Source organism: Mycobacterium sp. MMS18-G62 (assembly GCF_053877835.1).
Genome location: NZ_CM132662.1, coordinates 1362848 through 1476156 on the forward strand (window position 1 = coordinate 1362848; position 113309 = coordinate 1476156).

The 113309-nt window shown below is 66.1% G+C and carries 114 protein-coding genes, 2 tRNA genes and 1 pseudogene (2 of these 117 running past the window's edge); 55 read left to right on the plus strand and 62 right to left on the minus strand.

Annotated features, from left to right (window positions below; genetic code table 11):
- From clpC1 to lysS, 3 genes are all read right to left on the minus strand, one after another.
- A protein-coding gene (gene clpC1 / locus ACWW36_RS06770) for an ATP-dependent protease ATP-binding subunit ClpC (protein WP_456140813.1) crosses the window boundary here: on the minus strand, positions 1-384 show its 5' end (the start). Its footprint begins 2166 nt before the window's first position; only the first 384 of its 2550 coding nucleotides appear in the window; its start codon is at positions 382-384; its stop codon lies off the left edge, out of view.
- Between the two features lie 276 nt (positions 385-660).
- Complete coding sequence (gene lsr2 / locus ACWW36_RS06775) at positions 661-1002, minus strand: histone-like nucleoid-structuring protein Lsr2 (RefSeq protein WP_456140814.1); 342 nt, start codon at positions 1000-1002, stop codon at positions 661-663.
- A 116-nt stretch (positions 1003-1118) separates the two neighbouring features.
- Positions 1119-2633 (minus strand): lysine--tRNA ligase, encoded by a 1515-nt coding sequence (gene lysS, locus ACWW36_RS06780; protein WP_456140815.1) that lies wholly within the window; start codon positions 2631-2633, stop codon positions 1119-1121.
- A gap of 23 nt (positions 2634-2656) precedes the next feature.
- On the opposite strand from lysS, the gene ACWW36_RS06785 reads away from it, so the two are divergent.
- Positions 2657-3880, plus strand: a complete 1224-nt coding sequence (locus ACWW36_RS06785; protein WP_456140816.1) for an alanine racemase — start codon at positions 2657-2659, stop codon at positions 3878-3880.
- A gap of 4 nt (positions 3881-3884) precedes the next feature.
- On the opposite strand, the gene ACWW36_RS06790 is transcribed toward ACWW36_RS06785, so the two are convergent.
- The 12 genes from ACWW36_RS06790 to ftsH form a co-directional block, all read right to left on the minus strand.
- Complete coding sequence (locus ACWW36_RS06790) at positions 3885-4901, minus strand: methyltransferase (protein ID WP_456140817.1); 1017 nt, start codon at positions 4899-4901, stop codon at positions 3885-3887.
- 116 nt (positions 4902-5017) lie between these two features.
- Complete coding sequence (locus ACWW36_RS06795) at positions 5018-5833, minus strand: type III pantothenate kinase (RefSeq protein WP_456140818.1); 816 nt, start codon at positions 5831-5833, stop codon at positions 5018-5020.
- A 2-nt stretch (positions 5834-5835) separates the two neighbouring features.
- Positions 5836-6243, minus strand: a complete 408-nt coding sequence (gene panD / locus ACWW36_RS06800; RefSeq protein ID WP_456142391.1) for an aspartate 1-decarboxylase — start codon at positions 6241-6243, stop codon at positions 5836-5838.
- Entirely contained in the window at positions 6243-7187 is a 945-nt protein-coding gene (panC, locus tag ACWW36_RS06805) for a pantoate--beta-alanine ligase (RefSeq protein ID WP_456140819.1), read from the minus strand. The genes panD and panC overlap by 1 nt, the downstream gene beginning before the upstream one ends.
- Positions 7184-8128 (minus strand): Rossmann-like and DUF2520 domain-containing protein, encoded by a 945-nt coding sequence (locus ACWW36_RS06810; RefSeq protein ID WP_456140820.1) that lies wholly within the window; start codon positions 8126-8128, stop codon positions 7184-7186. The genes panC and ACWW36_RS06810 overlap by 4 nt, the downstream gene beginning before the upstream one ends.
- A gap of 81 nt (positions 8129-8209) precedes the next feature.
- A complete protein-coding gene (locus tag ACWW36_RS06815; RefSeq protein ID WP_456140821.1) occupies positions 8210-9586 on the minus strand; it encodes a DUF6779 domain-containing protein in 1377 nt (458 codons plus the stop codon).
- A gap of 77 nt (positions 9587-9663) precedes the next feature.
- The gene (locus tag ACWW36_RS06820) at positions 9664-10140 is read right to left on the minus strand and encodes a DUF3180 domain-containing protein (protein WP_456140822.1); all 477 of its coding nucleotides are present in this window, start codon (positions 10138-10140) and stop codon (positions 9664-9666) included.
- A complete protein-coding gene (gene folK, locus ACWW36_RS06825) occupies positions 10140-10652 on the minus strand; it encodes a 2-amino-4-hydroxy-6-hydroxymethyldihydropteridine diphosphokinase (RefSeq protein WP_456140823.1) in 513 nt (170 codons plus the stop codon). The genes ACWW36_RS06820 and folK overlap by 1 nt, the downstream gene beginning before the upstream one ends.
- Complete coding sequence (gene folB, locus ACWW36_RS06830; protein ID WP_456140824.1) at positions 10649-11017, minus strand: dihydroneopterin aldolase; 369 nt, start codon at positions 11015-11017, stop codon at positions 10649-10651. The genes folK and folB overlap by 4 nt, the downstream gene beginning before the upstream one ends.
- Positions 11010-11831, minus strand: coding sequence for a dihydropteroate synthase (gene folP / locus ACWW36_RS06835; protein ID WP_456140825.1), 822 nt, complete (start codon positions 11829-11831; stop codon positions 11010-11012). The genes folB and folP overlap by 8 nt, the downstream gene beginning before the upstream one ends.
- Positions 11828-12463, minus strand: coding sequence for a GTP cyclohydrolase I FolE (gene folE, locus ACWW36_RS06840; RefSeq protein WP_456140826.1), 636 nt, complete (start codon positions 12461-12463; stop codon positions 11828-11830). The genes folP and folE overlap by 4 nt, the downstream gene beginning before the upstream one ends.
- Before the next feature lie 18 nt (positions 12464-12481).
- On the minus strand, positions 12482-14809 hold the full coding sequence (gene ftsH / locus ACWW36_RS06845) for an ATP-dependent zinc metalloprotease FtsH (protein ID WP_456140827.1): 2328 nt from the start codon (positions 14807-14809) through the stop codon (positions 12482-12484).
- A 198-nt stretch (positions 14810-15007) separates the two neighbouring features.
- Here ftsH and ACWW36_RS06850 point away from each other — a divergent pair, with 198 nt between their 5' ends.
- Genes ACWW36_RS06850 through ACWW36_RS06865 form a run of 4 tightly spaced genes read left to right on the plus strand, consistent with a single transcriptional unit; the run spans position 15008 to position 18934 of the window.
- Positions 15008-15970, plus strand: coding sequence for an alpha/beta fold hydrolase (locus tag ACWW36_RS06850; protein ID WP_456142392.1), 963 nt, complete (start codon positions 15008-15010; stop codon positions 15968-15970).
- On the plus strand, positions 15971-17161 hold the full coding sequence (locus ACWW36_RS06855) for an LLM class flavin-dependent oxidoreductase (RefSeq protein WP_456140828.1): 1191 nt from the start codon (positions 15971-15973) through the stop codon (positions 17159-17161). It begins immediately after the preceding gene.
- The gene (locus tag ACWW36_RS06860) at positions 17161-18183 is read left to right on the plus strand and encodes a zinc-binding dehydrogenase (protein WP_456140829.1); all 1023 of its coding nucleotides are present in this window, start codon (positions 17161-17163) and stop codon (positions 18181-18183) included. The genes ACWW36_RS06855 and ACWW36_RS06860 overlap by 1 nt, the downstream gene beginning before the upstream one ends.
- 10 nt (positions 18184-18193) lie before the next feature.
- Complete coding sequence (locus tag ACWW36_RS06865; RefSeq protein ID WP_456140830.1) at positions 18194-18934, plus strand: SIMPL domain-containing protein; 741 nt, start codon at positions 18194-18196, stop codon at positions 18932-18934.
- Between the two features lie 15 nt (positions 18935-18949).
- On the opposite strand, the gene ACWW36_RS06870 is transcribed toward ACWW36_RS06865, so the two are convergent.
- The 5 genes from ACWW36_RS06870 to dacB all read right to left on the minus strand — a co-directional run bounded on the left by ACWW36_RS06870 (position 18950) and on the right by dacB (position 25341).
- Positions 18950-21181, minus strand: coding sequence for a molybdopterin-dependent oxidoreductase (locus ACWW36_RS06870; RefSeq protein WP_456140831.1), 2232 nt, complete (start codon positions 21179-21181; stop codon positions 18950-18952).
- Between the two features lie 163 nt (positions 21182-21344).
- The gene (hpt, locus tag ACWW36_RS06875) at positions 21345-21959 is read right to left on the minus strand and encodes a hypoxanthine phosphoribosyltransferase (protein WP_456140832.1); all 615 of its coding nucleotides are present in this window, start codon (positions 21957-21959) and stop codon (positions 21345-21347) included.
- 12 nt (positions 21960-21971) lie between these two features.
- Positions 21972-22934, minus strand: coding sequence for a tRNA lysidine(34) synthetase TilS (tilS, locus tag ACWW36_RS06880; RefSeq protein WP_456140833.1), 963 nt, complete (start codon positions 22932-22934; stop codon positions 21972-21974).
- A complete protein-coding gene (locus tag ACWW36_RS06885; protein ID WP_456140834.1) occupies positions 22913-23962 on the minus strand; it encodes a zinc-dependent metalloprotease in 1050 nt (349 codons plus the stop codon). The genes tilS and ACWW36_RS06885 overlap by 22 nt, the downstream gene beginning before the upstream one ends.
- Positions 23959-25341, minus strand: a complete 1383-nt coding sequence (gene dacB, locus ACWW36_RS06890) for a D-alanyl-D-alanine carboxypeptidase/D-alanyl-D-alanine endopeptidase (RefSeq protein ID WP_456140835.1) — start codon at positions 25339-25341, stop codon at positions 23959-23961. The genes ACWW36_RS06885 and dacB overlap by 4 nt, the downstream gene beginning before the upstream one ends.
- A 101-nt stretch (positions 25342-25442) precedes the next feature.
- Between dacB and ACWW36_RS06895 the strand changes: the two genes are divergently transcribed.
- The 4 genes from ACWW36_RS06895 (at position 25443) to ACWW36_RS06910 (ending at position 28784) form a co-directional block, all read left to right on the plus strand.
- The gene (locus ACWW36_RS06895) at positions 25443-25931 is read left to right on the plus strand and encodes an inorganic diphosphatase (RefSeq protein ID WP_456142393.1); all 489 of its coding nucleotides are present in this window, start codon (positions 25443-25445) and stop codon (positions 25929-25931) included.
- A 79-nt stretch (positions 25932-26010) separates the two neighbouring features.
- Positions 26011-26532, plus strand: coding sequence for a 2-oxo-4-hydroxy-4-carboxy-5-ureidoimidazoline decarboxylase (locus ACWW36_RS06900; RefSeq protein ID WP_456140836.1), 522 nt, complete (start codon positions 26011-26013; stop codon positions 26530-26532).
- A 20-nt stretch (positions 26533-26552) separates the two neighbouring features.
- Positions 26553-27578: an allantoicase gene (alc, locus tag ACWW36_RS06905; RefSeq protein WP_456140837.1), complete on the plus strand. Its 1026-nt coding sequence runs from the start codon at positions 26553-26555 to the stop codon at positions 27576-27578.
- A gap of 54 nt (positions 27579-27632) precedes the next feature.
- A complete protein-coding gene (locus ACWW36_RS06910) occupies positions 27633-28784 on the plus strand; it encodes a serine hydrolase domain-containing protein (RefSeq protein ID WP_456140838.1) in 1152 nt (383 codons plus the stop codon).
- Between the two features lie 13 nt (positions 28785-28797).
- On the opposite strand, the gene ACWW36_RS06915 is transcribed toward ACWW36_RS06910, so the two are convergent.
- Positions 28798-29793 carry a TerC family protein gene (locus ACWW36_RS06915; RefSeq protein ID WP_456140839.1) on the minus strand — a complete coding sequence of 332 codons (996 nt, stop codon included), beginning with the start codon at positions 29791-29793 and terminating at the stop codon, positions 28798-28800.
- A gap of 202 nt (positions 29794-29995) precedes the next feature.
- On the opposite strand from ACWW36_RS06915, the gene ACWW36_RS06920 reads away from it, so the two are divergent.
- From ACWW36_RS06920 to ACWW36_RS06945, 6 genes are read left to right on the plus strand one after another with little or no spacing between them, the layout of a single operon-like run.
- The gene (locus ACWW36_RS06920; protein ID WP_456140840.1) at positions 29996-30625 is read left to right on the plus strand and encodes a DedA family protein; all 630 of its coding nucleotides are present in this window, start codon (positions 29996-29998) and stop codon (positions 30623-30625) included.
- Positions 30626-30638: 13 nt separating this feature from the next.
- The gene (locus tag ACWW36_RS06925) at positions 30639-34544 is read left to right on the plus strand and encodes a Pls/PosA family non-ribosomal peptide synthetase (protein ID WP_456140841.1); all 3906 of its coding nucleotides are present in this window, start codon (positions 30639-30641) and stop codon (positions 34542-34544) included.
- Positions 34541-35887: a M1 family metallopeptidase gene (locus ACWW36_RS06930; RefSeq protein ID WP_456140842.1), complete on the plus strand. Its 1347-nt coding sequence runs from the start codon at positions 34541-34543 to the stop codon at positions 35885-35887. Before ACWW36_RS06925 ends, ACWW36_RS06930 begins: the two co-directional genes overlap by 4 nt.
- Positions 35884-37128: a hypothetical protein gene (locus ACWW36_RS06935; RefSeq protein WP_456140843.1), complete on the plus strand. Its 1245-nt coding sequence runs from the start codon at positions 35884-35886 to the stop codon at positions 37126-37128. The genes ACWW36_RS06930 and ACWW36_RS06935 overlap by 4 nt, the downstream gene beginning before the upstream one ends.
- 24 nt (positions 37129-37152) lie before the next feature.
- On the plus strand, positions 37153-37845 hold the full coding sequence (locus ACWW36_RS06940; protein WP_456142394.1) for a glycosyltransferase family 2 protein: 693 nt from the start codon (positions 37153-37155) through the stop codon (positions 37843-37845).
- Positions 37842-38183, plus strand: a complete 342-nt coding sequence (locus tag ACWW36_RS06945; RefSeq protein ID WP_325337697.1) for a DUF2304 domain-containing protein — start codon at positions 37842-37844, stop codon at positions 38181-38183. Before ACWW36_RS06940 ends, ACWW36_RS06945 begins: the two co-directional genes overlap by 4 nt.
- On the opposite strand, the gene ACWW36_RS06950 is transcribed toward ACWW36_RS06945, so the two are convergent.
- The 3 genes from ACWW36_RS06950 to ACWW36_RS06960 are packed head-to-tail and all read right to left on the minus strand — an operon-like array spanning position 38180 to position 41522.
- Complete coding sequence (locus tag ACWW36_RS06950) at positions 38180-38764, minus strand: TetR/AcrR family transcriptional regulator (RefSeq protein ID WP_456140844.1); 585 nt, start codon at positions 38762-38764, stop codon at positions 38180-38182. The genes ACWW36_RS06945 and ACWW36_RS06950 overlap by 4 nt on opposite strands.
- A gap of 1 nt (position 38765) precedes the next feature.
- The gene (locus tag ACWW36_RS06955; protein ID WP_456140845.1) at positions 38766-40547 is read right to left on the minus strand and encodes an N-acyl-D-amino-acid deacylase family protein; all 1782 of its coding nucleotides are present in this window, start codon (positions 40545-40547) and stop codon (positions 38766-38768) included.
- Between the two features lie 39 nt (positions 40548-40586).
- Positions 40587-41522, minus strand: coding sequence for an NAD-dependent epimerase/dehydratase family protein (locus ACWW36_RS06960; RefSeq protein ID WP_456140846.1), 936 nt, complete (start codon positions 41520-41522; stop codon positions 40587-40589).
- 44 nt (positions 41523-41566) lie between these two features.
- On the opposite strand from ACWW36_RS06960, the gene ACWW36_RS06965 reads away from it, so the two are divergent.
- The 3 genes from ACWW36_RS06965 to ACWW36_RS06975 all read left to right on the plus strand — a co-directional run bounded on the left by ACWW36_RS06965 (position 41567) and on the right by ACWW36_RS06975 (position 46523).
- Positions 41567-43330, plus strand: a complete 1764-nt coding sequence (locus tag ACWW36_RS06965; protein WP_456140847.1) for a hypothetical protein — start codon at positions 41567-41569, stop codon at positions 43328-43330.
- 56 nt (positions 43331-43386) lie between these two features.
- The gene (locus ACWW36_RS06970; protein WP_456140848.1) at positions 43387-45603 is read left to right on the plus strand and encodes a TPR repeat region-containing protein; all 2217 of its coding nucleotides are present in this window, start codon (positions 43387-43389) and stop codon (positions 45601-45603) included.
- Positions 45604-45716: 113 nt separating this feature from the next.
- A complete protein-coding gene (locus ACWW36_RS06975) occupies positions 45717-46523 on the plus strand; it encodes a hypothetical protein (RefSeq protein WP_456140849.1) in 807 nt (268 codons plus the stop codon).
- Positions 46524-46587: 64 nt separating this feature from the next.
- Here the strand turns inward: ACWW36_RS06975 and ACWW36_RS06980 are convergent.
- Positions 46588-46660 (minus strand) — tRNA-Thr (locus tag ACWW36_RS06980).
- 86 nt (positions 46661-46746) lie between these two features.
- The gene (locus ACWW36_RS06985) at positions 46747-47955 is read right to left on the minus strand and encodes a DNA polymerase III subunit delta' (RefSeq protein ID WP_456140850.1); all 1209 of its coding nucleotides are present in this window, start codon (positions 47953-47955) and stop codon (positions 46747-46749) included.
- 82 nt (positions 47956-48037) lie between these two features.
- Here ACWW36_RS06985 and ACWW36_RS06990 point away from each other — a divergent pair, with 82 nt between their 5' ends.
- Positions 48038-49645 (plus strand): adenylate/guanylate cyclase domain-containing protein, encoded by a 1608-nt coding sequence (locus ACWW36_RS06990; protein ID WP_456140851.1) that lies wholly within the window; start codon positions 48038-48040, stop codon positions 49643-49645.
- Here ACWW36_RS06990 and topA read toward each other — a convergent pair.
- The 3 genes from topA to ACWW36_RS07005 all read right to left on the minus strand — a co-directional run bounded on the left by topA (position 49642) and on the right by ACWW36_RS07005 (position 53470).
- A complete protein-coding gene (gene topA, locus ACWW36_RS06995) occupies positions 49642-52428 on the minus strand; it encodes a type I DNA topoisomerase (RefSeq protein WP_456140852.1) in 2787 nt (928 codons plus the stop codon). The two genes, ACWW36_RS06990 and topA, sit on opposite strands and share 4 nt — an antisense overlap.
- 136 nt (positions 52429-52564) lie before the next feature.
- A complete protein-coding gene (locus ACWW36_RS07000) occupies positions 52565-53143 on the minus strand; it encodes a hypothetical protein (RefSeq protein WP_456140853.1) in 579 nt (192 codons plus the stop codon).
- Positions 53144-53266: 123 nt separating this feature from the next.
- Entirely contained in the window at positions 53267-53470 is a 204-nt protein-coding gene (locus ACWW36_RS07005; protein ID WP_006243848.1) for a cold-shock protein, read from the minus strand.
- Positions 53471-53749: 279 nt separating this feature from the next.
- Between ACWW36_RS07005 and ACWW36_RS07010 the strand changes: the two genes are divergently transcribed.
- Positions 53750-56065 carry a DEAD/DEAH box helicase gene (locus tag ACWW36_RS07010; protein WP_456140854.1) on the plus strand — a complete coding sequence of 772 codons (2316 nt, stop codon included), beginning with the start codon at positions 53750-53752 and terminating at the stop codon, positions 56063-56065.
- Between the two features lie 294 nt (positions 56066-56359).
- Positions 56360-57430, plus strand: coding sequence for a PAS domain-containing protein (locus ACWW36_RS07015; RefSeq protein ID WP_456140855.1), 1071 nt, complete (start codon positions 56360-56362; stop codon positions 57428-57430).
- Here ACWW36_RS07015 and ACWW36_RS07020 read toward each other — a convergent pair.
- From ACWW36_RS07020 to ssd, 7 genes are read right to left on the minus strand one after another with little or no spacing between them, the layout of a single operon-like run.
- On the minus strand, positions 57427-57735 hold the full coding sequence (locus ACWW36_RS07020; RefSeq protein ID WP_456140856.1) for an Rv3654c family TadE-like protein: 309 nt from the start codon (positions 57733-57735) through the stop codon (positions 57427-57429). The genes ACWW36_RS07015 and ACWW36_RS07020 overlap by 4 nt on opposite strands.
- 34 nt (positions 57736-57769) lie before the next feature.
- Positions 57770-58051, minus strand: coding sequence for a TadE family type IV pilus minor pilin (locus tag ACWW36_RS07025; protein ID WP_456142395.1), 282 nt, complete (start codon positions 58049-58051; stop codon positions 57770-57772).
- 41 nt (positions 58052-58092) lie between these two features.
- On the minus strand, positions 58093-58299 hold the full coding sequence (locus ACWW36_RS07030; RefSeq protein ID WP_456140857.1) for a DUF4244 domain-containing protein: 207 nt from the start codon (positions 58297-58299) through the stop codon (positions 58093-58095).
- A gap of 26 nt (positions 58300-58325) precedes the next feature.
- A complete protein-coding gene (locus tag ACWW36_RS07035; RefSeq protein ID WP_456140858.1) occupies positions 58326-58901 on the minus strand; it encodes a type II secretion system F family protein in 576 nt (191 codons plus the stop codon).
- Positions 58898-59683, minus strand: coding sequence for a type II secretion system F family protein (locus ACWW36_RS07040; protein ID WP_456140859.1), 786 nt, complete (start codon positions 59681-59683; stop codon positions 58898-58900). The genes ACWW36_RS07035 and ACWW36_RS07040 overlap by 4 nt, the downstream gene beginning before the upstream one ends.
- Positions 59680-60846, minus strand: a complete 1167-nt coding sequence (locus ACWW36_RS07045) for a TadA family conjugal transfer-associated ATPase (RefSeq protein WP_456140860.1) — start codon at positions 60844-60846, stop codon at positions 59680-59682. Before ACWW36_RS07045 ends, ACWW36_RS07040 begins: the two co-directional genes overlap by 4 nt.
- Positions 60843-61907: a septum site-determining protein Ssd gene (ssd, locus tag ACWW36_RS07050; RefSeq protein ID WP_456140861.1), complete on the minus strand. Its 1065-nt coding sequence runs from the start codon at positions 61905-61907 to the stop codon at positions 60843-60845. The genes ACWW36_RS07045 and ssd overlap by 4 nt, the downstream gene beginning before the upstream one ends.
- Before the next feature lie 430 nt (positions 61908-62337).
- Here ssd and ACWW36_RS07055 point away from each other — a divergent pair, with 430 nt between their 5' ends.
- Positions 62338-63195: an HAD-IB family hydrolase gene (locus ACWW36_RS07055; RefSeq protein WP_456140862.1), complete on the plus strand. Its 858-nt coding sequence runs from the start codon at positions 62338-62340 to the stop codon at positions 63193-63195.
- 418 nt (positions 63196-63613) lie between these two features.
- Here the strand turns inward: ACWW36_RS07055 and ACWW36_RS07060 are convergent, their stop codons facing one another.
- Complete coding sequence (locus ACWW36_RS07060; RefSeq protein ID WP_456140863.1) at positions 63614-64363, minus strand: oxidoreductase; 750 nt, start codon at positions 64361-64363, stop codon at positions 63614-63616.
- Between the two features lie 11 nt (positions 64364-64374).
- Positions 64375-64857: a DUF6653 family protein gene (locus ACWW36_RS07065; RefSeq protein WP_456142396.1), complete on the minus strand. Its 483-nt coding sequence runs from the start codon at positions 64855-64857 to the stop codon at positions 64375-64377.
- 84 nt (positions 64858-64941) lie between these two features.
- On the opposite strand from ACWW36_RS07065, the gene acs reads away from it, so the two are divergent.
- Positions 64942-66906: an acetate--CoA ligase gene (gene acs / locus ACWW36_RS07070; protein WP_456140864.1), complete on the plus strand. Its 1965-nt coding sequence runs from the start codon at positions 64942-64944 to the stop codon at positions 66904-66906.
- Here acs and ACWW36_RS07075 read toward each other — a convergent pair.
- The gene (locus tag ACWW36_RS07075; RefSeq protein WP_456140865.1) at positions 66903-67607 is read right to left on the minus strand and encodes a S1 family peptidase; all 705 of its coding nucleotides are present in this window, start codon (positions 67605-67607) and stop codon (positions 66903-66905) included. The two genes, acs and ACWW36_RS07075, sit on opposite strands and share 4 nt — an antisense overlap.
- A 136-nt stretch (positions 67608-67743) precedes the next feature.
- Here ACWW36_RS07075 and ACWW36_RS07080 point away from each other — a divergent pair, with 136 nt between their 5' ends.
- Positions 67744-68262 (plus strand): phage holin family protein, encoded by a 519-nt coding sequence (locus ACWW36_RS07080; protein ID WP_456140866.1) that lies wholly within the window; start codon positions 67744-67746, stop codon positions 68260-68262.
- Positions 68263-69216 (plus strand): alpha/beta fold hydrolase, encoded by a 954-nt coding sequence (locus tag ACWW36_RS07085; protein WP_456140867.1) that lies wholly within the window; start codon positions 68263-68265, stop codon positions 69214-69216.
- Here ACWW36_RS07085 and marP read toward each other — a convergent pair.
- From marP to nth, 4 genes are read right to left on the minus strand one after another with little or no spacing between them, the layout of a single operon-like run.
- A complete protein-coding gene (gene marP, locus ACWW36_RS07090; RefSeq protein ID WP_456140868.1) occupies positions 69213-70403 on the minus strand; it encodes an acid resistance serine protease MarP in 1191 nt (396 codons plus the stop codon). The genes ACWW36_RS07085 and marP overlap by 4 nt on opposite strands.
- Positions 70400-71191, minus strand: a complete 792-nt coding sequence (locus ACWW36_RS07095) for an NUDIX hydrolase (RefSeq protein ID WP_456140869.1) — start codon at positions 71189-71191, stop codon at positions 70400-70402. The genes marP and ACWW36_RS07095 overlap by 4 nt, the downstream gene beginning before the upstream one ends.
- Positions 71188-71838: a TlpA family protein disulfide reductase gene (locus ACWW36_RS07100; RefSeq protein ID WP_456140870.1), complete on the minus strand. Its 651-nt coding sequence runs from the start codon at positions 71836-71838 to the stop codon at positions 71188-71190. The genes ACWW36_RS07095 and ACWW36_RS07100 overlap by 4 nt, the downstream gene beginning before the upstream one ends.
- Before the next feature lie 13 nt (positions 71839-71851).
- Entirely contained in the window at positions 71852-72532 is a 681-nt protein-coding gene (nth, locus tag ACWW36_RS07105; protein ID WP_456142397.1) for an endonuclease III, read from the minus strand.
- Between the two features lie 252 nt (positions 72533-72784).
- On the opposite strand from nth, the gene ACWW36_RS07110 reads away from it, so the two are divergent.
- Positions 72785-73078, plus strand: a complete 294-nt coding sequence (locus ACWW36_RS07110; protein ID WP_456142398.1) for a hypothetical protein — start codon at positions 72785-72787, stop codon at positions 73076-73078.
- Positions 73079-73180: 102 nt separating this feature from the next.
- Positions 73181-73855, plus strand: coding sequence for a cAMP-activated global transcriptional regulator CRP (gene crp / locus ACWW36_RS07115; RefSeq protein ID WP_041312815.1), 675 nt, complete (start codon positions 73181-73183; stop codon positions 73853-73855).
- Here the strand turns inward: crp and ACWW36_RS07120 are convergent.
- Genes ACWW36_RS07120 through ACWW36_RS07130 form a run of 3 tightly spaced genes read right to left on the minus strand, consistent with a single transcriptional unit; the run spans position 73852 to position 75290 of the window.
- On the minus strand, positions 73852-74628 hold the full coding sequence (locus ACWW36_RS07120; RefSeq protein ID WP_456140871.1) for an MBL fold metallo-hydrolase: 777 nt from the start codon (positions 74626-74628) through the stop codon (positions 73852-73854). The genes crp and ACWW36_RS07120 overlap by 4 nt on opposite strands.
- A gap of 48 nt (positions 74629-74676) precedes the next feature.
- On the minus strand, positions 74677-75132 hold the full coding sequence (locus ACWW36_RS07125) for a RidA family protein (RefSeq protein WP_456140872.1): 456 nt from the start codon (positions 75130-75132) through the stop codon (positions 74677-74679).
- Positions 75129-75290, minus strand: coding sequence for a DUF4177 domain-containing protein (locus ACWW36_RS07130; protein WP_014817956.1), 162 nt, complete (start codon positions 75288-75290; stop codon positions 75129-75131). The genes ACWW36_RS07125 and ACWW36_RS07130 overlap by 4 nt, the downstream gene beginning before the upstream one ends.
- A gap of 48 nt (positions 75291-75338) precedes the next feature.
- Here ACWW36_RS07130 and ACWW36_RS07135 point away from each other — a divergent pair, with 48 nt between their 5' ends.
- Together ACWW36_RS07135 and ACWW36_RS07140 are read left to right on the plus strand one after the other, a co-directional pair.
- A complete protein-coding gene (locus tag ACWW36_RS07135) occupies positions 75339-76355 on the plus strand; it encodes an ArsA-related P-loop ATPase (protein ID WP_456140873.1) in 1017 nt (338 codons plus the stop codon).
- A 20-nt stretch (positions 76356-76375) separates the two neighbouring features.
- The gene (locus ACWW36_RS07140) at positions 76376-77506 is read left to right on the plus strand and encodes an ArsA family ATPase (protein ID WP_456140874.1); all 1131 of its coding nucleotides are present in this window, start codon (positions 76376-76378) and stop codon (positions 77504-77506) included.
- A 49-nt stretch (positions 77507-77555) separates the two neighbouring features.
- Here the strand turns inward: ACWW36_RS07140 and ACWW36_RS07145 are convergent, their stop codons facing one another.
- Positions 77556-77912: a WhiB family transcriptional regulator gene (locus ACWW36_RS07145; RefSeq protein ID WP_456140875.1), complete on the minus strand. Its 357-nt coding sequence runs from the start codon at positions 77910-77912 to the stop codon at positions 77556-77558.
- 297 nt (positions 77913-78209) lie between these two features.
- Between ACWW36_RS07145 and ponA2 the strand changes: the two genes are divergently transcribed.
- The 7 genes from ponA2 to ACWW36_RS07180 all read left to right on the plus strand — a co-directional run bounded on the left by ponA2 (position 78210) and on the right by ACWW36_RS07180 (position 85416).
- Positions 78210-80663 (plus strand): transglycosylase/D,D-transpeptidase PonA2, encoded by a 2454-nt coding sequence (gene ponA2 / locus ACWW36_RS07150; RefSeq protein WP_456140876.1) that lies wholly within the window; start codon positions 78210-78212, stop codon positions 80661-80663.
- A gap of 74 nt (positions 80664-80737) precedes the next feature.
- The gene (locus ACWW36_RS07155) at positions 80738-81697 is read left to right on the plus strand and encodes a metallophosphoesterase (protein ID WP_456140877.1); all 960 of its coding nucleotides are present in this window, start codon (positions 80738-80740) and stop codon (positions 81695-81697) included.
- Complete coding sequence (cds1, locus tag ACWW36_RS07160) at positions 81694-82800, plus strand: L-cysteine desulfhydrase Cds1 (protein WP_456140878.1); 1107 nt, start codon at positions 81694-81696, stop codon at positions 82798-82800. The genes ACWW36_RS07155 and cds1 overlap by 4 nt, the downstream gene beginning before the upstream one ends.
- A gap of 236 nt (positions 82801-83036) precedes the next feature.
- Positions 83037-84224, plus strand: a complete 1188-nt coding sequence (locus ACWW36_RS07165) for a sensor histidine kinase (protein ID WP_456140879.1) — start codon at positions 83037-83039, stop codon at positions 84222-84224.
- Positions 84221-84892 carry a response regulator transcription factor gene (locus ACWW36_RS07170; RefSeq protein ID WP_456140880.1) on the plus strand — a complete coding sequence of 224 codons (672 nt, stop codon included), beginning with the start codon at positions 84221-84223 and terminating at the stop codon, positions 84890-84892. The genes ACWW36_RS07165 and ACWW36_RS07170 overlap by 4 nt, the downstream gene beginning before the upstream one ends.
- Before the next feature lie 75 nt (positions 84893-84967).
- Complete coding sequence (locus tag ACWW36_RS07175) at positions 84968-85231, plus strand: hypothetical protein (protein WP_456140881.1); 264 nt, start codon at positions 84968-84970, stop codon at positions 85229-85231.
- A gap of 111 nt (positions 85232-85342) precedes the next feature.
- Positions 85343-85416, plus strand: a tRNA-Pro gene (locus tag ACWW36_RS07180).
- 12 nt (positions 85417-85428) lie between these two features.
- Here the strand turns inward: ACWW36_RS07180 and ACWW36_RS07185 are convergent.
- Positions 85429-85788, minus strand: a complete 360-nt coding sequence (locus ACWW36_RS07185; protein ID WP_325330479.1) for an Rv2640c family ArsR-like transcriptional regulator — start codon at positions 85786-85788, stop codon at positions 85429-85431.
- Between the two features lie 93 nt (positions 85789-85881).
- Between ACWW36_RS07185 and ACWW36_RS07190 the strand changes: the two genes are divergently transcribed.
- The 3 genes and pseudogenes from ACWW36_RS07190 to ACWW36_RS07200 form a co-directional block, all read left to right on the plus strand.
- Positions 85882-86313: an ArsI/CadI family heavy metal resistance metalloenzyme gene (locus ACWW36_RS07190; protein ID WP_456140882.1), complete on the plus strand. Its 432-nt coding sequence runs from the start codon at positions 85882-85884 to the stop codon at positions 86311-86313.
- Positions 86292-87017 carry an MIP/aquaporin family protein gene (locus ACWW36_RS07195; protein WP_456140883.1) on the plus strand — a complete coding sequence of 242 codons (726 nt, stop codon included), beginning with the start codon at positions 86292-86294 and terminating at the stop codon, positions 87015-87017. The genes ACWW36_RS07190 and ACWW36_RS07195 overlap by 22 nt, the downstream gene beginning before the upstream one ends.
- A pseudogene (locus ACWW36_RS07200) lies at positions 87011-87424 on the plus strand (arsenate reductase ArsC); the annotation flags it as partial. The gene ACWW36_RS07195 and the pseudogene ACWW36_RS07200, both read left to right, overlap by 7 nt.
- Here the strand turns inward: ACWW36_RS07200 and ACWW36_RS07205 are convergent.
- Positions 87421-87660 (minus strand): hypothetical protein, encoded by a 240-nt coding sequence (locus ACWW36_RS07205; protein ID WP_456140884.1) that lies wholly within the window; start codon positions 87658-87660, stop codon positions 87421-87423. The pseudogene ACWW36_RS07200 and the gene ACWW36_RS07205 overlap by 4 nt on opposite strands.
- A gap of 89 nt (positions 87661-87749) precedes the next feature.
- On the opposite strand from ACWW36_RS07205, the gene ACWW36_RS07210 reads away from it, so the two are divergent.
- Positions 87750-88118: a hypothetical protein gene (locus ACWW36_RS07210; protein WP_456140885.1), complete on the plus strand. Its 369-nt coding sequence runs from the start codon at positions 87750-87752 to the stop codon at positions 88116-88118.
- A 35-nt stretch (positions 88119-88153) separates the two neighbouring features.
- Positions 88154-89173, plus strand: a complete 1020-nt coding sequence (locus tag ACWW36_RS07215; RefSeq protein WP_456140886.1) for an iron-containing redox enzyme family protein — start codon at positions 88154-88156, stop codon at positions 89171-89173.
- Here ACWW36_RS07215 and ACWW36_RS07220 read toward each other — a convergent pair.
- Together ACWW36_RS07220 and ACWW36_RS07225 are read right to left on the minus strand one after the other, a co-directional pair.
- Positions 89153-89371: a CDGSH iron-sulfur domain-containing protein gene (locus ACWW36_RS07220; protein WP_456140887.1), complete on the minus strand. Its 219-nt coding sequence runs from the start codon at positions 89369-89371 to the stop codon at positions 89153-89155. The two genes, ACWW36_RS07215 and ACWW36_RS07220, sit on opposite strands and share 21 nt — an antisense overlap.
- Positions 89368-90060 (minus strand): HemK2/MTQ2 family protein methyltransferase, encoded by a 693-nt coding sequence (locus ACWW36_RS07225; protein ID WP_456142399.1) that lies wholly within the window; start codon positions 90058-90060, stop codon positions 89368-89370. Before ACWW36_RS07225 ends, ACWW36_RS07220 begins: the two co-directional genes overlap by 4 nt.
- Positions 90061-90183: 123 nt before the next feature.
- Here ACWW36_RS07225 and ACWW36_RS07230 point away from each other — a divergent pair, with 123 nt between their 5' ends.
- On the plus strand, positions 90184-90858 hold the full coding sequence (locus tag ACWW36_RS07230) for a phosphodiesterase (protein WP_456140888.1): 675 nt from the start codon (positions 90184-90186) through the stop codon (positions 90856-90858).
- A 1-nt stretch (position 90859) separates the two neighbouring features.
- Here ACWW36_RS07230 and ACWW36_RS07235 read toward each other — a convergent pair whose 3' ends face one another.
- The 3 genes from ACWW36_RS07235 to ACWW36_RS07245 are packed head-to-tail and all read right to left on the minus strand — an operon-like array spanning position 90860 to position 92525.
- Positions 90860-91012 carry a hypothetical protein gene (locus ACWW36_RS07235; protein WP_456140889.1) on the minus strand — a complete coding sequence of 51 codons (153 nt, stop codon included), beginning with the start codon at positions 91010-91012 and terminating at the stop codon, positions 90860-90862.
- Positions 91013-91023: 11 nt separating this feature from the next.
- Positions 91024-92010 (minus strand): LLM class F420-dependent oxidoreductase, encoded by a 987-nt coding sequence (locus tag ACWW36_RS07240; protein WP_456140890.1) that lies wholly within the window; start codon positions 92008-92010, stop codon positions 91024-91026.
- A 50-nt stretch (positions 92011-92060) separates the two neighbouring features.
- Entirely contained in the window at positions 92061-92525 is a 465-nt protein-coding gene (locus tag ACWW36_RS07245) for a GatB/YqeY domain-containing protein (protein WP_456140891.1), read from the minus strand.
- A 72-nt stretch (positions 92526-92597) separates the two neighbouring features.
- Here ACWW36_RS07245 and ACWW36_RS07250 point away from each other — a divergent pair, with 72 nt between their 5' ends.
- From ACWW36_RS07250 to ACWW36_RS07270, 5 genes are read left to right on the plus strand one after another with little or no spacing between them, the layout of a single operon-like run.
- Complete coding sequence (locus ACWW36_RS07250; RefSeq protein WP_456140892.1) at positions 92598-93869, plus strand: hypothetical protein; 1272 nt, start codon at positions 92598-92600, stop codon at positions 93867-93869.
- Between the two features lies 1 nt (position 93870).
- Positions 93871-94521 (plus strand): DUF4129 domain-containing protein, encoded by a 651-nt coding sequence (locus ACWW36_RS07255; RefSeq protein WP_456140893.1) that lies wholly within the window; start codon positions 93871-93873, stop codon positions 94519-94521.
- Positions 94518-95669 carry a DUF4350 domain-containing protein gene (locus ACWW36_RS07260; RefSeq protein WP_456140894.1) on the plus strand — a complete coding sequence of 384 codons (1152 nt, stop codon included), beginning with the start codon at positions 94518-94520 and terminating at the stop codon, positions 95667-95669. Before ACWW36_RS07255 ends, ACWW36_RS07260 begins: the two co-directional genes overlap by 4 nt.
- On the plus strand, positions 95666-96640 hold the full coding sequence (locus ACWW36_RS07265) for an AAA family ATPase (RefSeq protein WP_456140895.1): 975 nt from the start codon (positions 95666-95668) through the stop codon (positions 96638-96640). The genes ACWW36_RS07260 and ACWW36_RS07265 overlap by 4 nt, the downstream gene beginning before the upstream one ends.
- The gene (locus ACWW36_RS07270; protein ID WP_456140896.1) at positions 96640-97962 is read left to right on the plus strand and encodes a DUF58 domain-containing protein; all 1323 of its coding nucleotides are present in this window, start codon (positions 96640-96642) and stop codon (positions 97960-97962) included. The genes ACWW36_RS07265 and ACWW36_RS07270 overlap by 1 nt, the downstream gene beginning before the upstream one ends.
- On the opposite strand, the gene ACWW36_RS07275 is transcribed toward ACWW36_RS07270, so the two are convergent.
- On the minus strand, positions 97959-98951 hold the full coding sequence (locus ACWW36_RS07275; RefSeq protein ID WP_456140897.1) for a stage II sporulation protein M: 993 nt from the start codon (positions 98949-98951) through the stop codon (positions 97959-97961). The two genes, ACWW36_RS07270 and ACWW36_RS07275, sit on opposite strands and share 4 nt — an antisense overlap.
- A 28-nt stretch (positions 98952-98979) precedes the next feature.
- Here ACWW36_RS07275 and ACWW36_RS07280 point away from each other — a divergent pair, with 28 nt between their 5' ends.
- The gene (locus ACWW36_RS07280; RefSeq protein ID WP_456140898.1) at positions 98980-99834 is read left to right on the plus strand and encodes an RDD family protein; all 855 of its coding nucleotides are present in this window, start codon (positions 98980-98982) and stop codon (positions 99832-99834) included.
- Here the strand turns inward: ACWW36_RS07280 and ACWW36_RS07285 are convergent.
- Both ACWW36_RS07285 and ACWW36_RS07290 read right to left on the minus strand, forming a co-directional pair.
- Entirely contained in the window at positions 99831-100325 is a 495-nt protein-coding gene (locus ACWW36_RS07285) for an anthrone oxygenase family protein (protein ID WP_456140899.1), read from the minus strand. The two genes, ACWW36_RS07280 and ACWW36_RS07285, sit on opposite strands and share 4 nt — an antisense overlap.
- 68 nt (positions 100326-100393) lie before the next feature.
- Complete coding sequence (locus ACWW36_RS07290; RefSeq protein WP_456140900.1) at positions 100394-101059, minus strand: DUF998 domain-containing protein; 666 nt, start codon at positions 101057-101059, stop codon at positions 100394-100396.
- A 78-nt stretch (positions 101060-101137) separates the two neighbouring features.
- Here ACWW36_RS07290 and ACWW36_RS07295 point away from each other — a divergent pair, with 78 nt between their 5' ends.
- Both ACWW36_RS07295 and ACWW36_RS07300 read left to right on the plus strand, forming a co-directional pair.
- Positions 101138-101773, plus strand: coding sequence for a TetR/AcrR family transcriptional regulator (locus ACWW36_RS07295; RefSeq protein ID WP_456140901.1), 636 nt, complete (start codon positions 101138-101140; stop codon positions 101771-101773).
- Positions 101774-101782: 9 nt separating this feature from the next.
- Positions 101783-102742 (plus strand): AraC family transcriptional regulator, encoded by a 960-nt coding sequence (locus ACWW36_RS07300; RefSeq protein ID WP_456140902.1) that lies wholly within the window; start codon positions 101783-101785, stop codon positions 102740-102742.
- A gap of 397 nt (positions 102743-103139) precedes the next feature.
- On the opposite strand, the gene ACWW36_RS07305 is transcribed toward ACWW36_RS07300, so the two are convergent.
- Genes ACWW36_RS07305 through ACWW36_RS07315 form a run of 3 tightly spaced genes read right to left on the minus strand, consistent with a single transcriptional unit; the run spans position 103140 to position 106046 of the window.
- A complete protein-coding gene (locus ACWW36_RS07305) occupies positions 103140-104297 on the minus strand; it encodes a cation:proton antiporter (RefSeq protein ID WP_456140903.1) in 1158 nt (385 codons plus the stop codon).
- Between the two features lie 12 nt (positions 104298-104309).
- Positions 104310-104681, minus strand: coding sequence for a hypothetical protein (locus ACWW36_RS07310; RefSeq protein WP_456140904.1), 372 nt, complete (start codon positions 104679-104681; stop codon positions 104310-104312).
- Positions 104682-104696: 15 nt separating this feature from the next.
- Positions 104697-106046: a carotenoid oxygenase family protein gene (locus ACWW36_RS07315; RefSeq protein ID WP_456140905.1), complete on the minus strand. Its 1350-nt coding sequence runs from the start codon at positions 106044-106046 to the stop codon at positions 104697-104699.
- Positions 106047-106122: 76 nt separating this feature from the next.
- Here ACWW36_RS07315 and ACWW36_RS07320 point away from each other — a divergent pair, with 76 nt between their 5' ends.
- From ACWW36_RS07320 to ACWW36_RS07330, 3 genes are all read left to right on the plus strand, one after another.
- Positions 106123-106650 (plus strand): PadR family transcriptional regulator, encoded by a 528-nt coding sequence (locus ACWW36_RS07320; protein ID WP_456140906.1) that lies wholly within the window; start codon positions 106123-106125, stop codon positions 106648-106650.
- Between the two features lie 86 nt (positions 106651-106736).
- The gene (locus ACWW36_RS07325) at positions 106737-107471 is read left to right on the plus strand and encodes a PadR family transcriptional regulator (protein ID WP_456140907.1); all 735 of its coding nucleotides are present in this window, start codon (positions 106737-106739) and stop codon (positions 107469-107471) included.
- Positions 107472-107510: 39 nt separating this feature from the next.
- A complete protein-coding gene (locus tag ACWW36_RS07330) occupies positions 107511-108383 on the plus strand; it encodes an oxidoreductase (RefSeq protein ID WP_456142400.1) in 873 nt (290 codons plus the stop codon).
- A gap of 51 nt (positions 108384-108434) precedes the next feature.
- Here ACWW36_RS07330 and glpK read toward each other — a convergent pair whose 3' ends face one another.
- Positions 108435-109988 (minus strand): glycerol kinase GlpK, encoded by a 1554-nt coding sequence (gene glpK, locus ACWW36_RS07335; RefSeq protein WP_456142401.1) that lies wholly within the window; start codon positions 109986-109988, stop codon positions 108435-108437.
- A gap of 1 nt (position 109989) precedes the next feature.
- Here glpK and ACWW36_RS07340 point away from each other — a divergent pair, with 1 nt between their 5' ends.
- Positions 109990-110772 (plus strand): class I SAM-dependent methyltransferase, encoded by a 783-nt coding sequence (locus ACWW36_RS07340; RefSeq protein WP_456140908.1) that lies wholly within the window; start codon positions 109990-109992, stop codon positions 110770-110772.
- On the opposite strand, the gene ACWW36_RS07345 is transcribed toward ACWW36_RS07340, so the two are convergent.
- Positions 110690-111862 (minus strand): acyltransferase family protein, encoded by a 1173-nt coding sequence (locus ACWW36_RS07345; protein ID WP_456140909.1) that lies wholly within the window; start codon positions 111860-111862, stop codon positions 110690-110692. The two genes, ACWW36_RS07340 and ACWW36_RS07345, sit on opposite strands and share 83 nt — an antisense overlap.
- A 69-nt stretch (positions 111863-111931) precedes the next feature.
- On the opposite strand from ACWW36_RS07345, the gene ACWW36_RS07350 reads away from it, so the two are divergent.
- On the plus strand, positions 111932-113309 hold the 5' portion of the coding sequence (locus ACWW36_RS07350; RefSeq protein WP_456140910.1) for a glutamate--cysteine ligase. 101 nt of this gene lie beyond the right edge of the window; the window shows 1378 of its 1479 coding nt (coding positions 1-1378); the start codon lies at positions 111932-111934; the stop codon falls past the right edge of the window.

Consider the following 113309-nt stretch of genomic DNA (forward strand, 5'->3'; position numbering starts at 1 on the left):
ACCCAGCTTGACCAGAACCTGGGCCGCCACGCCTTCGCCCTCGCGAATGAGGCCGAGCAGGATGTGCTCGGTGCCGATGTAGTTGTGGCCGAGTTGCAGCGCCTCGCGCAGGCTCAGCTCCAGCACCTTCTTGGCGCGGGGGGTAAAGGGGATGTGGCCGGACGGCGCCTGCTGCCCCTGGCCGATGATCTCCTCGACCTGGCTGCGCACGCCTTCGAGCGAGATGCCCAGCGACTCCAGCGACTTGGCCGCTACGCCCTCACCCTCGTGAATAAGTCCCAACAGGATGTGCTCGGTCCCGATGTAGTTGTGGTTGAGCATCCGGGCTTCTTCTTGCGCCAGGACGACGACCCTGCGGGCACGGTCGGTGAATCTCTCAAACATCGGTGGTTACCTGCTCTCCATCAAAAGGCACTGCGCATGCACGCCGTACCCGTCACCCAAGTCTAGTGGGCGACCGCCACCCCTGCGTCGCGTGCCGGAGTTGTCGGATGAGCGGTGCGGGATGACTGTGCGTGCCTAAGGCCCTGTACCCGGCGCGCTGACATAGCAACGCCCATGTTGAGGAAAACGTTTCCGGATCCGTTGACGCGACGGGTTCGCCGCTAGCGAAAGCGGTACACGTTGTCATCCGTACGGACGACAACTGGCAACGGCCGATTACGTTGCCGCGTGGAATGCGTCGATGACGTCGGCCGGGATGCGTCCGCGGGTGGACACGTTGTGCCCGTTGCGTCGAGCCCAGTCGCGGATTGCGGCACTTTGTTCGCGATCGATCGCCGCCCGCCCCCGGCCCGATCCAGCGGAACGCCCGCGCCGACGACCGCCGACTCGGCGGCCCGCATCAACCCATTGCTTCAGGTCGTTTCGAAGCTTTGCAGCATTCTTGGAAGAAAGGTCGATCTCATAGCTCACCCCGTCGAGCCCGAATTCGACCGTCTCATCGGCGGCACCTTCACCGTCGAAATCATCGACCAAGGTGACGGTCACTTTCTTCGCCATTAGCTCACACTGACCCTTCTACGGCTGCACCTAGATGCATAGATTAGATCTCGAACCCCCGGGACCAATGTGCCATATAACTGCACACCATTCAACAAGTTCTCAATCGAAGCAGATCAGTTCATGTGTCGACGAACAATCGGGAACAAAACAGTCTCTCTAATCGACAGTCCCGTCAAAGCCATCAACAACCGATCGATACCCATTCCGGTGCCCGTAGACGGCGGCATCGCATACTCCAATGCCGCCAGAAAATCTTCGTCGAGAGCCATTGCCTCGTCGTCTCCGGCCGCCGCCGCACGCGCTTGTGCTTCGAACCTTTCGCGTTGGATTACCGGGTCGATGAGTTCCGAGTACCCGGTCGCCAACTCGATGCGCCGGACGTACAGATCCCACTTCTCGGTGACGCCGTCAATGCTGCGGTGAGGCGCCGTGAGCGGCGTCGTCTCCACCGGAAAGTCACGCACGAATGTCGGTGCCCACAGCTTGTTACCGACCGTGTGCTCCCATAGTTCTTCGACCAATTTGCCGTGCCCGTAACCGCGGTCGCGCGGAATCTCAACGCCCAGACGGTCAGCAATCCGCCATAACTCATCCGCGGGTGTCTGCGGCGTGATCTGTTCTCCGAGAGCCTCGGACAGCGACGGATACATTTGTATCGAGTCCCATTCGCCGTCCAGATCGTAGATGGTGCCATCAGGCAGTGGCAGCTTTCTGGTACCGATCGCGTCGTCGGCAACCTCCTGAATAAGTTCGCGCGTCACGGTGGCGGAATCGTCGTAGGTGCCGTACGCCTGATATGTCTCCAACATCGCAAATTCTGGTGAATGTGTGGAATCCGCACCTTCGTTTCGGAACACGCGATTCAACTCGAAGACCTTGTCGAAACCGCCCACCAAGCAACGCTTTAGGAAAAGTTCCGGTGCGATGCGAAGGTACAGGTCCGCATCGAGTGCATTGGAGTGCGTTACGAACGGGCGCGCGGCGGCGCCACCGGCGAGCGTCTGAAGCATTGGCGTTTCGACTTCGAGAAAACCGCGTCTGTGAAGCGCATCTCGCACCGCGCGCACCACGGCCACGCGTTGACGAGCAATGGTGCGCGCCTCGGGACGCACGATCAGATCGACATAGCGCTGCCGCACCCGAGACTCTTCGGTCATCTCTTTATGAGCGACGGGAAGCGGCCGCAAGGCTTTTGAAATAATTTGCCAAGAATCCGCAAGCACAGACAGTTCGCCGCGTCGCGAGCTGATCACCTCACCGTGGACGTAAACGATGTCACCCAGGTCGACGTCGGATTTCCAAGCGTCAAGCGATTCCTGGCCGACGCCGTTAAGGCTGACCATCACTTGCAGCTGAGTGCCGTCGCCTTCCTGCAGAGTGGCGAAACACAGCTTTCCGGAATTGCGGGCGAACATCACCCGGCCTGCGACACCGACGATCTGCCCGGTTTCGGTGTTGGCCGCGAGTTCCGGATAGGCCTGCCGAATCTCGGCGAGGGTATGGGTGCGGGCAACCTCGATCGGGTATGGCTCGCGTCCCTCGGCAAGCAGCCTTTCCCGCTTGGCCTGACGGATCCGGAACTGTTCGGGAACGTCGGACTCGGAGTTGGGCTGATCAGGAGAGGTCACGACCCGCCAGCTTAAATCAATACATGGCCGCACCCATCAACGCGGCGGCGCTGGCCGCCCTGGCCGACGAACCGCTGGACTGGCGCTTCAAGGGAATGCCGGCGTCGTGGTGGGGCCGCACCCCGGCGCAGATCTGTGCTTCGGCGCCCAATCTGCTCGATGAGGGGGCAGTCGGGCCGGTCTGCGTGCTGCGCTCCGACGCGCTGACGCACAACCTCAGCGCGATGGCGAACTGGTGTCGTGACCGCGGAGTCGAGCTGGCGCCGCACGGCAAGACGCACATGGCGCCACAGTTGTTTGCACGTCAGCTCGCCGCCGGCGCGTGCGCGATCACGGCGGCGACCGTCAGCCAGGTCAGGGTGTGTCGGGCGTTCGGCGTGCGCGACGTGGTGTTGGCCAATGAATTGGTGGATGCGGCCGGACTGCATTGGCTGGCCGCTGAACTCGATGCTCATCCGGATTTTCGTCTGGTGTGTTGGGTCGATTCGGTTCGCGGTGTGGAGCTGATGACCGATGCGCTGTCGGCCGCGGGGGCGCAGAGGCAGGTCGACGTCTGCGTCGAGGTGGGGTTGGCCGGCGGGCGCACCGGATGCCGCGGACCAGCGACCGTCGACGAAGTCGCGCAGGCCGCTGCGGCTTCGCCCCGGCTGCGGCTGGTCGGCGTGGCCGGGTACGAGGCCGCCCTCGGACACGACGTGACACCGGACGCGCTGGCGGTCGTCACCGGCTATCTACGTGAGATGCGCGCTGCGGCGCTGCGACTGGGCCCGTTGTTCGAGACGGACCGCGTCATCGTGACGGCCGGTGGCAGCACGTACTTCGACGCGGTCGCAGATGTCCTGACGGGCGACTGGCGCACGATCGTGCGTAGCGGGGCGTATCTGACGCACGACCACGGCCTCTACGCGCGCACGTCGCCGCTCCGCGATGTGCTTCGACCCGCGCTGCAGGTGTGGGCGCAGGTGGTGTCGCGCCCCGACCCAGAGCTTGCGGTGCTGACGATGGGCCGGCGCGACGTGTCGTTCGATCAGGATCTGCCCGTACCGCTGAGTCTGCCCGGCAGCGTCGTCACCAAGGTGAACGATCAGCACGCCTACCTTCGCTTGGGTCCGGCTGACCGCGCCGGGGTCGGCGATTGGTTGGGCTTCGGCATCTCGCACCCGTGCACCGTGTTCGACAAGTGGCAGCTCATCCCGGAGCTGGACGCCGACGACCGAGTGGTCGGCTTGATTCGCACGTTCTTCTAACGGCCTATTTGATACCGACAACCATGGATTCACCGGCGGTCAATTGTTCAACATAGCTATCACTGAAGCCGGCCTCGGCCATCCAGCCGCGGCAATCCGCGCCTGTGTAGTCGAAACCCTCGGACGTTTCGATGAGCATGTTGAGGCTCATCATCAGGCCGAAGACGTTCCCTCGCCGATCATCGTCGATGACCGCGTCGTAGGCGATCAGTGCGCCGCCCTCGGGAAGCGCGTCATATGCCTTCTTGATCAACATCTTCTTCTCGGTCAGATCCCAATCGTGGAGGATGTGCCCCATGATGAGGACGTCGGCATTCGGGAACGGCTCGGCGAAGAAGTCATGACTTCGAAACCGTAGCCTGTCCGATAAACCATGTCCGGCAACGTATTCGGTGAAAACCGGCTCCAGCGGCGGCAGGTCGGTGCCTCCGCCGGTAAGGTGCGCGAACCTCTGCGCTATCTGCACGGGCACATTGCCCTGCGCGGTGCCGATGTCCATGAATGTCTGATACTTGTGCCAGGGAAACTTCGAGGCGATCGCGATCGCGGAACCCATGCTCACGGCGGTCATCGCCTGTGCGAAGTCGCGCAGCCGAGCCGGGTCCGAATAGAGCACGCCGAAAAAGTCGTCACCCCGTTTGGCCTCATTCTGAGGTTCCCCGGTACGCAGGCCATCCGTCAGATTTCCCCAGAACACGTACAGGCGCTTATTCGCCATCTCAAGGAGGCCACCTGCATAAGACGGCTTCGCCTTGTCCAGAAACGCATCGACGTCGGCGGCATTGGAATAGGTACCTCCGTCGCGCTCGAGCATGCGAAGGGCCACAAGCGCATCGAAGAAGTCCAGGGCACTCCGCTCGTGGATGCCGATCCGCTGCCGCAACTCGTCGGCATTCAGCGGCGCCTTCGCCAGCTCCGTGAAGACTCCCAGCTCGATCGCGCTCATCAGGGTCTTCGACTGCCAGAAAGCCAACCCCATGTCAAGAATCCGCCCCGGATCGAGCGGCACTGCACCAGTCACGGCAATCCCCTCCCACTAGCCTCCCTTGGGATCAGTGTGGGGGAATCATGCAGTGATCGTTTGGTTTTGGCAGACGGAACCCACTAGGGCGAAGTTGTGATCGAAAACAAACGCGCTTAGCGGGCCTGCTTGAGGCGACCGCGCTGGCTGTCGCGGTTGCGCTCGAACACCAGCCGCAGGCCGTCCAGCGTCAGGTGCTCGTCGTAATGCCCGACCGTACGCATATCGGGCAGCAGCAGCGGCGCGGTGTGTCCGGTCGCGACCACGGCGACGTCGTCGCCGGCGAACCCGTCGACGTCGTCGCGAATGCGCTGCACCAAACCGTCGACCAGCCCGGCGAATCCGAACACCGCGCCGGCCTGCATGCACTCGACGGTGTTCTTGCCGACGACCGATCGCGGCCTGGTCAGTTCGACCCTTCGCAGCGCCGCAGACCGGGTTGCGGCGGCATCCGAGGACACCTCGACGCCGGGAGCGATTGCACCACCGAGGAATTCGCCTTTGGCGGATACCACATCGACACATATGGACGAACCGAAGTCGACGACGATCGCCGCAGAGCCGTATTTGTGGTAGGCAGCCAGGCAGTTGACGATCCGGTCGGCACCAACCTCTTTCGGGTTGTCGACCAGTAGCGGAATGCCGGTGCGCACCCCAGGCTCGATCAGCACGTGCGGCACCGACGGCCAATACTGCTGGAGCATTTCGCGCAGCTCGTGCATGACCGACGGCACCGTCGACAAGCCCGCCGCGCCGGTCAACCGCTCGGAGTCATCGCCGATGAGCCCGTCGATCGTGAGGGCCAGTTCGTCGGCGGTCACCTCCGATTCGGTTCGAATCCTCCACTGCTGAACCACTTTTGCATGGTCGCCGGTACCCGACACCAGCCCCATGACGGTGTGGGTGTTGCGGACATCGATCGCAAGAAGCACGACTACCGCGGCGACATCAGCTCGGCCGCATCCGCCGGCACATGGGCGGGATCGGTCCCGAGGTCGATCTGCTTGTTGTCGGCGTCGACGAACACCACACGCGGCTGATACGTCCGTGCTTCGGCGTCCTCCATCGTGCCGTAGGCGATCAGGATCACCAGATCACCGGGATGCACCAGATGCGCGGCGGCACCGTTGATGCCGATCACGCCGCTGCCGCGCTCGCCGGTGATCGCATAGGTGACCAGCCGTGCGCCGTTGTCGATGTCGACGATGGTGACCTGCTCGCCCTCGAGCAGATCCGCGGCGTCCATCAGGTCTGCGTCGATGGTCACGGAGCCGACGTAGTGCAGGTCGGCCTGAGTAACGGTGGCACGGTGGATCTTCGATTTGAGCATCGTACGTAACATCAATTCCTCCAGGGTAATTCGTGACTTTCGTCCGATCCGACTCGTGGGTGTCCGTCGGTACCGGCGGTTGCTCCGATGTCAATGGCGATGTTGTCCAAAAGCCTTGTGGCGCCCAGCCGCGCGGCTACCAACATCCGGGCGATGCCTTCGGGCGGCGGCGGCCCCAGCATGGTGTCCCGCACCTGCAGGTAGTCGATTTCGATGGCGGGCACCTCGTCGAGCACCGCGCGAGCCGCGTCCAGTGCAGCCGACGTGCCGCCCGATGCGGCGTACATCCCCGCCAGCAGCGCAGCCGACAGTGCGCCTGCCTGGTCGCGCTCGTCCTCGTTGAGGTAGCGATTGCGTGAGGACATGGCCAGCCCGTCGGGCTCGCGCACGATCGGCACCCCGACGATTTGTACGTCGACGTTGAGGTCGGTGACCATCTGCCGGATGAGCACGAGCTGCTGGTAGTCCTTCTCGCCGAAGAAGGCCCGGTCCGGGTGCACGATCTGCAGCAGTTTGAGCACGACCGTCAGCACGCCTACGAAATGTGTTGGACGAGAAGCACCTTCGAGTTCCTCGCCAAGCGGACCGGGATGTACCGAGGTGCGGGTGCCGTCGGGATACATATCGGAAGCGGTCGGGGTGAACGCGATTTCGACTCCCTCCGCATGCAGCGCGGCCAAGTCGTCGTCGAGTGTGCGCGGGTACGCGTCGAGGTCCTCTCCCGCGCCGAACTGCAACGGGTTGACGAAGATCGACACCACCACGACCGCACCTTGTACGCGTTTGGCCGTCCTGATCAGGGTGAGATGGCCCTCGTGCAGAGCGCCCATCGTCGGCACCAGCATCACCCGCCGGCCGGTCGTGCGCAGCGCCCGTGTGACGTCGGAGACATCACTCGGGCTGGAGTAGACGTTCAGCTCGCCGGCGATGAACTTCGGCGCTCTGCGACCGATCATTTCTGTCCCGCTCCCCGGCTCGCGCGTGGGCCCACACCAAGTACGGCCAGCACGTCATCGGATGCATGCGCGCGTTGCGCGGTGCGTAGCGAGTTCGCCCGATATGCCTGTGCCAGTTCGGAATCCACCTCGGCAAGCGCCTGCAGGTGACCGGCCACCGCGGCCGCGTCGCCACGGGCGACAGGACCGGTCAAGGCCGCTTGGCCGCGCGCAAGCGCATTTTCCAGCGATGCGCGGGCAAGCGGACCGATCACCCGCTCCGCGATGCCGCCCGGCGCCTCGCCGACCAATTCCTGCCCGAGTAGTTCCTGCCCCCACAGCGCCGACCGCAGCGCCTCGACGGCATCGAGTAGCACGGTGACGAGGTGATTGCTCGCATGGGCCAGCGCCGCGTGGTACAGCGTGCGGGCGTCTTCGCGGACCCGGAACGGCTCTCCGCCGATTTCCAGCACCAACGACTGGGCGATCGCATACCCGACCTCGTCGGCGGCGGTGATGCCGAAGCAAGTGTCGGCGAGACGTTCGATGTCCTCGTCAGAGCCGGTGAACGTCATCGCGGGGTGGATGGCCAGCGGGATGCAGCCCTGCTCGGTCAGCGGGGCCAGCACGCCGATCCCGTTGGCTCCGGAGGTGTGGGCGACGATGGTGCCCGGCCGCACCGCGCGTGTCGCCGCCAGGCCCGATACCAGCGAGGTCAGTTCGGCGTCGGGAACCGCGAGCAGCAACAGTTCGGCGCGGCCAGCCACTTCGTCGACGGGCAACACGGCGGTGTCGGGTAGCCGCCGCTCGGCGCGCTGCCGTGACGCATGCGAGACGGCGCTGCACGCGACGACGACATGGTCGGCACGCTCGAGCGCCACACCTAGCGCAGTACCCACTCGACCAGCGGAAATGATGCCGATCGTGAGCCGCGCCGGGCGCAGTCCGTCGACATGCTCCATTGCAGACGACCTCACAGGTTCGTGGTTTCGTTTCGTTCCGGTCCTGCGTTGCGGGTACCGGACGTCCGCTACGAGACTAACTCACTCGTCGCGGCGCCGGCGACGGCCACCTCCGGTAGGCGTCGCCTGCAACCTGGCCAGCAGCTCAGCGACGGACTGTCCTCCGGTGTCCTCGGCGCTACGGTGCCGCGGCCGCGCGGGGGTCTGTTGCGGTGGCGGCGGTGGCGGCTGCGCGGGCTCGGTAGCCAACGTAGGGGGTACGTGCGGACGTTCGGGATCGGTCGTCTCCGCTGAAGCGGAATGGCGGCCGCGAGGGGGCTCGGTGTGCGGTGGTGACATCGTCGGCCGAGCCGACGAATCAGACTCGGTCGGCCGAGCCGACGAATCAGACACATCTGCTTCAGAGACGACTGGTTCAGGCGCCGTATCGGACGCGGCTGGTTCATGCGCTCTTCGCCTGCCGACATATTCACCGGATGAGCCGTTGTCACCCGTCGGCGCGGCCCAGTTGCTACCTGGTGTTCCGGCTGGTGCCCAAAGCCCCTCGGCGGGTGCTGGCCGCCACGACGTCGGCGGGGCTTGCGCGGAAACGGGTTCGGGCTCCGGACGCGGCGGCGGTTCGGGCGGCTTCTGCGGTTGCTCTTGTTGCGGTGGCAGCCAAGGGAATTCGGGCTCGGGCGCTTGTTCCGGTGCAGGCTCCGGAGTAGGTGGTGGCTCACGAGCCGGCGGCGGCGTCCACACGCGAGGCGGCTCGTCCGCCCGATGCCGCCTGCCTTCCTGCTCCATCTCCGATGGCCTGCGATGCGCCCCGCCGAAGGCCGCTGACGGTACCCACTCAGGCTCAGGCGGATGCGGCTCCGCGGGCACGTCGATGATCGGGCTTTCCTCGGTCCGCTCGTCGGTGTCGTAACGGTCCTCTGCGTCGATCCGGCTTGAGGTCACGCGCCCTGTGGTCTCGGAGTCGCGGGCCCAGTCGCTGTAAGCACGGACCGTCGTGCGTTCGTTTTCGATCGCAGGCCGGTGTGACAGGTCGGCGTCGAAGAGGATCTCCAAGTTCGCGCGCAGCGCCGCCAATTCGGCGCGCAGTCCTGCGACCTCGTCGGCCGCCTGGGCACGCAGCTCGGAGGCCAGCTCGCGGCGCAGCTCGGTTTCCACCGTCAGCTCGTATTCGCGTCGCGCAGAGATTTCCCGGTCGAGTTGCAGGTCGTACACCAGCTTCAGGTCCCGCACCTTGGCTTGGTCGATATCGCTTTGTCTGCGGTAGATGACGGATACGAATGCGGCCACCACGGCCGCCCACAACGCCAGGATTACGGCCAGCTTCAACAGCTCTACCCGGCTGGTGAACACCAGGGCAGAACTCGCCCCGATGGCGAGCACCAGCAACACCGTCATCAGCGCCCAGCCCGGCCTGCGGCCGCCGCGCCGGGAGCGGGCGCTGCGGGTCAGATCGGTCATGGGCCGACTGTACCCGCCACAGGTCGGCTCGCGTGTCGACCTCTTCGGCGATTCGGCAGGTAGAGCGTGCGCACCAGCTACTCGGTGGCACCGTCGGCGTTGTCGGGGGGTTCCTCCGGAGACTTGCAGCAATGCTGAAGCCACAGTGCGGCGATCACCAGCGCGAGCGCACTGGCCGCGGCGACGACCGCCCCGGCGGTGTCCTCACCGGCCACCCGCAGACTGCTTCGGCGCGGCAAAAGATAGACCAACACGGCGATCCACCATCCGAGTACCAGCGCGCCCACCCACGCCGACGCTTTGGCGATCATCACCGACCGCGCCACCGCCAGCGGATGCAGCCAGCCGGGCCCGTCACCGATCTGTCCGTCGTTGATTTTGGACCGCACGTAAAAGGCCCAGCCCGCCTCGGCGATCGCGACCGCGAGCAGGGAAACCCCGGTCCACACCGTGATCGGCGGGAACCATCGGTACAGCAGCACGACTAGCATGTAGCCGACGACGGCGGCGGCGACCGCCGCGGCCGTCAGGTCACGCTTGCGGGTCGGCCCCATCAGGACAACACCAGGCCGGTCAGGTGTACGCCGTCGCGCTCTGCGGGGTCGATTTCGGCGAGCAGCTTGTCGATGCGCCGCAGTCCGCCTGCGACGGTCAGCGTCGCGTCGGGCTCGACCGCGAGCCATGGAATCAACACGAACGCCCGCAGATGCGCCAGTGGGTGCGGCAGTGTCAGGCCCTCGTCGCGGGACGTGATCTCGTCGTCGCCGTCATGACATGTGACGAGATCGACGTCGAGGCTGCGTGGACCCCATCGCTGACCGCGCACGCGCCCTGCGACCTGCTCCAGATCTTGGGCGCGACGCAGCCAGCCGTGGCCGTCGAGTGCGGGGTCGTCGGCGATGAGCACCGCGTTGAGGAAGGCGCCCTGTTCGACGCCGCCCCACGGATCGGTCTCGTACACCGGCGAGATCCCGCGCACCGCGCCGTCGAGCCCGTCGACGACTGACTGCAGGCGCGCCAACCGATCGCCGATGTTCGACCCGATCGACAGCACAACCCTGCTCATGCGTCGCCCCTCGAACGGCGCGCCACCACAGCCACATCCGCGAATGTCAACGGGATCGGTGCCGACGGTTTGTGCACGACGACCTCGACGGCATGCACGCGTTGGTCGGTCATCACGTCGTCGGCGATGTCGCCCGCGACCGCCTCGATGAGTTTGCGCGGCGGGCCCGCCACGATGTCGGCGGCCCGCTGCGCCAACTCGCCGTAATCCATGGTGTCTGCGAGGTCGTCGCTGGCCGCCGCCTGCGCCAGGTCGATCCACACTGTGATGTCGACGACGAAGTCCTGGCCGTCGCGGCGTTCGTGCTCGAACACACCGTGATGACCACGAATAGTCAAGCCCCGCAGCTCGATTCGGTCAGCCATCGTCCCACGCCTCGAGCACCTTGAGCGCGTCGACCGATGCACGCACGTCGTGCACTCGCACTCCCCACGCCCCGTAAAGGCCTGCCAGCGCCGAGATCACCGCAGTGGCTGTCTCGCGTCCATCGGGCGAGCGCGGTTCGCCGTCGGGACCGGCAAGCAGCGTGCCGAGGAATCGCTTGCGCGATGCGCCCACCAATACCGGAATTCCGGTGGCGACGAACTCGGGCAACGCACGCAGCAGTGCCCAATTGTGTTGTGCTGTCTTGGCGAATCCGAGTCCTGGGTCGATGATCAGCTTGGCGGAATCGACCCCGGCGGACACCGCGGCATCGACGCTGGCGAGCAATTCGTCGCGCACCTCCACCACGACATCACCGTAGGGCGGCACCTCGTGTGGACGCTCAGCGCCGACCGACCGCCAATGCATCAGCACCCATGGAACTTTCGCGTCGGCGATCAGCGGCGCCATGTTCGGATCGGCGCGGCCGCCGGATACGTCGTTGACTATTTGAGCGCCGTTCTCAAGCGCCGCCTGCGCCACCTCGGCGTGCATGGTGTCTATGCTCACCGTAATTCCTTGCCCGGCAAGCTCTTTGATCACCGGCAGCACGCGTGCGGTCTCGACTCGAGGATCGATGCGGGTGGCGCCGGGGCGGGTCGACTCGCCGCCGACGTCGACGATCGCGGCGCCTTCTGCGGCCAGTGCGAGACCGTGCTGGACGGCGCGGTCACGGTCGAGGAACAATCCTCCGTCGGAAAACGAGTCGTCGGTGACGTTCACGACCCCCATGACCTGCACGCGCGTCGGGCTCACTTCCGCAGGATCAGATCCAGCGCCTCGGAGCGCGATGACGCATCGCACTTGAACTGACCGCGCACGGCCGATGTGGTGGTGACCGCCCCCGGCTTGCGCACGCCGCGCATCGACATACACAGATGCTCGGCCTCGACGACGACGATGACGCCGCGCGGATCCAGCTTGCGCATCAGCGCATCGGCGATCTGGGCGGTCAGCCGTTCCTGTACCTGGGGCCGCTTGGCGTAAAGGTCCACCAGCCTGGCGATCTTCGACAGCCCCGTCACCCGGCCGTCGACACCAGGGATGTATCCGACGTGCGCGACCCCGTGGAACGCCACCAGGTGGTGTTCGCAGGTGGAGTACAGCGGGATCTGTTTGACCAGCACCAGCTCGTCGTGCTGTTCGTCGAAGGTGGTGTCCAGCACGGTGTCCGGGTCGGTGTAGAGCCCGGCGAACATCTCTTTGTATGCCCGTGCCACACGCGCAGGGGTGTCCTCTAACCCGTGGCGGTCGGGGTTTTCCCCGACCGCGATCAGCAACTCTCGCACGGCAGCTTCGGCGCGTGGTTGGTCGAATGCCGGGGTGGTGAACGTGGTCGAGTTGTTGTGCGACACCTGCTGAACCGCTCCTCGCGTGCGCGGGGTCATCGCGACCCTCCGTATCTGTCAGCCCTGAGCCGGCGGATTGGACCGGTTGTCCTGGCCCGAGTCCTCATTATTCGGGTTTGGCGCGGGAGCCCCGCCCCCAGGTGCGGGTGGCCCGGGCTGCGGGTAGGGCTGATACGGCGGGTAAGGCGTCGGAGCCGCTCCCGCGGCGACGTTGGGGTTCTGCCAGTGCGGCGGCGGATACCAGTACCCCTGCTGCGGTTGCTGGGCCGGCGGCTGCTGCTGCGGAGGCCAGCCGGGCGCATGCCAGCCGGCGGGCGCGCCGTAGTCGGGTTGGGTGGGCACGTTGGCGGGAGTTGGGTTGGCGCCGTTGCCATTTGTACCGTTCTGGCGTGCAGCCTCGGCGGCCTGGGAGGCTTGCGCGATGGCGGCCTTGAACGCGGGCTCCGGTTGCGGCTTGGGCCATGGTTCGCCGCGCTCGATCGCCAGCTCGCCGGGCGTCTTGATCGGCGGCTTGTCGGAGGGGACACGGCCACCGAAGTCGTCGAACATCGTCAGCCGCGGACGCTTCTTGACGTCACCGAAGATCGCTTCGAGTTCGGCGCGGTGCAGCGTCTCCTTCTCCAGCAGTTCGCCGGCGAGGATGTCGAGCACGTCGCGGTACTCGGTGAGGATCTCCCACGCCTCGGTGTGCGCGGCCTCGATGAGCTTGCGCACCTCGTCGTCGATGATCTGCGCGACTTCGTGGCTGTAGTCCGCCTGGACTCCCATCGTGCGGCCGAGGAACGGGTCGCCGTGCTCGGTGCCGTAACGCACCGCGCCGAGCTTGGAGCTCATGCCGTATTCGGTGACCATGGCGCGGGCGATCTTCGTGGCCTGCTCGATGTCGGAGACCGCGCCGGTGGTCGGCTCCCGGAAGACGAGTTCTTCTGCGGCGCGTCCGCCCATCGCGAACACCAGCCGCGCGATCATCTCGGAGCGGGTCATCAAACCCTTGTCGTCCTCGGGCACGGCGACGGCGTGGCCGCCGGTGCGGCCGCGGGCCAGGATCGTCACCTTGTAGATCGGCTCGATGTCGGGCATCGCCCACGCCGCGAGCGTGTGCCCACCCTCGTGGTAGGCGGTGATCTTCTTCTCGTGCTCGCTGATGATGCGGCCCTTGCGGCGCGGCCCGCCGACGACGCGGTCCACTGCCTCCTCGAGCGCCGCCGAGGTGATGACCGTGCCGTTCTCGCGCGCGGTCAGCAGCGCTGCCTCGTTGATCACGTTGGCCAGGTCAGCGCCGGACATGCCGACGGTGCGCTTGGCGAGACCGTCCAGGTCGGCGTCGGGCGCGACGGGTTTGCCCTGCGAGTGGACGCGCAGCACAGCGCGACGGCCGGCGATGTCGGGGTTGGACACCGGGATCTGCCGGTCGAAGCGGCCGGGGCGCAGCAGGGCGGGGTCGAGGATGTCGGGGCGGTTGGTGGCCGCGATCAGGATGACGCCCTGGCGCTCGCCGAAGCCGTCCATCTCGACGAGCAGCTGGTTCAACGTCTGCTCGCGCTCGTCGTGGCCGCCGCCGAGGCCGGCGCCACGCTGGCGGCCGACGGCGTCGATCTCGTCGACGAAGATGATGCACGGGCTGTTCTGTTTGGCCTGCTCGAACAGGTCGCGGACGCGGGATGCGCCGACGCCGACGAACATCTCGACGAAGTCCGAACCCGAAATCGTGAAGAACGGAACTCCGGCCTCACCCGCGACGGCCCGCGCGAGCAGCGTCTTGCCGGTGCCGGGCGGGCCGTACAGCAGCACGCCCTTGGGGATCTTGGCGCCAAGCGCCTGGTAGCGCGACGGGTTCTGCAGGAAGTCCTTGATCTCGTAGAGCTCTTCGACGGCCTCGTCGACACCGGCCACGTCGGCGAACGTGGTCTTGGGCATGTCCTTGTTGAGCATCTTGGCGCGGGACTTGCCGAAGCCGAAGCCCATGCGGCCGCCGGTCTGCATGCGCGAGAACATCACGAACAGCCCGACTAAAAGCAGCAGCGGCAGCAGGTAGATCAGCAGCGAACCGAGCACGTTGCCCTGGTTCACCATGGTGTTGGTCTTGGCGTTCTTGGCCTGCAGCGCGTCGAACAGCGGCACCCCATAGCCGGTGGGGTATTTGGTGATGATCTTGTCGCTGTTGTCGGTGTCGGCGTTGCCGTTCTTCAGCTCCAGCCGCACCTGCTGTTCACGGTCGTCGATCTGCGCGCTCTTGACGTTGTCGCTGTTGATCTGGGCCATCGCCACCGAGGTGTCGACGGGCTTATATCCGCGGGTGTCGTCGCTGAAATAGAAGAACGACCAGCCCAGCAGCAGCACCACGGCGATCGCGGTGAGCGTGCGGATCACATTTTTCCGGTTCATCAAGCATCGGCCGTCGCGGCCAGGTCCTTCCAATATGCGCAGATGGAAACCTCAAGGCTACCGCTATATCAACGTTGCCAAGTTCCCGGCGGTTCTGCCGCCTCCTGTCCGGCGAACGTTGGTTACCCGCACGCTTCCTGCGCTCAAGGCGTGAGGTAAGCGCACACTCGGCGCTGAGAACTGTGCTTGGCTGTGACCGTGCTCACCTCGACCGAGCGGTTAGTTGAGACGAACGGGGTACGGCTTCGGGTGATCGAGGCGGGGGAGCGTGGCGCGCCGGTCGTCGTGCTTGCCCACGGTTTCCCCGAGCTGGCCTACTCGTGGCGCCACCAGATTCCCGCGTTGGCCGAGGCGGGCTACCACGTGCTGGCGCCCGATCAGCGCGGTTACGGCGGGTCGTCGAAGCCTGCGGCAGTCGACGCGTACAACGTGGTGGAGCTGTCCGCCGACATCGTCGGCTTGCTTGACGACGTTGGCGCGCAGCGGGCCGTGCTGGTCGGGCACGACTTCGGCGGCGTGGTCGCGTGGACGGCGCCGCTGCTGCATCCCGACCGGTTCGCCGGGATCGTCGGCCTGAGCGTTCCGCCGGTGCCGCGGCCACAGGTTCCGACGACGCAGGCCTTCCGCAAGGTCTTCGGCGACAATTTCTTCTACATCCTCTACTTCCAGGAGCCGGGGCCCGCCGATGCGGAACTGTCACGCGATCCCGCGACCACACTGCGACGGCTCATGGGCCCACTGGGGACCAACGACGAATCGGCGGCCCTGCGGATGCTCCAACCCGGCCCGCAGGGATTCATCGACCGCATCCCCGAGCCGGGCGGGCTGCCGGACTGGATCACCGAGGACGAATTCGACCACTACGTAAGCGAATTCACGCGTAACGGCTTCACACCGCCGCTGAACTGGTATCGCTGCTTCGACCTCAACTGGGAACTGACCGCGATGACGCCGGCCGCCACCATCTCAGTGCCGTCGCTGTTCATCGGCGGAGCCGCGGACCCCACGCTGGCTTACACGCCGAGGAACCGCGTGCGCGAAGTCGTCTCCGGCGACTATCGCGAGGTCATGATCGAGGGGGCGGGCCATTGGATCCAGCAGGAACGGCCCGATGACGTCAACGCGGCGTTGCTCGACTTCCTATCAAGATTGGAGCTGTAGATGACCCGCCCACTCAATTTCGGGGTATTCATCACGCCGTTTCATCCCGTCGGCCAATCCCCCACTCTCGCACTGGAATACGACATGGAACGAACGGTCGCTCTTGACCGGCTCGGCTATGACGAGGTGTGGTTCGGCGAGCATCACTCCGGCGGCTACGAGTTGATCTCCTGCCCCGAGGTGTTCATCGCGGCGGCCGCCGAGCGGACCAAGCACATCCGGCTCGGCACCGGCGTGGTGTCGTTGCCGTATCACCATCCGCTGATGGTCGCCGACCGGTGGGTGCTGCTCGACCACCTCACCCGCGGACGCGTGATGTTCGGCACCGGGCCGGGCGCGCTGCCGTCGGATGCCTTCATGATGGGCATCGATCCGGTCGAACAGCGGCGGATGATGCAGGAATCGCTGGAGGCCATCCTCGCGCTGTTCCGCGCCGCGCCAGACGAGCGGATCAACCGGCATTCGGACTGGTTCACGCTTCGCGACGCCCAGCTGCACATCCGGCCCTACACCTGGCCGTATCCCGAAATCTCCACGGCGGCAATGATTTCCCCGTCCGGTCCGCGCCTCGCGGGAGCGCTTGGCACGTCGCTGCTGTCGCTGTCGATGTCCGTGCCTGGCGGATACGCGGCGCTGGAGAACACGTGGCAGGTGGTCGTCGATCAGGCCGAGAAGTCCGGGCTCGACGAACCGGACCGCGCCAATTGGCGGGTGCTGTCCATCATCCATCTGGCCGATACGCGGGATCAGGCGATCGACGACTGCACGTACGGGCTGCAGGACTTCTCGAACTACTTCGGGGCGGCAGGTTTTGTGCCGCTGTCGAATTCGGTTGAGGGCACGCAGTCGCCACGCGAGTTCGTCGAGGAGTATGCGGGCAAAGGCAACTGCTGCATCGGCACCCCCGGCGACGCGGTCGCCTACATTCAGGATCTGCTGGACACGTCCGGCGGCTTCGGCACTCTGCTGTTGCTGGGCCACGACTGGGCGCCCCCGCGGGCCACGTACCACTCGTATGAGTTGTTCGCCAGGGAGGTCATGCCGCACTTCAAGGGTCAGCTGAGTGCGCCGCGGGCCTCGCACGACTGGGCTAGGGGCATGCGCGACAAGCTGCTTGGCCGCGCGGGCGAAGCGATCGTCAAGGCAATCTCCGAACACACCGACGAACTCAAGGAACAGGAGCAAACCTGATGCGCGCCTCGGTGCTTCGTAACGGCCGCATGGTCCTGCGCGACGACGTGCCCGAGCCAGTGCCCGGCCAAGGTCAGGTGCTCGTCGAGGTGAAGGCGTGCGGGATCTGCGGCTCAGATCTGCATTTCGCCAAACACGGCCAGAATGTGCTGAAGGTCAGCGAGGAGATGTCCGGTCTGTCGCTTGGCGACGTCAAGGTCGACCTGTCTGAAGACGTGTTCATGGGGCACGAGTTCAGTGCGGAGGTCCTCGAAGCCGGCCCCGATACCGAAGCACCTGCGCCGGGGACGGTGGTCACGTCGATACCAGTGCTGCTCTCGGCGACCGGTTTAGAGCCGATCATCTACTCCAACACCATGATCGGCGGTTACGCCGAGCGAATGCTCTTGTCGGCGCCGCTGCTGCTGCCGGTGCCCAACGGCCTGGATCCTGAACGGGCCGCGCTGACCGAGCCGATGGCGGTCGGCCTGCACGCGGTCAACAAGTCGGCGATCCAGCCCGGTGAAGTGGCCCTGGTGTTGGGTTGTGGGCCGATAGGGATCGCGATCATCGCCGCGCTGCGCCATCGCGGCGTGGAACACATTGTGGCCGCGGACTTCTCGCCCAAGCGACGTCAACTCGCGCAGACGATGGGCGCAGAAGAAGTTGTCGACCCTGCACAGGGCTCACCGTTCGACACGGCCAGACCCGCGGTGGTGTTCGAGGCGGTCGGTGTGCCGGGGATCATCAACGACGTCATGCGCAGGGCGCCGATGGGCAGCCGGCTTGTCGTCGCCGGCGTATGCATGGAGCCCGACACCGTGCTGCCGTTCTTCGGCACGGCCAAGGAGATCAGCGTCCAGTTCGTGTTCGCTTACGACCCCAATGAATTCGCCGATACGTTGCGGGCCATCGCCGAGGGCGAGATCGATGTCGCGCCGCTGATCACCGGCGCGGTTGGCCTCGACGCCGTCGGCGAAGCGTTCGACGAGCTCGCCCACCCCGACGCGCATTGCAAGATCATGGTGACGCCCTCACGCTAAGGTGCCAGGCATGCCGATCGCAGCGAGAGCGAAGATACCCAAACGACTTCTCCTCCTCGCCGCGGCGGGGCTTGCGGTCGCGGGTCTGTCGGCTTGCGACTCGTCATCGGGGCCTGCGGGCAGCGTCGACAAAGACACCCGGCAAGTCACCGTCGTCGGCGCCGGCCAGGTTCAGGGCACGCCGGACACGCTGACCGTCAGCGCCGCGATCGAGTTCGTCGCACCTGACGTCAGCGGCGCGATGAACCAGACCAGTGACCGTCAGCAAGCCGTCATCGACGCGTTGGTTGGCTCGGGCATCGACCGCAAGGACATCAAGACGACGCAGGTGAGCCTGCAGCCACAGTTCGCCGGCGGCGACAGCACCGCGATCGTCGGCTACCGGGCGAGCAATTCCATCGAGGTGAAGATTCGCAAGCTCGACTCCGCGTCTGCGGCGCTGACCTTGATCGTCAGCACGGGCGGTGACGCCACCCGCATCAACTCCGTCAACTATTCGATCGACGACGATTCGCAGCTCGTCAAGGACGCCCGCGCCCGCGCCTTCAACGATGCGAAGGACCGCGCGCAGCAGTACGCGCAGCTGTCCGGGCTGGACCTCGGCAAGGTCATCTCGATCACCGAATCGGGCGGCGCTGTACCCCCGACGCCGGTGCCGAGCTTCAAGGGTGCCGAGATGGCCGCGGTGCCGCTAGAGCCAGGCCAGCAGACCGTCGGCTTTTCCGTGACGGTGATCTGGGAGCTGGCGTAAATTCCGCGGAGCCCACTAGCCCGCGGGTGCGATATCGACCGGTATGCCATTCAGCACAGCCGTGCCCGACAGCGGGTCGAGCTGGTTGCCGTCGTTGAGCTGGTTGACGTTGACGCCCGGTTGACCCGAGGCAACGCCCTGCCCGGTCCCGCCGCGGTCGTGCCCCCACCCGTGTGGCAAGGACACCACGCCGCGCCGCATCCCGGGCGTGGCCTCCACCGGCGCGACGAGATCACCGCCCGGGCCCTTGATGACCGCGTTGTCGGTCAGGCCGAGCTCCGCGGCGTCGTCCGGATGGATCTGCAGCGTGCAGCGATTCGTGCCGCCCAGCAGAGCGGGCAGGTTGTGCATCCAGCTGTTGTTGGACCGCAGGTGCCGCCTGCCGATGAGGACGAAGCCGTCGGCGCCGCGTCCGATCGAGTCGCGCAAGCGCGCGGCGTCGGCGATCAGGGGCTCCGGCGCGAGTTCGACCTTGCCGGACGCGGTACGCAGTACCGCTGGTAGCCGAGGTTGCAGCGGTCCGAGGTCGATGCCGTGTGGAGCGGCCTTGAGCTTTTCCAGGGTCAGGCCGTCTGGTTTGGCGCCGAACGCATCGCCGTAGGCGCCGAGACGAAGCATCATGTCGAGGCGACGCTCGTAGCCCGGGCCGTCGGTGAGCATTGCGGTCAGCTCCTCGACGTCGCGCCCGGCGACCGGCGAGTTCGCGTCGGCGGTCTCCTTGGCCAGTGTCATCCCGATGACCTGAGCATCGACCAGGCCCGGATCGCCGTCGTGGCCGATGCCGTAGAGGATCAGAGCGACGCGCGACAGGATCTCGGGCTCGTCGGGACGCCCGTGAGGCGGCAGCGCCGGCGGCGAGTATCGGGCGTTGTTGCGCACCGCGAGGTTGTTGAGCGCGAGATCGAAGTGAGCGCTCTGCGACGGCGGCGGAGGCGGCAGGATGACGTCGGCGTGACGGGTCGTCTCGTTGAGGTACGGGTCGATGCTGAGAACGAAGCCCACGCCGTCGAGCGCGCGGTCGAGGCGGTCGCCGTCGGGCGCCGACAGCACGGGGTTGCCCGCAATCGTGATCATCGCCTTGATCTGACCGTCGCCGGGCGTCTCGATCTCCTCGGCGAGCGCGGTCGCGGGCAGTTCCGACAGGACTTCGGGATAGCCGGACACGCGGCTGTGCCAGCGCCCCGTCTTAAACCCTCGACCGGGGCCTGCAGGCCGCGGCGCAGGCGCGACGGGAGAAAGGGGGAACATCGCGCCGCCGGGGCGATCGAGGTTTCCGGTGAGGACGTTGATGACGTCGACGAGCCAGCTGCCGAGCGTCCCGAATTCGACTGTGCTGGTGCCGATTCGGCCGTAGACCGCGGCCGAGGGCGCTGCGGCGATTTCGCGGGCCAGTGTGCGGATCTCGTCGGCGGGCACACCGCAGTGGCGTGTGACGGCCTCAGGCGAGAACTCGTCGGCCAGGGCGCGGACGCTCTCAACACCGTTGACGTGTTCGGCCACTCCCCCGAGATCCGGTGCGACGAGACCTTCTTCGAACAACACGTGCACAATCGCGAACAGCAGCGCGGCATCGGTGCCGGGCCGCGGGGCGATGTGGCGATCGGCGAGTTCGGCGGTGCGCGTGCGGGCAGGATCGATGACGGTGAACCGGCCGCCGCGCTTGCGCAACGCCCGCAGCTTGCCGGGGAAGTCGGCGGCGGTGGCCAAACTGCCGTTGGACACAAGAGGATTCGCACCGATGATCACGAGATAGTCTGTGCGGTCCAGATCGGGCACTGTGAACGCGACGGGGCTGCCGAACATATAGCCCAGCGAGACATGCTTGGGCATCTGATCCAGCGTGCTGGCCGAATACACCTGACGTGTGCCGAGCGCTTTGATGATCAGCGGCGCGTACAGGCCGCCGGCGATCGTGTGCGCATTCGGGTTGCCGAGGTACACCCCGACGGACGAGCCCCCGTGCTCACGGATGACCTCGCCGAGCCGATCGGCGATAACGGCGAATGCCTCATCCCAGGTCGCCTCCGTCAACACCCCGTCGCGGCGCACGAGCGGTCGCGCCAGCCGGTCGGGATCGTTGTCGAGTTCGGCGAAGCTCGCACCCTTCGGGCAGATGAAGCCCTTGCTGAAGACGTCCTCGCGGTCGCCGCGGGCACCGCTCACCCGGCCGTCGGAGATAGTCAGCGTCAGGCCGCAGGTGGCCTCGCACAGCGGGCAGATCCGTAGGGCGGTCTCGGTCGTTGCCATCCCCGCATTCTGCGCCGCGTTGTAGCCTCCGCGCCATTACGCAGGGAGTAATTCTGCTCGAGGGAGTGCATCACCCCACATCTCGCGGAGTGCTAGCGCCGAAATTGCACTCAGGGTCGTGATTCTTGGTCAACAGCCCTGAGTGCAATCTCGTCGCTAGCACTCACAGCTGCTCGTACACCTTGGGGTCGAGCGTGCCGATGTAGGGCAGGTCGCGGTAGCGCTCGGCGTAGTCCAGGCCGTAGCCCACCACGAACTCGTTGGGAATGTCGAACCCCACGTATTCGATGCCGACGTCGGCGCGCACGGCATCGGGTTTACGCAGCAGCGCACACACCCGCAGCGACCGCGGCCCGCGCGATGCGAGGTTGCGCAGCAGCCAGGACAGCGTCAGCCCGGAGTCGACGATGTCCTCGACGATCAGCACGTCGCGGTCGCTGATGTCACGGTCGAGGTCCTTGAGGATGCGCACCACGCCCGACGACGACGTCGACGAGCCATAGGAGCTGACCGCCATGAACTCCAGCTGCGTTGGCAGCGGAATCGCACGCGCCAGATCGGTGACGAACATGACCGCACCCTTGAGCACGGTGACCAGCAAGAGGTCCTGCTCGACGATCGCCTTCCGATAGTCCTCGCCTACCTGTGCGCCAAGCTGCGCGATGCGGCCCTGAATCTCGTCCGACGAGAGCAACACCGACTTGATGTCGCCCGGGTACAGCTCGGCGGGTTGCTCAGGCACGTCAACAGCGTGCCATGTGATCACGCCGACGACCAACGCGACGTCCCCTCACACTGGTTCGGTATGCAGCGTGAGCATCCCGTCGCGCCGGCCGGCGATGAGCCGCTGGCTGCGCAGTGGCGAGCCCACGGCCACCCCGCCCTGGCCGCGCCACGCCGTGACCAGGCCGTCCACGCCGCGAATCTGCTTGTCGGTCAGATTGTTGGCACCCCCTGCCAGCAGCCACCCCCGAATTACCCTGCGCCGGACCGCCTCCGGAAGGGCGGCCAGCCGAGCGGTGTCCAACCCTTCACCGGTTCCGATGTCGGACAGCGCGCGCCGCGCTAGTTCGTCGAGTGTGTCGGTGTCCTCCCGCAACGCCGTCGCCGTCCGGGCCAGGGCTTCGGCGACCCCGCCGCCGAGCACGTCCTCCAGCAGCGGCAGCACCTCGGTACGCAGTCGCGTGCGGGTGAACCGGCTGTCGGAATTGTGCGGATCGTGCCACGGCGTCAAACCGAGCTCGGTGCATGCGGTGTGCGTGAGCACGCGACGGACACCCAGCAATGGGCGGCACCACGGAGGATCACACGGGCGCATTCCGGCGATCGAGCGCGCTCCCGATCCGCGGCCCAAACCCAGCAGCACGGTCTCGGCCTGGTCGTCGAGCGTGTGCGCCAACAGCACCGGCGCATCGCCGCGAGCCGCATCCAAAGCTTCATACCGAGCGGCGCGGGCCGCCGCCTCCGGGCCGCCGGTCGTGCCCACATCGACGCAAAGCACCTGGGCGGCAACACATCCCAACGCCAACGCTTGGTCACGCGCAGTCTCAGCCACTCGGCCGGAATCAGGCTGCAGCCCGTGGTCGACGATCAGCGCAGTGGTCGGCTTCAGAGAGGCTGCGACGGCGGTCAGCGCCAGGGAGTCCGGGCCGCCGGACAGTCCGACGCACCAGCGCTCGTCGGCGTCGGTGTACTCGCGCGCGAACTTGGCGACAGCTGCGGCCAATGTCGCTACAGGACGCGATCGATCCATCGCTGTGGCTCGTCGACTTCGGTTGGCAGCGGCAGTGTTTCGGGGCTGGACCACACCGCGTTGAACCGCGTCATTCCGACGCGGGACACCACGTGGTCGACGAATGCCTTGCCCCGGGTGTACTGGCTGAGCTTGGCGTCGAACCCCAGCAGCGCTCGCACCACCCGCTGCAGCGGCGGCTGTTTGCGCTGGCGTCTTTCGTCGAAGCGGCGACGGATCGTCGTCACCGACGGCACCACGGCGGGACCGACCGCGTCCATCACATGGTCGGCATGGCCTTCCAGCAGGGTGCCCAACACCAGCAGCTGATCCAGCGCCCGCCGTTGCGGTTCGGATTGCACCGCGCGCAGGAGCCCGATGATTCCGTTTGAATTCGGTTCGGGCGCAGCGCCGTTCCTGCTGCGAACGTACTCCGCAAGGCGGCCTACTACCTGGCCGACGTCGTCACCGGCATCCTCCGTCAGCACCGCCAACGACTTCGACATGTGCTCGGCCAGCCACGGGTTGGCCCTGAACTGGACCCGATGGGTGACCTCGTGCAGACAGACCCACAGCCGGAAATCGGCTGGCAATACTCGTAATTGGCGTTCGACGGCGATCACGTTCGGGTAGACGAGCAGCAGTTCGCCACCGTTGGGGCCGAACGGGTCGTATTGACCGAGGATGCCCGACGAGATGAACGCGAGCACCGCCCCGGTCTGTGCACCGGTGATACGTCCCGTGATGAAGTGCGGCTTGGCGGTGTCCTTGTCACCCCCGGTCATGATCCGCATGGATTTCGTTGCGGCGCGGATCCATTCGACGCGGTCGACGATGCGCGCTTCGGGAATCACGCCGCCCTCGTTCAGACCGGTGACCTCGCGCACGGGCAGCTCGGCGCTGCGCGATGCCTCAGTCAACTGGTCGATGACCTGGCGACGGGTGTAGTCGGTGGCCGCAGGCCCCGGCCGGGCCAGCTTCGAACCCACGTCCGCGGCGAATTGCCAATCGACGGCACGACCGACCGTCAGGCTCGATGACGCGCTCATGTGCTGCACCCGCACGAGCGAAGCGTGGCGGCCAGCGCGTCGATGGCCGTGCGGCCCGTCGGCCCGGCGTTGTTCGAGATGAAGGCGAATGTCAATACCCGCCCGCTGGCGTCGGTGACGATGCCGGCCAGCGCATTGGTTGCAGTCAGCGATCCGGTCTTGGCCCGCAGATAGCCGGCGGCCGCGCGCCCCGCGTCGGTGTCCAGATAGCGGTTCGACAGCGTGCCGCTGCCACCGGCGATCGGCAGCAGATCCAACAGCGGCCGCAGGCGTGGTTGGTCATCGCCTGCCGCGGCGTTCACCACGCCATCGAGCGTTTCGGCGGTCAGCCGGTCGTCGACCGACAAGCCGCTCGAATCGAGCAGCCGTGCGCCGCCGGTGTCGATCTTCCCTTTGTCGAGTTGCGCGAGGACCGCCTGCGCGGCGCCGTCGAAACTCTGCGGGCGATTGGTTGCCTCGGCGACCTCGCGCCCGGTCGACTCGGCCATCACGTTGTCGGAGGCGTTCATCATTTCCCGCAGCCGCTCGATCAACGGCGGCGACTGCACTGCCGCAATCTCCTTGCCGTCGCGAACACCCGTCGGCAGCACGGTGACCGTGGCGGGGTTGACCTTCAGCGCGATGGCCAGGGCGCGGCCCGCGTCCAGCGCGGGCGTTCTCGACCGTGCGGAGTCGACGCTCACCGGCTGGGTGCGCCCGCCGTCGAGCATCACCGCCTCCATCGGCGCGATGTCGCCGCCGTCGATGTCGATCGGATCCCAACCCGGCGCCATCGGCGGCCCGCTGTAGGCGCTGATGTCGACCTGGACGGTGGTCACGTTGACGCCGTTACTGCGGACCTGGTCAGCAAGGTCGCTGATCCGCGCGGCATCCCGATACCACGTCGCCTGTCCCCGCGGCGCCGCCGACAGCGTCGGGTCACCGCCGCCCTTGAGCACGACGACGCCAGGCTGGCCGGTCGTCAGCACCCGAGTGGTCAACCGCGCGTCGCGGTTCAGGGTCAACAACGCCGCGGCAGCGGTCAGCACCTTGTTCGTCGACGCCGGCTGCATCGGGATGGTGGCACCCTGCGCCCACAGCTGTGCGCCGGTGATCGCGTCGGTGATGCGGCCGGTCAGGTTGCCAAGGTTCGGGTCCGCGACGAACGGGGCGAGCGTCGCGGCCAGGCGGTCGGGTGTCGGCTTGGTCGCCGAGTCGGCCAGCGGCACGATGCCTGGCTGGGCGGTTGCCGCGGCAGGCGCCGGCTTGACCGCCTGCGCGCCGCTGGTGGACCTGCTCGTGGTCAGCAACGCCGCCACCGCGACGACAGCAGCGACTAGTAAAAGCACCGCCACCCCGACCACGACATGTGTGGATCGGCGCCACCGAGTGGGCCGCATAACTCTCCTGCTCAATCGACCGCCCCCTTACAGCAGCGTATCGCTCCACTATGGTGAGCCCCGTCCCCAAGACCTTCAGCACAGGGCAAGGAGCCGCGGCGGTGCAGTTCGACGTAGTCATCGAGATTCCGAAGGGTTCACGCAACAAGTACGAGGTGGACCACGACACCGGCCGGGTGAAGCTGGACCGCTACCTGTACACGTCGATGGCCTATCCCACCGACTACGGCTTCATCGAGGACACCCTCGGCGAAGACGGCGACCCGCTGGATGCGCTCGTGCTGCTCCCCGAACCGCTGTTCCCCGGCTGCTTGGTGGAGGCGCGTCCGGTCGCCATGTTCCAGATGACCGACGAGGCCGGCGGCGACGACAAGGTGCTGTGCGTGCCCGCAGGCGACAAGCGCTGGGACCACATCCAGGACATCGGCGACGTGCCCGAGCAGATTCTCGAAGAGGTCAAGCACTTCTTCGTGCACTACAAAGACCTCGAGCCCAACAAATTCGTCAAGGCCGCCGACTGGGTGGGCCGCGACAAGGCCGAAGCAGAAGTGCAGCGTTCGCTGGAGCGCTTCAAGACCACCGGTCACTGACCGCGGCCGCGCTACACGAATTAGCGCGCCCGTAACACGGCGTAACGCAGGCGTGGCTTGCGTTTCCGATGATTGCGGAGTGTTGCTGCACCAGGGAATCGGCCTCGAGGCGTTCAACGCGCTTCCGATGCGACGGGCCGTGCACGCGGTGTACGAGTGCTGCTACAGCGTGCCCCTGGCCGCCGATCTGGCCCGCGGCCGCCCCTACTTCAACCACAATGCGCTGTTCCGGCAGGCCGACACGCTGTTGTTCGGGCTCTCCGAGGATTCGATCGACTCGATCCTGCAGGCCTATCCCGACGTCGGCCGGCGGCCCGGCAGCGAGAAGTCGCAGGCCGAGCAGTGCGCGGTGTGGGATGAGCGCCCCGAGGTGATGGACCAGCTCGCGTTGGCGTCGAAGAAGTACCTGGAGCACTTCGGCTTCGGATTCGTGATGTACGTCAACGGCTATTGCGCCCAGGACGTGCTCGCGGCGATCACCGACCGGTTGCTCAACGACTATGAGACCGAACGCAAGGTGGTCCGCAACGAGCTGGCCCGGGTCAACCGCACCCGCCTCGAGCGCATGCTCGGACCCGAGGGCGGCTACGACAACTGGTGATCGGGCTTAGGCTCGGCTGAGTGAACAGCCCGACGGCGCACTCGCATTTCCTCTCTCTGCCCGATCTGGCGGCGCGCCCGGCGGGTGGCGCGGTGGTGTGGGCCAATGACGACGTGTTCGCCGAGAAGGAAAACCTGATCAAACCCGGTGCGCCCGAATACCGTCCGGCTACCTTCGGCCACAAGGGCCAGGTGTACGACGGTTGGGAGACGCGCCGCCGCCGCAATGCCGATGCCGATGCCGATGCATGCGACGCGGCGATCGTGCGGCTAGGAGTGCCGGGCATCGTGCGCGGTGTGGTGGTCGACACGGCGTGGTTCACCGGTAACTACCCGCCGCAGATCTCCGTCGAGGCGGCATTCGTGGAGGGCTATCCGTCGGTCGGGGAACTGGTCGACAAGACGCAGTGGACGACAATCGTCGAACGCAGCGCCGTCAACGGCGACACCCGAAACCCGTTCGCTGTAAACTCATCTCAGCGGTGGTCGCATGTGCGGTTGTCGATCTATCCCGACGGCGGTGTGGCGCGGTTACGCGTGCACGGCGAGGGAATGCTCGACCCGCGGTTCGCCGACCTTCCGTTGGATTTGGCCGCATTGGACAACGGTGGGCGAATCACCGCCTGCTCCAACATGTTCTACAGCTCCCCCAACAACCTGTTGCTCCCCGGAATCGCCCGGACAATGGGCGAAGGGTGGGAGACGTCGCGACGGCGGGACGCCGGAAACGACTGGGTGCAAGTGCATTTGGCGGGTGAGGGCCTTCTGTCCGCGGCCGAACTGGATACCTCGTTCTTCGTCGGCAATGCGCCAGCGTCCGCGCGGTTGAGCGGGCGCAACGGCGACGGCGAATGGTTCGAGCTGCTGCCGCGGACCGACCTGCAGCCCGATACGAGGCACCGCTTCCTGCTCGACGAACGCCGGCCGGTGACCGAGGCGCGCCTGGACATCTATCCCGATGGCGGCATGGCGCGGCTGCGGCTGTTCGGCAGGCTGACGCCAGAAGGGCTGCAACGGGTCAAGGACGCCTGGGAAGCCAGCGGCTAGCCTTCCTCCTCTGTTTCACCCATTGGCGTCCGCCTCGCAGCGCATGATGTCCCGATGAACGACGTCGTACACGGCCACTGGGACACCCGATTCGACAAGGTCGCCGAGGCCTTCGCGCAGGCGATCGCCGACGGCGAGGAGGTGGGCGCGGCCATCGCCATCGACATCGACGGCGAGTCCGTTGTCGACATGTGGGGCGGCCACGCCGACGCGGCGCGCACCACCGCGTGGGACGAAAACACCATCGTCAACGTCTGGTCCTCCACCAAGACGGTGACCGCACTGGCCGCGTTGATCCTGATCGACCGCGGCCTGCTCGATCCACACGCGCCGGTGGCCAACTACTGGCCCGAATTCGGCGCGAACGGCAAGCAGGAAATCGAGGTCCGCCATGTCTTGTCCCACACGTCCGGCGTATCAGGCTGGGACGCGCCCTTCACGTTCGACGACCTGTACGACTGGGACAAGGCGACGTCGCAACTCGCCAAGCAGGCCCCGTGGTGGCCGGCGGGCACCGCGTCGGGGTATCACATGCTCAACCTCGGCCACTTGGTCGGCGAAATGGTGCGGCGTGTCACCGGCACAACGCTGAAAGAGTTTGTGCGGCAAGAGATCGCCGAACCGCTCAACGCGGACATCCAGATCGGCGCGCACCCCGACGACGATGGCCGCATCGCCGAACTTCTTCCGCCACCGCCGCTGGAACTGCCGCTCGACCTCCTCACGCCGGACAGTCCGATGTTCAAGACGTTCAGTGCCCCAGTGACGGATGCAGACATGGCGGCGCTGGCCAACAGCACGCCATGGCGGCGTGCCGAAATCGGAGCGGCCAACGGGCATGGCAATGCGCGGTCGCTGGCCCGCGCGTTGTCGCCGATCTCGTTGGGCGGCAAGGCCAACGGCGTGCAGCTGCTCAGCCCTGCCACCATCGACCTGATCTTCGAAGAGCAGGCCAACGGCATCGACCTGGTGCTTGGCGCGCCACTGCGGTGGGGCATCGGGTTCGGGCTACCGCAGCGGGACACGTTCCCGTACTTGCCCGATGAGCGGATCTGCTTCTGGGGCGGCTTCGGCGGCTCGATGATCGTCGTGAATCCCGACCGGCACACCACGGTCGCCTACGTCATGAACAAGATGGGCGCCGGCCTGTTCGGCTCGGAGCGCACCAACCGTTACGCGAAGCTGATCTACGAAGCCCTCGACTAAGCGACGCACACGCTCAGTGCGAATCCAATGCTTCCTTCTGTTCGCGCCGCTCGTTCACCCGCGTCTTATACAGGCTCGCCGCCGTGGTGACGATCAGCGTCGCCACGATCACGCCGAGGGACAGCAGCGTCGGGATCTCCGGCACCGGCACGTGTTCACCGCCGTTGATGAACGGCAGCTCGTTCTCGTGCAAAGCGTGCAGGAACAGCTTCACGCCGATGAACGCCAAGATGATCGCGAGCCCCTGCGACAGGTACACCAGCCGCTTGAGCAGATCGCCGAGTAGGAAGTACAGCTGCCGCAAGCCCATCAACGCAAACACATTGGCGGTGAACACCAGATACGGCTGCTGGGTCAGACCGTAGATCGCCGGAATCGAGTCCAGCGCGAAGATCAGATCCGTGGTGCCGAGCGCCACGATGACAAGGAACAGGGGCGTCATCAGCCGCTTGCCGTTGTCCTTGATCCACAGCTTCATGCCGTCCCAGCGGTCCGTCAGCTTGAGGTGACTGCGGGCGAATCGAACGACGACGTTCTCGGCGTCGTCGTCGTGTTCGGTGTCGCGCGCGAGGCTGATCGCCGTGTAGACCAGGAATGCGCCGAAAATGTAGAACACCCAAGAGAATTGGTTGATCGCCACGGCGCCGAGCGCGATGAAGATGCCGCGGAAGACCAAGGCAAGGATGATGCCGATCAACAGCGCCTGCTGCTGATAGATCTTCGGCACTTTGAAGCTGGCCATGATGATCAAGAAGATGAACAGGTTGTCCACCGACAGGCTGTATTCGGTGAGCCAGCCTGCGAAGAACTCCAGCCCGTACTGCCCGCCGTGGAAGAACCACGTCCACAACCCGAACGCGATCGCCAGACCGATGTAAAAAGCCAGCGCCGTTCCAGTCTCACGCCGTGAGGGTTCGTGCGGCCGGCGCCCGATGACGACTACGTCGAACAGCAGCACGCCGATCGTCACGCTCAGCGTGATGATCCACTCGAGTTGGGTTACATGCATTAACAGGGCCTCCGGTCGTCATTCAACGCCGGAGGTCTCTTCCACCGCCCCGCAATGCGTGGCCGGTCCGCAGCACCGGTCGTCCGATGACGGACGGCGTGATGACGACACCGCGACGAAGGAATACTCCCCTCCGTCGCCCATTGTGCCAGGTGGCCGTGCCTGGCACGAATCGGGGCCGCCCGCCCTTACGGTTGTGCGCATGTCCGACACCCAGTTGCCCGGCGTCTTCGGAGACGTGCAACCGCTGCTCGAGCACTACGGCTACCTCGGGGTCGGGGGGATGCTGTTCCTCGAGGATTTCGGCGTGCCGGTGCCAGGAGAGATCCTGCTCATCGCGGCGGCGGTGTTCGCCGGCGCCGGCCAGATGAACATCGCGGTCGTGTTCTTGGTCGGGGTGGTCGCCGCCGTCATCGGCGACAACATCGGCTTTGCCGTCGGCCATTTCGGCGGGCGCCCGTTGGCCGAGCGGTTCGGGCGCTATGTGTTCTTGACCCCGGAGCGGCTGGACCGCGCTGAGGACTTCTTCAACCGGCAGGGCGGAAAGGTGGTCGCGATTGCCCGTTTCATCGACGGGCTGCGCCAGATCAACGGTCTGTTGGCCGGCATCGCCGGCATGCACTGGGCCAAATTCCTGGCGTACAACGCGCTGGGAGCGGTGCTGTGGGTGGGCACCTGGTGCGCGGTAGGGTTCCTGGCCGGGGAGCACATCGTCGAGATCTACGACCAGTTCGAGCGCTACAAGTGGTACGTCATCGGGGGCGTGGCGATCGTTGTTGCAATTGTGATCGCCCGCCGCGTGCGGCGCCGACGCGCCGCCCGAGCGGCTTAGTACGTTTGTACCCGTGTCAGGGGATTTTCTGTCGGCGGTGCCTGCCCAGTACCTGCTGTCGTCGAGTGCTCCCGAGGCGCGCACGCTCATCGACATCCTCTACGAGACCGGTGCCCGCCACCCTGATGCGCCCGCGCTGGACGACGGCGACGTGCAGCTCACCTATGCAGAGCTGATCTCCGACATCGAGGAGAGCGTCGAATGGCTGGCGGCACGCGGCATCGGCCGCGGCGACCGCATCGGCATCAGGATGCCGTCGGGCAGTTACGCGCTGTACGTGGCGATTCTCGCGACTCTGGCGACCGGCGCTGCGTACGTCCCTGTGGACGCCGACGACCCCGAGGAACGCGCCGAACTGGTGTTCACCGAAGCCGACGTGGTGGCGATCATCACCGAGCAGGGCCTCGTGCGCGCACCCGGCTCATCGCGCGGGTGGCGCGCCGCCGCACCGCTGGGCCGCGATGACGCGTGGATCATCTTCACCTCCGGCTCCACCGGAACCCCGAAGGGCGTCGCCGTCACCCATCGCAGCGCAGCGGCATTCGTCGACGCGGAAGCGCAGATGTTCTTGCAGGACAATCCGATTGGTCCAGGAGACCGAGTTCTGGCAGGCCTGTCCGTGGCATTCGACGCATCGTGCGAAGAGATGTGGCTGGCCTGGCGTCATGGGGCATGCCTGGTGCCCGCGCCGCGCTCGCTCGTGCGCAGCGGCATGGATCTCGGGCCGTGGCTGGTGTCGCGCGACATCACGGTGGTGTCGACGGTGCCGACGCTGGCGGCGCTGTGGCCTGCCGAGGCGCTGGAAGCGGTGCGGCTGTTGATCTTCGGCGGCGAGGCTTGCCCGCCGGAGCTCGCCGAACGGCTGGCAGTCGACGGCCGCGAGGTGTGGAACACCTACGGCCCCACCGAGGCGACGGTGGTCGCGTGCGCGGCCCGGCTCAGCGGCTCAGCGCCGGTGAGCATCGGACTCCCGCTGGCCGGCTGGGATCTCGCGGTGGTGGACGCCAAAGGCGTCCCCGTGGCTTCCGGCGAGGTCGGTGAACTGGTCATCGGCGGCGTCGGCTTGGCGCGCTACCTCGATCCGGACAAGGACGCCGAGAAGTACGCGCCGATGCCGACGCTGGGCTGGGCGCGTGCCTACCGCAGCGGCGATCTGGTGCGGCTCGAATCCGATGGGCTCTACTTCGTCGGCCGGGCCGACGACCAGGTCAAGGTCGGCGGCCGTCGCATCGAGCTCGGCGAAGTGGATTCAGCGCTGGTGCATCTGCCCGGCGTGAGCGGCGGCGCGGCGGCCGTGCGGCGAACCGCGAGCGGAACCCCGCTGCTGGTCGGGTATATCGCCAGCGCCGATCCGTCGTTCGACCTGGCCAAGGCCCGCGCGACACTCGCCGAGACCTTGCCAGCCGCGCTCGTGCCGCGGCTGGTGCTCGTCGACGAATTGCCGACCCGCACGTCCGGGAAGGTCGACCGCGACGCGTTGCCATGGCCGGCCGCGGGCGAAACAACCGACGAGGAACCTGAATTCGGCGGCACCATGGGATGGCTGGCCAAACTGTGGCGCGACGTGCTCGCCGCGCCGATCGACGGCCCAGAGGCTGACTTCCATGCGCTCGGCGGCGGATCGTTGTCCGCCGCACAGTTGGTTGCGGCCATCCGGCAGCGCTATCCCCAGGTGACCGTCGCCGACCTCTACGACCACCCCCGGCTCGGATCGCTGGCCGGTTACCTCGACGAACTCGACCCGCCACCCGCGGTGACACATCGCGTCGTCAAGCCAACGCCGCGGCTCACGCAGGCCGTCCAGCTGATGCTGTCGCTGCCGCTGGCGACACTGACCGGATTGCAGTGGGTGGTCTGGCTCGCGCTCGCCAACAACGTTGTCGCCCAACTGCATCCGATGCCCTGGCTGGTGGCGGTCAACTGGTGGTGGATCCTCGCCGGCTTCATTCTGTTCGTCACCCCGCTGGGTCGCATGTCCATCGCGGCGTTCGGCGCGCGAGTTCTCCTCGGCGGTCTTGAGCCAGGCACCTATCGCCGCGGCGGCCCAGTTCACCTGCGGGTGTGGATCGCCGAGCGCCTCGCCGACGCCAGCGGCGCCGAGAACCTGGCCGGCGCGCCGTGGCTGGTGTACTACGCACGCATGCTGGGTAACAAAGTCGGCAAGGGCGTCGACTTGCACTCGGCCCCACCCGTGACCGGCATGCTCACGCTCGGTCATCGCTGCTCCATCGAACCCGAGGTCGACCTGTCCGGACATTGGATCGACGGCGACCACTTCCACGTCGGCCGGATCACCGTCGGCAACGACGCCACCATCGGCGCGCGCACCACATTGCTGCCCGGTGCAGTCGTCGGCAAGAACGCCGACGTCGCGCCCGGTTCGGGTGTCGTCGGCAAGGTCAAGAACGGCCAGTACTGGAAGGGTTCACCGGCCGTGAAGTCCGGCAAGGCGCGTCATCCATGGCCTGATCATCGGCCGCCAAGCGCGCCGCTGTGGGTCGCGGTCTACGGCGCCACGTCGATACTGTTAGCCGGCTTGCCGCTCCTGGCACTGGGTGTTGGCCTGGCCGTAATCGGCTGGGGCGCACGCCATGCCGCCTCTCTCGCCGATGCGCTTGCGCCCGCCGCGGTGTGGACGCCCGTCGCGACACTGGCCGCGGTGATCACCTATGCGGTGTTGACAGTGATCGGTGTCCGGGTGCTGTCGTGGTGGTTACCGGAGGGCTATCACCCCGTTCGCAGCCGCGTCGGCTGGCAACTGTGGGCGACAGAGCGGCTGATGGATGCGGCCCGCAACTACTTGTTCCCGATTTACGCGAGCCTGCTGACACCGTGGTGGTTACGCGTGCTCGGCGCGAAAGTCGGTCGTGGCACCGAGATTTCGACGGCGCTGCTGATACCGAAGTTCACCGTCGTCGAGGACGGTGCGTTCCTGGCCGACGACACCATGGTCGCGTCCTATGAACTCGGTGGCGGCTGGATCCATGTCGCGAAGGCGACGATCGGCAAGCGCGCCTTCCTTGGCAATTCGGGTATCACGCAGCCAGGGCGGCGTGTTCCCGATGACGGGCTGGTCGCGGTTCTGTCCGCGACGCCTCACAAGGCCAAGGCCGGCTCATCCTGGTTGGGCAGCCCACCGGTTCGGCTGCGCCGCAAGCCGACCGCGGCCGACGCGCTGCGGACTTTCCATCCGTCTATGCGGCTGAAGTTCCTGCGTGCGTTGGTGGAAACCTGCCGGCTGGTCCCGATGATCGTCACGTTCGCGATCGGTGTGGCCGTGCTGTTCGCCTTGCAGTGGCTGGCGGTGCGATTCGGGTGGATATGGGCTGCGCTGGGCAGCGGCGTGGCGCTGCTGGGCGCCGGGGCGGTCGCGGGCACCATCGCGGTGATCGCGAAATGGCTTGTCGTGGGTCGTATTCGCGCGATCGAGCATCCGTTGTGGTCGCCGTTCGTCTGGCGTAACGAAGTATCCGATACGTTCGTCGAGACGGTTGCGGCGCCGTGGTTCGCACGTGCCGCCAGCGGCACGCCGGTGATGAACCTGTGGCTGAGGGCACTGGGTGCGTCGATCGGGCGCGGAGTTTGGTGCGAGACGTATTGGTTGCCCGAGGCGGACCTGGTCACGCTGGAGAAGGGCGCAACCGTCAACCGTGGCTGCGTTGTGCAGACCCATTTGTTCCATGACCGCATCATGCGGATGGATGCCGTTGTGCTGGAAGAGGGCTCGACGCTGGGCACGCATTGCGTCGCGCTGCCCGCCGCGAGGATCGGCGCTGGCGCCACCGTCGGCCCGGCCTCGCTCGTCATGCGCGGCGACGAGGTACCGCCGTCGACCCGGTGGCAGGGCAATCCGATCACGCCGTGGAACCTGTTCCGTAAGAAGCGAGCCGAATCCAAGCCAACGGAAACCGCCGCGTGACGAGGAGCAAGAAGGCCGCCAAGAAGTCCACCTCGCCGGTCATCGATCCGTACCTGCCGGCCAACGGCAACTTCGGCTACCGGGTGTCCCGCTACGAGCTCGACCTCGAATACAAGGTGGCGATCAACCGCCTGTCCGGCCAGGCCACGATCACGGCCGTGACCCTTGCGTCGCTACGGACCTTCACCCTGGACCTCTCGGATGCGCTGTCAGTGGCCAAGGTGGCGGTGAATGGCCGGCGTCCCGCGCAGTTCCGCTCCTCGCAGAACAAGCTGCACATCACGCTGCCGGAATCGTTGCCCGCCGGGGCGGCGATGACGATCGTGGTGCGCTATGGCGGCACGCCGCGGCCGAGCGACTCCTATTGGGGCGACGTCGGTTTCGAGGAGCTGTCCAACGGCGTGCTCGTCGCCGGACAGCCCAACGGCGCAGCATCGTGGTTTCCTTGCGACGACCATCCCAGCGCCAAGGCCAGCTTCCGCATTCAAATCAGCACGGAAAGCCCGTATTTCGCACTCGCGAACGGTGAGTTGTTGTCGCGTCGCGCCCGCGCGGGCATGACCACCTGGACGTACGAGCAGGCCGAGCCGACGTCGACGTATCTGGTGACGTTGCAGATCGGGATGTACGGCCGACAGCGAATGGCCAAGAACGGGGTGCAGATGCACGCCGTGCTGCCGGACCACCTGCGCGGCAACTTCGAGCGCGATTTCGGCCGTCAGCCGCAGATGATGAAGTTGTTCGTCAAGCTGTTCGGGCCGTACCCGCTGTCGAGTGGATACACGGTCGTCGTCACCGATGACGACCTGGAGATACCGCTTGAGGCGCAGGGTATTTCGATCTTCGGCGCCAACCACTGCGACGGCCAGCGCGGCGCAGAGCGGCTGATCGCCCACGAGCTGGCCCATCAGTGGTTCGGCAACTCGGTGACCGCCAAACGATGGCGCCATATCTGGCTGCACGAAGGTTTCGCCTGCTACGCCGAATGGTTGTGGTCCGAGCACTCCGGCGGGCGCAGCGCGGACGAATGGGCACGCCACTATCACCAGCGGCTGGTCGATTCGCCACAGGATCTGTTGCTGGCAGACCCCGGTCCGCGCGACATGTTCGACGACCGCGTGTACAAGCGCGGTGCACTGACGCTACACGTGTTGAGGCAACGCCTCGGCGACGAGAGTTTCTTTGCGCTGCTGCAGGATTGGACAGCGCGCTACCGGCATGGCACTGCTGTCACCGACGATTTCACCGGTTTGGCCGCGAACTATGCCCACGAGTCCCTGCGGCCCCTGTGGGATGCGTGGCTGTATTCGACCGACGTGCCAGAGCTGGAAACATCGTCGTGACCGATGCGCCGACGCCGACCGGCCCGATCACACGCGCCAGCGTGGCCCGGGTCGGCACGGCGACCGTGTTGTCCGCCTTGTGCGGATACGCGGTCCTCTACCTGGCCGCCCGCGACCTCGAGCCGGCGGGCTTTTCGGTGTTCGGCGTGTTCTGGGGCGCGTTCGGTCTGGTCACCGGAGCGGCATTCGGTCTGCTGCAGGAGGCCACCAGGGAGGTGCGCTCGACGCGCTACACCGAGGTCGTGGAGGGTCCGCGAACGCACCCGATGCGGGTGGCGGCGATGGTCGGTGTGGCCGCCGCGGCGGTGATCGCGGCGAGTTCGCCGTTGTGGTCCGGCCACGTGTTCGTTGAGCAGCAATGGTTGAGCGTGGCGCTGCTGTGCGTTGGCCTCGCCGGTTTCTGCCTGCACGCCACCCTGCTCGGCATGCTGGCCGGGGTGAACCAGTGGACCGGGTACGGGTCGTTGATGGTGACCGATGCCGTGATGCGGGTTGCCGTGGCGGCGGTGACGTTTGTCGTCAGCTGGGGGTTGGTCGGATACCTGTGGGCGACCGTCGCCGGGTCGATCGCGTGGCTGATCCTGCTGCTGGCATCCCCCGCGACGCGCGCCGCCGCTCGGCTGCTGACCCCTGGCGGCACGATGACGTTCCTGCGGGGAGCCGCGCACTCGATAGCCGCCGCCGGTGCCAGCGCCATCCTGGTGATGGGCTTTCCCGTGCTCCTCAAAGCGACCTCAGGTGATTTGGGCGCGGCGGGCGGCGTGGTGATCCTTGCGGTGACGCTCACGCGTGCGCCGCTGCTGGTGCCGCTGACCGCGATGCAGGGCAATTTGATCGCCCATTTCGTCGACCAGCGCACGGAACGGTTGAGGGCGCTGGTCGCGCCTGCGGCGGCGGTGGTGGCCTTGGGCCTGCTCGGCATCGCCCTGGCCTGGGCCGTGGGCCCGTGGCTGCTGCGGGAAGCGTTCGGCAGCGAGTATCTAGCGGACGGTGTCCTGCTGGCCTGGCTGACCGCGGGCGCGGTCGCGATCGCTCTGTTGACGCTGACAGGGGCTGCCGCGGTGGCGGCGGCGCTGCACCGCGCCTACTCGGTGGGGTGGGTCTCGGCGACTGTCGCGTCGGCGCTGTTGTTGCTGCTCCCGCTCGATTTGCAGACCCGTACGGTGGTCGCGCTGCTGTGCGGTCCGGTGGTGGGAATGGCGGTCCACCTGGGCGCGCTGGCGCGGATGCCTGCCTCCTGAGCGTGTAGTTTGTTCGGCATCGACATGCGCTACCACGATGTTTGGATCGTCATCCCCGCCTTCAACGAGGCGAGCGTAATCGGCGACGTCATCACCGACGTTCGCTCGGTTTTCGACCACGTCGTTTGTGTCGATGACGGCAGTCCCGACGACACCGGTGACCGAGCGCTGGAAGCGGGCGCTCATGTCGTGCGTCATCCGGTCAACCTCGGCCAGGGCGCGGCCATCCAGACCGGCGTCGAGTACGCCCGCAAGCAACCAGGCGCGGCCGTGTTCGCGACGTTCGACGCCGACGGTCAGCACCGGGTGAAAGACGTCGTCCGGATGATCGACCGGTTGTCGACCGAGGACGTCGACCTTGTGATCGGCACCCGATTCGCCGACCCCGGCGTCGTGAGCCACACGCCGTTCCTCAAGCGGGTGGTCTTGCGCACGGCTGCCGCGCTGAGCCGACGAAGCAGAAAGCTCGGGCTCACCGACGCACACAACGGCCTTCGTGTGTTCAACAAGAAAGTGGCCGACGCTTTGAACCTCACGATGAGCGGCATGAGCCACGCCGACGAGTTCATCTCGCTGGCGTACGAAAACCATTGGCGGGTAACCGAAGAGCCGGTCGAAATCCTCTACACGGACTACTCGATGTCGAAGGGACAGCCGCTCTTGAATGGCGTGAACATCCTCTTCGACGGCTGGTTGCGAGGAAGGATGTCCCGATGAACTGGATCCAGGCGCTCCTCATCGGTTCGGTGCTGGCGCTGCTGGTTTATCTGCTGCGCTCACGGCGCAGCGCCCGGTCCAAGGCCTGGGTGAAGGTGGGCTATGTGCTGTTCGTGATCGCGGGCATCTATGCGATCCTGCGGCCGAACGACACCACCGTCGTCGCGAATTGGGTTGGGGTGGACCGCGGTACCGACCTGATGCTGTATCTGCTGATCGTCGCGTTCGTGTTCACGACGCTGTCGGCGTACATGCGGTTCAAAGACCTCGAGCTCAAGTACGCGCGGCTGGCCCGCGCCGTCGCATTGCAGACCGCGCGGGTCCCCGAGGATCGTTAGCCTCCGCCGAGCAGCGCCGCGAGCACCTGGATTCTCTTGGCCTCGATCTCGGGCTGCGGCAGCACCGCGCGCACGAGGGCCGCGCCGTCGAAGGTGTTGGTGAGGATCGCGACCAGCGCGGCGAAGGTTTCCTCAGGGAATTGATCGGCCCCGGGTAGCGCCCTGGCGATGTCGTAGATGTGGGCCGCGTATTCGGTGAGGACGTGTTGCAAAGTGGTGCGCAGCTTTTCGTCGGTGCGTGCGGCGATCAACAGCTCGTACATCACGGTGTTGGTGGCGTTGCCGGTGACGTCGCGCAGGATGGTCAGCGCCGCCTCGAGGGCAGGCTTGTCGGCGGGAATCTCCGCGACTTGCTTGGTGAACAGGTCGAGCTGGCGACGCATGACCTCATGCGCGGTGGCGGCCATGAAGTCACCCATGGTCGGGAAGTGGCGGAACAGAGCGCCGTCGGACACCTGTGCGCGCTTGGCGATCACCGCTGCCGAGGCGCGCGCGTAGCCGACCTCGATGATCGTGTCGATGCTGGCGTCGAGCAGGCGCCCGATGGTCTCTTCCCGCCGTTGTTGTTGGGTTCGTGCCATGTCAGACAGCCGCTTTCGCCGGTTGACCGGTATGCGCGCGCAGGAAGTGACCTGCCTTGAGCGTCGTCCCGTATCCGTCGCAGAACTCACCGTGGCGATAGACGACGGTGCCGTTGACGCCGGTCGCGACAATGGCGGCGTCGTTGCGGTTCACCATCCGGCGCAGACCGCCGTAGAACGGCACCTCTTCCTCGTGGTAGGCGTTCACCGAATCGTCAAGGCCGGCAGGGTCGATGACGACGAAGTCGGCACGGTCGCCCTCGCGCAGAGTGCCCGCATCGAGTCCGAACCAGTCGGCGACCTCGGCGGTGAGCCGGTAGATCGCGCGTTCGGTCGTCAGGAACGGCTGCCCGGCGCGCTCGGCGTCACGTACACGCTTGAGCAGACGCACGGCGAAGTTGTAGAACGCCATGTTGCGCAGATGCGCGCCGGCATCGGAGAAGCCCATGTGAATGGACGACTCGGCGGCGAGCTTGTCGAGTTGCTTGGGCCGATGGTTGGCCACGATCGTCGTCCAGCGGACGTTGCGCTCACCGTTCTCGACGAGCACATCCAGGAACGCGTCCAGCGGATGCACCCCTCGCTCGTCGGCGATCTGCCCGAAGCTCTTGCCGATCAGTGTCTTGTCTGGGCAGTCGACGATGGTCGCGTCGTGAAAGTCGCGGTGCCACAACGTCGGTCCGAGTACGCGTTTGTCGAACTGGCGACGGAAGCGGGCCCGGTATTCCGGATCTTTGAGCAGCTCGTTGCGTTCGAGTTGATCGCGCAGATGCAGGGCGGCAGTGCCGGCGCCGAACTCCTCGAAGACGGGCAGATCGATGCCGTCGGAATACAGCTCGAATGGCACCGGGAGGTGCTGGAACCGTACGAAGGACCCGAGAAGCTTGTTGAGCAGTCGCGTTCCAGGGCCGAAGACCCGGGCCGCGCCGGGTGCCGACTTAGCGTCCGCCGAGACGAGCAGGCTCATCCGCACGCCGGGGCGCCGCCCGAACATGCGGCTGCTGGACAGGAAGAACAAGATCGCCGACAGGGCGTTCTTGACGTCGGGAGCGCTCTGCAGAATCCGGCGGCGCTTGCGCAGCGCGGCGATCAGCTTTCGGCGTTCGCGCCACGTCGCGAATGTGGATGGCAGTGCACGCGACCGGAACCGGTCGCCGTCTAGTTTGTCGATGGCCGCGTCCATTCCGGACATTCCGAGCAGCCCGGCGTCGAGGGCTTGCTCGAGCAGGTGTGCCATGCGGTCCAGCTCTGCATCGGTCGGCATGACGTCGTCTGTGGTGGCGCGCTCGAGGCCAAGCACGGCCGTTCGTAAGTCCGAATGTCCAAGCAGCGAACTGACATTCGGGCCAAGCGGCAGATCCTCCAGGGCGCCAACGTATTCGGCGGGCGTCGACCACGTTTTGTGGGCTTGAAGCGCGCCGAGCACATACTTACGCGGGACCGCCTCGACTCGGCTGAACAGATCGGCGGCGTCTTCGGAGCTGGCGTAGACCGTGGACAGTGAGCAGTTGCCCAGCAGCACGGTGGTGACGCCGTGGCGGACCGACTCGCGCAGCCCGGGGTCGAGCAGCACTTCGGCGTCGTAGTGGGTGTGTACGTCGATGAATCCGGGAACGATCCACTTTCCCGCCGCATCGATCACTTCCGAGCAGCCGGTCTCGTCCAATGGCTCGGCGGATACCGCGGCGACGCTGCCATTGCGTATGCCCAGCGTGCGGGTCTGTGGCGGCGCGCCGGTGCCGTCGAACCACAGGCCGTTGCGGACGATCACGTCGTAGGTCATGCCGCCCACCGTACTATAAAAAGTAAGTGCTTACAATCTTTATTGGGCGCGGAAGAAGTCAACCGTTCGGGCAACGCCGTCCTCGAGCTTCACGTGAGGGCGCCAGCCCAGGACCGATTCGGCCCGGCTGACATCGAGGCAAGACCGCCTGAGATCCCCTAGGCGGGGCGGGTGAAATTCTGGTTCGTCAGGGGCGCCGGCGGCCTTGGCGATCTCCGAGTGCAATTGGCGCGTCGAGGTTTCGGTTCCGGTGGCGATGTTGAAGCGTTGCCCATCGCCGGCGTCTCCGGAGGCCTTGACGAACGCGTCCACGACATCGTCGACGAAGACGTAGTCGCGGGTATCGGTGCCGTCGCCGAAGATCTTGGTGGGCTTGCCCGCCAGCAGCGCGCGGGAAAAGATCGCGACCACACCCGCCTCACCATGCGGATCCTGGCGCGGACCGTAGACGTTGCCGGGTGCGATGTGGGAGCACTGCAGGCCGTAGAGGTTGCGATACATGTTCAGGTACACCTCGCCCGCGACCTTGCTCGCCGCGTATGGCGACGACGGATCTATTGGGACGTCTTCACCGGTCGGGTAGGACGGCGGGGTGCCGTAGATCGAGCCGCCCGACGAGGTGTGGACGATCTTGCGGACGCCGGCACGGCGGGCCGCCTCGGCGAGGCGCACGGTGCCGACCACGTTGACAGTGGAATCGAACTGGGGGTCGTCGACGGAGAGCTTTACCGAGATCTGCGCGGCAAGGTGGAAGATCACCTCGGGTTTGGTGTCGGCGAGCAGTCCGATCAGATCGGCGCTGACGATGTCGGCCTTGGCGAATTCGAAGTCGGCGCTGCGCTCGGCCTCGACGATGTTCTCGCTGCGCCCCGAGCTGAGGTCATCGACGCCGACGACGCTGTGGCCGTCCGCAAGCAGGCGGTCTACCAGCGTTGATCCGATGAATCCCGCTGCTCCTGTCACCAGTGTGCGCATCGGCTCACCATACCGACGGTCTCTGTCCGTACTCTCGACGCGAGATGAACTGGGTCGCCCGCACCGCTGCCGCACTTGTCGCGGTCCAGCTGGTGGTCCGGGCGGTACTGGCGTTTCGCGGCTATTTCTATTGGGACGACCTGATCCTGACGGGTCGCGCGGGCACGCAGAGCCTGCTGTCGCCGGCGTATCTGTTCGACGACCACGACGGCCACGTGATGCCGGGCGCGTTCCTGGTGGCGGGCGGCATCACGCGGATAGCGCCGCTGAACTGGATCGGTCCGGCCGTCAGCCTCGTGGCGATGCAGCTGCTGGCGTCGTTGGCGTTGTTGCGTGCGCTGCACGTGATCCTCGGGTGGCGGCCGGTGTTGCTGGTGCCGTTGACGTTCGCCTTGTTCACGCCGCTCGGTGTGCCGGGGTTTGCGTGGTGGGCGGCGGCGCTGAATTCGTTGCCGATGCTGGCGGCCTTGGCCTGGGTGTGCGGCGACGCTGTGCTGTTGGTGCGCACGGGCAATCAGCGCTACGCGGTGACGGGACTGCTGGTGTACGTCGGCGGCTTGCTGTTCTTCGAAAAAGCCGCGGTCATACCGTTCGTGGCATTCACGATCGCGGCGCTGTATGCCCATGTCACCGGTTCGGGTTCAGTGCTGGGAGTGTGGCGGCGGGGTCTTCGGTTGTGGGTGGCGTCGCTGGCGGTGACGGCTGCGTGGGTCGGCGTGTATCTCGTCGTCGTCGACCAGAAGCGGTGGAGCTTCGATGTGGCGATGACGTGGGACTTGTTGAGCCGCTCGGTCACTCACGGCATCGTTCCGGGTCTGGTTGGGGGGCCGTGGGATTGGCAGCGATGGGCACCGGCCTCGCCGTGGGCCACGCCACCGGTGGTGGTGATGGCGCTGGGATGGGTCGCGTTGGCGGCGGTGGTCGCGGTGTCGGTTGTGCGCAAGGAGCGCATCGGCGCGGTGTGGCTGACAGCGGTCGGTTACGCGATCGCGTGCCAGATACCGATCTATCTGATGCGGTCGTCGCGATTTACCGCGCTGGAGTTGGCGCAAACGTTGCGGTATCTACCGGATCTGGTCGTGGTGTTGGCGCTACTGGCGGCGGTGGGGTTGTGCGCGCCGAACCGTGCAGGGGCCGCGTGGCTGGACGGGTCGCGGCGCCGGACGCTCGTAATAGCCTGCTGCATAGTCGTTTTCGTGGCAAGCAGCCTGTACTCGACGGCGACGTTCCTGAGGAGTTGGCGCGACAACCCGGCGCAACCGTATCTGCAGAATGCGCAGGCAGGTTTGGCCGCAGCGCGCGCCGCGTCCGATGCGCCGATGTTGGACCAGGAGGTCGACCCGCTGGTGCTGCAGCGGGTGGCGTCGCCGGAGAACCTGGCGAGCCATATGTTCGCGTTGCTGACTGACCGTCCGGAGTTCGCCTCGGCGACAACTCAATTGCGCATGCTGGACGTGAGCGGGCGGCTGGTGGATGCGAAGGTGACGTGGGTGCGGACGATTGTTCCTGGGCCGTCGCCGCAGTGTGGTTATCTCGTCCAGCCGGACTTCCCGGTGAGGATGCCGTTGGATGGCCCTCTGCTGCCGTCGGATTGGACGGTGGAGATCAATTACCTGGCCAACAGTGACGGCTCGATGACGATGTCGCTGTCGGAAGGCAAAGAGGTGAAGGTGCCGGTGAAGCCTGGGCTCAATCGGGTCTTTGTACGGCTGCCGGGCGCGGGTGACGCGATCAACGTGCGGGCGAACACGGCAGCGCTGTCGGTGTGCATCGCGTCGGGGCCGGTCGGATTTGTGGCGCCGAGGTAGTTGGAGCCGGGAGATAATGAGCAAATGATTCTGCGGCGGGCTGATGGGGTGCGCGGGTGAGCGTGGTCGATGGGTTCTTGACGACGTGGTCGAATGCGCGGCAGACGTTCGGTGAAGGCAGTCCGCAGACGGGCGACCAATACGACAAGAGCGCGACGTTCACCCAGCTGCAGTCGACGGTGCAGACGGCGGCGCCGGGGTCGAAATGGAGCGGTGGCGCAGCAAACGCCTACGACGCGGTCAACACGCAGCATGGTCAGGTCTTGGGCAAGCTTGCTGGGCTCGATCAGCGACTGGCGGCCGAAGTCGACAACTCCGCGCAAGTCGTCAGTGCGGGACGTCAGAACCTGGACTCACTAAAGCAATGGTTCGTCGACGCCGTAAACAGTGTGCCGCCGGGCAAGAATGCCGACCAGGTGAAGATGCAGATCGCCCAGAAGGGGCTGACGCAACTTCAAGAGATCATCAAACAGTCCAATGGCCAGTCCAACGAGATAGGCAACCGCGTCCGCAACATCGGCGACGAGTATCAAGCACTCAAGGAGAAACTCTTCAAACAGGGCGGCGGCAAAGGCGACAAGGACGGCCCACAATCCGCTACCGGAGACCAGCAGATGGGTCCCGTCCCGCCGGAGCAGCAGGCCAAAGAGGACGTTGAGAAGACCCTCAAGACGGGTGACAAAGAGGCTGCCGGGCGCGTTGACAAGGTGCTGAGCTCAATCCAGCCCTACCACGAGCTGAGCGCCGAGCAGGCGGCCTATCTCAACGAGATGCAGAAGCAGCAACACGGTATGAGCGTCGCGGACCTCAAGGCCGCCGAAGGTCGTCTGGACGCGAGCCAGAAGCACCTCATCGGCGATTCGTGGCAGCTGATGAGCAACGACGACGTCCCGAGGGAAGCCGGCCCATGGGACGACAAGAGGGAGACCAAGGGCGGCTTCGACCGATTGCCGCCGAGCGTTCAGGAGGCGGTCAAGGGGCACGGGGCCATTGGTCTTCCCGAGTTGAACGACGTCTCGGCGATCGTCAAGGACGGCAACCCTGCGCTTCAACAAGGCACCGAACTCGATCGCGAGTTGATCCGCCGGGCGGACCGGATTATGGATACCGACGTGTTCACCAAGGGCAGCGTGTTTGCGCCGGGCGAGAAGTTCGGCGAGGTCGACGACGCCGTGACCAACATCTTCGACTCCGCGGGTCGCGACCATCAGATCGTGCACGACCAGATCACTGGCAACCACGGTGACGACGGCCGGGACTTCATGCGCGACATCGCCACCCACGAGTGGAAGGACGACGGGAAGTCGGCCGGCGCCTTGTTCGACTGGACCGCCAATTCGACAGGCCCGGAAGGCCAGATCGCCGCTGAGACCGCCAACACTTACGCCAAGTTCCTCGGCGAGGAAAGCGATCAGTTGTTGGCGATCAACGGGCACACGCAGATCGGTGACATGAACCCCGAACTCGTCAAGGCGTACTCACACGGACTGCTGCCGTATCAGGAAGAGCTGTTCACCGACCAGCCGCGTCACGACACGCCTTTCAAGGGCTTCGACGATCCATACGGAGACATGACAAAAACGAAAGGCCTTTTCGCCGTCATCGATTCTCAGCACGATGCCGCCAAAGAATGGAACCAGTTGGCGTACCGGAACGCCATGGAATACCAGCAGTCCTTCGCCGAGTATGCGAAGGACCATCCCACCCTGACGGCGGGCGACGGTCGAGTAGACGACCTCGAGGTGTCGGCACGGGTGCTGGGTGTCATCGACGGAGGTATCAACCAAGAGACCCTTTCGAACATCAACAACGCCCACTTGGCCAATCAGGACGCGGCGAACGCCGCGAAAGACGCGTACGAGTTCAAGAAGGACATCATCCGTAGCGTGTTCTCGTACGGACCCGGTGGTGACCTGGTGACCAACACGTTGGCCGACCAACTCGCGGGCGATCCGCCGAAGGTCGAGGACATCGTCACAAAGGACGGCAAGGTCACCGACGTCGGCCTCAGTACCACGCAGCAGAGTGCCGGACACCAGATCATCCAGGCCCAGTACACCATCGCGTCTCAGTTCGTGGACCCCAGCAATTCGCATATCGATGCCCGATTCTTCGAGAACGGGAAGTTGCTCCCGCCGGCCAGGATCGACCCATCCGACCTGAGTATCTACAGCAATCAAGTGGGAGCCGCTTTGGTCGACAGGCCATACGTCGCTGACAGGTTGGGAGCTTTTCGCGACGCGCTTCAACGGATCGGCGGATACCACCAGTGACGTTCCGTCTTGCACTGGTCGTGTCCGCGGTTCTAGCGCTCCTGACGGGCTGCACATCGCATCACGAGCCCGAATTGCCGCCGGCTTCTGACACTGAAGCTATAGCCGGGCGCGTGAAAGGTTCCGACGGACAAGGTTTTCTGCGCGAGATCACCACCGCGAGTTGGAATGACGACGGGCGACGCGCGGCCGAACTGTTCGCGTGGATTCCGCGCGACGCGACGTCGACCGATCAGGCTTCCGCCGTACGGGCGGGACAAGCCGCGCATGCGATCGCATCGTTCCTCGCCGACGGTCGCGAGGCAATCAAAGATGCTCCGGCCAATCCGGCATTGTGGCAGTCGTTCTCTCACAGTCTGATTCCCTATCTCGGCGCGATGGTCGGCGACGGCAGCGGTACAGCCGGATTCGCACCGCTGGATGGCCTGAATAGCGCCATGCCCAAGACGGTTTCGCTGTTCGCCGCCGTCGCGAAAGACCCCCCTGCCAGTCAGGAATTCATCGCAGCCGCCGCGGCGCGCGCACATACCTACGAAGGCGAATTCGCGAAAACGGCGTTGGCTCAGCCATTTGCCGCCGATGTGGGCGAGGCACAGCAGGAACTACAACGAGCGGCACGTTTGCGCGCCGTAGTCGATGCCAGCACACGCGTGATCAATCCCAAAGCGGACATCCCATGGGCACGCAGAATGACTGAGGTGGCCTACCGGGTGGCTTCGCTGACGGCCCGTCCGGGTGATCCGCATATCAACGGTGAGTTCTTCATGGACGGACGACTGATGCCCCCGAACCAGATCGCACCGGCGGACTGGAGCATTTACGACGTTCAGCTGTCCGCGTATCTGACCGACGCCGGCCGCGTCAATGCAGCAATCAGGCAATTCGGACACACTTACGATGAGATCGTCAAGGGTCAGTGACGGGCTGCCGCGCCATCCGCCACTCGGCGCATACGCGATCTCCGGCCAACCTGAGCCAAACCTGAGCCACCTAGGAGAATCGAACTCCTGACCTGCTCATTACGAGTGAGCCGCTCTACCGACTGAGCTAAGGTGGCGTGCCCCGCGGCGCGTGATGCTCTTCGCGTGAGCGCTCATCGCCAGGGCGGGACGAGTCTACGGCAGCCCCCGCCGACCGCCCAAGTCAGTCGCGCAGCGCCTGCCCCACGGTGGCGACCATCGCATCCACCGCGAACTTGGGCTTCACGTTGACCGCCAGCGCCTCACGGCACTCCAGCACCGCCTCGATGCAGCGCAACAACTTCTCCGGCGACGCGTGCGCCGCCATCGCCGCCACACGATCAGCCATATCGGGATGATTCGCCTGGACTACGGAGGCACCCGACGACACCAACAACGCATCCCGGAAATACGTCGCCAAGTCGATCAGCGCCCGGTCCAACGCATCCCGCGACGCCCGCGTCTGACGCGACTTCTGCCGTCGCTCAAGGTCTTTGATGGCTCCCGTCGCTCCACGCAAGGTGCCCGCGATGCCCTTACCCGTACCGCCCGCGCCCAGCGCCGTGCGCAACTCCTCCGTCTCGGCTTCGTTGCGATCCTCCGTCAGCGCCCGCGCCTCTGCTTCCGCCGTCGCCACCAATTCCTCGGCGGCGGCGTACGCGCGCGACGGCGTGGCCGCATCTCGTGCCAACCCGAGCGCCCGCTGCCGTCGCTCCCGCGCCTCTCCGTCGACCGCCAGCCGCCGCGCCCGCCCGACGTGGCCACCGCTGACCGACGCCGCCCAGCGGGCCTCGTCCTCCGACAATCCATCGGTATCGATGAGCACCTGTGCGATCGCATCGACCGGGGGCGTCACCAGCGCCACGTGCCGACACCGCGAGCGCAGCGTGATCGCGATGTCCTCCGGGTCCACCGACGGCGCGCACAGCAGAAACACCGTCGACGGCGGCGGCTCCTCCACCACCTTGAGCAGCGCGTTTGCGGCGCCCTCTGTCAGCCGATCGGCGTCCTCGATCAGCACGATCTGCCATCGACCCGTTCCCGGCCGCCGCGATGCGATCTGCACGATGCCACGCATATCGTCGACACCGATCGACAGACCCTCGGGAATGATCCGCCGGACGTCGGCGTGGGTGCCCGCCATCGTCGTGGTGCACGCGCGGCATTCGCCGCACCCGGGCACTCCGTCGGACGTGCACTGCAACGCCGCGGCGAAACACAACGCCGCGATCGATCGCCCCGACCCGGGCGGACCCGTGATGAGCCAAGCATGTGTCATGGTCCCCGAAGCGACCGCGCTGTGAGCCGAATCACCCCGCGCAGCCTGCGCCGCAGCAACTAATTCTGCTTCCACAGCGTCTTGACCTACAAGTCGCGAAAAAACGCCCGCCATCGGAGATAACAGTAGTGCTGCGAACTGACACGTCCGTCCCACAGCGCCCTTTTCCGTCCCCTCGGACCGATACGGTTGATCTGTGACCACGGAAGCCCTCCCGATCCGGCGAATCAGCGCATTCGTCCGGTGGGTGGCTCGCACGCCGTGGCCAGTGTTCACGCTGGGCATGTTGCAGGCCGACATCATCGGTGCGCTGCTGGTGCTCGGGTTCCTGCGGTTCGGGTTGCCACCCGAGGACCGAATTCAGCTGCAGGACCTGCCGCCCTTCAACCTGGCGATCTTTCTCGGCTATCTGTTCGTCTCGTTCACCGTCGCCTCATATGTGAGCCTGCGCCTGCTCATCCCTGTGATGCGCTGGCAGCGCCGCGACACCTTGCTCGGCGACCGGGACCCTGCCGCCACCGAAATGGCCCGCGCCCGGGCGTTGAAGATGCCCTTCTACCGCTCGCTGATCAACGTGACGAACTGGCTGTTGGGCTCGGTCGTATTCATCGTCGCCAGTTGGCCGGTGGCCAGCAAGTCGGCGCCGGTGGTCGCCGTCGCGACCGGACTGGGCGCCACGGCCACGGCCATCATCGGCTACCTGCAGTCCGAACGCGTGCTGCGTCCGGTCGCCGTGGCAGCGCTGCGGGGCGGCGTGCCGGAGAACTTCCACGCGCCCGGCGTCATCCTGCGCCAGGTGCTGACGTGGGTGCTGTCCACCGGCGTTCCAGTGCTCGCCATCGTGCTCGCCTTGGTGGCCAGCAAGGTCGAAATTCTCACCGCGTCCGCCGACCGGCTCATCATGCCGATCCTGCTGCTGGCAATCGCCGCTCTGGTGATCGGGCTTGCCGGCACGGTGCTGGTGGCGATGTCGATCGCCGACCCGCTGCGCCAATTGCGCTGGGCCCTGGGCGAAGTGCAGCGCGGCAACTACAACGCGCATATGCAGATCTACGACGCCAGCGAATTGGGTTTGCTGCAGGCCGGATTCAATGACATGGTGCGCGATCTCGCCGAGCGGCAACGGCTACGTGATCTGTTCGGCCGCTACGTCGGTGAGGACGTCGCGCGCCGCGCGCTCGAGCGCGGAACCGAGCTTGGCGGCCAAGAGCGCGACGTCGCAGTGCTTTTCGTCGACCTCGTGGGCTCGACACATCTGGCGTCGACCCGACCGGCCTCCGAGGTCGTCAGCCTGCTCAACGAGTTCTTCCGCGTGGTCGTCGACACCGTCAACCGCCACGGCGGCTTCGTCAACAAGTTCCAGGGCGACGCGGCGTTGTGCATCTTCGGCGCGCCGATCGAGCATCCCGATGCCTGCGGCGCCGCACTGGCCGCCTCCCGCGAACTGCACGACGAGCTCATCCAGGTGCTCGGCGAAACCGAATTCGGCATCGGGGTGTCGGCGGGCCGCGCGATCGCCGGCCACATCGGCGCTCAGGCCCGCTTCGAGTACACCGTGATCGGCGACCCCGTCAACGAGGCCGCCCGGCTCACCGAGCTCGCGAAGCTGGAGGAAGGCCACGTGCTCGCGTCGGCGATCGCGGTCAGCGGGGCGCTCGACGCCGAGGCGCTGTGCTGGGACGTCGGCGAAATCGTCGAGCTGCGCGGTCGCACGGCACCCACCCAGCTGGCCCGGCCGCTGAATCTGGTGTCCCCAGAGGAGGCCGGCATTGCGCGCGACATCTCGAGCGACGTCCCCGGCTAGCTCTTTTTCGCGGCCTTCTTCGTCGCCTTCTTGGCGGCCTTCTTCGTGCGCTTGACCGGACCCCGCGCGCGACGGTCTGCCAGCAGCTCGGCGGCGCGCTCGTCGGTGATCGACAGCACATCGTCGCCCTTGCGCAGGCTCGCGTTGGTCTCGCCGTCGGTGACATACGGCCCGAACCGGCCGTCCTTGATCACCATCGGCTTGCCGGTCGCCGGGTCGTTGCCCAATTCGCGCAACGGCGGAGCCGACGCGCGTTGTCCGGCACGACGTTTGGGCTCCGAATAGATCTTCAGCGCCTCGTCGAGCGTGATGTCGAACATCTGCTCTTCAGTGGCCAACGAACGAGAGTCGGTGCCGCGCTTCAGGTATGGACCGTAACGGCCGTTCTGCGCGGTGATCTCCTCATTCGTGTTGGGATCGACGCCGACAACACGCGGCAGCGACAGCAGCCGCAGCGCGTCCTCGAGGGTGACGCTCTCCAGATCCATCGTCCGAAGCAGCGAACCGGTCCGCGGCTTCGGGCCGGTCGGCTTCTTGCCCTTCTTGGCCGCCGCGCCGTCCTCAGGTTCGTCGGTCTCCGGCAACACCTCGGTGACGTATGGCCCGTAACGGCCGTCCTTGGCGACGATCTCGTGACCCGTCTCGGGATCGACGCCCAGCGAGCGGCCCTCTTGCGGTGTGGAGAACAGCTTTTCGGCCAGCTCAAGTGTCAGCTCGTCGGGCGTCAGCGAATCGTTGAGGTTGGCCCGCTGCGGCTTGAGCTCCCCTGGCTCACTGTCGTCACCGGTGACCATGCGCTCCAAGTACGGGCCGTTCTTGCCCACCCGAACATAGATCGGTCGGCCCTGCTCGTCGTCAAAGAGCTTGATGGAGTTGACTTCTCGGGCGTCGATCCCCTCGAGGTTCACGCCGACGAGTTTCTTCAGCCCACCCGAACGCGCAATCGATTCGGGCACACCGTGTTCGCCGCCGAAGTAGAAGTTCGTCAGCCACGTAGTGCGCTGCTCATTGCCAGAGGCGATCGCGTCGAGCTCGTCTTCCATCGCCGCGGTGAAGCCGTAGTCCACCAGGCGACCAAAGTGCTGCTCCAGCAAGCCCGTAACGGCGAACGCCACCCATGAGGGCACCAGCGCGCTGCCCTTCTTGTGGACATAGCCGCGGTCCTGAATGGTCTTGATGATCGACGAATACGTCGACGGCCGGCCGATGCCCAGGTCTTCCAGCGCCTTGATCAACGACGCCTCGGTGTAGCGCGCCGGCGGCGAGGTGGTGTGCCCGTCGGCGGTCAGCTCCTTGGCGTCGACGCGCTGGCCCTGTTCGAGCTGCGGCAGCCGGCTCTCGGCGTCGTCGGCCTCACCGCCGGCCTGCTCGTCGATGCTCTCGACGTACGCCTTCAGGAAGCCGGCGAACGTGATGGTGCGGCCGCTCGCGCTGAACACGACCTCGCGACCGTCGGCAGCCGAGCCCGCGATTCGCAGCGACAGGGTCGTGCCACGGGCATCCGCCATCTGCGAGGCGACGGTGCGCTGCCAGATCAGCTCGTAAAGACGGAACTCGTCGTTGTCGAGCTGGCTGTGCAGCTGACCCGGCGTGGAGAACACGTCGCCCGCCGGCCGGATCGCCTCGTGCGCCTCCTGCGCGTTCTTGACCTTGCGGGTGTACTGCCGCGGCGTCGGGTGCAGGTACTCCTCGCCGTACAGCTGGCGCGCCTGGTTGCGCGCGGCATTGATGGCCGACTGCGACAAAGTCGTCGAGTCGGTACGCATATAAGTGATGTAGCCGTTCTCGTAGAGCCGCTGCGCGATGCTCATCGTGCGCTCCGACGAGAACCTCAGCTTGCGGCCCGCCTCCTGCTGCAGCGTCGAGGTCATGAACGGGGCGTACGGCCGCCGCGTGTAGGGCTTCTGTTCGACGGACGACACCGCCAACGACGCGCCGCGCAGCCCGTTGGCCAGTGCAGAGGCGGCGGCCTCGTCGAGCACCAGCACCTCGTCGGGCTTGCGGACCGCGCCGAGAGAGTCGAAGTCGCGCCCGGTGGCCACCCGGCGACCGTCGACCGAGTTCAGCTTGGCCGTGAAGGTGGGTGGGGAAGCCTCGGGGTTGGAGACGCTGGCGTCCAACTCTGCCGTGACGTCCCAGTAGCCGGCGCTGCGGAACGCCATCCGCTCGCGTTCACGCTGGACGATGATGCGGGTCGCCACCGACTGCACGCGCCCGGCCGACAGCTTCGGCGCGACCTTCTTCCACAGCACGGGGCTGACCTCGTAGCCGTAGAGCCGGTCCAGGATGCGGCGGGTCTCCTGCGCATCGACGAGGTCGTTGTCCAGGTCGCGCGGGTCTTCGGCGGCGGCCCGGATGGCCGGTTCGGTGATCTCGTGGAACACCATCCGCTTGACAGGGATGCGGGGTTTGAGCGTCTCCAGCAGATGCCACGCGATGGCCTCGCCCTCGCGGTCGCCGTCGGTGGCCAGATAGAGCTCGTCGACGTCCTTCAATAGATCCTTGAGCTCGGCGACGGTGCTCTTCTTATCGGGGCTGATGATGTAGAGCGGCTCGAAGTTGTGCTCGACGTTCACCCCGAGGCGTGCCCACGGCTCGGACTTGTACTTGGCGGGTACGTCGGCAGCGTTGCGGGGCAGGTCGCGGATGTGGCCACGCGACGATTCGACGATGTAGTTGGAGCCCAGGTAGCTAGCTATTTTGCGTGCCTTAGTAGGCGACTCGACAATGACGAGCCGCCGCACGCTTCCGTTGCGCCCGCTGCTGCGGTCCCCGTCAGCCACCTGTGCCTACGCTCCACTTCTCCTGTTGCCACCGACCGCCGGATGTATGCCTCGATAGCAATTCCGGGCCCGCTGGCAACTGACAATTTCGCACCCCGCGCGAGCCGACGCAAACTGACCCCCCCGTCGGGGCCCGCTAAAGCCGGGGCCACTGTTCAAACGCTTCAATGTTCCCTGGGGGTTCCCCCACGTTCTCTACCAGGCGCGATAGCCGTCGCCGGCCGCTGATCCGAAGGGCCGGGCGTGCCCCCCGAGTGCCGATCAAGGTCGGGGCGATGCCGACCCGCATCATCGCCGACGCCAACGGCGAATGGGTATCGGGCGCGTGGGGGTCCAGACCGAGTAGGTATCGGTCGGCCTCCGGTGTTCCGGCGGCCAGCGTCCAGGCCCGTAATTCCCTTGGACCAGGCAGCCATTGCGGCGGCACGGTCTTGACCGCGCCGCGGGTCCAGTCCCTGGCGATGGGGACGAGCCGCGGATCCACCGCCGTGCGCACCAATGGGGTGTTCTCGTCGGTGCGGGCGATCTCGGGCTGCAGGCCCGCCTCGGTGATCATCTCCGCGAGAGCCTCGGCCCGCCACGGCCGGTCCACCACGACGGACAACCGCGCGCCCTCGCCCACCAGCACCACCTGTCCCGAGGCGGCGAGGATCCCGGTCAGGTCGGCGACCGCAGGCGGCACCGACTCTGCCGAGAAGAAGGACAGCTGGCTCACGCAATCGACAGTAAGCCAGCGGCACCGGACAGATGTGTCGCCGGGCCGCACATGCCCGGAAACGAAGACACCCCGCGTCGCCCTAGTGGGAGTACGCGGGGTGTGTTCTCAAGGATTAGTTGGTCAGACGGCGCGAACGCCCGTCGCCTGCGGCCCCTTGGGGCTCTGGCCGACCTCAAACTCGACCTTCTGGTTCTCCTCCAGGGTGCGGAAACCGCTGCCCTGAATTTCCGTGTAGTGGACAAACACATCGGCGGAGCCGTCCTCGGGGGCGATAAAGCCGAAGCCCTTCTCCGCGTTGAACCACTTCACAGTTCCCTGTGGCATCTCTCGTACTTTCCTTACTGTTCTTACCGGGAGCGGTCCACCGACTTCCGGTGTACCGGGCCCGTTCCGACCGCCATACCAACGCGTGTGTCGCCGGAACTTGACCCGACCTACAACCCTCGCAGGAACCGCGACCGCAACGTCGTTCCTGCGAGTGCATATACACGAACACAGAAGCTGCGACCGCCGTTAGTCAACCATGTTCAGGGCTGGCGCGACAGTCTGAACGCAATCGAGTGGGGAACAATTCACTTACGACGGGGTTGCAGGAGGCAGGAAATGGCGGATTTCGGCCGCGAACTGCTCGCCTGTGCGGTCGAAGGGACCGATCCCGACGAACATCCGCTGCGCCATGTCGCGGACCTGCCCGCGCAACAGGGGCGAGCTCAGGCATGGCCACACTGGGCCGACCCAGATGTGGTGCGTGCGTTCATTGATCGGGGTATCGAGGCTCCGTGGTCGCATCAGGTGGCGGCGGCCGATCTCGCACACAACGGCCGACATGTGGTGCTCAGCACCGGGACGGCATCGGGCAAGTCGCTTGCCTACCAATTGCCGATATTGACGTCGCTGAAGGCGAATCCGCGTGCCCGGGCGTTGTATTTGTCGCCGACAAAGGCTCTCGGCCACGACCAGCTGCGCGCGGCAGTGGCGCTTACAGAGGCGGTGCCACTGCCTGATGTCGCGCCCAGTTCATATGACGGCGACAGCCCCGGCGAGGTGCGGCGGTTCGCACGCGAGCGCTCACGGTGGATCTTCTCCAATCCCGACATGATTCACCTGTCGCTGCTGCGCAACCACGCTCGCTGGGCCGTGTTCCTGCGCAACCTGCAGTTCATTGTTGTCGACGAATGTCATTACTACCGCGGCATTTTCGGCTCCAACGTGGCGATGGTTCTTCGCCGCCTGCTGCGGCTGTGCGCACGTTACACATCGGCGCCGACGGTGATCTTCGCCAGCGCGACCACGGCACAGCCCGGGGCGACCGCCTCGGAGCTGATCGGGCAGACGGTCGCCGAGGTGACCGAAGACGGCTCACCACACGGGGCGCGCACGGTGGCGCTGTGGGAACCAGCGCTTCGCGAAGACCTCGTCGGCGAAAACGGTGCGCCGGTGCGGCGTTCGGCCGGTGCGGAGGCCGCGCGGGTGATGGCCGATTTGATCGCCGAGGGCGCACGGACGCTGACGTTCGTCCGGTCCCGCCGTGGCGCCGAACTGACGGCGCTCGGCGCTCGGGCACGGCTTGAGGAGATCGCCCCGGATCTCGCGGAGCGGGTCGCGTCCTACCGCGCGGGCTATCTCGCGGAGGACCGCCGCGAACTGGAACGGGCATTGGCCGAAGGCGAATTACGCGGCATGGCGTCGACCAACGCACTGGAGCTTGGTGTCGACATCGCGGGGCTCGACGCGGTCGTGCTCGCCGGTTTTCCGGGCACGGTCACGTCGTTCTGGCAGCAGGCGGGCCGTTCTGGCCGACGCGGACAGAGCGCGCTGATCGTGCTGATCGCCCGCGACGATCCGCTGGACACGTATCTGGTGCATCATCCGTCGGCGTTGCTGGACAAGCCGATCGAACGCGTGGTCATCGATCCGACCAACCCGTATGTCCTTGGGCCGCAGCTGCTTTGCGCGGCGACCGAACTTCCGCTTACGGACGCCGAGGTCCGGATGTGGAATGCCGAGCCGGTGGCGGAGTCGCTTGTCGACGACGGGCTATTGCGCCGGCGGTCCAGCGGCTACTTCCCGACTCCAGGTGTCGATCCACACCCGGCAGTGGACATTCGCGGGTCGTCTGGCGGTCAGATCGCGATCCTGGAAGCCGATACGGGCCGCATGCTGGGCAGTGCGGGCGCGGGCCAGGCGCCCGCGTCGGTGCATCCGGGCGCGGTGTATTTGCATCAGGGTGAGTCGTTCGTCGTCGACTCGCTGGATTTCGAGGACGGCATCGCGTTCGTACACACAGAAGACCCGGGGTACACGACATTCGCGCGCGAGCTGACAGACATCGTGGTGACGGGACAGGGCGAGCGAAAAGCGTACGGACCGGTGACACTTGGGCTCGTGCCGGTGTCGGTGACCAACACGGTGATCGGCTATCTGCGGCGCAGACTCGACGGCGAGGTGATCGACTTCGTCGAACTCGACATGCCGACCCGCACCTTGGACACCACCGCCGTGATGTGCACGATCACACCAGAGGCGTTGCAGCGCAACGGAATCGATTTGCTGCGTGTCCCCGGCGCGTTACATGCCGCTGAACACGCCTCGATCGGCCTGCTGCCGTTGGTCGCCAGCTGCGACCGTGGCGACATCGGAGGCGTGTCGACGGCAATCGGTCCGGTAGATGGATTGCCGACGATATTCGTCTACGACGGCTATCCGGGTGGGGCAGGTTTCGCAGACCGTGGCTACCGCAAGATCGACACGTGGTGGGGGGCGACGGCGGCGGCGATCGAGGCCTGCGAATGCCCGTTCGGCTGCCCGTCGTGTGTCCAGTCGCCGAAATGCGGCAGCGGCAATGACCCGCTCGATAAGGACGGGGCGGTGAAGGTGTTGCGAATGGTGCTTGGCTTGCTGGCCGGTCTTGGATCGTGAGCAGCCGATGGTGGCGACCGACCCCTCGACGGTCGCCCCCACGGCTCCGCGGCCGGGGCGCCGAGATCGAGCACTCCGAGCACACAGACAGTTGCGGCGAACGGCCGGACAACGCGATCCGTTCCCAATCCCGGTAGTCGGGTGCAGTCGAAAAATACCTTGTGGCAGGGGTTATTGCAACTAAGGAATGCTTTACCGAACCCAGCTTGAAGCCCACTACCAGCGAATATCTACTGATTCCGAAGTTCGCTCTGGCTGTGAACCGACTATTAGCGCATGGGTAAAATCACGCCCATGACCCACGACTGGCTGCTCGTGGAGACACTGGGCAGCGAGCCCGCCGTGGTCGCACAAGGTCGCCAAACCAAGAATCTCGTTCCAATCAGCGCGTTCTTGAGGCGCAACCCCAACCTGATGGCGATCCAGACCGCCATCGGCGAGACCGTGCGCGCTGGAGTGGGCCTGAGCAGCATCACGCCGAAGAATGACCGCGTAATTCGCACCGAAGTTGTGCAGATGTCCGACGGGTTAACACACGGTGTACACGTGTGGATCGGTCCGCCGGACATGGAACCGCCCGAGCGCCCGGTCCCTGGCCCCTTGAAATGGGACCTCACCAACGGCGTCGCGACCGACACTCGTGAGTCGCTGATCAACAGCGGCCGGAACCCCGAAACGGAGTCCACAGACGGTCGGGCGTTCGCCGAGGACCTCCCCATGCGCGACCTCAACCCGAGTGAAGCGACCGTGCTGGCAATGCTGATGCGACCCGAGCCAGGCATGACGCTGTGCAGCTCGTGGGATGTCACCGACTACAAGGGCGAACACGTCAGTGTGGGTTGGGTCGCGCGCACGCGGATGGAGAGCGAAGATGACGGCAGCGAACGCCTGATATGCCGGGCGATGAACTGGCGCTGTGAGCAGGACGAATCGACCGTGCCTCACGACAATCTGGCAGAGCGAATTCTCAACGGCCTGAGGCAACCTGGCGTACATCGTGCCCTCGTCGACCTCCATCAATGGAACTTGTTGAAGTGGCTCGACGAGCCGGCACCGTTCTTCGACTGGCGAGCCCGCGAGGCCAGCGACTCCGTGGTGCACCCCGACGATGCACCGCAGATGGCCCGAATGACAATCGAATTCGGCAGCGGCGCGACCTCCGGGGTGCTGAGGTTGCGCGCCAACGACGGCGGATGGACACCGGTGCACATGACCATCAACCGTGTGGAACTCGATAAGAACACGTTCGCCGGTCTCCTCGCGTTGCGGATACCCACCGCCGAGGAGCTCGCCGAGGCCGGACTTCACGAGCCCGACCTCGCGAGGAAGCGAAAAACCAAGCCTCGCAAGGCGACCAAGTCCTAGCTGTCCGTGTTGACCGGTCCGGCCCGTGCTGCGGCGCGCGCCGAGCCGACGCCGATCCTGCCGAACGACACAGGCGCGTCGACGGTTACGACCACATCGAGGTCGTACACCGTGCATTGCGTGACCGCCGTGCGCATGGACCGCGCCAGCGTCGATGCCCGCGTGCATGCCTGCTCTGTGCCACCGGCAAGTTCGGCCGCCGCGGCGAGTGCGGCCAGGTCGGCCGAAGCTTGAGCACGGTGGCGGGCGATCACCGCCGACCCGACAAGAACCGCGCCCATCGTGATTGCGAGCAGTACAGCCATCATCGCGACGGCCACCACGCTGGCCGAGCCGCGATCATCCCGGTTCGACCGCGGCCACGGCTTCCGCGGCCACGCTGACGCCCGGTAGCAGCGCAGAGTGTGCCGTAACGGTGGCGACGACGAGGCCGCCGTCGTGCCGAAGCTGCACGGTCGCCCCGCGAGGCGCAATGTTGCGCGCCACCTCGGGCGCCGACGCGTCGTCGCCTCGGGCGGCAAGCCGAGCGGCTTCGCGGGCGGCGTCCACACAACGCACCTGCATCGACACCGCGGTGAGCCCCGCCACGCACAAAGTGAGCACGACGACGAGAGCGGCAATCGCGAACGCCGCTTCGACGGTGACGCCCCCCGACTCATCGGCTACACGTTGGTGTTGAGCGCCCGCGTGATGATGTTGGTCAACGCGCTGACGATCGAGTCGCCGGTGATGACCGTGTACAGGATTGCGCCGAAGGCGGCCGCTGCGATGGTCCCGATCGCATACTCCACCGTCGACATTCCGGCGTCGTCGACAGCCAGCAGAGTCAGCCGCGCCCACAATGCCCGAAAGGTTCTCCGCACCAACATGTTTCCTCCTCATCGTTCGTTTGCCGTCATATGACGCCGGAATGCAGGACATCGCCGGCCAGCCCGGCGACCACAGGGATGATGCCCAGGCACAGGAATGCCGGCAGGTAGCACAATCCCAGCGGCCCCGCGATCAACACGGACGCGCGCTCGGCAGCGGCGTGCGCGGCGTCGGCCGCCTCCTGCCGGGATTGCTCCGCCAACTCCGCGACGCCGTCAGCCAATGCCGCACCGGACGTGGCCGATCGCCGTGCAAGCCTCATCAGCGCCTCGGTGTGATTGTCCAGCGGCTGAATCGGATTCGACCAAGCTGTCGCGGGATCCGCGCCCATCGCCAACAAATCCGCGGCCCTATTCAGCAGTCGCGCCAATGGCGGAGGAGCCGACGATGCCGTCGCGGCCGCGGCCGTCGACACCGCCATGCCGGAGCGCAGACATGCGGCGAACACGTCGAAGGTGGACGCGGCGGCCAACGGGTCGTTCGATGCCGGCGGCGCCGGCTGCTGTCGGCCCGCACTGATCAAGCCGACCCTCATGTGCACGCGCGACGTATCGCCGCTGACCAGCACTGCACCTGCCAAAAGCAAAGCCGCCCAAGTCATCTCAGCGTCCGTCCGGTGATGCGATCCGCCCAGAGCAGCCCACAGCAGGCCAGCGTGACGCCGACGATCAACATCCAGCCGCCCACGCCACCCGACAGCAGGAAGTTCAACGGGTCGGCACCGATCAGCTGACCGAGACAAACACCCAAGACCGGCAAGCCGGTCAGCACGGCGGCAGTGGCGCGAGCGCCGGCCATGCCGGAATGGACACCGGCCGCGAAGCGCTCGCGTGCAACGATGTCTCGCTGCGCGCTGTGCATCAGCGCCGCAATCCCGAGCCCATGTGTTTGGGCGAGTTGCCAGCACACCGCGAGCCGCTCCCAGTACGCCGGCGTCGATGAGCGCAGCGCCACGCTGTGCAGCCCGCCGACCACGTCGGCGCCAAGTCGCGCTCGGGCCGCAACCGCGCGCAGCGATGTCGCCACCGCAGCGTCGGCGTCGTTGGCGGCGCTTTCGAAGGCCGCGACGGGATGCGCGCCCACACGTAGTTCGGAAACGAGGGCATCCAGCGCACCCTGCAGCGCCTCCGATTCGGTCGCGCGCTGTCGCTGTCGGACGTGCCGTCCGTGACGCACCGCCAATGTCGCACCGACGATGCCGGCCGCCACGACGACTGTCATCGGAAGCACGACGACCAATGCCATCGCGAAGAGCACCGCACAGGGCAGCAGCGGGACCCGTCGCGGTGCCGGAGCGACGAGACGCAGGGCAACGAGCCGGTGCCCTGACGCGGTCGGCGCGATCAGCGCCGCCAACGCGAGCGCTAGTGCCGCGCCGCTCACGAGCGGCCTCGCTCACGCAGTAGCTGGTGCAGGTACTCCGCACCGCATCCGTATCCATCGTCGGCGTGCCACGCCGTCATCGCGCGGACACGGCCGTCATCGCCACGCCGCAGGACCGCGATCTCCGTCAGCCGACGACGTCCACTGCGGTCTCGGATGATGTGCAACAGCACCTGCACCGCAGCGGCGAGCTGGCTGTGCAGGGCCGCTCGATCCAACCCTCCGAGCGCCGCAAGCGCCTCGAGCCGCGCAGACACCTCGGTGGGATTGTTGGCGTGCACGGTCCCTGCGCCGCCGTCGTGGCCGGTGTTCAGAGCGGCGAGCAGATCGACCACCTCCGGCCCGCGAACCTCGCCGACCACTATCCGGTCGGGCCGCATCCGCAGCGCCTGCCTGACGAGATCCCGGACGGTCACCTCGCCGACGCCTTCCACGTTGGCGCCGCGTGCGACGAGTTTCACGAAATGTGGATGACGTGGCGCCAACTCGGCGGCGTCCTCCACACAGACGATGCGTTCGTCGGCCGCAACGGCGCCCAGCATCGCGGCCAGCATCGTCGTCTTCCCGGCGCCCGTGCCGCCGGAGATCAGAAACGCGAGCCTCGCCGCGATGATCTCGGCGAGAAGCTCGGCGGCCGCGCGCGGGATCGTGCCAGTCTGTGTCAGCGCGGCGAGGTCTTGGGTTGCCGGTCTCAGCACGCGAAGCGACAGGGATGTTCCCTCGGCGGCGATCGGCGGCAGCACCGCGTGCAGGCGGACAGTGAACCGGCCCGTGCCAAGACCGGACAGCTGGCCGTCGACCCAGGGTTGGGCCTCATCCAGACGCCGGCCGCACGCCAGGGCCAGCCGTTGCGCGAGCCTTCGCACGGCCGCCTCGTCGGCGAACCGGATAGTGCTGCGACGCAGCCCGTTCCCGTCGTCGACCCACACTGCGTCTGGTGCGGTCACGAGGACGTCTGTGGTGCAGTCCGCCTGGAGCAGCGGCTCGAGGATGCCCGCTCCGGTCAGCTCGGTCTGCAGTACCCGCAGGCTGTTCAGCACCTCGGTGTCGCCAAGGACCCCGCCTGATTCTGCGCGGATCGCATCGGCGACGACGGTCGGCCGCAGCGGCGCGGCCTCGGCGGCCAGCCGCTCGCGGACCCGGTCGATCAGTGAAGCGCTCATGCTGCGGTCGCCGTCGGGTGCCGGCGGAGGACCGCAAGGACGCGCCGCGCCGCCGACGTGAGTGGCGAGCGCGGGCCGACCTTCAACCCGCCGCGCTCGAGTGCGTCGGCGATTCCAGACTGCACGCGCATCGCCGCGAGCAGCGGGAGTCCGACGCTTGCCGCGACATCGGACGATCGCAATCCGCCCGGCGATGGCCCGCGCACCACGACGCCGGCGTTCGGATTGATCGTCGACACCCAGCGGGCCATCGCCGCGGCGGCGACGCACGAGCGCACATCGGCCGGACACACCGCGGCCACAAGATCGGCGGCCTCCAGCGCCACCTCCGCGGCGGCGGTGGATCTTCGCGGTACATCGCAGATCACCGTCGCGCCTCCACGAGTGCCCGCGTCGATGACCGCGCCCAGCGGAGTGGCATCGATATCACCGCCGCTGCGGCTTCCCGACAACACGCTGACTCCGTCGCGTCGCGGCAGCGCATCCCGAAGGGCGGCGAGGTTCAGCCGGCCACCTTGCAGTGACAGGTCGGGCCAGCGCAGGCCCGCGTCGTTCTCGGTACCCAACAGCAGGTCGATGCCGCCGCTCCACGGGTCGGCATCGATCAGCAGGGCGTCGACAGCGGTCAGCGCCAACGCCGCTGCGAAGACGGAGGCACCCGCCCCACCGCGCCCGCCTATCACGGCAACAACCGCGCCGCGGAGGGCGTCGTCGCGCGATGAATCTGCCGCGTCGGAAAGCTCAGCCATCAGCACGCCGTCCTGCTCCGGCAGCGTCAGGACATGTTCGGCGCCGACGGCGATCGCGGCCTGCCAGTCGGCGGCAGCGGGTGTGGTGCGGCCGACGAGGACGACACGATTACGCCGGGGCAGCCCACGTTCAGCGCAACGTCGTGCGGCTTGTAGGTCGACCAACACGGCCGCCGCCGCTGTCCACACCTTGCGGCTCGACGGGTCTGCCGCATGGACCACCGGCAGTCCCGCGGCGGCCGCGACCCGGTCCACATCGTCACGCAAAAGCGGGTCCGCCACCAGCGCCAAGATCGCGTTGACTTCGGTCATGTCCTCAGCCTGAGCGCGGACGCCGACACCAACCATCACCATCAATGGCGTCTGTGGATGAATCCCGGACTGTGGATAGGCACAGACATACGGTCCGGTATGTCCGTCGTGAAAATGGGATTCCGCAACTACTGGCGGACGCAAAGGCTTATCCGCTATGCGAAAAGGGGGCTAGAAAAGGGACGACCCCCGCCAGGGGGGGAGGAGGCGGAGGTCGTCGTGTATCAGCCCCGGGGGGTCGGGCTGATGCACACCCGGCATAAGCCGAGTAATGCTCACTATACACACGGGACCGCGGACCAGCGCAAGTACTGTGTCGCAGAAAACCACCGCGTAGCAGGAAAGATTGCAGTCACCGGCACCTGTCGCGAACTGCCAATTTATACAGTCTGTCGTCTCTTGTCACGCGAAGGTCCCTATGCTGGGCGTCGTGACCGCATCCGATCCGGCGGCCCTCGGGCTGACGGCGCCGCAAATATCTCTGGCAAACAACTCCCGCATCCGCACGGCGGCCTTCTTCGATCTTGATAAGACGGTAATCGCCAAATCCAGCACCCTGGCCTTCAGCAAACCTTTCTTCGACCAAGGGCTAATCAATCGGCGGGCCGTTCTGAAGTCCACCTACGCACAATTTCTGTTCTTGATGTCCGGCGCCGACCACGACCAGATGGACCGGATGCGCTCTTACGTCACCAACATGTGCGCCGGGTGGGATGTCGAGCAGGTGAAGTCGATCGTGGGTGAAACGCTCCACGACATCGTCGACCCGCTGGTGTTCGCCGAAGCCGCCGAGCTGATCGCCGACCACAAATTGTGCGGCCGCGATGTGGTCGTCGTATCGGCCTCTGGTGAGGAGATCGTCGCGCCGATCGCGCGGGCGCTCGGCGCCACCCATGCGATGGCCACGCGGATGGTTGTCGAAGACGGCCGCTACACCGGCGAGATCGCGTTCTACTGCTACGGCGAGGGCAAGGTCGAGGCGATCCGCCAGCTCGCCGCTCGCGAGGGATACGCCCTCGAGCACTGCTATGCGTACTCCGATTCGATCACCGATCTGCCGATGCTCGACATCGTCGGCCATCCGACCGTGGTGAACCCCGACCGCACATTGCGCAAAGAGGCCGCAGCCCGTGGTTGGCCCCTGCTGACCTTCTCCAAACCGGTATCCCTCCGGGACCGGATTCCCGCACCCTCGGGGGCCGCTGTCGCAACCACGGCGGCGGTCGGCGTCAGCGCCTTGGCGGCAGGCGCGCTGACCTATTCGCTGTTGCGACGGTTCGCCCTTTAAACGAGCTACCGGGTGTAGTAGCTGGCCGCAGTCGTAACGATCAGGATTCGCACAGAATTTCGCCCTTGATGTGACCGTGGTCACGGAGTACAAAGGAACCACGGAAGCCTGACGAGGCCAAGGCCGAACCAGAAGAGAAGGTTCGATCTCCCGAAGGCAGGCTACCCAGCACGGATCCCGGCACCCACGCGGAGCACATGCCGCGGAATAGGCAAAAGTGTTGCGGGCCTGCGCAATTGCGAAGAGCGGACGACCATGACGACCCTTTGGGTGGGGATTGTTCGTCGGAGCGCATCGCAAGGACGCCGAGGCCAACCCACGCAACCCACAAAGCACGCTTGGTAACCGGAGTCCGTGCTAGCGGGCGGCGAGCCGAATCAGTTCGGAGCGTCGCCCGCTTCACGTTGCTGGGGCCAAGCTACGACGATGTCGCCGCGGCAATGGAAAGCGCTTCTCGCGCACCGGCATGCAGCGCCCGGCAGCTCATCAACAGCCACGCGGTCAGGCCGTCGGGAGTACCCGACGAAAAGCCGCGCGCCGCGGCGCGGTAGTCACCTGTTTGGCGCATCCAGTAGACCTCCGGCACGCCAAGGCCGTGCGGGTCCAGACCGCTGGCGATGGTGACCAATCGCGAAACCGCACGAGCGACTACGCCGTCAGCGGTCCCAAACGGTTCGAGTGTCAGCAGCTCGCCGTGCACGACCGCGGCCAGAACGGGTGCGGGTACTTGGGTGCCGCCGGTGACGATGTCGGCGAGCAGCTCGAGGCGGCGGCCGATGCCCGCCTCGGTGCGCGGACGACCCAGTCGGTCGTCGTCGGCGAGATCGGCCGCGGCCAAGGCGTGCAGCCGCGCGATGGCTTGAAGCGGTGCGCGCTGCCATATCCCGATCAACGACGTCGCGCCGCCTTCGAGCGCCTCGGCCACCCGCAGCGCGCCGGCCAGCACGGGGTCTGGGTCGCCGCTGTCCGAAAGCTGCAGTGAGCCGCCGTCAAGCACCGACGACGCCCTGGCCGCGCGCAGCGACGCCTCGGCCGCCGTCGCGGGCCAGCCGCGCAGATTCGTGCGGTGCCGATGAGCGCGACCCAGCGCCTCGCGGGCCTCCTCGCTGGCCGCCGCCACACCGGGCAGTTCGGCCAGCGGAGCCAACGGGTCCGCCGCGTTCGTCACGGCAGCACACGCTAGCGCGTGCTCTCGTAGAACACGACAAGCCTGTCGATCCGCCACAGCTGGGCCAACACGATCAGGCTGGCGCCGAATACGGTCGGCCACACCTGCAGCGTGGTCAGGCCATAGACCAGCAGACCGAACCCGGCGGCGGCGATTGGCATGTGAGCCCACGCGCAAGCTGGGGACATGCGGAGCATCCGACGAACCTCGGGTGGGACCCGATCACGCTCCTTCAGCCACAGCTTCTCCCCATAGATGCCCTTGGCCGCCCAGCTCGTCGGCGTCTTTACCGGCGCGAAGACGTGCGGGTTCAGCCACAGCCACACGATCACCGCAGCGGTCGGCAGCAAGCACCACCACCCCAACCACACGCGACTCCAGATCGCCACGATCGCCAACGGGATTGCCGCGAACCGTGTCCATACGCTCCACGGGTTCGCGTGGCGCTGCCACGCCTCGTCGGACATGCCGAAGGCACTCGCAACCTTCGACATCACCTTCACGTCCGACATTCTCGTCGCGCACGGGGCTGTGAGATGCCAACGTCGACGCAACGTTCGGTGACTAGTCTCACAGACATGACCGACACGCGCTCCGAAGTCCAGTCATCCTTTCCGCCCCCGCCGGAGTTCGCGCCGAACGCCAACGCGACCGAAGAGCTGTATCGCGAGGCCGAAAAGGACCGCCTGGCGTTCTGGGCGAAACAGGCCAACAGGCTGTCCTGGCAGACACCGTTCACCGAGGTGCTCGACTGGTCGGAGGCGCCGGTCGCGAAGTGGTTCATCGGCGGCAAGCTCAACGTCGCGTACAACTGTGTCGACCGCCACGTCGAAGCAGGCAATGGCGATCGGGTCGCAATCCACTGGGAAGGCGAGCCGGTCGGCGACGCTCGCACCCTGACGTACTCCGAATTGCTCGCGGAGGTGTGCAAGGCCGCCAACGCGCTCACCGATCTCGGCATCAAGACCGGCGATCGCGTCGCCATCTACATGCCGATGGTGCCGGAGGCAATCGTGGCGATGCTCGCGTGTGCACGCCTCGGAGCGCTGCACAGTGTCGTGTTCGCCGGGTTCTCCGCGACGGCGCTCAAGGCTCGCATCGAGGACGCCGAAGCCAAACTCGTGATCACCACCGACGGGCAATACCGCCGCGGAAAAGCCGTGTCGCTCAAGGAATCCGTCGACGAGGCGGTGAACGACCAGAAGTCCGTCGAACACGTGCTCGTGGTCCGGCGCACAGGTATCGACGTGCCCTGGACCGAGGGCCGCGAACTGTGGTGGCACGAGACCGTCGACCCCGCGTCACCGGAACACACACCCGAGGCGTTCGACTCCGAACATCCGCTGTTCCTGTTGTACACGTCGGGCACCACCGGCAAGCCGAAGGGCATCATGCATACCTCCGGCGGCTACCTCACCCAGTCGTCCTACACGCACTACAACGTCTTCGACATCAAGCCTGACACCGATGTGTATTGGTGCACAGCCGATATCGGCTGGGTCACCGGCCACACCTACATCGTGTACGGGCCGCTGTCGAACGGTGCGACGCAAGTGGTCTACGAGGGCACCCCTGCTTCTCCTGACGAGCACCGGCACTTCCAGGTCATCGAAAAGTACGGGGTGACAATCTATTACACCGCTCCGACGCTGATCCGCACGTTCATGAGGTGGGGCCGCCAGATTCCCGACGCGCACGACCTGTCGAGCCTGCGACTTCTCGGCACCGTCGGTGAGCCGATCAACCCCGAGGCGTGGCGTTGGTATCGGGATGCGTTCGGCGGCAATAAGACTCCGATCGTCGACACCTGGTGGCAGACCGAGACCGGCGCGGCAATGATCGCACCGTTGCCGGGCGTGACCGACTGCAAGCCGGGCTCGGCGATGAAACCGCTGCCGGGCATCTCGGCCAAGGTGGTTGACGACGACGGCAACGACCTGGTGCCAGGCGCCGACGAAACCGAGCACGTCACCGGATATCTGGTGCTCGATGAGCCTTGGCCGTCGATGCTGCGCGGCATCTGGGGAGATCCGCAGCGGTTCAAGGAGACCTACTGGGATCGGTATGCCAAGCAGGGGTGGTACTTCGCCGGCGACGGCGCCCGGTATGACAGCGACGGCGCGTTCTGGGTGCTTGGCCGTATCGACGACGTGATGAATGTGTCAGGACACCGGATTTCGACTGCCGAGGTCGAGTCGGCACTCGTCGGGCATTCACACGTTGCCGAGGCAGCCGTCGTCGGCGCCACCGACGATCACACCGGTCAGGCGATCATCGCGTTCGTCATCCTGGAGGCCAGCGCCGCGGACAAGCCACACGAGCACATGGTCGAGGAGTTGCGCGCCGAAGTGGCGAAGGAGATTTCGCCGATCGCCAAGCCGCGTGAGATCCACGTCGTACCGGAGCTGCCGAAGACCCGCAGCGGCAAGATCATGCGTCGGCTGCTACGCGACGTCGCCGAGGGCCGCGAACTCGGTGATACCTCAACGCTTGTCGATCCCGGTGTGTTCGAAGCGATTCGGGCCAGCAAGGCCGAAGACTAGGCAGCGCCCGCACCGACCGGGACGAAACCAGAACCGGGCCGGTCCTTCGCGGTGATGTCGGCGAGTTGGGTGTTGAACGACATCGTCACCGCCGGCGTGTGCAGCGGGATGAATTTGACCACGCACGTCGGCAGCTCCTGGCTGAATGCACCGTGGATCATCCCGACGAGGCGATTGTTGACGGTAACCGGCGCGCCCGAGTCGCCGGGCTGGCCGCACACCTGGTTGACGATCGTGCCGGGCTGCTCACCCGGACCCCACGTGACGCCGCACGAGTAGCCGGTGGTGCGGCCCAACTTGCAGGCGATGTCGCCGAACACCGGGTCGGGGCCGAGCCCGTCGATTTGGAAACCCTTGACATTGTTGACCGGTGCAACCTTGGCCGGATCGAACTGGATCACCGCGTAGTCGAGGCCGTCGTTGCCGGCCACCATCGTGCCGAGCACACCGGCACTGGTCGCGCCTTCGGCCTCGACCCGCGCACCGGGCCCGCCGCAGTGTGCGGACGTGAAGCCGATTAGGTTGCCGCGGTTGTCATTACCGATCGCGGTCAGTGTGCACAAGGTGTCGCCTTCGACCACGATGCCCGAGCCGCCCCCGAGCGGGATGAGGCCGTCGGCGTTGGCGATCGGGGCGACGGGCACGAACAGCGCGGCAAGGAGCACCGCGAGAATCGCCAGGCTGCGGCCGCTGGTCTTCAAATGCCTAACCCCTATCGACGTCCGACCGCCCAACCATTCAACCGGGTCAGTCTAACGTCGGCCGGGATCGTTTAGCCGGACGCCACGTGGCAACATGAACCGCGACTAGACAGCAGATGCGGGGAGGAAGTGTTCCGTGAGCGATCGCTCCAATGGTGTGCCGACCACCGTCACATCAATACCGCTGGTGGATCCGCATGCCCCCAAGGCCGACCCGTCCATCGGTGACCTGGTCAAAGATGCGACGGCGCAGGTGTCGACGCTGGTGCGGGCCGAAGTCGAGTTGGCCAAGGCCGAGATCACCCGCGACGTCAAGAAGGGCCTGACGGGCAGCGTCTTTTTCATCCTCGCGCTGGTGGTGCTGTTCTACTCGACATTCTTTTTCTTCTTCTTCCTCGCCGAGCTCCTGGACACCTGGATCTGGCGCTGGGCAGCGTTCCTGATCGTGTTCGGGCTGATGGTCGTCGTGACCGCTGTGCTGGCACTGTTCGGTTATCTCAAGGTCAGACGCATCAGGGGTCCGCAGCAGACGATCGAGTCGGTCAAAGAGACCCGCGATGCTCTTACGCCGGGCCACGACAAGGCCGACAAGGCGCTCACCTCACCGAACGGCCACGGCTCGCCGGCGTCGACGGCCGACCCATCGGGCTGGTAGATGCCCCCGCCGCCCGATCCGTCGGTGGTACGCATCGACGGTCCGTGGCGCCATCTGGAGGTGCACGCCAACGGAATTCGCTTCCACGTCGTGGAGGCCGAAGCTCCTGAGGCTGCCCAGACACCGATGACGGATCGGCCGCTGGTCATCCTGCTGCACGGTTTCGGCTCGTTCTGGTGGTCGTGGCGCCACCAGTTGCGTGGTCTAACCGGGGCGCGCGTGGTCGCGGTCGACCTGCGCGGCTACGGCGGCAGCGACAAACCGCCGCGAGGCTACGACGGCTGGACGCTGGCTGGTGACACCGCGGGCCTTGTGCGAGCACTCGGCCACAAGGCGGCCACGCTGGTCGGTCACGCCGACGGGGGCCTGGTCTGCTGGGCGACGTCGGTGCTGCATCCGCGCATGGTGCGGGCCATCGCGGTCGTCAGCTCGCCGCATCCTGTCGCGCTGCGCGCCTCGGCGCTGACTCGGCGCGACCAGGGTCTGGCGTTGCTGCCGTCGATGTTGAGTTACCAGGCTCCGATGTGGCCGGAACGAAAGCTGACTCGCCACAACGCCGACGAGTTGGAGCGGCTTGTCCGCAATCGTGCCAGCGAGAAATGGCTTGCCTCAGAAGACTTTTCCGAAACCATTCGGCGGATGCGGCAGGCGATCCAGATTCCGTCGGCGGCGCATTCGGCGCTGGAATATCAGCGCTGGGCGGTGCGCAGCCAGCTGCGCGGCGAGGGCCGCCGGTTCATGCGGTCGATGAAGCGGCCGCTGGGCGTTCCGGTGCTACACCTTCGCGGCGACGCGGACCCGTACGTTCTGGCCGACCCCGTCTATCGCACACAGCATTACGCCCCGCACGGTCGCTACGTATCCGTTGCCGGCGCAGGTCATTTCGCTCACGAAGAAACGCCAGAGATAGTCAACGAGCAGTTGTCACGATTCCTGACGCAGGTGTACGGCTAACCGACACACGAGCCGGTCGCGACGCGCTGCGTGTTGCCGATCTTGGCGAGCTGCCGCGATACTTCGTTGGCGGTCAGCACAAAACCCGTGTCGGCGTTGTCCACTGCGGCACCGAACACCACACCGAGCACCCTGCCATTGCGATCGATCATCGGACCACCCGAGTTACCTTGGCGCACAGTGCCTCTGATGGTGTACACCTCGCGAGTGACGGTGGTGCTGCGGTAGATGTCCGGCCCGTTGAGCTCGATTATCTCCATGACACGGGCGGGGGTCGCGACGAAGTCCCCACCGCCGGGGTAGCCCATCACGATGCCGTCGGTGCCCGTTGGGGCGGGCTTGTCGGTGAACTGCAGCGGCGCCGACGGCAGGCCGGGCACATCGAGGATCGAGATGTCGGCCTCGGAGTCGTAGGACACCACGCCCGCGTCGTACGTCTGCCCGTCGACCTCCACGGTCACGCTGTCCGAGCCGGCGACCACGTGCGCATTGGACATCACGCGGTTGGGTGCGACGACGAAACCGCTACCCTCCAACACCTTTTGGCAGCTGGAGGCGACACCGCGGATCTTCACCACGCTCGGCCGGGTGGCCGCGACGACGGCGTCGCCGGCCAGCGACGCATCCGGCGGGGCGACCGGGACGATCGGCGTGCGACTGAACGGCTGCAGCACGTCAGGTAGACCCGAAGAATCGATCAGTCCCGCCTTCAACCGCGCAGGCACCGATTTCAGCCAGCTCGGTGCGACGTCGTCGACCTGAGCCAGAACCTTGGAGCCCCGGACGGCCGCGGCGAGGTTCGGCTGGTCCGAGTTCTGCAGCGGGGAAGCCAGCATCCAGGCGGCCAACACCACGGCGATCAGCTGCAGGCCGACGCCGATCACCGAATCGAACGTGCGCAGCGCGCGGTTGCGGATGGCGCCACGCACTGCCCGGCCGAGCACGACGCCGGCGATTTCACCGATCACCACTAGGGCGAGGATCAGAAACAGCGCCACGAACAGCTTGGTGCGCGCGCCGCTGATGTGGTTGACCACGTGGGGCGCCAACAGCACGCCGGCCACTACGCCGAGCACCACACCGACGAATGACAGCAGAGAGCCGAGCGCGCCGGAGCGCCAGCCGGAGATGGCAGCCACGAACGCAATCGCGAGCACGGCGAGGTCAAGCCACTGTGACGATGTCATTGTTGGGCTTCACCGTAGCTGTCATCGTGCCCGACGAGCGCCATTGCCTCGTCGAGTTCTCGAACGTCGTCGGTGTTCCACGGCTTCGCCCAGCCCGCGACGTCGAGCATCGCGGAAATCACCTGACCGGTGAACCCCCACACCAGCATCTCGTTCAGCAGGAACGCGGGCCCGGCGAACCGTCGGGTGTTTTCCTTGCGGTACACCATGATTCGGTTCTCCGGATTGATGAATGCGCGAACCGGGACACGCGCGACGATCGCGGTTTCAGACTCGTCGACGACGGCCACCGGTCCCGGATCGGACGAATATGCGAGCACAGGAACGACGTGGAAGCCCGACGGCGGAATGAACATCCGCTCCATTGTGGCCAGCGGATGCAGGCGGCTCGGGTCGATGCCCGTCTCCTCATTGGCTTCGCGCATCGCGGTGTGCACCGGCCCGGTGTCGCCGGGGTCGACAGCACCGCCGGGGAATGCGGCCTGGCCGGCGTGGTGGCGCAGCGTCGAGGCACGCACGGTCACCAGCAAGTCGGCGTCGTCGGGCAGTCTGTCCGTAGACGCTTCCGGCGGGCCCGAAAACAGCACGAGCACCGCGGCATCGCGCTTGGATCCTGTCAGCGCGGATTTCGCATTGGCCGCCGTCACCATCGCGAGCACCTCGGGCGGCACCCGGCGCCGATACGCGCGTTTGACGTCGTGCGAGTTGTCGACCAGCGGCTTGAGCCATGGCGGGGCGGCTTCGGGGTTGAGGGGGGTCAGCTCCCCCGATTCGCTGACCCAGCTCACCCCGGCGCTCCAATCTTCGGGTTCACCGCCGCGGCGATCTCGTCGGCGCTGGCGAACGACCGCGGCAGGACTGCGGCCACGCTACCGTCCGGCCGCAGGACCACGGTGGCGGGCATGACGTTGGGTACTCGCAGCGCCGCGGCGATCAGCCGGCGACCGTCCTGCAGCGTCGGCAGCCGCACGCCGAGCTCTGCCAGCCGCAGCAACGCCGCGGTCTCGTTCTCGTCCTGATGAACGGTCAACACGGTGACCTCAGGGCCGACGCGCCGCTGGTATTCGGCCATCGCCGGCAGCTCCTCGGCGCACGGCGCGCACCAGTACGCCCACAGGTTGAGAACGACGGTCCGGCCCGCGACGGCCTTCGCGACGTCCACGGTCGACCCGTCGCCAACGCATTCGAGGCTGATGCCGCGTAACTGCTGCGGGCCCGACCCGGCGCCGGCGGACGGACATGGTTTGAGGTCGGCGCGAGCCCGCGGGCCGACCAGCGCCTCGGCGGTGTCGGCGTCGCGGCGATCACGTGTGGCGGACTGCCCAGTGGGACCGCTCGGTGCACTGTCGTCCTTGCCCAACTGCGTCCACAGCGCCACTCCGAGTGCCACCACGACAACCATCACTGCGACGGTCCAGCGGGTCGACGTGCTCATCTGGGAAAGGGTCTTACAGCCCGGCCAGCGCCAGCAGATGCTCGGTCTCCGGGCCCTTGACCAGTGGCGCGGCGACCAGCGGATCGGTTGGGCCGGTGCCGAACGACGGGCAGTCCTTGGCCAGCACGCACACGCCGCAGGCGGGTTTTCGCGCGTGGCACACGCGGCGGCCGTGGAAGATCACCCGGTGGCTCAGCAGCGTCCATTCGCTGCGCTCGATGAGCCCACCGACGGCGTGCTCGACCTTGACCGGATCCTCTTCGGCGGTCCAGCGCCAGCGTCGAACCAGCCGGCCGAAATGGGTGTCGACGGTGATGCCCGGAATGTCGAAGGCGTTGCCGAGGATCACGTTGGCGGTCTTGCGGCCGACGCCCGGCAACGTCACCAGATCATCCATGGTGTTGGGCACCTCGCCGTCGAACCGCTCAACGAGTTCCTGGCCAAGCCGTATCAGCGAGTTGGTCTTGTTGCGATAGAAGCCAGTGGGCCGGATGAGCTCTTCCAGTTCGGTGCGATCGGCCTGCGCGTAGTCCAGCGCGGTGCGATAGCGCTTGAACAATGCGGGCGTCGTCAGGTTGACGCGCTTGTCGGTGCTTTGCGCCGACAAGATGGTCGCGATGGTCAATTCCAGCGGGTTGGTGAAGTCCAGCTCGCAGTAGACATGCGGAAAGGCTTGTGCGAGCGCGCGATTCATCCGCCTTGCCCGCCGCACTAAGCCGAGGCGGGTTTCGCCGTCCCACTTGCGGGAATTGGCAGGCCGCACCGGCTTGGCGGCGGCCGGTTTTTCGGCTGAACTCTCACCCACAGTCACGCACGCCAGCGTACTTACGGGGTCCGACTTACCCGCGCGTGGACCGGTGACAATTCGTGATCCCGCTGAGACCTTGGCCGTGTTTACTTCACCCTTGTGTCGTGGTTGCTCGTCGCGCTTATTCCGGGGTTGCTGATGCTGGCAACTTTCGGGCTGCAGCGGCTCGAATCGGGGCTGCACGATGACACCGTCTCGGCCACCGATGTGGTCAAGTTTCTCGAGCAAGCCGAACCCGATGATGTCAACACGCTGGCGCGAGACGGTATGAGCCGTGCGCTCGACAGCCTGCAGCAACGGCTGCACGAACGGGAATGGCCGTTGGAGACCCTGACCGATTCACGTGATTTGGCAAGTTTGCCAACACGTCTCTACGTGCATCACGGATCTAATCCTGAATTTCAGCCGACTCGACATGCCAATCGTGTGTAGCGTGGCTAGTCGCGAATTGGCGTACCTCTAGACTGATCTCGCTAACCAGTAAGAGGTCAGCTTTGCGCATGTCATATCACCCAACAGCTTAAGAGGGGCAACGTGGACGAGATCCTGGCGAGGGCCGGAATCTTCCAGGGGGTTGAACCCAGCGCCGTATCCGCGCTGACCAAACAGTTGCAGCCCGTCGACTTTCCGCGTGGGCATACGGTCTTCGCCGAGGGAGAGCCCGGCGATCGCCTGTTCATCATCATCTCAGGGAAGGTCAAGATCGGGCGGCGGTCGCCGGACGGCCGCGAGAATCTGCTCACGATCATGGGCCCGTCCGACATGTTCGGCGAACTGTCGATCTTCGACCCCGGCCCGCGGACGTCGAGCGCCACGACGATCACCGAGGTGCGCGCGGTGTCGATGGACCGCGATGCGCTGCGCGCCTGGATCGCCGATCGCCCAGAAATCGCCGAGCAGCTGCTGCGCGTGCTCGCCCGCCGGCTGCGTCGAACCAACAACAACCTTGCCGATCTGATCTTCACCGATGTGCCCGGCCGCGTGGCCAAGCAGCTGCTGCAGCTGGCGCAGCGGTTCGGCACACAGGAGGGCGGCGCGCTGCGCGTGACGCACGACCTGACACAAGAGGAAATCGCACAGCTGGTTGGCGCCTCGCGTGAAACCGTGAACAAGGCCCTCGCCGATTTCGCCCATCGCGGCTGGATTCGCTTGGAGGGCAAGAGCGTTCTGATCTCCGACTCCGAACGCTTGGCACGCCGAGCCCGCTAGGAACGCAAGTAGTCGAGTTGGGCCTGGACGCTCCACTCCGCTGCGTCCCAAAGCTTTTCGTCGACATCGGTATAGACATGCTCGACGATCTGTCGCGCGCTGGCGTCTTCCCCGAGGGTGCGCACCGCGCTGCGCACCTGTTCGAGTCTTTCCTCGCGGTGTGCCAAGTACATGGCGCTGACGGCTTCGAGATCGTCGAGATCTGGGCCGTGGCCGGGTAGCACGGTGCGGTGTCCAAGGCCGTGCAGGCGGCGCAGCGACTCCATGTAGTCGCCGAGATTGCCGTCTTCCTTGTCGATGACGGTGGTGCCGCGGCCAAGCACGGTGTCGGCCGTCAGCACCGCATCGTCGACCAGGAACGACAGCGAGTCGGCGGTGTGGCCCGGCGTGGCCATCACCGTGATGCGCAGCCCCGCGGCGTCGATGACTTCACCGTCGGTCAGCGGACCGCCCAAGCCACGCAGGAACCCGCTGCCGACGGAGCGCACCACCGCGCCGGTACGTTCGACGATCTTGTCGATGGCGCCTGTGTGGTCCTCGTGTTTGTGGCTGATCAGTACCAGCGGGATGGGGCCGAGCTCTGCGATCTTCGCGATGTGCTCGTCGTCGTCGGGTCCGGGGTCGACGATCACCATCTCGTCGCTGCCGGGCCCCCGCAGCACCCAGGTGTTGGTGCCGTCGAGCGTCAGCAGGCCAGGGTTGTTGCACAGCAGCACCGACGCGGTCTTGGTGACCGGGCGCAAGAGGCCGTACGCCGGGTGCTCGAGGGTCACTTCACCTCTACCCGATCGTCGCTCACGCGACCTCTGCCCGATCGTCGCTCACGCGACCTCGACGATGATCTCGACTTCCACAGGTGCGTCCAGCGGCAACTCCGAGACGCCGACGGCCGAGCGAGCATGCGCGCCCGCGTCGCCGAACACCTGTCCCAGCAGCTCCGACGCACCGTTGATGACACCGGGCTGACCGTGAAATCCGGGAGCAGAGGCGACGAAGCCGACGACCTTGACGACGCGGGTGACGGCGTCGACACCGACCAGCGAGTGCACCGCGGCCAACGCGTTCAAGGCGCACACCCGCGCCAGCGCCTTGCCGTCTTCGGGGCTCACCTCGGCGCCCACCTTGCCCGTGCCGATCAGCTTGCCCGCGGACATCGGCAGCTGACCTGCGGTGTAGACGAGGTTTCCGGTGCGCACTGCGGGCACATACGCCGCGAGCGGTGGAACGACGTCGGGCAGTTCGATGCCGAGCTCGGCCAGTTTTTGCGTGGCCGTCACTTGGGCCGCTTCAGATAGGCGACATGCTGCTCACCGGTCGGGCCGGGCAGCACTGACACCAGCTCCCAGCCGTCCTCGCCCCACTGGTCGAGGATCTGTTTGGTCGCGTGGGTCAACAGCGGGACCGTGGCGTATTCCCAACGGGTCGGTTCGCTCATGGGGCTGAGCCTATCGGGCGGCGGATCAGGCCCAGTTAGCATGCAGTGATGGGTACTACCAACGGGGGTAATCCGGTCGGCTGGCCGTCGCGCCTTACCAAGGCTCGTCTGCACTTCGTGACCGGGAAGGGCGGTACCGGCAAGTCCACGATCGCGGCCTCGCTTTCCCTGGCGCTCGCTGCCGGCGGCCGCAAGGTGCTGCTGGTGGAAGTCGAAGGGCGCCAAGGCATTGCGCAGCTATTCGACGTGCCGCCGCTGCCGTACGCAGAGGTCAAGATCGCTACGGCCGACGGCGGCGGTCAGGTCAACGCACTGGCCATCGACACCGAGGCCGCATTCCTCGAGTACCTCGACTTGTTCTACAACCTGGGTCTGGCGGGCCGGGCCATGCGACGCATCGGGGCGGTCGAGTTCGCGACGACGATCGCACCGGGCCTGCGTGACGTGCTGCTGACCGGCAAGATCCGCGAGATCGTGACGCGAGCCGAGAAAGGCAAGCAGCCGGTCTACGACGCGATCGTGGTGGACTCCCCGCCGACCGGCCGCATCGCCCGTTTCCTCGACGTCACCAAGGCGGTATCCGACCTCGCGAAGGGCGGCCCCGTGCATACGCAGGCCGAAAGCGTGGTCAAGGTCTTGCATTCCGACCTCACCGCGATTCATCTGGTCACACTGCTGGAAGCGCTGCCCATTCAGGAGACGCTCGAAGCCATCGAGGAACTGCAGGCACTGGATCTGCCGATCGGCAGCGTGATCGTCAACCGCAACATCCCCGCGTATTTGGAGCCCGATGATCTCGCCAAGGCCGCCGAGGGCGACATCGACGCCGACGCCGTGCGCGCAGGGCTGTCGAAGGCCGGAATTACTTTGTCCGACAACGACTTCGCTGGCCTATTGACAGAGACGATCCAGCACGCCACGCGAATTGCCGCGCGGTCCGAAAGCGCCGAGCAACTCGACGCGCTCGACGTGGCGCGCCTCGAGCTGCCCCAGATCGCGGACGGAGTCGACCTCGGCAGCCTTTACGAACTCGCAGAAGAGCTCGAGCGTCAGGGCGTCCGCTGAGCGGACAAGAGAGGAAGCCGATGAGTACCACGCCGCCTGCCCTGGACATGGGCTCGATCCTGACCGACACCGCCAACCGCGTCGTGGTCTGCTGCGGCGCCGGTGGGGTCGGCAAGACCACCACCGCCGCGGCAATGGCGTTGCGGGCGGCCGAATATGGCCGCACCGTTGTCGTGCTGACCATCGACCCGGCCAAGCGGCTCGCCCAGGCGCTCGGCATCAAGGATCTCGGCAACACCCCGCAACGGGTTCCGCTGGCACCCGAGGTGACCGGCGAGTTGCACGCGATGATGCTCGACATGCGCCGGACGTTCGACGAAATGGTGATCCAATACTCCGGACCCGAACGGGGCGAAGCGATTCTGGACAACCAGTTCTATCAGACCGTCGCCACGTCACTGGCGGGCACGCAGGAGTACATGGCCATGGAGAAGCTGGGACAGCTTCTCGCCCAAGACAAATGGGACCTGATCGTCGTCGACACGCCACCGTCGCGCAACGCGCTGGACTTCCTTGACGCGCCTCAACGGCTGGGCAGCTTCATGGACAGCCGGCTGTGGCGGCTGCTGCTGGCGCCCGGTCGGGGCATCGGACGATTGGTGACGGGTGCTGTCGGCTTGGCGATGAAGGCGCTGTCCACCGTGCTGGGTTCGCAAATGCTTGCCGACGCAGCCGCTTTCGTCCAAATGCTGGATACGACTTTCGGCGGCTTCCGGGAAAAGGCGGACCGCACCTATGAGCTTCTCAAGCGGCGCGGCACACAGTTCGTCGTGGTGTCGGCCGCGGAGCCCGACGCGCTGAGGGAGGCGTCGTTCTTCGTCGACCGGCTATCCCAGGAGCACATGCCGCTGGCGGGGTTGATCCTCAACCGCACCCATCCGACGCTGTGCGATCTACACGCAGAGAAGGCAGAAGAGGCCGCCGAGGATTTGGAGAAGACCGATCCGGACGCGTTGGCGGTCCCGGTGCTGAAGATCCATGCCGACCGAGCAATGACGGCCAAACGTGAGGTGCGGTTGCTGTCGCGGTTCACCGGCGCCAATCCGCACGTGGCGATCGTGGGTGTGCCGTCGCTGCCGTTCGACGTGTCGGACTTGGAGGCGCTGCGGGCGATCGCCGATCAGATCACCGGCGAGGCAGCAGCCGCCTAGCCGCGAATTCCGAAGGCGGCCTAGTTCAACTAGATAGCTGGCGCGCGGATCAGACCGCGCTGCGGTGTTTGCGCTGCGCGGAGAAGAACTCTGCCCAGGAAACCACTTCGGGGTGCTGCTTGAGCAGGGCGCGACGCTGGCGTTCGGTCATTCCGCCCCACACGCCGAACTCGACACGGTTGTCCAGCGCGTCGGCGCCGCACTCGAGAATCACCGGGCAGTGCCGACAGATCACTGCAGCTTTGCGCTGGGCGGCGCCCCGCACGAACAACTCGTCAGGATCAGCTTGGCGGCAGCGGGCTTGGGACACCCAAGCGATCCGGGCTTCGGCCTCAGCCCCCTGAACAATGCTGTGAGCCGTTGCGCTCGTAGATGTCCTGCGCGGCGCGATCTTCGTACCTGACACCAGCGATCCCTTCGTTCCAAGCCGCCCCGCCTAGTAACACAGCGACGGCGAAGTCCTCCGGTGTAGAACGCTGATGCGATCTACGCCACAGTATGCGGGTCGAGTGTGACCTGCATCGCACTGTGTGCCCAACTTAGGTGGTCAGGGCCGTTCTTGGCAACAGGGAAAACCCTATTATTTTGGGACGACCGTGCCGTCAAGCCAGAAAATTGACGCTCGCGCAGGTTGTTGCAACTGGGAAGCCCGGCAATCGGGCGACAGAATCTGTCATTTTGCGACGTCGTTAGTCTGTACACCATGCCGGAGCAGCCGCCGAACAGACCGCCGACGACGGTCACGGTTATCAAGCTCGCGTGGTGCTGCCTTCTCGCGAGTGTGGTCGCCGCCGCCCTGATGTTTCCCGTGGTCGGGGGCTTCGGGCTGATGTCGAACCGGGCCTCGGACGTCGTCGCGAACGGATCGGCCCAACTCGTCGAGGGTGAAGTGCCGCAGGTGTCGACCATGGTCGATGCCAAGGGCAACGTCATCGCGTGGCTTTACTCGCAGCGCCGGTTCGAGGTTCCCAGCGACCAGATTGCCAACACGATGAAGCTGGCGATCGTGTCGATCGAGGACAAACGGTTTGCCGAGCACAACGGTGTCGACTGGCAGGGCACGCTGACGGGATTGTCGGGTTATCTGTCGGGCAACCTGGACACCCGCGGCGGATCCACCATCGAGCAGCAGTATGTGAAGAACTACCAGCTGCTCGTGGTCGCGCAGACCGACGCCGAGAAGCGGGCGGCCATCGAAACAACTCCGGCGCGCAAGCTGCGTGAGATCCGGATGGCGCTGACCCTGGACAGGACGTTCACCAAGCCGGAGATCCTGACGCGCTACCTCAACCTGGTGTCGTTCGGCAACGGGGCATACGGCATCCAGGACGCCGCGCAGACGTACTTCGGCGTCAACGCCTCCGAGCTGAACTGGCAGCAAGCCGCGCTGCTTGCCGGCCTCGTGCAATCGACAAGCACGCTCAACCCGTACACGAACCCGGACGGGGCGCTGGCCCGTCGGAACCTGGTGCTGGACACCATGATCGACAATCTGCCCGAACACGCCGACGAGCTGCGCGCGGCCAAACAGGAGCCGCTCGGCATCTTGCCGCAGCCCAACGAGCTGCCCAGGGGTTGCATTTCCGCGGGCGACCGCGCCTTCTTCTGCGACTACGCCCTCGACTACCTGGCCCGCGCCGGAATCAGCAAGGAGCAGGTCGCCAAGGGCGGCTACATGATCAAGACCACGCTGGATCCCGATGTGCAGATCCCGGTCAAGTCGGCGATCGACGGCATCGCGAGCCCCGATCTCAACGGCGTCGCCAGCGTGATGAGCGTGGTCAAGCCCGGCAAGGACAGCCATCCCGTGCTCGCGATGGCGAGCAACCGCACGTACGGCCTGAACACCGAGGCCGGCGAGACCATGCAACCGCAACCGTTCTCACTGGTCGGCGACGGCGCCGGATCGATCTTCAAGATCTTCACGACGGCCGCCGCGATGGACATGGGCATGGGCATCAACGCGCAGCTGGACGCGCCTGCCCGGTTCGAGGCCAAGGGGCTGGGCAGCGGCGGCGCCAAGGGCTGCCCCGCTGCCACCTGGTGCGTGCAGAACGCAGGCAACTACCGCGGACAGATGAGCGTCACCGATGCACTGGCGACCTCGCCGAATACCGCGTTCGCCAAGTTGATCTCGCAGGTCGGTGTGCAGCGCACCGTCGACATGGCCGTCAAGCTCGGCCTCCGGTCATACGCCCTACCGGGCACGGCCCGCGACTACGACCCGCAGAGCAACGAAAGCCTGGCCGACTTCGTCAAGCGGCAGAACCTCGGCTCCTTCACGCTGGGCCCCATCGAGGTCAACCCGCTCGAGCTGTCCAACGTCGCGGCGACGCTTGCGTCGGGCGGCGTGTGGTGTCCGCCCAACCCGATCGACAAGGTCATCGATCGCAACGGCAAGGACGTCTCGGTCACCACGGAGACCTGTGAACAGGTGGTGCCCGAGGGGCTGGCCAACACCCTGGCCAATGCGATGAGCAAAGACGATCAGGGCTCCGGGACCGCTGCGGGCTCCGCCGGATCAGCCGGATGGGATCTGCCGATGTCGGGCAAGACCGGCACCACAGAGGCGCATCGCTCGTCGGGCTTCGTCGGCTTCACCAGTCACTACGCGGCGGCTAACTATATCTACGACGACTCGACGACGCCGTCAGATCTGTGCTCCTTCCCGCTGCGTCAGTGCGGCTCCGGAAACCTGTACGGCGGCAACGAACCCGCCCGCACCTGGTTCACGGCGTTGAAGCCGATCGCCACCAGCTTCGGCGACGTCAAGCTGCCGCCGACCGATCCGCGGTACGTCGACGGCGCGCCTGGTTCGAAGGTGCCCAGCATCGCTGGCCTGAACCAGGACACCGCGCGGCAGCGGCTGCGCGAGGCCGGTTTCCAGGTCGCCGATCAGGCGACGCCGGTCAACAGCACCGCTCCGTACGGCGCGGTGGTCGGGACATCGCCGACAGGGCAAACGGTGCCGGGCTCGATCATCACGATCCAGATCTCCAACGGCATCCCGCCGCCACCGCCTCCGCCGCCGGCGGGCATGCCGCCGATACCGGGGATGCCGCCGGAGATCGGCCAGACGGTCGTCGAGATCCCGGGCCTGCCGCCGATCACCGTGCCGGTGCTCGGTCCGCCGCCGCCTGCACCGCCACCACCGTGATCGAGGCTGTGGAGTCGGCCACGCGGGCCGGGTGAGAGTCGGTGCGTCCGGCCCACTGGCAGTAGGCTCTCTGCATGCCTGCCCCTTCTACGGTCCTGAGGAACTCCGCGGCCGTGACCGTCGGCTCTGTGGTCGCCGGGATCGGATACGCGTCGCTGATCGAGCGCAATGCGTTCGTCGTACGCGAGGTGACCATGCCGGTGCTCGCGCCGGGGTCGTCGCCGCTGAAGGTGCTCCACATCAGCGATATCCACATGCGCCCGAAGCAGCGCCGCAAGCAGGCGTGGCTGCGGGAGCTGGCGCGTCTGGAGCCGGACCTGGTGGTCAACACCGGCGACAACCTGGCCCACCCGAAGGCGGTGCCCGCCGTGGTGCAGAGCCTCGGTGACCTGCTGTCGGTGCCTGGGGTGTTCGTGTTCGGCAGCAACGACTACTTCGGGCCACGGATGAAGAACCCGGCGAACTATCTGACCAATCCCGGGCATCGCATTCACGGCGAGCCGCTGCCTTGGCAGGACCTGCGGGCGGCGTTCAGCGAGCGTGGCTGGTTGGACATGACGCACACCAAACGGGAAATCGAGGTGGGCGGGCTGCGACTCGGCGTTGCCGGTGTCGACGACCCGCATCTGTCCCGCGACCGCTACGACACCATCGCGGGCCCGGCCAGCCCGGCCGCGAACCTGACGCTGGGCCTGACGCACTCGCCGGAGCCGCGGGTGCTGGACCGGTTCGCGGCGGACGGCTACCAGCTGGTGATGGCCGGCCATACCCACGGCGGCCAGCTGTGCCTGCCGTTCTACGGCGCGATCGTCACCAACTGCGAACTGGACCGCTCACGCGCCAAGGGTGCGTCGCGGTGGGGTGCACGCACCCAACTGCATGTCTCGGCGGGTATCGGCACCTCGCCGTTCGCGCCGCTGCGGTTCTGCTGCCGGCCCGAGGCCACGCTGCTGACCCTGGTGGCGGCGCCGATCGGCGGCCATGACGCCGGCACGCGGGCGGGCCAGTCCCACCCGAGCGTATCCGTGCGGTGACGGACAAGGCCTCCACTGCCAGTCGCGCCCAACCACGTTCGTGGGTGGATAACGCCGTCCGGTTGATCGAGGCCGACACTCGCCGCAGCGCCGACACACATCTGCTGCGGTATCCGTTGCCCGCGGCCTGGTGCGACGGCTGCGACGTGCAGCTTTATCTCAAAGACGAGTCAACCCACATCACGGGCAGCCTCAAGCACCGGCTCGCGCGGTCGTTGTTTCTCTACGCGCTGTGCAACGGCTGGATCGGCGAGAACACCACTGTCATCGAAGCGTCCTCGGGGTCGACGGCGGTGTCCGAGGCGTACTTCGCGGCGCTGCTCGGCCTTCCGTTCATCGCAGTGATGCCGCAATCGACCAGCGCAACCAAGATCGCGTTGATCGAATCCCAAGGTGGCCGTTGCCATTTCGTGGCCGAGTCGTCGCAGGTGTACGCCGAGGCGGAGCGGCTGGCAGCCGAGACGGGCGGGCACTACCTCGATCAGTTCACGAACGCCGAACGAGCCACCGACTGGCGCGGCAACAACAACATCGCCGAGTCGATCTTCGACCAGATGCGCGAAGAAACGCATCCGATTCCGGAATGGATCGTGGTCGGGGCCGGCACCGGCGGCACCAGCGCCACGCTCGGCCGCTACATCCGCTACCGCCGCTACGCCACCCGGTTGTGTGTGGTCGACCCCGAGAACTCGGCATTCTTTCCCTCGTACGCTCAGGGCCGCCGCGACGTCGTCACCGGGTGCTCGTCGAGAATCGAGGGCATCGGCAGACCGCGGGTGGAACCGTCGTTTCTGCCTGACGTCGTGGACCGGATGATCGTGGTGCCCGACGCGGCGTCGATTGCCGCCGCACGGCACGTCGGCACCGTTCTGGGCCGACGGGTCGGCCCGTCGACGGGAACGAATTTATGGGGAGCGTTCGAACTGCTGGCGGAGATGATCGCCGAGGGGCACAGCGGGTCGGTGGTGACCCTGCTCGCCGACAGCGGCGACCGCTACGCGGACACCTACTTCAACGACGAGTGGCTGACCAGCCAAGGGTTGGACCCCTCGGCGTTCTCCGAGGTGCTCGTCGAATTCGAGCGGTCAGGACGCTGGTCCTGATCGTCGGATCCACCGGTGAGCGGCCCGTCGGAGGTCAAGAACAGCCACAACGCGGCAAGGGCGAAGAATCCCAGATAGATGGAAGCTCCCAGGCCGGTCATCTCGTGCCTCAATTCATCGGTTAATACCGTCAGTGTGCATAACGCCACCGACAACTCACATCCATCCCGCGGCGTGTCGTGACATACGCCTCTGCGCGGACGCGTCAGTGATGCATGCCCTACTACCGTGCGGATATGGAGCGGATTGCCGACGAGTTCCGCCGCCCGGCGGTCTGGCTGGTGCCCCTGATAGTCGCCGCGATCCAGGTCGCGGGGACTGCCGGGCATCGTCACCGTCGCTTCGTCGACCCGCACTGGATGCCGCTGAACTGGTATGGCTACCTGTTGCTGATCGCCGGTCCGCTGGCGCTTCTGCTGCGCACGCTGTACCCGTACACGGTGCTGCTCGTCGTCTTGGCGATCACCGTGATCTACAAGTCGGCGGGTTTCGGCTACGGCCCGATCTTCGTTTCGTTGATCGTGGCGTTCCTGACCGCCGCCGCGGTCGGGTCGCGGTGGCGCACGTATCCGCTGCCGCTCCTGGGCTGGGCGGCCATTGTGTGGCTGGTTCCACTTCTTCGTGGCGAGCCGCCGCCGCCCACGGTGGTCAGTGCGGGCATCGCGGCGTGGCTGTTGGTGCTGCTGGCAGGCGCCGAAGGTATTCGGCAGCGCCGCGCGGTTCTCGACGCGCGCCGTCAGCGGAGGGCGGCAATGGCGCGAGAGGCCCGTGCGGAGCAGGAGCGACGAGCCACCCAGGCGCGGCTGTCGATCGCACGTGAGCTGCACGATGTGCTCGCCCACAGCCTGTCGATGATCAACGTGCAGTCCTCGGTGGCGCTGGAACTGCTCGGCGAGCAGCCTGAGCGGGCGGGTCCGGCGCTCGCGGCGATCAAAGAGGCTAGCAGACAAGCGATTTCGGATGTGCACTCGTTGGTGACGGCGTTGCGCGCGGACAACGACTTCGATGCCGGCCAGCCGACCGCGCCGACACTGGGCATCACGGACCTGGACGGTCTGGTGGGGACCGCGCGTGCGACCGGGCTGACTGTCACGACGGCGGTCCGTGGTGAGCCGCGACCGCTGCCGGCGGTGATCGACACCGCGGCGGCCCGCATCGTGCAGGAATCGCTGACCAACGTCGTGCGCCATTCGACCGCCGAAAATGCCGAAGTGACAGTCACTTACGGCGCTGACAATTTGGACGTCGCGGTCGACAACGACGGGAGGCCACTGAACTCGAGCCCGTCGTCGGGTGGCAGCGGCATCACCGGGATGACGGAGCGCGCCCGCGCCTTGGGTGGCGACTTGTCGGTGCGACGGCATCCCGGAGGCGGATACAGTGTGCGCGCCACATTACCCATCGAAAGCGTCAGTGGTCCATGACAATTCGTGTTCTCGTCGCTGACGATCAGGCGCTCGTTCGGGCGGGCTTCGTCGCGCTGCTCGACGCCCAGGACGGCATCGAGGTGGTCGCACAGGCCGAGACCGGGTCGGCCGCATTGGCCGCGGCCCGTCAGCTGCGGCCCGATGTGGTGCTGATGGATATCCGGATGCCGGAGATGGATGGCCTGGCCGCGACGCGGGAAATCGCCGCCGATCCGGCGCTGGCCGATGTTCGCGTGGTGGTGCTGACGACGTTCGAACTCGATGAGTACGTCTTCGAAGCGATGCGGGCTGGGGCGAGCGGGTTTCTGGTCAAGCACACGGAGCCGACGGAGCTGGTGCGGGCGGTGCGGGTCGTCGCGGAAGGTGACGCGCTGCTGTCGCCGTCGGTGACGCGCCGGCTGGTCTCTGAGTTCGCGGCCCGCGCCAAGCAATCGGGTGGCCCGACGAGCGCGCTGGCGGAGTTGACCGTTCGTGAACGTGAAGTGATGGCGCTAGTGGCCGAGGGCTTGACGAACGCCGAGATCGGCGAGCGCCTGTTCATGAGCCCGGCGACGGCCCGCACACATGTGAGTCGGATCTTGACCAAACTGGGCGCACGGGACCGCACGCAGTTGGTCGTGATGGCCTACGAGAGCGGTCTGGTACGCCCGGGATGGCGGGGCTGATACGCGTGCGGGCGTAGCGAGATTGACGAATGCAGGCGGATGTCGTGACGCCGCGCGAGGCGCAGACTCGATGACATGAGCATCTACGAAATCGCCCCAACCGCAACCACGTTCCTGGCCGACGACAATCAGCGGTGGGGCCACTACGGCTGGCACCCCTGGTTCTTCGTCGCGCGCCTGGTGTTCCTGGTGCTGATAATCGCCGGCATCTGGCTCATCGTGCGAGCCCGGCGCGGCGTGCACGGCATCCGCACACTTCGCGACGCCTATGCCAAGGGCGAGGTCAACGAGGCCGAATACCGCGAGCGTCTGGCTGTGCTGAAGGAGACCCGCCGCTAGTCTGTGCCTCCCCGCGTGGGCCACGCTCGGGCCGTTCGCTCTTCACGCAAGCGCTCATCGCCGCGTTTGGCTTCACCGGCCGCCGGTGCGATACGCTGTCGTGGCTTCACGCGGGGTGTGGCGCAGCTTGGTAGCGCGCTTCGTTCGGGACGAAGAGGTCGTGGGTTCGAATCCCGCCACCCCGACTCAGCAGACTGTCAGCGACAGCAGTTCGGGTCGAGCACCGTGCACAGCGCCACCAGCGACTCCCGTCGCGGACGGTGGTAGACGTTCATGCCGCGCCGTTCCGATTCGACGAGTCCGGCCCGCCGCAGCTGAGTCAGGTGATGGCTGACGGTCGATTCCGTCAGCCCCACCGTCGCGGCGAGATCCGAGCTGCACTCTTCGCCGGCCTCACTGCTGAACAGCAACGACACCAGCTTGACCCGTACCGGATCGGCCAGCGCCTTCAGCCGCAGCGCGATCTCCAACGCCGCATCGTCCTCAAGCGGACCGGCGGCGACGGGTGAGCAGCACACCGGAGCGGAGATGTCGACCATCGGCAGCGTCTTGGGCATGTAAACAGCATGCCATAGGCTCTTGACATATATCGAAGAGGTAGGCATGATCGGCACTAGTTCGATATAAGTCACACAGGTGCGGAGGTCATCATGTCTCGTGTGCAGCTCGCCCTCAACGTCGACAACCTCGATGAGGCCGTCGCGTTCTACTCGAAGTTGTTCAACACCCAGCCGGCCAAACGCAAGGACGGCTACGCCAACTTCGCCGTCGCCGAGCCGCCGCTGAAGCTCGTGCTCTTCGAGAATCCCGGCCACGGCGGCACTCTCAACCACCTCGGGGTCGAGGTCGAGTCCAGTGACACGGTGCACACCGAAATAGCCCGCCTCGCCGGCGAAGGGCTGTTCACCGAGGAGGAGATGGACACCACGTGTTGCTTCGCCACCCAGGACAAGGTCTGGGTCACCGGGCCTGCCGGTGAGAAGTGGGAGGTCTACACGGTGCTCGCCGACTCCGAGACCTTCGGCGCCGAACCAGAGACAGCCGACGCACGACAGACCGCGTGTTGCGCCGGCGACTGCTAGCCGAATTCGCCGGCTCGGCCCTGCTCGTCACGGTCGTCGTCGGATCCGGGATCGCTGCGGCACGGTTGTCGCCCAACGACATTGGGTTGCAGCTACTCGAAAATTCGACGGCGACCGCCCTCGGGCTCGCGGTGCTGATTTTGTTGTTCGGGCCGGTGTCGGGCGCACATTTCAACCCCGTCGTCTCGCTCACCGACTGGTGGCTGGGACGCCGCTCAGGTTCGGGGATAAGCAGCGCAGATCTGTTGGCGTACAGCATTGTTCAAGTCACCGGCGGCATCGCGGGTGCAGTGTTGGCCAACGTGATGTTCGACCGCCGCGTCTTCGAACTGGCGACAAAGGACCGCCTCAGCAGCGGGCATCTCGTTGGCGAAGTAGTCGCAACGGCGGGCCTGATCGCGCTCGTCTTCGCGTTGGCACGAACGGAACGGGCTGGCTTGTCTGCGGCCGCCGTCGGTGCCTACATCGGCGCCGCCTACTGGTTCACCAGTTCGACGTCGTTCGCCAATCCCGCTGTGACCATTGGCCGCATCTTCTCCGACACCTTCGCGGGCATCGCACCGAGTTCCGTTCTCCCGTTCATCGCCGCGCAGCTCGTCGGCGGAATCGTCGGCGCCGCTTTGGTTCTCGCCCTGTATCCCGACGTCGGCCAAACCGCCGACGACGTCGTCGTGCCCCACTCGAAAACCATGGAGAAACCGTGAAACCGACGGTCCTGTTCCTCTGCACCCACAACGCGGGCCGGTCCCAGATGGCGATGGGATTCTTCGAACATTTCGCCGCGGACCGAGCCGCCGTCTACTCGGGCGGCTCCGAACCCGCCGGACACGTCAACCCGGCCGCGGTCGCCGCGATGGCCGAGCGCGGCATCGACATCGCACACAAGCAGCCCAAGCGGTGGACCAACGAGATGGTCGAAGCGGCCGACGTCGTTGTCACCATGGGCTGCGGTGACACCTGCCCGTTGATTCCCGGACGGCGTTACGAGGAGTGGGTTCTGCCCGATCCCGCCGGACAGTCGGTCGAGGCGGTGCGACCGATACGGGATGAAATCGAACGACGGGTTCGCGAGCTGGTGGACGAGCTGGGCGTCAGCTCAACAACGGGTTAAGCGAAGATGCCGACGCCAGGACTGGGTTTGGGCTGCAGCTTCATGTAGACCACCACGGAGCTGAGCTCGACCATGCCGACCACCAAGACGGGCCACAGGCCGCCGGCGATCAGGCTGACGATTAGCGGTCGCGGTGCGGGTGAACGCTTGTCGGCCAGCCGCTTGCTCGCGGCATATGCGCCGAAAGTGACCGGCAACCAGCCACTCAGGTAGATCAACACCAATGTGTCGACCACGCGTATACCCCCTCGACCCGACCGCGCTGGGAGCCGATTCCCCACAATTCTAGATCTAAACAAACACGCACGACACTACGCTCGCAACCATGCAGACGGATTTGCGTTACGAGCGGTGGTTCCTGCCGTTCTCCGTACCGTTCGGTTGCGGACCTAAACATAGCCGCATAGCGGTGGAAAATGGGAGCCTCCATGTGAGATTCGGTTGGGGATTCCGCACCGAGATACCCATGACGTCGATCAAGGCCGCCCAACCGAACACAGATCGGGTGTACTCATGGGGCGCTCACGGCTGGCGAGGCCGGTGGCTCGTCAACGGTTCATCCAAGGGCATCGTGGAGCTGACGATTGATCCTCCGGCGCGCGCATACGTGATTGGCGTTCCGATCAATCTGCGCACGCTCTACGTCAGCGTCACCAACCCGGATGCGCTTATCGAGGCGTGCGCTCCAAAGTAGTTTGACCCACCCCGAGGTGGGGAATTACATGGCCCGTGACTTTGCCATCCACGTCTGTCGAACCCAAACTCCCCAAGGCAATCGGGCCTCTCTCATCCGCCGTCATCGACGTCCTTCGCAGGGGACGGCCTGCCTTACACGCCCGGCCGATCGACGTTCCGGTCTGTGAGGCAGATCCATACGGCCTCGATCTGCAACTAGCGCTCTATGTCTGCTACGAGTTGCACTATCGCGGATTCGCAGGGGTCAACCCGAAGTGGGAGTGGAATCCGGGCCTGCTGCATGCGCGCGGCCGGCTCGAAGAGGCATTTCTGAGCGCGGTGCGTCAGGACGTCGGCGAGATCGACGACGACGAAACCGCCGCCGCCGAGATGGATCGGCTGTCGGTCGAACCGATCGACGGCGAGGGCCCGTCGTACTACCTGCGCGACGAGGGCTCCTGGGACCAGATGCGGGAGTACTTTGTGCACCGCTCGCTGTATCACCTCAAGGAAGCCGATCCCCATGCGTTCGCGATCCCGCGCTTGATCGGACAGGCCAAGGCTTCATTCGTGGCGGTGGAATTCGACGAGTACGGCGCTGGCCGCGGAGCGCAGGTCCACCAGCAGCTCTATGCCGACCTGTTGGACGCCGCCGGTTTGGACTCAACGTATCTCGCCTACATCGACGACGTGCCCGCCGATGCGCTGGCGTCGGTCAACCTGATGTCGCTGTTCGGACTGCATCGCGAGCTCCGAGGCGCGGCGATCGGGCATTTCGCGTCGACGGAGATCACCTCCTCGCCCGGATCACGGCGACTGGCCGAAGCGCTCGAGAGGATGGGCGCACCGCAGCCATGCGTCGGCTTCTACCGCGAACATGTGGAGGCTGACGCGGTTCACGAACAAGTCGTCCGCCACGACGTCGTCGGCGATCTGATCGCGCGGGAACCGCACCTGGAGCGCGACGTTGTCTTCGGGATCAGGGCACGTGACGTCGTCGAGGACCGCCTCGCGGCACATGTCATGGATTGCTGGACGGCGGGCCGCCCGTCGTTACGCCGACCGCTTGGCTGACTGCTCGTTTCGCCCGCGGCAGCGGTGGCTGGTGTCGCACAGTGGATAGCTCTTGCTGCGGCGGCACGTACAGATCGCAACCATGAACCGGTCGGATTCCACGACGCTGCCGTCGGGCATCTCGATGCGCACCGGCCCTTCGATCATCACCGGTCCGGATGGGACGACCCGCACCGTGCGGGGTTCGGTATCGCTCATGGCTTGTCCGCTCGGATAATCAACAGTTCTTCCTCCCGGCGGCCCGGCTCGAGACGACCGGTGTCTTCGAGCCACTGCGCACGAGATGACAGCACTGGACCGAACGGAATCCATTGCCATGCAATGACTTCCGCGTCCAGACCGGCACTCGCCAGCGCTGCAAGCGTTTGGCGCGGCCCGGCGAACTCCGACTGCACCAGCAGCAGGCTGCCACCGTCGGCGAGCAGGTCAGGTGCGGCCGCACAGAGTGGATCCAGGACGAGCCGCCCGTCGTATCCGGCATCCCACGCTCGCGCCGGTCCGATGTGCGATGGAAGTTGACCGTCTTCGAGGCTGGGTTCATGCGGTACGTACGGCGGGTTGCAGACGACAAGGTCGTAGGGACCGAATTCGACGGCACGCGCCCATGATCCGAGGTGCACCGCGACGTCGAACCCGGCGGCGACGGCGTTTCGCCTCGCGCAATGCACGGCCCGTGGGCAGATGTCGAAGGCGGTGACCTCTGAGGCGCCCTGCTCGTATGCAGCGACAGCCACCACACCGCTGCCGGTACACAGGTCGGCGACCCGGTTCCGGCGGGCCAGTCCCGTCTTCTCCATCACGTCGATGAGCAACTGCGAGTCTTCTTGCGGGGTATAAACGCCTTCTGCTACTGCTGGGATATCCAGGTCGGTGTATGCGGTCGTCAACATCGGCCTTTCGACAAGTCCTTCGCTGCGTGTCACAGCACTGCCGTGATTAATGCCCGGTATCGCGGTTGTTAAACCGTTGCTACAGGTTTTGAGTGGTTGCCCGACGGGCACACCGGATCCGTGCATGCTTCCGACATCGCCGCGTTGCCAGTACGGCTCGGCGCAGCCATCCGTCAGAGGCGGCTATTCCATCCCGACGGTGTGCTCGCCGAGGGCGCGCTGGAGCGGGTGGCGCCGCCCGACGAGGGGCTGCCGATGCTGTCGTGCGATGTCATCGGCCGGGTCTCGAAGGGCGTCGGCGTGCCCGGCGCCCGACCCGACGTCGCGGGGCTGGCGTGGCGGATGCCGCCGCCTCAGGACCTGCGGTCGTGCTCGCCGTGGGATGTGCTGCTCGCCTCGACAGTCGCCAACAGCAGAGTCGTTCTCGGGCCGGCCACCTCATGGTCGGGTGCGACGTTTTCCAGCCTGATGCCGTTGCGCTTCAAGGGAAAGTTGTGGTGGGTCCGGGCCCGGCTCACGTCCGATATCAACGCGACGGGGCTGTCGCTCGAGCCGATCCGGGACTTAATCACTTCCGACGGAATCGATTTCGCCGTCGAGCAGGCCCAGGGTTTCCGCGGGGGATTTTCGCCGCTGGCGCGATTGACGCTTCGCAACCTGGATCCCAGCTGCGACGACATCGGCTTCGATCCGATACTGCACACCGACGCCGACGTGAGTCTGGCGCCGCGCTGGCTCAGCAGTTTCCGTCGCGCCGCGTATCGGCGCAGCCGCGAAGGCCGCAACACCGACTGACTTACGCGGTCGGCTCCCCCTCGGGCTCGGAGACGTCGGGTGCATTCTCTCGGGTCGCCATGCCGCCCTCACGGCCTTGATCCGTCGGCCCCGGTCGTCCACCCTTCGGCTCGTCGCGGTCTTCGTCGTCGTATATGCCTTTTCCGCGCGGCATGGCACTCCCTTTCAGTGAGATGCGGTACGCAATTTCTCCAGCAGTGAACCCGCCGCCTCTTTGAGGAACAGCTCTTGGGAGTCGCCGCCGATCTGAACCAGTGCGATGTCAGTGAAGCCGGCTTCCCAGTACTCGCGGACCGCGTCGACGATCGCGTCGAGATCGGGGCCGCATGGTATGGATTCGGCGACATCCTCGGGCCGCACGAACTGTGTGGCGCCCTCGAACCCCGCGGTCGTCGGCAAGTCCGCGTTGACCGCCCATCCGCCACCGAACCAACGGAACTGATCGTGTGCGCGGCGCACGGCGGTATCGCGGTCAGGATCCCAGCAGATCGGTATCTGCCCGATCACCCGGACGTCGTGGGGCAGCCCGGTCGCGCGTCGCGCGCTGTGCCACGCATCGACGACGTCCTTGTTCGGCTCGACGGCGATCAGATGATCGGACAGCGGCGCGAACATCTCGACGGACCGTTCGCCCGATACCGCGGTGGCGATGCCGACCGGTACGTCGGGGATGTCCCACAGGCGCGCCGAATCGACTTCGTAGTATTCGCCTTTCCAGTCGACGAGCTCTCCGGTGAACAGCTCGCGGATGATCTGTATGGCCTCCTTGAGCATCTGCTGGCGCCGTGACACCGTCGGCCAGCGCCCGCCAACCACGTGCTCGTTGAGGTTTTCGCCGCTGCCGAGACCGAGGGTGAACCGGCCGTCGGCGAGGATCTGCAAGGTGGCTGCCTTCTGCGCAACGACTGCGGGGTGATACCGCATCGTCGGGCAGGTGACGTAGGTGAACAGCTCGACCTGCTCGGTGGCATGCGCCACCGCGCCGAGCACGGACCACGCGTAGGGCGCGTGACCTTGCGACGACAGCCATGGGAAGTAGTGGTCGGACGACACTTCGAAGTCGAACCCCACGTGCTCCGCCGAAACGGCATAACGGACAAGCTCTTTAGGTCCGCTCTGTTCTGTCATCAGGGTGTAGCCAAAACGCGTCATGCGGTTCGGGTACCCGGGCGCTCAGCGGAGAAAACGACGGCCGAAAAGGGCTACAACCGGTCCTTGACCGCCGCTGACAGCCGCGCACCGTCCGCCTTACCCGCGGCGATCGCGGTCGCGGCCTTCATCACCTGACCCATCTGCCGCATGCTGGGCCGCTCACCTATCTCTTCGGCGACTTGCGCAATCGCGGTGTCGGCGACGTCGGCCAATTCCGCCTCGGTGAGCGGCGTCGGCAGGTACTCGTCGATGACGCGGGCCTCGGCGTGTTCGTTGGCGGCAAGCTCCCCGCGTCCGTTCTGGGTGTAGATCTCGGCCGACTCGGCGCGCTTCTTCGCCTCCTTGGCCAACACCTTGAGCACTTCGGCGTCGGTCAGCTCACGCGACTCCTTCCCCGCGACCTCTTCGGTCTGGATCGCGGCCAGCAGCATCCGCAGCGTCGCGGTCCGCAACTTGTCCTGCGACTTCATCGCGCTCGTCAGATCTGTGCGCAAGCGATCTTTGAGTTCCGCCATGAGGCAAACGCTACGCCACGCCGCACACGCACCACGTTGTCAATTCGCACGGTGATCGACAGGATGGTGACCATGAGCAACGACGCCGACGGGTCATCTACGGCCGGCCCGCCGCCGCCGGGCTATCCACCGCCGGGCTACCAGGGCGATCCGGCGTACGCGAGCTATCCGCCACCGGGTGCCTATCCGCCGCCGGGATACCCACCACCGGGTTACGGGCCGCCACCCGGTTACGGCCCGCCGCCGGGTTACGGCCCACCGCCGGGTTATGGACCGCAGGCGGGCTATCCGCCACCTGGATACCCGCCGCCGGGTTATCCACCACCCGGGTATCCGCCACACGGCTATGGCGCCGGAGCGATGCCGCTGGCGCTCAAGCCCGGCGTGATTCCGCTGCGGCCGTTGAGCCTGTCCGACATCTTCAACGGCGCCGTCACCTACATCCGCGCAAATCCCAAGGCGACGCTCGGGCTGACCACCATCGTGGTGCTCATCGCTCAACTCGTAGCACTGCTGTTGTCCGTCGGCCCATTCGCGGTCACCGGCCAGCTGGAGCCCACCCTGGCAGGCGGGGAGGTGTCGACGAGCTTTCTGCTCGGCTCGTCAGTGTCGAACCTCGGCGCTGCGCTCGCGACCGGCCTGTCGTCGATTCTGTTGAGCGGCATGCTCACTGTGGTCGTCGGCCGGGCGGTCTTCGGGGCGAGCATCACCATCAGTGAAGCGTGGCAACGACTTCGGCCGCGGCTATGGGCTTTGATCGGCTTCATAGCACTCGAAGTGATCGGCGCGGTCGTGCTGTGCGGCGTCGTGGTGCTCATCATCGTCGGAGTCGCAACGGCGGCCAATGGTGCGGCGGCGGCGATCGTCGGTGTGCCGCTGGCGTTGGGATTGCTTGCGGCGCTGGTCTATCTCGGCACGATGCTGTCGTTCACGCCGTCGCTGATCGTGCTCGAACGGCTTGCGATCTTCCCGGCGATTTCGCGGTCCTTCACGTTGGTGAAGGGAGACTTCTGGCGGGTGTTCGGCATCCGGCTACTCGGCGCGATCGTCGCCGAGGTAGTAGCCACCGCCGTCGCGGTGCCGTTCAGCTTCGGCGGCCAAATCCTGTTGATAACATCGTCTTCGGGAGTGACGGCCCTCATTGCTCTCGCGTTGATCGCCATCGGCGGGGCGATCGCCCAGATCATCACCGAGCCGTTTTCCGCAGGCGTCGTCGTCCTGCTCTACACCGACCGTCGCATTCGCGCGGAGGCCTTCGACCTCGTGCTGCAGACCGGCGCCGCTTTCGGTCCCGGCGCTCCGCCCGATTCGACCGACCACTTGTGGCTGACTCGCCAAGGCTGACGTGCCGACCATAGACATCGATCGTGATGCCGCGCATGAGGCCGCGCAACATGAGCTTGGAAAGCCCATCTACCCCAAGGCATCACTGATCGACCGCATCTACGATTGGCTCGGCGAACTGTTCTACAAGCTCCTGTCCAAGGCTTCCTCTGTGCCCGGTGGCTGGTTCACGCTCACTGTTCTGCTGATCCTGGCCGCGATCGCCGTCGTCGTCGCCGTGCGGATCGCGCGGCGCACCATGCGCACCAATCGTGGAGGCGGCTACGGGTTATTCGGCGAACACGAACTCAGCGCCGCAGAACATCGTGCGACCGCCGAACAGTGTGCAGCGGAAGGTAATTGGGCGGCGGCGATCCGCCATCGGCTCAGGGCGTTGGCGCGGCAGTTGGAGGAGACGGCCGTGCTCGACCCCGTACCCGGCCGAACAGCAACCGAACTCGCCCGCGACGCCGGGCGCGCGCTACCGAATTTAGCCGCCGAATTGCTCCGCGCGGCAGATGCTTTCAACGACGTCACCTACGGCGAGCGGCCAGGGACGGAATCGGCCTATCGGATGATCGCCGACCTCGACGACCATCTGCGATTCCACACGCAGGCCGCCAGCAGTCCCGTGGCTACGGCACCGTCCGACAGCTGGGCGGAGGTGCGATGACCGACGTCGATACGGCCGTCGGCCCGACAGTTGTACAGCGGTGGCGCAATGCGCGGTGGGTGGTGCTGGCTTTGGTGGTCATCGTCGGCGTGGCAGCGCTGAGCACCTATCTGACCGCGCCACGACCGGGAGGCCGGATGGATCCGGCGTCGACGTCACCCGAAGGGGCACACGCACTGGTGACGTTGTTGCGTGACCACGGAGTAGATGTGGTCGAGGCCGATGACATGGCGGCGGTGGAGCGCGCCGCGCGCCCCGGCACGCTTCTGGTGGTGGTGCAGACCTTCCACTTGATCGACGCCGACCTGCTGCAGCGTTTGGCCGACCTGCCGGGCGACAGGCTCATCGTGGAACCGGTGTCGCGCACCCGCGAAGCGCTCGCGCCGCAGATCCGCCTCGCCGGCGCGACGACGTTCGGCGGAAACAAACCGGACTGCGACCTGCGCGAGGCCAAGCGCGCCGGTGAGGTCCAGTTCGGGCCCAGCGACGCCTACGAGGCGTCCGGCGAGGTGCCCGTGACGAGATGCTACGACGGCGCGCTCGTCCGTTACTCGCACGACGGACGCGACGTCACAGTCGTCGGCACCGCCGACTTCATGACCAACCAGGGGCTGCTGAAGGAAGGCAATGCCGCACTCGCCATGAACCTCGCCGGGACACGTTCCAGGATGATCTGGTACGCGCCTCAGCACAGCGAAGGTGGAGGCGAACCCGACGGCGGCGCAACGCTGCTCGATCTCATTCCCGACCAAGTCCCCTGGATCGTCTGGCAACTGTGCCTGGTCGTGGCCCTGGTCGCGTGGTGGAAGGGCCGCCGCATCGGTCCACTGGTCGCCGAGCAATTGCCGGTGGTCGTGCGTGCATCCGAGACCGCCGAGGGACGTGGACGGCTGTATCGGTCGCGTCGGGCCCGTGACCGGGCCGCCGAGGCGTTGCGAACGGCGACCCTGCAGCGGCTGTTGCCGCGGCTCGGTCTCGGACATGGCGCGCAGCCACCGGCCGTCGTGCAGGCGGTCGCCGAGCGGAGCGGACTCAACCCGCAGGCCGTGGCGGACACGCTGTTCGGTCCGCCGCCGGCCAGCGACCCCTTCTTGGTCAATCTCGCGCACGAACTCGACACCATTGAAAGGCAGGTGGCACAGTCGTGACTCAGCCAACGGCACCGACAACCGACCAGGAGCCCGCGCGAAATGCGCTGCTGGCGTTGCGTGGTGAGATCGCCAAGGCAGTCGTCGGTCAGGATGCGGTGGTGAGCGGCTTGGTGATCGCGCTGCTGTGCCGCGGTCACGTTCTGCTCGAAGGTGTTCCGGGCGTCGCGAAGACTCTGCTCGTGCGCACGCTCGCGGCTGCGCTGCAACTGGAGTTCAAGCGTGTCCAGTTCACCCCTGACCTCATGCCCGGCGACGTCACCGGTTCACTGGTATACGACGCGCGCACAGCAGAATTCGAGTTCCGCGCCGGGCCGGTGTTCACAAACCTGCTGCTTGCCGACGAGATCAACCGTACGCCGCCAAAGACTCAGGCCGCCTTGCTGGAAGCGATGGAGGAACGTCAGGTCAGCGTCGAAGGCCAGCCACGGCCGCTACCGGACCCGTTCATCGTCGCCGCAACGCAGAACCCGATCGAATACGAGGGCACCTATCAGCTGCCAGAGGCGCAGCTCGACCGGTTCCTGTTGAAGCTCAATGTGCCGCTGCCGCCGCGGGATCAGGAAATCGCGATACTCGACCGGCACGCCCGCGGATTTGATCCTCGTGACCTTTCCGCAGTGCAACCCGTCGCAGGGGCCGCCGACCTTAACGCAGGACGTGCGGCCGTCCGCCAGGTGCTGGTGGCTGACGAGGTGCTCGGCTATATCGTGGACATCGTTGGCGCAACACGACATTCGCCGTCTCTTCAACTCGGTGTGTCACCGCGCGGAGCCACCGCCCTGCTGGCCACGGCGCGATCATGGGCGTGGCTGTCCGGCCGCAACTACGTGACGCCCGACGACATCAAGGCGATGGCCCGGCCCACGCTGCGACACCGCATCCAGCTGCGTCCGGAGGCCGAACTCGAGGGCGCCAATCCTGACGGCGTGCTCGAGGGCATACTCGCGGCCGTGCCGGTTCCACGCTAGTGATCCTCACCGGCCGCACCGGCCTGGTGGCGCTGATCTGCGTTCTGCCGATTGCGTTCTCCCCGTGGCCTGCAACGGTTTTCGTCGTCCTGCTGGTAGCGCTGGCAGCGGCGGTGATATTGGATATTGCCTTTGCGGCCAGCACCCGCCGGCTGGCGTGCAGCCGGTCTGGCGAAACCGCGGCGCGGCTGGGGCAGCCTGTCGATGCCGTCCTGGTGGTCGAAAACTCCGGCCGCCGTCGGCTCCGTGGCCTGATTCGTGACGCTTGGCCGCCGAGCGCGCGCGCCGAACCCCGCACGCACCCTGTCGATCTCGCTCCAGGACAACGTGTTCGACTGGTAACCCGGCTGCAGCCCGTCCGCCGCGGCGATCAGCGTTCGGCGCTGGTCACCGCCCGCTCGCTCGGTCCCCTGGGATTGGCCGGACGGCAGAGCTCGCACCAAGTGCCGTGGCAGATCCGGATTCTGCCGCCGTTCCTTTCGCGCAAACATCTGCCGTCGCGGCTGGCCAAGTTACGCGAGCTCGAAGGGATGACACCGGTGTTGATTCGCGGCCAGGGCACCGAATTCGATTCGCTGCGTGAGTATGTCATCGGTGACGACGTCCGGTCCATCGACTGGCGGGCTACCGCACGGCGCGCCGATGTGGTGGTGCGCACGTGGCGCCCCGAACGCGACCGTCGCGTGGTCATCGTGCTCGACACCGGCCGCACATCGGCAGGCCGCGTTGGCGTCGACCCCACTGCCGGCGATCCCGGCGGGTGGCCGCGGCTGGACTGGTCGATGGATGCCGCGCTGCTGCTGGCCGCACTCGCCGCACGTGCGGGAGACCACGTCGACTTCATCGCCCACGACCGGGTGGCCCGCGCGGGCGTGTTCAACGCATCCCGCACCGAGCTGCTGGCCCAGCTCGTTGAGGCGATGGCACCACTGCAGCCGGCGTTGGTCGAATCCGATTCGCGCGCGATGGTGGCTGCGGTGCAAAGGCGCATCCGGCGACGCGCGCTGGTGGTGCTGTTGACCGATCTGAACGCGTCGGCGCTCGACGAGGGCTTGATGGGGGTGCTGCCGCAACTGTCCGCCAAACATCAGGTGCTGTTGGCTGCGGTCTCCGATCCGCGCGTGGACCTGCTCGCCGCAGGCCGTGCCGACGCGGCCGAGGTTTATGACGCGGCCGCCGCAGAACGGGCCCGCAACGACCGGCGGGCGATCGCGTCACGGCTGCGGCGCTCCGGTGTCGACGTGGTGGACGCCCCGCCGGAAGAATTGGCGCCGGCACTGGCCGATCACTACCTCGCGATGAAGGCCAGCGGCCGGCTCTAGCGGGTCGGCACGACGTCGGGCGCATCTTCGACGTCGCCTGATTCGCCCGCGCTGGCGGCTTTGCGGCCGAAGTGGAATATGTAAGAAAGGAAGGCGATTTCGGCCGCCGCGCCGATGCCTATGCGAACGAAGGTCGGCAGCGGCGACGGCGTCACCATGGCCTCGATCAACCCCGAGACCAGCAGCACACCGACCAGCCCGACCGCGACCGCGACGACCGCCCTGCCCTGTTCGGCCAGCACCTGCCCGCGCGGCCGGTTACCGGGCGACACCACCGACCAGCCAAGGCGCATCGCGGCGGCGGCGGCGAGGAACACCGCGGTCAGCTCGAGCAACCCGTGGGGGGTGAGCAGGCCCAGAAACACATCGGCCTTGCCGGCGTTGAACATAAATGCCGCGGCGACACCGAGATTCGCGGCGTTCTGAAACAGCACATACGGGATTGGTATGCCGAGCAGGACCGCGAACCCGATGCACTGTGCGGCAACCCACGAGTTGTTCACCCACACCTGCAAAGCGAACGATCCGGCGGGATTGTTGCTGTAGTACGACGCGAAATCGTGGTTGACCAATTCGTCTATCTCGGTTGGGGTTGCGATGGTCGACTGCACCTCGTGATTGCCCGACACCCAAACAGCGATCAGCACGGTGACGAAGAAGAACGCCACCGCCGTCGCCAACCACCACCGCCAAGCCCGGTAGGCGACGACGGGGAAGGACACTGTCCAGAATCTGGTGAACTCGCTCCACAGCGGCGCGTGCGCGCCAGTCACCGCCGAGCGTGCCCGCGCCACGAGACCGGACAGCCGGCCGATCAGCACCGCGTCGGCCGATGCGGACCGCACCATCGACAGGTGGGTCGACACCCGTTGATAGAGGTCGACCAGTTCGTCGACCTCGGCGCCCGTCAACCGGCGACGCCGCTTGACCAGCGCCTCGAGCCGGTCCCACGTCGGGCGATGCGCGAGCACGAACGCGTCGACATCCACATGGCGAATCCTAGTAGCGTGGGCGGTTATGGTCCGCCAGCAAGAACCCGTGGTGACCGGGGACGCGGTGGTGCTGGACGTTGCGATTGCGCAGTTACCGGTGCGGGCACTGTCCGCGATGATCGACATCACCGTGGTTCTCATCCTTTACATCGTCGGCGTGCTGTTGTGGGCGGCCACCCTGCTGGATCTCGACGATGCGTTGTCCGGCGCGGTGCTGATCATCTTCACGGTCTTGGCGTTCGTCGGGTATCCGATCGCATTCGAGACTGCAACGCGCGGGCGATCACTCGGCAAGATGGCGCTGGGGCTGCGCGTGGTGTCCGACGACGGTGGCCCGGAACGCTTCCGGCAGGCGTTGTTTCGCGCGCTCGCCGGACTGATCGAAATCTGGACGTTCACCGGCGGCCCCGCGGTGATCTGCAGCCTGTTGTCGCCCAACGGAAAGCGTATCGGCGACATATTCGCCGGCACGGTGGTGATCAGCGAACGCGCGGCGCGGCTAAAGCCGCCTCCGCCGATGCCGCCGCAGCTGGCGTGGTGGGCGTCCTCACTGCAACTGTCCGGCCTGCGCCCCGACCAGGCCGAGCTGGCTCGCCAATTCCTCTCGCGTGCACCGCAACTGACTCCCGCCGTACGCGACCAGATGGCCTACCGGATCGCGGGTGATGTCGTCGCGCAGATCTCGCCTCCACCACCGCCGGGTGCGCCGCCGCAGTTCGTCCTCGCGGCGGTGCTAGCCGAGCGGCATCGACGAGAACTGGCGCGGTTGCAGGTTCCACAGGTGGCCGGCGTTCCCCCGCAACCAGTCCCATATCAACCTGCCATGCCCCCGGCGCCGCCGCAGCACACGGACACCGGGGGCTTTGCACCACCGACCTAGCGGTAGCGGAGGCCGACCAGCATCAGTGCGGCCGCGATCACGCCGGTGGCGGTGCGAACGTGATTCCAGGCCGTCCAAGTCGAGAAGTAGGCCTGCCATTCACGTGCCGCATCGGCGGGCGAGAGGCCGACCGGGTTGACCGTGTCGAGGTGGTTGTTGAGCGGGACGTTTACCGCCATCGTGATGATCGCACCGACAATCGCGAGGATCGCGCCAACGAGAAGCCAGACGCTGCCGGGCTGCCGCAGCTGGATCACGGCGATGACGCCGACCACCAACGCCAGAATCGTCGCGCCGAAGTATGCGAGAAGAAACGCGGCGTTGGAGTTCGCTTCGGCGTTGATGCCGCGCATCGCGGTGATCGCATCGACGGGACCGGTGCGGTCAAGACCGCGCATGACGAATGTGGAGAACGCGTACATCATTCCGCCCGCGACGGCGGACAGGATCGCGGCGATCGAGGTCACGATGACAAAGGGGCTCGTATTCATGAGCAGAAGTCAACCGGGCGGGATCAGGACGATCCATCGTTTACCGTCCGGACCGCATACGCGTGCGTCTACGCGTGCTCCACGGTGCGATACAGCTTGACCGACACGGCCGTAAGCCACGTCCAGACCAGGACGACGGCCGCAGTGAACACGAGAATCGTTGCGGCGCCGCCGGATCCGGACGACAGTGCAACGAAGCTACCGCCGAACAGGACGCCGGTGATGCGCGAGAACCACGCCCATGAGGGTTGCCCGGCGCGGGCGAACCATGCGGCCAGCACGAAACACGCGGCGACCAGACACACGAATCCAACGGCCGCCGCCGCGAAATGGACCATCCCGTGCCAGCTGATTTCGCCGATGCCTGGCGGAGTGCCCGGAGGGGAACCGTCCGACGGGTCGGCCCGGAAGATGCCGGCGACGACGAGCGCCGAGCCGTAAGCACCGAGCAGCGCGGACGCCCATGCCGACAACCGGCCAGGCCCGAGCGCGCGCCGGACGCCAACCGCCGCGGCGATCGTCATCGCACCGGTGATCAGGAAGTTGGCGATCTGGATCCAGCCGAGGCTGCCGTTGGCGAGCTGACTGGCCGCGTGCCGGGTGGGGTCGAACCCGTCGCGCGTCGCGGCCTGGACCGCCACCACAACGACATAGATCGGACCGGCGATGATGCCGTAGCCGAGGAGCGACTTGGTGATCCGCACTGGTAATGGCGGGCAATCGGTGGTGGTCATGGCGTGCCTCCGTGTCAGAATAGAACTAGACGGTACAGTACTGAGAACTAGACTGTCTAGTACTGAATGGGAGGCGGCATGACCGGACCGGTGCTCGGACGTTCGGCGCGCAAGCGCCAGACCATCTTGTCTGCGGGACACGACCTGTTCTTGAGCAATGGCTATCAGGGCACCAGCGTGGATCAGATCGCCGCGTCGGCCGAGGTGTCAAAACAGACCGTGTACAAGCACTTTGGCGACAAGCACGAACTCCTGCTCGCGATCGTGAACGGGGCATTGGAGAGGACGGTCGCGCCGTTTCTCGACAGAATCGCCGCGTTGTCCGACACCACCGACCTCGAGGCAGACCTGACCACCCTGGCAGCCGACTATCTACGCGCGGTCCTGCAGGAGCCCGTCGTGCAACTGCGCCGATTGGTCGTCGGCGAGGCCAACCGGGTGCCCGAGCTTGCTCAGCTCTACTACGACCGTGCGCCCGCCCGTACGTTGGCCGCCTTCGCGAACTGTTTCTCCCGGCTGCATGACCGCGGCCTGCTGCACGCTCCCGAATCCGCTCTTGCCGCAGAGCATTTCGCGTTTCTGATCGTTGGGAGAGCCATTGATCAGGCATTGTTCTCCGGCGGGCCGCAGGTGCTCGCGGGCATCGACGTCGAAAACCACGTCCACGCGGGGGTCCGCGTCTTTCTGGCCGCCTATCAGGCACGCAAGGGATAAGCTCCCGGCGTGGACGCGCTGGTCGGGTTGCTCGACGGTGTGCGAGCGCGAGGCGCATTTGTGTTGCGGATGATGATGGACCCGCCGTGGTCGATGAGCATTCGCGACGAGGCGCCGCTGACATTGATCTGCCAGACGCACGGTAAAGCCGTGATCGTCGGCGAGACCAGTGGAACGGTCTGGCTAGGACCGGGTGATGTCGCCCTGACCCGCGGCACAGAGCACTACGTTTTCGCAGACGACCCGACGACCGCGCCGATGGTCGTCATCCATCCCGGGCAGCGCTGCACGACGCTGTCGGGTGAGGATCTGCGGTTCGAGATGTCGATCGGAGTGCGCACGTGGGGCAATAGCGCGGCGGGCGCCACGCGATCGGTGGTCTGCGCCTACGAGGGCCGCAGCGAGGTCAGTGCCAGACTGCTCGACGCGCTGCCGCCGGTGTTGGTGCTTCGCGCCGACGAATGGGACACCCCGCTGGTCGACCTGTTGGCGACCGAGGCCGGCTGCGACGGTGCGGGTCAGGAGGCGTACCTCGACCGGTTACTCGATCTGCTGCTGATCGCCGTGCTGCGGACGTGGTTCGACCGCGACGCCAATGCGCCCACCTGGTGGCACGCCGAGCACGACGCCATCGTCGGCCCGGCGCTGAAACTGATCTACAACAACCCCGCTCACCCGTGGACAGTCGCCAATCTCGCTGCGGCCGTTGGCTGTTCACGTGCGGTGTTCGCCCGCCGCTTCACCGAGCAAGTCGGAGAGCCGCCGATCGCCTTCCTGACGAGCTGGCGGCTGGCGTTGGCGGCCGATCTGCTACAGGACAGTCAAGCCACCATTGCGGCAGTAGCCCGACAGGTCGGCTACAGCACACCGTTCGCATTGAGTAGCGCATTCAAACGTGCGTATGGTGTCAGCCCCAACACCCACCGCGCGGCCGCGGGCTATCCCGCCGAGACGGCAGAAGCGCTCTGAGACCGTGGAGTCTTCCATTTCGGTCTGGTGCGGCGACCGCCCGTTTTGCTACCGTCGAATGGTTGGAATCGCAGCCAGGTCGGGCTGCAGCTAGCCGCTCTAAGCCGCTGGCTCGCAGAAGCATCAGCTTGTGCCGACCACTCTGGTGACATTGATACATCGCGACGCCGTCACCGGCCGCTCGTCTGCAAATCAGTTTTCAAACCGCCGGCGGCGCACGCGCGCGAGGGGTTCTGTCCTCCTCTTCCCCATCGAGGGCCACGAGGAGACGGCGGTACGCGTGCGGACATATGGCTTGCAATGGGTGGAAACCGTGGCTGGGTCGGAAGCCTGCTGCAAAAGCGATGAGGATCCCGGCTCTGGCGTTCAGCAGCGAAGCGCCTGCCTCATTGCCGCCCTAGCCGGCAGCGGAGTTCGGCTCTGCGGCGCTCTGACGCCGGGCCGCGAGCACTCCCGCACCAGAAGTGGTCGCAATGGTGACCAGTGCGCCCAGCATCAATGCCGACGGCTCGCCAGGGGCGAGCAGGTGCTGCTCGGTGCCCAGCGTCGCGGCGGCGACCGGAACACCGAGTTGCGCGGCGGCCAGCACCGCCAATGTCAGCGGTTGGCCGAACAGCCGGCCCACACAATGCGCGAGCACAGCGCCAAGGCCCAGGCCCACGCCCAGCAGAATCAGCCAGGGGTGCTCGCCCAGCTCACGCACCTGAAGCGAGGCGCCCAGCCACACGAAGAACAGTGGACCGAAGAAGCCCTCGGTGATGCCGAACAGCTGGCGGGCCAGCCTGCGTGGTTCGCCAACCGCTGAGACGACGAGGCCAAGAGCGAAACCCGCCAGCATGATCGATACGTGTGTGCTAATTGCCAACGCGCACAATGTGAACAGCACGATCAGGCTGAGCCGCAGTTCGAGCGCGAAGCGGCGCTTTTCGGAGTATTGGTGCAATCGCCTGCGCCATCCGCGTCTCTGGGCGGTCCGCAGCCCGAGGTACACCAGCGCCGCGCAGCCGGCAATAGCCGCAGCGCCGAGAGCTGCTCGCGACGCTTGCGCGGGATTGATCACCAACGGCAGCAACACAATTGACGTGGCATCAGCGATGGCAATCTGCGTCGTCACCGAAAGGACAGGTGCGCCACCGAGGCCCAGCGAGTCGATCACAGGGAGCGCAAGGGCAGCCGAGGACGATGCCATCAGCACTGCATAGAGCGCCGCGTGTCCAGTACCGAATGCCTGTGCCAACACCACCCCCAGCGCGGCCGCAGCAGCTCCGACGGCGATGGCACGGACCAACGCCTTCGGGATCGCCGTTCGCAATGTCGTGTCGCGCACCGGGACATGTGTGCCGACGACGAACATCACCAGCGCGAAGCCGACGTTCGCAAGCAGGCTGAAGGTGGGGTTGGTGTTGTCGACGATGCCGAACCCGGTCCGGCCGACGACCAGCCCTGCGATCAATTCGCCGATGATGACGGGAATCGCAAACCGCGGCACCGATGCCAGCAGTGGGCCCGCCATCCCGATGACGGCCAGCAGCGCCAGCGTGTCCAAACCGAACATGTCAGCGCACTATTACCAGGAAACCAAATGGCAAGGAATGTCGGTGTTTTCGTCGGTCAGATAGCTGGCACAGACCCGGTGATAGCCGTCGGCGATCTGTAGCGCATACCCGCCGATCGCGCTGCCTCGCACAAGCAGGATCGGCGAGAGTTTCTTGCCGTCGCTGATCTTGGATAAATCGGCCTTGACGTGTGCATTGGTCTCGGGTAGCAGGGCCAGGTGTGCTGCTCGCAGAATGTCTTTGGCCTTGCGGTACACCGGCTTTGATTTGCGCAACTCCCCGACAGTCTTCTCAACGGCGGCAGGCTCCCCGAGCATGCTCAGGTAGTCCGCCGCCGCCTCGTAGTCGTGAGCCTCAGGTTCGTCGAGCCACTTGACCGCCATGAGCGGTCACGTTACTCAACTGGCGATCCAGTTTCCGTGGAATCCGAACGGGACACGCTGCGGCAGTTTGATTCTGGCAACTGGCGGTCCGGTGAAATCGGCCGCGTCAAGGATCACCAGATCGCTGCCGTCGCGCGCGGGGTCGTAGACATACCCCACATACCAGCCGCTACTCTCGTCGGCTGCACCCGAACCCGGCGCGAAGACCGCCTCACCCGGGACACCGGGTGCCTCTGCCGTGCCGAACCTGTGCTCGGCCGCGGTTCCAGTGCTCAAGTCGTAGCGCACCAGCTTGTTGGTCCCGACAGAGACGGCGTAACGGGCGGGCAGGGTGGCGCGCCGGTCGTCGATGCGGGGAAATTCCACCGGTCGGTCATCGATCTGACGTTCGGTGACGCCGCCCGTCTCAAGGTCGATCGTCCAGCTCCACAGCGTGCCATTGGTGTCGAATCCACCACTGTCACGCCATAGTTCGGGATACCGCACAGCGTCCAAGGTGATGCGGGTACCGCTGACTCCGGTTGTTTCGTATGCGTTGGCGACGTGGAACACGTAGCACGGGTCGATCTCGAACCAGCGGACCGGCCCGAATGGATCGTCGCGACGCATCACACCCAAGCGCGCGCCGTAGTTGTCGTCCCAGCGATAGGGCATGTCGCCGTCGCCCTTCAACGCGACGTCGAGGTTGAACACGACCGGCAGGTCCATGAAAACGACGTGCTCGGCGGTCAGCGCGAAGTCGTGCATCATCGTGAGCGCTTTGACGTCGAGGGGGCGGTTGATCGTCAACTCGCCGTTGGCGTCGGCCCGGTGGTAGGTGACATGCGGCTCGAAGATGTTGCCGTAACCGAAGAAGTGCATCTCGCCGGTGGTCGGGCAGATCTTGGGGTGCGCGGTCATCGAGTCGACCAGCTTGCCGCCGAAGTCATAGGCGCCGATGGTCTCCAGGTCGTTGGTGATCTCGTAAGGCAGCGACGATTCGACCAGCGCCAGGGTCTTGCCTGCGTGATTGACGAGGTGGGTATTAGCGGTGCCGGCCCGCAGGTTGCGGGTGCCGTCGGCGTTGTAAAGCGGGAAGTCCTCTTTGAAGCTGTCGGTGCGCACCCAGCGGTTGCGGTACCAGGCGGCGCGTCCGCCTTGCAGCCGGACTCCGTGGATCATGCCGTCGCCGGTGAACCAGTGCGCGGTGGCCTGGCGGGGGTTGGGACCGTTCCGCAGGTACCAGCCGTCGAGTTCAGACGGAATAGCGCCCTCCACGGGAAGGTCGAACTCGGTCAGTTCGTCGGTGACGGGTGCGTAGTTGCCCCGCTGGAAGAACTGGCCGGTGCCGAAGAGGGCTGAGGTGTCGGACGTGGTTTTGGTCATCGGGATCTCCATTCGGGTTGATCCAACAATGACATTCCACTAGTGACATGTCAAGAGTGGAATGTAGGATGTTGCTGTGAGTTTGCGAATCGCGGCATTGGGACTGCTGGCCCAAGAACCCGGCAGCGGATATGACCTGCTCAAACACTTCGAGAAGTCGATGGCCAACGTCTGGCCGGCGACCCAGAGCCAGCTTTACGGCGAGCTCAACAAGCTCGCCGCCGCCGGCCTGATCGAGGTGTCCGACCTCGGTCCCCGGGGCCGCAAGGAATACCGCATCACCGAAGCGGGCCGTACCGAGCTCCGCCGCTGGGTGGCCAACCCCCAGGACGATCCGCCGTTCCGAAGCGTCCCGCTATTGCGGGTATTCATGCTCGGCGAGATCCCCCCAGAGGACGCGCGCAAGCACATGGTGGCGACGGCCGAGCACGCAGATGCCGAGGTCAGACGGCTCGAAGACCTCCGCGACTCCATCGACTGGGATGCCGACGACGGCCTGTTCTACGGTCGCGCCGCGCTGGAGTACGGGCTGCGGCTGAATGCAATGGAAGCGGAGTGGGCGCGCTGGGTGGTCGCGACGGTCGACGAGAACGCCAAGAAATAATCGTTGCATCGCGATAGGTTCCGATATATCGTTGACGTATCGGAAGCGCATTCGGCCTTTCCGTCACAAACGTAAGGAACCAACACATGACTAACCCATTCACACCACCACCCGGCGGATTCGGCTTCGGCTTCGGACCCGGCGACCGCCGCGCCTTCCATCAGCAGCGGCGGCAGGCCCGCCGCGAGTTCCGCGATCATCTCCGCGACCACCTGCGCGAGCAGGACGCCGGACACGACGGGCCCTTCGGCCCCGGATTCGGTCCCGGTCGCGGTTTCGGCCCTGGCCGAGGCGGCTTCGAGTTCGGTTTCGACCCCCGCGGCGGCTTCGGCTTTGGCCCCGGTCACCGCGGCCGAGGTCGCGGCGGACGTGGACGCGGCAAGCGCGGAGACGTGCGTGCCGCGATCCTCAAGCTGCTGGCCGAGCGGCCTATGCACGGCTACGAGATGATTCAGGAAATCGGCGAGCGCAGCCAGAACCTCTGGCGGCCCAGCCCCGGCTCGGTCTACCCGACGCTTCAGCTGCTCGTCGACGAGGGCCTGCTGGTCGCGCGCGAAAGCGAAGGCAGCAAGAAGCTCTTCGAGCTGACCGACGAAGGTCGTGCCGCCGCCGACAAGATCGAAACCCCTCCGTGGGAGGAGATCACCGAGGGCTTCAAAGATGAGCCCGGACACGTCAACCTTCGCAGCGCCGTAGGGCAGCTGATGGGCGCCGTCGCTCAATCCGCGTATGCCACCGATGAGGAGCAGCAGCAGCGGATCGTCGACATCATCAACACCGCCCGGCGAGAGATCTACGGCATCCTCGGGGAATCCGACTAACACGGAATAAGCCCAGCGGGACAGGTGTACGGAATGTATATGCAAACCTTCCCGCTGGGCCCATTCCACGTCGGCCGCGTCGGCTTCGGCGCCATGCAGCTCCCCGGACCGGGGGTGTTCGGGCCGCCGCGCGATCACGACCAGGCGATCGCCGTGCTGGGGCGTGCAATTGAGTTGGGTATCAACCACATCGACACCGCGCAGTTCTACGGGCCGAACGTCTCCAACGAACTGATCCGAGAAGCCCTGCACCCCTACCCGAAAGACCTCGCTCTGGTCAGCAAGGTGGGAGCACGCCGCGACGACGCCGGGGCGTGGCAGCCAGCGCAGGAGCCCGACGCGTTGCGCGCCGACATCGAAGAGAACCTGCGCACGCTGGACGTCGACCGCCTCGCCGCGGTCAATCTGCGCATCCACGCCGGTGATCCGAGTTCGGTCGGCCCGGTGGACCGCGAACTGTTCGACCGCCAGCTCACCGCGATGATCAAGGCCCGCGACGAAGGTCTCATCGCTGGCATCGGGTTGAGCAGCATCAGCATCGAACATCTACAGATCGCGCTGGACCGCACCGAGATCGTCACCGTCCAGAACGCGTACAACCTCGTCGACCGCACGTCGCAGCCCGTACTCGACGCTTGCAATGAACGCGGCATCTCATTCGTCCCGTTCTTCCCGCTCGGGTCTGGCTTCACCGCCGACAACCCCGTGCTCGGCCATCCTGCTGTGCAGCGCGAAGCTTCCAAACTCGGTCGCACGCCGGCGCAGATCGCGCTCGCGTGGACGTTGTCGATTGCACCGAACGTCTTGCTGATTCCGGGCACCTCGTCGGTGCAGCACCTCGAGGAGAACACGGCCGTCGCGGACATCGAACTCGACGACGAGACCAAGAAGCAGCTCGACGCCGCGGCCTAGTCGCGATTTGTGCACCGTTTGTTGCGCTCAGCGATACAAAACGTGCACAAGTCACTCGACGTCGACCCAGTCCAGCGTCCGCTGCACCGCCTTCTGCCAACCCGCATAACCTTCGGCGCGCTGCTCATCAGACCACTGAGGCGTCCAGCGCTGGCCCTCTTGCCAGTTGGCGCGAAGGTCGTCGGGGTTTTCCCAAAACCCGACGGCAAGGCCCGCGGCGTAGGCCGCACCCAGTGCAGTCGTCTCTGCGACAACGGGTTTCACGACGTCGACACCGAGCACGTCGGCCTGGATCTGCATGCACAGATCGTTGGCGGTGATGCCGCCGTCGACCTTGAGCACGTCCATGTGCACACCGGAATCGGCCTCCATCGCGTCGACAACGTCGCGGCTCTGGTAGCAGATCGACTCCAGCGTCGCGCGCGCGATATGAGCGTTGGTGTTGTAGCGGGACAGCCCGACGATGGCGCCGCGGGCATCCGATCGCCAGTACGGCGCGAACAACCCCGAGAACGCAGGCACGAAGTAGACCCCGCCGTTGTCGTCGACCTCGCGCGCCAGCGCCTCGCTGTGGGCGGCGTCGCGGATGATGCCCAGCTGGTCGCGCAGCCACTGCACGGCCGAACCCGTGACGGCGATCGAACCCTCCAGTGCGTAAACGGGTTTGGCGTCGCCGAATTGGTAGCACACCGTGGTCAGCAGCCCGTTCTCGGACCGCACCATCTTCTCGCCTGTGTTCAGCAGCAGGAAATTCCCTGTGCCGTAAGTATTTTTGGCCTCACCGGCGTCCAGGCACACCTGCCCGACCATCGCGGCCTGCTGGTCGCCGAGGATTCCCGTCAACGGCACCTGCCCGCTGACCGGACCGTCGTCACGCGTGATGCCAAACGACTCCGGGTACGACGACGGCTTGATCTGCGGCAGCATCTGACGCGGAATGTCGAAGAACGACAACAACTCGTCGTCCCAGTCCAGCGTCTCCAGATTCATCAGCATCGTGCGGCTGGCGTTGGTGACGTCGATGGCGTGCACACCACCGCGGGGTCCACCGGTCAGATTCCACAGCACCCAGCTGTCCGGTGTACCGAAGATCGCGTCGCCCTTTTCGGCGTCACTGCGCACACCGTCGACGTTCTCCAGAATCCACTGCACCTTGCCCGCCGAAAAATATGTGGCAGGCGGCAGACCGGCTTTGCGGCGGATGACGTCACCGCGGCCGTCGCGGTCCAGCGCCGAGGCGATGCGATCCGTGCGGGTGTCCTGCCAGACGATCGCGTTGTAGTACGGCCTGCAGGTCTTGCGGTTCCACACCAGCGCGGTCTCCCGCTGGTTGGTGATGCCCATCGCGGCCAGGTCGGTCGCCGACAGTTTGGTCTTGTTGAGCGCGGACATGACGACCGACGCCGTGCGCTCCCAGATCTCGACCGGGTTGTGCTCCACCCAACCCGCTTTGGGCAGGATCTGCTCGTGTTCGAGCTGATGACGGCCGACTTCGGCGCCGTCGTGGTCGAAGATCATGCACCGAGTGCTGGTGGTGCCCTGGTCGATCGCTGCGACGAACTCGGCCAACTTCGCGCTCCCTCCTGGCGGCTCCCAATCGACCATCATGGTCTACATGACTTCCTCAACAGTCGACATTGACCGCATGCCCCGCGGCGGCCCCGACGCGTCGTGCATCGATCGGCTGCTGGAGACCGACCGGCCCGAGTACCTCGACCGCGACGACGTCGACGAGGGTGTCAAGCGCAGCGTGATCCGCGCACTGGAGTGGACGGGCCAAGTGTTCGGCAACACCGAGAGATTCGCGCGCATCGCCCTCGACGAGGTGGCTGACGTGCCCGATCCCAAGATCCTCGAGCTCGGCGCGGGTCACGGCGGACTGTCGCGCAAATTGCTCGAATGGCATCCCACAGCCGAACTCACGGTCACCGACGTCGAAGCCGCGTCCGTGGCGGCCATGCGAGCGAGCGATCTCGGGGAGCACCCGCGGGCGACAGTGCGCCAAATGGATGCGACGGCGATCGATGCCGCCGACGGCTACTTCGATCTGGCCGTGTTCGCGTTTTCGTTTCACCACCTGCCGCCGCCGCTGGCGTCGAAGGTGTTCGCCGAAGGCACGCGCGCCGCGGCCAAGCTGCTGATCATCGACCTACCACGCCCGCCGTCGCCGCTGCACATCCTGCGGCTGGCGACCATGTTGCCGCTCGCTCCGGTGGTGCCGTTCGTGCACGACGGCGTGATCAGCTCGCTACGGACGTACAGCCCGTCGGCGCTGCGAGCGCTGGCCGCGCACGCCGATCCGGCGATCAATGTGGAGCTGCGCGGCGGGCTGATGAGCCCGCAAGTCGTGGTCTCGTCAGCCGGTGCAAAACCCAGGCCACAGGAATAGTCAGCGCCAGCGTCAGCGCGAAAAGACCCAACACCGAGCCGGTGTACACCGGCCAGCGCAGCACCGAGGCCATCACGATCTCCATCACGATGACGTGCACGAGAAAGATCTCGTAGGAGATCTCGCCGAGCCACACCATCGGCGTGCTGGAGAGCAGGCGGACATACCAGCCGCGGTCCCCCAGCGCGGGCGGGGCGACTACCAGCGTCGCGATCGCCGCATAGAACATCACCCTCGCCACGTCCTGCCCCAGATCCGGCGACGGTGACGTCGTATCGCCGGCGATCGGCGTGGCCGCAACGAGATAAGCCGCCACGGCAATCGGTATGACCGCCGCTGCGTAGCAACGGAATTCGATCGCCTGCAGCACTGCCAGCATCATCCCGCCGACAAACCACACCAGATAATGTGGCAGCCAGAAACCCGAACCTTTGGGCAGCCAATCGGTCGTGTGTATGGCGACCAGCCAGAGCGGGCTTACGGCGCCCAGCGCCGCCAAGCCGGCCAGCAGCAGTCCCGGTCGCCAGCGTCGCCGGCACAGAACAGTCAGCAACAGATAGGCCATCGGCGGCAGCGCCGCGTAAAACGCGATCTCGACCGCGAGGCTCCACATCTGCGTCAAGCCCTGATGCAGATACGTACTCAAGTAATCGCCGCTGTAGATCTGGGTCAGCGTCAAGTGCCGCAACAGCCCCGACCAGGTGTGACCGGGATTCGGCCCCGGGTCGCGGAATTCGTAGATGGCGTAGGCCGCCAGCACCGTGACGATGTAGGCGGGCATCAGCCGCCGGATTCGATTGCGCGCGTAGCGCCGCACCGACGGGGTTGGACCGCCTGTGGCGGCGGCTCGCACCCACGGGCCGAACAGCAGGAACCCCGACAACACGAAGAACACCGCGACGCCGATGTCCATGCGTTCGTACAGCAGCCCGACATAGCCGTGTGTGATCTTGCCGGTGCCGTACGCCGCGTGAGTGCCCATCACGAGCAGCGCCGCGACGGTGCGCACACCCGTGAGCGACGCGACGCGGTCGACAGTCGATACCTGTTCGAGTCCACCCTGGTCAACATCGCTCGATGTCGGCCTCATGCCGCCAGTATGGTCGGCATTGCGGCGATTTCCTTGCGCGACGGACACCAACGCTGAACCATCGGCGTTGTGGGCGAAGAAGTGAAGCGGACCGAGTTCTCCCGCGAACACCGCCGCGAATACCGGCGCAAAGTGCAGCTCTGCCTCGACGTCTTCGAAACCATGCTCGCCCAATCCAGTTTCGAGTTCGAGCGGCCGCTGACCGGCATGGAGATCGAATGCAATCTCGTCGACGCCGAGTACCAGCCCGCGATGAGCAATCAGGAGGTGCTCGCCTCGATCGCCGACCCCGCCTATCAAACGGAGTTGGGCGCCTACAACATCGAATTCAACGTTCCCCCAAGGCCATTACCCGGCCGGGCCGCACTTGAGCTGGAGGCCGATGTGCGCGCCAGCCTTAACGCCGCCGAGGCCAAGGCCAGCGAGGACGGGGCGCACATCGTGATGATCGGCATCCTGCCGACGCTGATGCCCGAACACCTTTCGGGTCACTGGATGAGCGAGTCGACGCGGTATCAGGCGCTCAACGACGCCATCTTCGTCACGCGCGGCGAGGACATCCTGATCGACATCTCCGGGCCCGAGCGGCTGAGCCTGCAGGCGGCGTCGATCGCGCCGGAATCGGCGTGCACGAGCATGCAACTGCACCTACAGGTTTCCCCCGCCGATTTCGCCCGCAACTGGAACGCGGCGCAGGTGCTGGCGGGACCGCAGCTGGCACTTGGCGCCAACTCGCCGTATTTCTTCGGTCACCAACTGTGGTCCGAAACCCGCATCGAGCTGTTCGCCCAGGCCACCGACACCCGGCCCGATGAGCTGAAGACGCAAGGGGTGCGACCGCGGGTGTGGTTCGGCGAACGCTGGATCACGTCGATCTTCGATCTGTTCGAGGAGAACGTCCGCTACTTCCCGTCGCTGCTTCCCGAGTTGTCCGATGAAGATCCCGTCGCGGAGCTGGCGCAGGGCCGCACCCCTCGGCTCGCCGAACTACGGCTGCACAACGGCACCATCTACCGGTGGAACCGCCCGGTGTACGACGTGGTGAACGGCCGCCCACACCTACGTGTGGAGAACCGTGTGTTGCCCGCCGGACCGACCGTCGTCGACATGCTGGCCAACTCGGCGTTCTACTACGGCATGCTGCGGACTCTGTCAGAAGAAGATCGGCCATTATGGACGAAGATGAGTTTCCCTGCGGCACAACAGAATTTCACCGAGGCAGCCCGGCACGGGATGGATGCGCGGTTGTACTGGCCAGGATTTGGCGGGGTGACACCCGACGAGTTGGTGCTACGCCAGCTGCTGCCGATGGCTGACGAAGGTCTACGCCTCTGGGGCGTGGCGAGCGAGGTGCGCGACCGCTACCTCGGCGTGATCGAGGGCCGCGCGAAAACCGGGCGCAACGGCGCCGCCTGGCAGGTGTCCGCCGTGCAGGCGCTGCAGGCAC

Excerpts from the sequence above, each read along its gene's own strand:
- lsr2 (WP_456140814.1), bottom strand. The coding sequence starts at position 1,002 with ATGGCGAAGAAAGTGACCGTCACCTTGGTCGATGATTTCGACGGTGAA.
- ACWW36_RS06785 (WP_456140816.1), top strand. The coding sequence starts at position 2,657 with ATGGCCGCACCCATCAACGCGGCGGCGCTGGCCGCCCTGGCCGACGAA.
- panD (WP_456142391.1), bottom strand. The coding sequence starts at position 6,243 with ATGTTACGTACGATGCTCAAATCGAAGATCCACCGTGCCACCGTTACT.
- panC (WP_456140819.1), bottom strand. The coding sequence starts at position 7,187 with ATGATCGGTCGCAGAGCGCCGAAGTTCATCGCCGGCGAGCTGAACGTC.
- ACWW36_RS06810 (WP_456140820.1), bottom strand. The coding sequence starts at position 8,128 with ATGGAGCATGTCGACGGACTGCGCCCGGCGCGGCTCACGATCGGCATC.
- ACWW36_RS06815 (WP_456140821.1), bottom strand. The coding sequence starts at position 9,586 with ATGACCGATCTGACCCGCAGCGCCCGCTCCCGGCGCGGCGGCCGCAGG.
- ACWW36_RS06820 (WP_456140822.1), bottom strand. The coding sequence starts at position 10,140 with ATGGGGCCGACCCGCAAGCGTGACCTGACGGCCGCGGCGGTCGCCGCC.
- folK (WP_456140823.1), bottom strand. The coding sequence starts at position 10,652 with ATGAGCAGGGTTGTGCTGTCGATCGGGTCGAACATCGGCGATCGGTTG.
- folB (WP_456140824.1), bottom strand. The coding sequence starts at position 11,017 with ATGGCTGACCGAATCGAGCTGCGGGGCTTGACTATTCGTGGTCATCAC.
- folE (WP_456140826.1), bottom strand. The coding sequence starts at position 12,463 with ATGACCCCGCGCACGCGAGGAGCGGTTCAGCAGGTGTCGCACAACAAC.
- ftsH (WP_456140827.1), bottom strand. The coding sequence starts at position 14,809 with ATGAACCGGAAAAATGTGATCCGCACGCTCACCGCGATCGCCGTGGTG.
- ACWW36_RS06855 (WP_456140828.1), top strand. The coding sequence starts at position 15,971 with ATGACCCGCCCACTCAATTTCGGGGTATTCATCACGCCGTTTCATCCC.
- ACWW36_RS06860 (WP_456140829.1), top strand. The coding sequence starts at position 17,161 with ATGCGCGCCTCGGTGCTTCGTAACGGCCGCATGGTCCTGCGCGACGAC.
- ACWW36_RS06865 (WP_456140830.1), top strand. The coding sequence starts at position 18,194 with ATGCCGATCGCAGCGAGAGCGAAGATACCCAAACGACTTCTCCTCCTC.
- ACWW36_RS06870 (WP_456140831.1), bottom strand. The coding sequence starts at position 21,181 with ATGGCAACGACCGAGACCGCCCTACGGATCTGCCCGCTGTGCGAGGCC.
- tilS (WP_456140833.1), bottom strand. The coding sequence starts at position 22,934 with ATGGATCGATCGCGTCCTGTAGCGACATTGGCCGCAGCTGTCGCCAAG.
- ACWW36_RS06885 (WP_456140834.1), bottom strand. The coding sequence starts at position 23,962 with ATGAGCGCGTCATCGAGCCTGACGGTCGGTCGTGCCGTCGATTGGCAA.
- dacB (WP_456140835.1), bottom strand. The coding sequence starts at position 25,341 with ATGCGGCCCACTCGGTGGCGCCGATCCACACATGTCGTGGTCGGGGTG.
- ACWW36_RS06910 (WP_456140838.1), top strand. The coding sequence starts at position 27,633 with ATGAACGACGTCGTACACGGCCACTGGGACACCCGATTCGACAAGGTC.
- ACWW36_RS06915 (WP_456140839.1), bottom strand. The coding sequence starts at position 29,793 with ATGCATGTAACCCAACTCGAGTGGATCATCACGCTGAGCGTGACGATC.
- ACWW36_RS06920 (WP_456140840.1), top strand. The coding sequence starts at position 29,996 with ATGTCCGACACCCAGTTGCCCGGCGTCTTCGGAGACGTGCAACCGCTG.
- ACWW36_RS06940 (WP_456142394.1), top strand. The coding sequence starts at position 37,153 with ATGCGCTACCACGATGTTTGGATCGTCATCCCCGCCTTCAACGAGGCG.
- ACWW36_RS06945 (WP_325337697.1), top strand. The coding sequence starts at position 37,842 with ATGAACTGGATCCAGGCGCTCCTCATCGGTTCGGTGCTGGCGCTGCTG.
- ACWW36_RS06950 (WP_456140844.1), bottom strand. The coding sequence starts at position 38,764 with ATGGCACGAACCCAACAACAACGGCGGGAAGAGACCATCGGGCGCCTG.
- ACWW36_RS06955 (WP_456140845.1), bottom strand. The coding sequence starts at position 40,547 with ATGACCTACGACGTGATCGTCCGCAACGGCCTGTGGTTCGACGGCACC.
- ACWW36_RS06960 (WP_456140846.1), bottom strand. The coding sequence starts at position 41,522 with ATGCGCACACTGGTGACAGGAGCAGCGGGATTCATCGGATCAACGCTG.
- ACWW36_RS06965 (WP_456140847.1), top strand. The coding sequence starts at position 41,567 with ATGAACTGGGTCGCCCGCACCGCTGCCGCACTTGTCGCGGTCCAGCTG.
- ACWW36_RS06985 (WP_456140850.1), bottom strand. The coding sequence starts at position 47,955 with ATGGCGGGCGTTTTTTCGCGACTTGTAGGTCAAGACGCTGTGGAAGCA.
- ACWW36_RS07005 (WP_006243848.1), bottom strand. The coding sequence starts at position 53,470 with ATGCCACAGGGAACTGTGAAGTGGTTCAACGCGGAGAAGGGCTTCGGC.
- ACWW36_RS07010 (WP_456140854.1), top strand. The coding sequence starts at position 53,750 with ATGGCGGATTTCGGCCGCGAACTGCTCGCCTGTGCGGTCGAAGGGACC.
- ACWW36_RS07015 (WP_456140855.1), top strand. The coding sequence starts at position 56,360 with ATGACCCACGACTGGCTGCTCGTGGAGACACTGGGCAGCGAGCCCGCC.
- ACWW36_RS07020 (WP_456140856.1), bottom strand. The coding sequence starts at position 57,735 with ATGGCTGTACTGCTCGCAATCACGATGGGCGCGGTTCTTGTCGGGTCG.
- ACWW36_RS07030 (WP_456140857.1), bottom strand. The coding sequence starts at position 58,299 with ATGTTGGTGCGGAGAACCTTTCGGGCATTGTGGGCGCGGCTGACTCTG.
- ACWW36_RS07035 (WP_456140858.1), bottom strand. The coding sequence starts at position 58,901 with ATGACTTGGGCGGCTTTGCTTTTGGCAGGTGCAGTGCTGGTCAGCGGC.
- ACWW36_RS07045 (WP_456140860.1), bottom strand. The coding sequence starts at position 60,846 with ATGAGCGCTTCACTGATCGACCGGGTCCGCGAGCGGCTGGCCGCCGAG.
- ssd (WP_456140861.1), bottom strand. The coding sequence starts at position 61,907 with ATGACCGAAGTCAACGCGATCTTGGCGCTGGTGGCGGACCCGCTTTTG.
- ACWW36_RS07065 (WP_456142396.1), bottom strand. The coding sequence starts at position 64,857 with ATGTCGAAGGTTGCGAGTGCCTTCGGCATGTCCGACGAGGCGTGGCAG.
- acs (WP_456140864.1), top strand. The coding sequence starts at position 64,942 with ATGACCGACACGCGCTCCGAAGTCCAGTCATCCTTTCCGCCCCCGCCG.
- ACWW36_RS07085 (WP_456140867.1), top strand. The coding sequence starts at position 68,263 with ATGCCCCCGCCGCCCGATCCGTCGGTGGTACGCATCGACGGTCCGTGG.
- marP (WP_456140868.1), bottom strand. The coding sequence starts at position 70,403 with ATGACATCGTCACAGTGGCTTGACCTCGCCGTGCTCGCGATTGCGTTC.
- ACWW36_RS07100 (WP_456140870.1), bottom strand. The coding sequence starts at position 71,838 with ATGAGCACGTCGACCCGCTGGACCGTCGCAGTGATGGTTGTCGTGGTG.
- nth (WP_456142397.1), bottom strand. The coding sequence starts at position 72,532 with ATGAATCGCGCGCTCGCACAAGCCTTTCCGCATGTCTACTGCGAGCTG.
- ACWW36_RS07110 (WP_456142398.1), top strand. The coding sequence starts at position 72,785 with ATGCTGGCAACTTTCGGGCTGCAGCGGCTCGAATCGGGGCTGCACGAT.
- ACWW36_RS07130 (WP_014817956.1), bottom strand. The coding sequence starts at position 75,290 with ATGAGCGAACCGACCCGTTGGGAATACGCCACGGTCCCGCTGTTGACC.
- ACWW36_RS07135 (WP_456140873.1), top strand. The coding sequence starts at position 75,339 with ATGGGTACTACCAACGGGGGTAATCCGGTCGGCTGGCCGTCGCGCCTT.
- ACWW36_RS07140 (WP_456140874.1), top strand. The coding sequence starts at position 76,376 with ATGAGTACCACGCCGCCTGCCCTGGACATGGGCTCGATCCTGACCGAC.
- ponA2 (WP_456140876.1), top strand. The coding sequence starts at position 78,210 with ATGCCGGAGCAGCCGCCGAACAGACCGCCGACGACGGTCACGGTTATC.
- ACWW36_RS07155 (WP_456140877.1), top strand. The coding sequence starts at position 80,738 with ATGCCTGCCCCTTCTACGGTCCTGAGGAACTCCGCGGCCGTGACCGTC.
- ACWW36_RS07165 (WP_456140879.1), top strand. The coding sequence starts at position 83,037 with ATGGAGCGGATTGCCGACGAGTTCCGCCGCCCGGCGGTCTGGCTGGTG.
- ACWW36_RS07170 (WP_456140880.1), top strand. The coding sequence starts at position 84,221 with ATGACAATTCGTGTTCTCGTCGCTGACGATCAGGCGCTCGTTCGGGCG.
- ACWW36_RS07175 (WP_456140881.1), top strand. The coding sequence starts at position 84,968 with ATGAGCATCTACGAAATCGCCCCAACCGCAACCACGTTCCTGGCCGAC.
- ACWW36_RS07185 (WP_325330479.1), bottom strand. The coding sequence starts at position 85,788 with ATGCCCAAGACGCTGCCGATGGTCGACATCTCCGCTCCGGTGTGCTGC.
- ACWW36_RS07190 (WP_456140882.1), top strand. The coding sequence starts at position 85,882 with ATGTCTCGTGTGCAGCTCGCCCTCAACGTCGACAACCTCGATGAGGCC.
- ACWW36_RS07210 (WP_456140885.1), top strand. The coding sequence starts at position 87,750 with ATGCAGACGGATTTGCGTTACGAGCGGTGGTTCCTGCCGTTCTCCGTA.
- ACWW36_RS07220 (WP_456140887.1), bottom strand. The coding sequence starts at position 89,371 with ATGAGCGATACCGAACCCCGCACGGTGCGGGTCGTCCCATCCGGACCG.
- ACWW36_RS07235 (WP_456140889.1), bottom strand. The coding sequence starts at position 91,012 with ATGCCGCGCGGAAAAGGCATATACGACGACGAAGACCGCGACGAGCCG.
- ACWW36_RS07240 (WP_456140890.1), bottom strand. The coding sequence starts at position 92,010 with ATGACGCGTTTTGGCTACACCCTGATGACAGAACAGAGCGGACCTAAA.
- ACWW36_RS07245 (WP_456140891.1), bottom strand. The coding sequence starts at position 92,525 with ATGGCGGAACTCAAAGATCGCTTGCGCACAGATCTGACGAGCGCGATG.
- ACWW36_RS07250 (WP_456140892.1), top strand. The coding sequence starts at position 92,598 with ATGAGCAACGACGCCGACGGGTCATCTACGGCCGGCCCGCCGCCGCCG.
- ACWW36_RS07260 (WP_456140894.1), top strand. The coding sequence starts at position 94,518 with ATGACCGACGTCGATACGGCCGTCGGCCCGACAGTTGTACAGCGGTGG.
- ACWW36_RS07280 (WP_456140898.1), top strand. The coding sequence starts at position 98,980 with ATGGTCCGCCAGCAAGAACCCGTGGTGACCGGGGACGCGGTGGTGCTG.
- ACWW36_RS07285 (WP_456140899.1), bottom strand. The coding sequence starts at position 100,325 with ATGAATACGAGCCCCTTTGTCATCGTGACCTCGATCGCCGCGATCCTG.
- ACWW36_RS07290 (WP_456140900.1), bottom strand. The coding sequence starts at position 101,059 with ATGACCACCACCGATTGCCCGCCATTACCAGTGCGGATCACCAAGTCG.
- ACWW36_RS07295 (WP_456140901.1), top strand. The coding sequence starts at position 101,138 with ATGACCGGACCGGTGCTCGGACGTTCGGCGCGCAAGCGCCAGACCATC.
- ACWW36_RS07305 (WP_456140903.1), bottom strand. The coding sequence starts at position 104,297 with ATGTTCGGTTTGGACACGCTGGCGCTGCTGGCCGTCATCGGGATGGCG.
- ACWW36_RS07310 (WP_456140904.1), bottom strand. The coding sequence starts at position 104,681 with ATGGCGGTCAAGTGGCTCGACGAACCTGAGGCTCACGACTACGAGGCG.
- ACWW36_RS07315 (WP_456140905.1), bottom strand. The coding sequence starts at position 106,046 with ATGACCAAAACCACGTCCGACACCTCAGCCCTCTTCGGCACCGGCCAG.
- ACWW36_RS07325 (WP_456140907.1), top strand. The coding sequence starts at position 106,737 with ATGACTAACCCATTCACACCACCACCCGGCGGATTCGGCTTCGGCTTC.
- ACWW36_RS07330 (WP_456142400.1), top strand. The coding sequence starts at position 107,511 with ATGCAAACCTTCCCGCTGGGCCCATTCCACGTCGGCCGCGTCGGCTTC.
- glpK (WP_456142401.1), bottom strand. The coding sequence starts at position 109,988 with ATGGTCGATTGGGAGCCGCCAGGAGGGAGCGCGAAGTTGGCCGAGTTC.
- ACWW36_RS07340 (WP_456140908.1), top strand. The coding sequence starts at position 109,990 with ATGGTCTACATGACTTCCTCAACAGTCGACATTGACCGCATGCCCCGC.
- ACWW36_RS07345 (WP_456140909.1), bottom strand. The coding sequence starts at position 111,862 with ATGAGGCCGACATCGAGCGATGTTGACCAGGGTGGACTCGAACAGGTA.